101 protein-coding genes and 1 pseudogene (2 of these 102 cut by a window edge) are annotated in these 115,343 nt (G+C 56.3%); 48 read left to right on the top strand and 54 right to left on the bottom strand.

Translation table 11 applies throughout. The features are described 5' to 3' along the window. On the bottom strand, nt 1-1,241 hold the 5' portion of the coding sequence (locus tag BUC32_RS01045) for a DEAD/DEAH box helicase (RefSeq protein WP_073248488.1). It extends 760 nt beyond the left edge of the window; 1,241 of the gene's 2,001 nt are visible here — the first part of the coding sequence; its start codon is at nt 1,239-1,241; its stop codon lies off the left edge, out of view. A 656-nt stretch (nt 1,242-1,897) separates the two neighbouring features. Here BUC32_RS01045 and BUC32_RS01040 point away from each other — a divergent pair. The 3 genes from BUC32_RS01040 to yghU all read left to right on the top strand — a co-directional run bounded on the left by BUC32_RS01040 (nt 1,898) and on the right by yghU (nt 4,910). Then, nucleotides 1,898-2,332 (top strand): universal stress protein, encoded by a 435-nt coding sequence (locus BUC32_RS01040; RefSeq protein WP_073248486.1) that lies wholly within the window; start codon nt 1,898-1,900, stop codon nt 2,330-2,332. A gap of 45 nt (nt 2,333-2,377) precedes the next feature. Beyond that, nucleotides 2,378-3,880, top strand: a complete 1,503-nt coding sequence (locus tag BUC32_RS01035) for an alanine/glycine:cation symporter family protein (RefSeq protein WP_073248484.1) — start codon at nt 2,378-2,380, stop codon at nt 3,878-3,880. 157 nt (nt 3,881-4,037) lie between these two features. Then, on the top strand, nt 4,038-4,910 hold the full coding sequence (gene yghU / locus BUC32_RS01030; protein ID WP_073248482.1) for a glutathione-dependent disulfide-bond oxidoreductase: 873 nt from the start codon (nt 4,038-4,040) through the stop codon (nt 4,908-4,910). 1 nt (nt 4,911) lies between these two features. Here yghU and BUC32_RS01025 read toward each other — a convergent pair whose 3' ends face one another. Next, complete coding sequence (locus BUC32_RS01025) at nt 4,912-6,495, bottom strand: GMC family oxidoreductase (RefSeq protein WP_073248480.1); 1,584 nt, start codon at nt 6,493-6,495, stop codon at nt 4,912-4,914. Continuing rightward, nucleotides 6,492-7,283: an alpha/beta hydrolase gene (locus BUC32_RS01020; protein WP_073248478.1), complete on the bottom strand. Its 792-nt coding sequence runs from the start codon at nt 7,281-7,283 to the stop codon at nt 6,492-6,494. Before BUC32_RS01020 ends, BUC32_RS01025 begins: the two co-directional genes overlap by 4 nt. 100 nt (nt 7,284-7,383) lie before the next feature. Here BUC32_RS01020 and BUC32_RS01015 point away from each other — a divergent pair, with 100 nt between their 5' ends. The 3 genes from BUC32_RS01015 to BUC32_RS01005 all read left to right on the top strand — a co-directional run bounded on the left by BUC32_RS01015 (nt 7,384) and on the right by BUC32_RS01005 (nt 11,428). Continuing rightward, a complete protein-coding gene (locus tag BUC32_RS01015) occupies nt 7,384-8,859 on the top strand; it encodes an NAD-dependent succinate-semialdehyde dehydrogenase (RefSeq protein ID WP_073248711.1) in 1,476 nt (491 codons plus the stop codon). Nucleotides 8,860-8,978: 119 nt separating this feature from the next. Continuing rightward, nucleotides 8,979-9,515, top strand: coding sequence for an RNA polymerase sigma factor (locus BUC32_RS01010; RefSeq protein ID WP_073248709.1), 537 nt, complete (start codon nt 8,979-8,981; stop codon nt 9,513-9,515). Continuing rightward, a complete protein-coding gene (locus BUC32_RS01005; protein WP_073248476.1) occupies nt 9,512-11,428 on the top strand; it encodes a vWA domain-containing protein in 1,917 nt (638 codons plus the stop codon). Before BUC32_RS01010 ends, BUC32_RS01005 begins: the two co-directional genes overlap by 4 nt. A 49-nt stretch (nt 11,429-11,477) precedes the next feature. Here BUC32_RS01005 and BUC32_RS01000 read toward each other — a convergent pair whose 3' ends face one another. The 7 genes from BUC32_RS01000 to BUC32_RS00970 form a co-directional block, all read right to left on the bottom strand. Beyond that, nucleotides 11,478-12,680 carry an MFS transporter gene (locus BUC32_RS01000; protein WP_073248474.1) on the bottom strand — a complete coding sequence of 401 codons (1,203 nt, stop codon included), beginning with the start codon at nt 12,678-12,680 and terminating at the stop codon, nt 11,478-11,480. 139 nt (nt 12,681-12,819) lie between these two features. Continuing rightward, complete coding sequence (locus tag BUC32_RS00995; RefSeq protein WP_073248473.1) at nt 12,820-13,287, bottom strand: Hsp20 family protein; 468 nt, start codon at nt 13,285-13,287, stop codon at nt 12,820-12,822. Nucleotides 13,288-13,424: 137 nt separating this feature from the next. Continuing rightward, entirely contained in the window at nt 13,425-14,255 is an 831-nt protein-coding gene (locus BUC32_RS00990; protein WP_073248472.1) for a trypsin-like serine peptidase, read from the bottom strand. Next, nucleotides 14,252-15,052, bottom strand: a complete 801-nt coding sequence (locus BUC32_RS00985) for a trypsin-like serine peptidase (RefSeq protein WP_073248471.1) — start codon at nt 15,050-15,052, stop codon at nt 14,252-14,254. Before BUC32_RS00985 ends, BUC32_RS00990 begins: the two co-directional genes overlap by 4 nt. Nucleotides 15,053-15,146: 94 nt before the next feature. Further along, on the bottom strand, nt 15,147-16,469 hold the full coding sequence (gene glcF, locus BUC32_RS00980) for a glycolate oxidase subunit GlcF (RefSeq protein WP_073248470.1): 1,323 nt from the start codon (nt 16,467-16,469) through the stop codon (nt 15,147-15,149). 3 nt (nt 16,470-16,472) lie between these two features. Further along, nucleotides 16,473-17,609 carry an FAD-binding protein gene (locus tag BUC32_RS00975; protein WP_073248707.1) on the bottom strand — a complete coding sequence of 379 codons (1,137 nt, stop codon included), beginning with the start codon at nt 17,607-17,609 and terminating at the stop codon, nt 16,473-16,475. Between the two features lie 60 nt (nt 17,610-17,669). Further along, entirely contained in the window at nt 17,670-19,109 is a 1,440-nt protein-coding gene (locus tag BUC32_RS00970) for an FAD-linked oxidase C-terminal domain-containing protein (RefSeq protein ID WP_073248469.1), read from the bottom strand. A gap of 88 nt (nt 19,110-19,197) precedes the next feature. On the opposite strand from BUC32_RS00970, the gene BUC32_RS00965 reads away from it, so the two are divergent. After that, nucleotides 19,198-19,908: a DUF599 domain-containing protein gene (locus BUC32_RS00965; RefSeq protein ID WP_073248467.1), complete on the top strand. Its 711-nt coding sequence runs from the start codon at nt 19,198-19,200 to the stop codon at nt 19,906-19,908. 62 nt (nt 19,909-19,970) lie between these two features. Here the strand turns inward: BUC32_RS00965 and rlmH are convergent, their stop codons facing one another. Both rlmH and rsfS read right to left on the bottom strand, forming a co-directional pair. Further along, a complete protein-coding gene (gene rlmH, locus BUC32_RS00960; protein WP_073248465.1) occupies nt 19,971-20,447 on the bottom strand; it encodes a 23S rRNA (pseudouridine(1915)-N(3))-methyltransferase RlmH in 477 nt (158 codons plus the stop codon). 33 nt (nt 20,448-20,480) lie between these two features. Further along, a complete protein-coding gene (gene rsfS / locus BUC32_RS00955; RefSeq protein WP_139280601.1) occupies nt 20,481-20,813 on the bottom strand; it encodes a ribosome silencing factor in 333 nt (110 codons plus the stop codon). 317 nt (nt 20,814-21,130) lie between these two features. Here rsfS and BUC32_RS00950 point away from each other — a divergent pair, with 317 nt between their 5' ends. After that, nucleotides 21,131-22,888: a tetratricopeptide repeat protein gene (locus tag BUC32_RS00950; RefSeq protein ID WP_073248460.1), complete on the top strand. Its 1,758-nt coding sequence runs from the start codon at nt 21,131-21,133 to the stop codon at nt 22,886-22,888. A gap of 4 nt (nt 22,889-22,892) precedes the next feature. Here BUC32_RS00950 and BUC32_RS00945 read toward each other — a convergent pair whose 3' ends face one another. Continuing rightward, complete coding sequence (locus BUC32_RS00945; RefSeq protein WP_083599190.1) at nt 22,893-24,287, bottom strand: mechanosensitive ion channel family protein; 1,395 nt, start codon at nt 24,285-24,287, stop codon at nt 22,893-22,895. A gap of 253 nt (nt 24,288-24,540) precedes the next feature. Here BUC32_RS00945 and leuC point away from each other — a divergent pair, with 253 nt between their 5' ends. The 5 genes from leuC to BUC32_RS00920 all read left to right on the top strand — a co-directional run bounded on the left by leuC (nt 24,541) and on the right by BUC32_RS00920 (nt 29,675). Continuing rightward, entirely contained in the window at nt 24,541-25,947 is a 1,407-nt protein-coding gene (leuC, locus tag BUC32_RS00940; protein WP_073248459.1) for a 3-isopropylmalate dehydratase large subunit, read from the top strand. A gap of 8 nt (nt 25,948-25,955) precedes the next feature. Further along, a complete protein-coding gene (locus BUC32_RS00935) occupies nt 25,956-26,759 on the top strand; it encodes a class I SAM-dependent methyltransferase (RefSeq protein ID WP_073248454.1) in 804 nt (267 codons plus the stop codon). A 57-nt stretch (nt 26,760-26,816) separates the two neighbouring features. Then, a complete protein-coding gene (gene leuD / locus BUC32_RS00930; protein WP_073248452.1) occupies nt 26,817-27,422 on the top strand; it encodes a 3-isopropylmalate dehydratase small subunit in 606 nt (201 codons plus the stop codon). A 367-nt stretch (nt 27,423-27,789) separates the two neighbouring features. Continuing rightward, nucleotides 27,790-28,623: a hypothetical protein gene (locus BUC32_RS20850; RefSeq protein WP_073248451.1), complete on the top strand. Its 834-nt coding sequence runs from the start codon at nt 27,790-27,792 to the stop codon at nt 28,621-28,623. A 32-nt stretch (nt 28,624-28,655) separates the two neighbouring features. Further along, the gene (locus BUC32_RS00920; protein WP_245815113.1) at nt 28,656-29,675 is read left to right on the top strand and encodes an endonuclease/exonuclease/phosphatase family protein; all 1,020 of its coding nucleotides are present in this window, start codon (nt 28,656-28,658) and stop codon (nt 29,673-29,675) included. Here BUC32_RS00920 and BUC32_RS00915 read toward each other — a convergent pair. Continuing rightward, complete coding sequence (locus BUC32_RS00915) at nt 29,624-30,535, bottom strand: Rossmann-fold NAD(P)-binding domain-containing protein (protein ID WP_073248449.1); 912 nt, start codon at nt 30,533-30,535, stop codon at nt 29,624-29,626. The two genes, BUC32_RS00920 and BUC32_RS00915, sit on opposite strands and share 52 nt — an antisense overlap. A gap of 93 nt (nt 30,536-30,628) precedes the next feature. Here BUC32_RS00915 and BUC32_RS00910 point away from each other — a divergent pair, with 93 nt between their 5' ends. After that, the gene (locus tag BUC32_RS00910) at nt 30,629-31,522 is read left to right on the top strand and encodes a LysR family transcriptional regulator (protein ID WP_073248447.1); all 894 of its coding nucleotides are present in this window, start codon (nt 30,629-30,631) and stop codon (nt 31,520-31,522) included. A 59-nt stretch (nt 31,523-31,581) separates the two neighbouring features. Next, nucleotides 31,582-32,685: a 3-isopropylmalate dehydrogenase gene (gene leuB / locus BUC32_RS00905; protein ID WP_073248445.1), complete on the top strand. Its 1,104-nt coding sequence runs from the start codon at nt 31,582-31,584 to the stop codon at nt 32,683-32,685. A gap of 125 nt (nt 32,686-32,810) precedes the next feature. Here the strand turns inward: leuB and BUC32_RS00900 are convergent, their stop codons facing one another. Further along, complete coding sequence (locus BUC32_RS00900; protein ID WP_073248701.1) at nt 32,811-33,266, bottom strand: MarR family winged helix-turn-helix transcriptional regulator; 456 nt, start codon at nt 33,264-33,266, stop codon at nt 32,811-32,813. A gap of 246 nt (nt 33,267-33,512) precedes the next feature. On the opposite strand from BUC32_RS00900, the gene BUC32_RS00895 reads away from it, so the two are divergent. From BUC32_RS00895 to BUC32_RS00880, 4 genes are all read left to right on the top strand, one after another. After that, nucleotides 33,513-34,772: a ferredoxin reductase family protein gene (locus tag BUC32_RS00895; protein WP_073248443.1), complete on the top strand. Its 1,260-nt coding sequence runs from the start codon at nt 33,513-33,515 to the stop codon at nt 34,770-34,772. A gap of 115 nt (nt 34,773-34,887) precedes the next feature. Then, nucleotides 34,888-35,379 carry an enoyl-CoA hydratase gene (locus BUC32_RS00890; RefSeq protein ID WP_073248442.1) on the top strand — a complete coding sequence of 164 codons (492 nt, stop codon included), beginning with the start codon at nt 34,888-34,890 and terminating at the stop codon, nt 35,377-35,379. A 75-nt stretch (nt 35,380-35,454) separates the two neighbouring features. Continuing rightward, nucleotides 35,455-36,804, top strand: a complete 1,350-nt coding sequence (locus BUC32_RS00885) for an efflux RND transporter periplasmic adaptor subunit (RefSeq protein ID WP_073248440.1) — start codon at nt 35,455-35,457, stop codon at nt 36,802-36,804. After that, nucleotides 36,801-39,926: an efflux RND transporter permease subunit gene (locus tag BUC32_RS00880; protein ID WP_073248439.1), complete on the top strand. Its 3,126-nt coding sequence runs from the start codon at nt 36,801-36,803 to the stop codon at nt 39,924-39,926. Before BUC32_RS00885 ends, BUC32_RS00880 begins: the two co-directional genes overlap by 4 nt. A gap of 33 nt (nt 39,927-39,959) precedes the next feature. On the opposite strand, the gene BUC32_RS00875 is transcribed toward BUC32_RS00880, so the two are convergent. The 8 genes from BUC32_RS00875 to BUC32_RS00840 form a co-directional block, all read right to left on the bottom strand. After that, the gene (locus tag BUC32_RS00875; protein WP_073248438.1) at nt 39,960-40,442 is read right to left on the bottom strand and encodes an RNA pyrophosphohydrolase; all 483 of its coding nucleotides are present in this window, start codon (nt 40,440-40,442) and stop codon (nt 39,960-39,962) included. 147 nt (nt 40,443-40,589) lie between these two features. Next, nucleotides 40,590-41,921 carry a S41 family peptidase gene (locus tag BUC32_RS00870; RefSeq protein WP_073248437.1) on the bottom strand — a complete coding sequence of 444 codons (1,332 nt, stop codon included), beginning with the start codon at nt 41,919-41,921 and terminating at the stop codon, nt 40,590-40,592. Nucleotides 41,922-41,924: 3 nt separating this feature from the next. Beyond that, the gene (locus tag BUC32_RS00865; protein WP_073248429.1) at nt 41,925-43,061 is read right to left on the bottom strand and encodes a murein hydrolase activator EnvC family protein; all 1,137 of its coding nucleotides are present in this window, start codon (nt 43,059-43,061) and stop codon (nt 41,925-41,927) included. Beyond that, nucleotides 43,061-44,578 carry a 2,3-bisphosphoglycerate-independent phosphoglycerate mutase gene (gene gpmI, locus BUC32_RS00860; protein ID WP_073248699.1) on the bottom strand — a complete coding sequence of 506 codons (1,518 nt, stop codon included), beginning with the start codon at nt 44,576-44,578 and terminating at the stop codon, nt 43,061-43,063. Before gpmI ends, BUC32_RS00865 begins: the two co-directional genes overlap by 1 nt. Before the next feature lie 103 nt (nt 44,579-44,681). Continuing rightward, a complete protein-coding gene (locus BUC32_RS00855; RefSeq protein WP_073248427.1) occupies nt 44,682-46,724 on the bottom strand; it encodes a hypothetical protein in 2,043 nt (680 codons plus the stop codon). Next, nucleotides 46,721-49,468: a DUF4159 domain-containing protein gene (locus BUC32_RS00850; RefSeq protein ID WP_073248425.1), complete on the bottom strand. Its 2,748-nt coding sequence runs from the start codon at nt 49,466-49,468 to the stop codon at nt 46,721-46,723. The genes BUC32_RS00855 and BUC32_RS00850 overlap by 4 nt, the downstream gene beginning before the upstream one ends. Further along, on the bottom strand, nt 49,465-50,337 hold the full coding sequence (locus BUC32_RS00845; protein ID WP_073248423.1) for a DUF58 domain-containing protein: 873 nt from the start codon (nt 50,335-50,337) through the stop codon (nt 49,465-49,467). Before BUC32_RS00845 ends, BUC32_RS00850 begins: the two co-directional genes overlap by 4 nt. Beyond that, nucleotides 50,334-51,341 (bottom strand): AAA family ATPase, encoded by a 1,008-nt coding sequence (locus tag BUC32_RS00840; protein ID WP_073248421.1) that lies wholly within the window; start codon nt 51,339-51,341, stop codon nt 50,334-50,336. The genes BUC32_RS00845 and BUC32_RS00840 overlap by 4 nt, the downstream gene beginning before the upstream one ends. 67 nt (nt 51,342-51,408) lie before the next feature. Here BUC32_RS00840 and BUC32_RS00835 point away from each other — a divergent pair, with 67 nt between their 5' ends. Beyond that, on the top strand, nt 51,409-51,999 hold the full coding sequence (locus BUC32_RS00835; protein WP_073248697.1) for a DUF1285 domain-containing protein: 591 nt from the start codon (nt 51,409-51,411) through the stop codon (nt 51,997-51,999). Here the strand turns inward: BUC32_RS00835 and BUC32_RS00830 are convergent. Next, nucleotides 51,996-52,934, bottom strand: coding sequence for a DMT family transporter (locus BUC32_RS00830; protein WP_083599186.1), 939 nt, complete (start codon nt 52,932-52,934; stop codon nt 51,996-51,998). The two genes, BUC32_RS00835 and BUC32_RS00830, sit on opposite strands and share 4 nt — an antisense overlap. 213 nt (nt 52,935-53,147) lie before the next feature. Here BUC32_RS00830 and BUC32_RS00825 point away from each other — a divergent pair, with 213 nt between their 5' ends. Then, complete coding sequence (locus tag BUC32_RS00825) at nt 53,148-53,903, top strand: hydroxypyruvate isomerase family protein (RefSeq protein WP_073248419.1); 756 nt, start codon at nt 53,148-53,150, stop codon at nt 53,901-53,903. 18 nt (nt 53,904-53,921) lie between these two features. Here BUC32_RS00825 and polA read toward each other — a convergent pair whose 3' ends face one another. Beyond that, a complete protein-coding gene (gene polA / locus BUC32_RS00820) occupies nt 53,922-56,732 on the bottom strand; it encodes a DNA polymerase I (RefSeq protein ID WP_073248693.1) in 2,811 nt (936 codons plus the stop codon). Nucleotides 56,733-57,024: 292 nt separating this feature from the next. On the opposite strand from polA, the gene BUC32_RS00815 reads away from it, so the two are divergent. Both BUC32_RS00815 and BUC32_RS00810 read left to right on the top strand, forming a co-directional pair. Beyond that, complete coding sequence (locus BUC32_RS00815) at nt 57,025-58,080, top strand: saccharopine dehydrogenase (RefSeq protein WP_073248415.1); 1,056 nt, start codon at nt 57,025-57,027, stop codon at nt 58,078-58,080. Between the two features lie 13 nt (nt 58,081-58,093). After that, nucleotides 58,094-59,236: a saccharopine dehydrogenase family protein gene (locus BUC32_RS00810; RefSeq protein WP_073248413.1), complete on the top strand. Its 1,143-nt coding sequence runs from the start codon at nt 58,094-58,096 to the stop codon at nt 59,234-59,236. 71 nt (nt 59,237-59,307) lie between these two features. On the opposite strand, the gene BUC32_RS00805 is transcribed toward BUC32_RS00810, so the two are convergent. After that, entirely contained in the window at nt 59,308-59,634 is a 327-nt protein-coding gene (locus BUC32_RS00805; RefSeq protein WP_073248407.1) for a DUF3775 domain-containing protein, read from the bottom strand. A gap of 93 nt (nt 59,635-59,727) precedes the next feature. Beyond that, complete coding sequence (locus tag BUC32_RS00800; RefSeq protein ID WP_073248405.1) at nt 59,728-60,099, bottom strand: hypothetical protein; 372 nt, start codon at nt 60,097-60,099, stop codon at nt 59,728-59,730. 113 nt (nt 60,100-60,212) lie between these two features. Between BUC32_RS00800 and BUC32_RS00795 the strand changes: the two genes are divergently transcribed. Beyond that, nucleotides 60,213-61,139, top strand: coding sequence for a LysR family transcriptional regulator (locus BUC32_RS00795; RefSeq protein ID WP_073248691.1), 927 nt, complete (start codon nt 60,213-60,215; stop codon nt 61,137-61,139). A gap of 4 nt (nt 61,140-61,143) precedes the next feature. Here the strand turns inward: BUC32_RS00795 and BUC32_RS00790 are convergent, their stop codons facing one another. Both BUC32_RS00790 and mutL read right to left on the bottom strand, forming a co-directional pair. Continuing rightward, nucleotides 61,144-62,295, bottom strand: a complete 1,152-nt coding sequence (locus tag BUC32_RS00790; RefSeq protein WP_073248403.1) for a DNA recombination protein RmuC — start codon at nt 62,293-62,295, stop codon at nt 61,144-61,146. Continuing rightward, nucleotides 62,292-64,151 (bottom strand): DNA mismatch repair endonuclease MutL, encoded by a 1,860-nt coding sequence (gene mutL / locus BUC32_RS00785; RefSeq protein ID WP_073248401.1) that lies wholly within the window; start codon nt 64,149-64,151, stop codon nt 62,292-62,294. Before mutL ends, BUC32_RS00790 begins: the two co-directional genes overlap by 4 nt. Nucleotides 64,152-64,386: 235 nt before the next feature. Between mutL and BUC32_RS00780 the strand changes: the two genes are divergently transcribed. From BUC32_RS00780 to BUC32_RS00770, 3 genes are all read left to right on the top strand, one after another. Beyond that, nucleotides 64,387-64,599 (top strand): YgaP family membrane protein, encoded by a 213-nt coding sequence (locus BUC32_RS00780; RefSeq protein ID WP_073248690.1) that lies wholly within the window; start codon nt 64,387-64,389, stop codon nt 64,597-64,599. Between the two features lie 24 nt (nt 64,600-64,623). After that, a complete protein-coding gene (locus tag BUC32_RS00775) occupies nt 64,624-66,297 on the top strand; it encodes a bifunctional protein tyrosine phosphatase family protein/NAD(P)/FAD-dependent oxidoreductase (protein WP_073248399.1) in 1,674 nt (557 codons plus the stop codon). A 166-nt stretch (nt 66,298-66,463) separates the two neighbouring features. After that, nucleotides 66,464-68,215: a SulP family inorganic anion transporter gene (locus BUC32_RS00770; RefSeq protein ID WP_073248397.1), complete on the top strand. Its 1,752-nt coding sequence runs from the start codon at nt 66,464-66,466 to the stop codon at nt 68,213-68,215. A 42-nt stretch (nt 68,216-68,257) separates the two neighbouring features. Here the strand turns inward: BUC32_RS00770 and BUC32_RS00765 are convergent, their stop codons facing one another. From BUC32_RS00765 to BUC32_RS00750, 4 genes are read right to left on the bottom strand one after another with little or no spacing between them, the layout of a single operon-like run. Beyond that, nucleotides 68,258-69,184, bottom strand: a complete 927-nt coding sequence (locus BUC32_RS00765; RefSeq protein ID WP_073248395.1) for a metal ABC transporter permease — start codon at nt 69,182-69,184, stop codon at nt 68,258-68,260. After that, nucleotides 69,181-70,386: a metal ABC transporter permease gene (locus tag BUC32_RS00760; RefSeq protein ID WP_073248393.1), complete on the bottom strand. Its 1,206-nt coding sequence runs from the start codon at nt 70,384-70,386 to the stop codon at nt 69,181-69,183. The genes BUC32_RS00765 and BUC32_RS00760 overlap by 4 nt, the downstream gene beginning before the upstream one ends. A gap of 6 nt (nt 70,387-70,392) precedes the next feature. Beyond that, nucleotides 70,393-71,199, bottom strand: coding sequence for a metal ABC transporter ATP-binding protein (locus BUC32_RS00755; protein WP_073248391.1), 807 nt, complete (start codon nt 71,197-71,199; stop codon nt 70,393-70,395). A gap of 12 nt (nt 71,200-71,211) precedes the next feature. After that, nucleotides 71,212-72,174 (bottom strand): metal ABC transporter solute-binding protein, Zn/Mn family, encoded by a 963-nt coding sequence (locus BUC32_RS00750; RefSeq protein WP_073248389.1) that lies wholly within the window; start codon nt 72,172-72,174, stop codon nt 71,212-71,214. A 188-nt stretch (nt 72,175-72,362) separates the two neighbouring features. Here BUC32_RS00750 and deoC point away from each other — a divergent pair, with 188 nt between their 5' ends. Next, nucleotides 72,363-73,355 (top strand): deoxyribose-phosphate aldolase, encoded by a 993-nt coding sequence (gene deoC, locus BUC32_RS00745; RefSeq protein ID WP_073248387.1) that lies wholly within the window; start codon nt 72,363-72,365, stop codon nt 73,353-73,355. A gap of 13 nt (nt 73,356-73,368) precedes the next feature. Continuing rightward, nucleotides 73,369-75,708: an aldehyde dehydrogenase family protein gene (locus tag BUC32_RS00740; protein WP_073248385.1), complete on the top strand. Its 2,340-nt coding sequence runs from the start codon at nt 73,369-73,371 to the stop codon at nt 75,706-75,708. A gap of 103 nt (nt 75,709-75,811) precedes the next feature. On the opposite strand, the gene BUC32_RS00735 is transcribed toward BUC32_RS00740, so the two are convergent. The 7 genes from BUC32_RS00735 to BUC32_RS00705 form a co-directional block, all read right to left on the bottom strand. Further along, nucleotides 75,812-77,110 carry a M16 family metallopeptidase gene (locus BUC32_RS00735; protein ID WP_073248383.1) on the bottom strand — a complete coding sequence of 433 codons (1,299 nt, stop codon included), beginning with the start codon at nt 77,108-77,110 and terminating at the stop codon, nt 75,812-75,814. Beyond that, the gene (locus tag BUC32_RS00730; protein WP_073248381.1) at nt 77,107-78,444 is read right to left on the bottom strand and encodes a M16 family metallopeptidase; all 1,338 of its coding nucleotides are present in this window, start codon (nt 78,442-78,444) and stop codon (nt 77,107-77,109) included. Before BUC32_RS00730 ends, BUC32_RS00735 begins: the two co-directional genes overlap by 4 nt. A gap of 90 nt (nt 78,445-78,534) precedes the next feature. Further along, on the bottom strand, nt 78,535-79,047 hold the full coding sequence (locus BUC32_RS00725; protein ID WP_073248379.1) for a DUF3035 domain-containing protein: 513 nt from the start codon (nt 79,045-79,047) through the stop codon (nt 78,535-78,537). Between the two features lie 52 nt (nt 79,048-79,099). After that, entirely contained in the window at nt 79,100-79,570 is a 471-nt protein-coding gene (gene lspA / locus BUC32_RS00720; protein ID WP_073248377.1) for a signal peptidase II, read from the bottom strand. A 111-nt stretch (nt 79,571-79,681) separates the two neighbouring features. Then, nucleotides 79,682-81,271 carry a bifunctional phosphoribosylaminoimidazolecarboxamide formyltransferase/IMP cyclohydrolase gene (purH, locus tag BUC32_RS00715; RefSeq protein ID WP_073248375.1) on the bottom strand — a complete coding sequence of 530 codons (1,590 nt, stop codon included), beginning with the start codon at nt 81,269-81,271 and terminating at the stop codon, nt 79,682-79,684. 18 nt (nt 81,272-81,289) lie between these two features. Then, complete coding sequence (locus tag BUC32_RS00710) at nt 81,290-83,032, bottom strand: heparinase II/III family protein (RefSeq protein ID WP_073248373.1); 1,743 nt, start codon at nt 83,030-83,032, stop codon at nt 81,290-81,292. A gap of 121 nt (nt 83,033-83,153) precedes the next feature. Beyond that, nucleotides 83,154-84,422, bottom strand: a complete 1,269-nt coding sequence (locus tag BUC32_RS00705) for an RsmB/NOP family class I SAM-dependent RNA methyltransferase (RefSeq protein ID WP_073248371.1) — start codon at nt 84,420-84,422, stop codon at nt 83,154-83,156. A gap of 76 nt (nt 84,423-84,498) precedes the next feature. Between BUC32_RS00705 and BUC32_RS00700 the strand changes: the two genes are divergently transcribed. After that, nucleotides 84,499-84,687, top strand: a complete 189-nt coding sequence (locus BUC32_RS00700) for a DUF1674 domain-containing protein (RefSeq protein WP_073248369.1) — start codon at nt 84,499-84,501, stop codon at nt 84,685-84,687. A gap of 15 nt (nt 84,688-84,702) precedes the next feature. On the opposite strand, the gene dapB is transcribed toward BUC32_RS00700, so the two are convergent. Further along, a complete protein-coding gene (gene dapB / locus BUC32_RS00695) occupies nt 84,703-85,512 on the bottom strand; it encodes a 4-hydroxy-tetrahydrodipicolinate reductase (RefSeq protein WP_073248367.1) in 810 nt (269 codons plus the stop codon). Between the two features lie 93 nt (nt 85,513-85,605). Between dapB and rbfA the strand changes: the two genes are divergently transcribed. The 8 genes from rbfA to BUC32_RS00655 all read left to right on the top strand — a co-directional run bounded on the left by rbfA (nt 85,606) and on the right by BUC32_RS00655 (nt 92,205). Further along, complete coding sequence (gene rbfA / locus BUC32_RS00690) at nt 85,606-86,007, top strand: 30S ribosome-binding factor RbfA (RefSeq protein WP_073248366.1); 402 nt, start codon at nt 85,606-85,608, stop codon at nt 86,005-86,007. Next, nucleotides 86,004-86,738, top strand: a complete 735-nt coding sequence (locus BUC32_RS00685) for a phosphodiester glycosidase family protein (protein ID WP_073248364.1) — start codon at nt 86,004-86,006, stop codon at nt 86,736-86,738. Before rbfA ends, BUC32_RS00685 begins: the two co-directional genes overlap by 4 nt. A 124-nt stretch (nt 86,739-86,862) precedes the next feature. Then, entirely contained in the window at nt 86,863-87,777 is a 915-nt protein-coding gene (gene truB, locus BUC32_RS00680; RefSeq protein WP_073248363.1) for a tRNA pseudouridine(55) synthase TruB, read from the top strand. A gap of 7 nt (nt 87,778-87,784) precedes the next feature. Beyond that, complete coding sequence (locus BUC32_RS00675; protein ID WP_175556869.1) at nt 87,785-88,300, top strand: DUF1643 domain-containing protein; 516 nt, start codon at nt 87,785-87,787, stop codon at nt 88,298-88,300. 114 nt (nt 88,301-88,414) lie between these two features. Continuing rightward, nucleotides 88,415-89,395 (top strand): calcium-binding protein, encoded by a 981-nt coding sequence (locus BUC32_RS00670; protein WP_073248359.1) that lies wholly within the window; start codon nt 88,415-88,417, stop codon nt 89,393-89,395. A 156-nt stretch (nt 89,396-89,551) separates the two neighbouring features. Beyond that, complete coding sequence (rpsO, locus tag BUC32_RS00665) at nt 89,552-89,821, top strand: 30S ribosomal protein S15 (RefSeq protein ID WP_073248357.1); 270 nt, start codon at nt 89,552-89,554, stop codon at nt 89,819-89,821. A 225-nt stretch (nt 89,822-90,046) separates the two neighbouring features. Next, entirely contained in the window at nt 90,047-91,351 is a 1,305-nt protein-coding gene (locus BUC32_RS00660; protein ID WP_073248688.1) for an FAD-dependent oxidoreductase, read from the top strand. 86 nt (nt 91,352-91,437) lie between these two features. Continuing rightward, on the top strand, nt 91,438-92,205 hold the full coding sequence (locus BUC32_RS00655; RefSeq protein WP_175556868.1) for a methyltransferase domain-containing protein: 768 nt from the start codon (nt 91,438-91,440) through the stop codon (nt 92,203-92,205). 64 nt (nt 92,206-92,269) lie between these two features. Here BUC32_RS00655 and BUC32_RS00650 read toward each other — a convergent pair whose 3' ends face one another. Next, complete coding sequence (locus BUC32_RS00650) at nt 92,270-92,956, bottom strand: SGNH/GDSL hydrolase family protein (protein ID WP_073248353.1); 687 nt, start codon at nt 92,954-92,956, stop codon at nt 92,270-92,272. 296 nt (nt 92,957-93,252) lie between these two features. Here BUC32_RS00650 and pnp point away from each other — a divergent pair, with 296 nt between their 5' ends. From pnp to BUC32_RS00635, 3 genes are all read left to right on the top strand, one after another. After that, on the top strand, nt 93,253-95,385 hold the full coding sequence (gene pnp / locus BUC32_RS00645; RefSeq protein ID WP_073248686.1) for a polyribonucleotide nucleotidyltransferase: 2,133 nt from the start codon (nt 93,253-93,255) through the stop codon (nt 95,383-95,385). An 81-nt stretch (nt 95,386-95,466) separates the two neighbouring features. Beyond that, complete coding sequence (locus BUC32_RS00640; protein ID WP_073248351.1) at nt 95,467-96,180, top strand: glycosyltransferase family 25 protein; 714 nt, start codon at nt 95,467-95,469, stop codon at nt 96,178-96,180. Nucleotides 96,181-96,387: 207 nt separating this feature from the next. Further along, nucleotides 96,388-97,815, top strand: coding sequence for an aldehyde dehydrogenase family protein (locus tag BUC32_RS00635; protein ID WP_073248349.1), 1,428 nt, complete (start codon nt 96,388-96,390; stop codon nt 97,813-97,815). A 48-nt stretch (nt 97,816-97,863) separates the two neighbouring features. On the opposite strand, the gene BUC32_RS00630 is transcribed toward BUC32_RS00635, so the two are convergent. Continuing rightward, complete coding sequence (locus BUC32_RS00630) at nt 97,864-98,544, bottom strand: FkbM family methyltransferase (protein ID WP_073248347.1); 681 nt, start codon at nt 98,542-98,544, stop codon at nt 97,864-97,866. 83 nt (nt 98,545-98,627) lie between these two features. On the opposite strand from BUC32_RS00630, the gene BUC32_RS00625 reads away from it, so the two are divergent. Then, complete coding sequence (locus tag BUC32_RS00625; RefSeq protein ID WP_073248684.1) at nt 98,628-99,473, top strand: alpha-1,2-fucosyltransferase; 846 nt, start codon at nt 98,628-98,630, stop codon at nt 99,471-99,473. 98 nt (nt 99,474-99,571) lie between these two features. On the opposite strand, the gene BUC32_RS00620 is transcribed toward BUC32_RS00625, so the two are convergent. Then, nucleotides 99,572-100,228, bottom strand: coding sequence for an RluA family pseudouridine synthase (locus tag BUC32_RS00620; protein ID WP_073248345.1), 657 nt, complete (start codon nt 100,226-100,228; stop codon nt 99,572-99,574). A gap of 100 nt (nt 100,229-100,328) precedes the next feature. Between BUC32_RS00620 and BUC32_RS00615 the strand changes: the two genes are divergently transcribed. Together BUC32_RS00615 and BUC32_RS00610 are read left to right on the top strand one after the other, a co-directional pair. Beyond that, nucleotides 100,329-100,745: a nuclear transport factor 2-like protein gene (locus BUC32_RS00615; RefSeq protein ID WP_073248343.1), complete on the top strand. Its 417-nt coding sequence runs from the start codon at nt 100,329-100,331 to the stop codon at nt 100,743-100,745. A gap of 1 nt (nt 100,746) precedes the next feature. Beyond that, nucleotides 100,747-101,442, top strand: coding sequence for an SGNH/GDSL hydrolase family protein (locus tag BUC32_RS00610; protein WP_073248682.1), 696 nt, complete (start codon nt 100,747-100,749; stop codon nt 101,440-101,442). Here BUC32_RS00610 and rarD read toward each other — a convergent pair. The 9 genes from rarD to BUC32_RS00565 all read right to left on the bottom strand — a co-directional run bounded on the left by rarD (nt 101,439) and on the right by BUC32_RS00565 (nt 112,169). Next, on the bottom strand, nt 101,439-102,347 hold the full coding sequence (rarD, locus tag BUC32_RS00605) for an EamA family transporter RarD (RefSeq protein WP_073248337.1): 909 nt from the start codon (nt 102,345-102,347) through the stop codon (nt 101,439-101,441). The two genes, BUC32_RS00610 and rarD, sit on opposite strands and share 4 nt — an antisense overlap. A 119-nt stretch (nt 102,348-102,466) precedes the next feature. Further along, nucleotides 102,467-104,917: a GcvT family protein gene (locus BUC32_RS00600; RefSeq protein WP_073248680.1), complete on the bottom strand. Its 2,451-nt coding sequence runs from the start codon at nt 104,915-104,917 to the stop codon at nt 102,467-102,469. A gap of 104 nt (nt 104,918-105,021) precedes the next feature. Beyond that, nucleotides 105,022-106,008 (bottom strand): GlxA family transcriptional regulator, encoded by a 987-nt coding sequence (locus BUC32_RS00595; RefSeq protein ID WP_073248335.1) that lies wholly within the window; start codon nt 106,006-106,008, stop codon nt 105,022-105,024. Between the two features lies 1 nt (nt 106,009). Beyond that, nucleotides 106,010-106,906 carry a homocysteine S-methyltransferase family protein gene (locus BUC32_RS00590; protein ID WP_073248333.1) on the bottom strand — a complete coding sequence of 299 codons (897 nt, stop codon included), beginning with the start codon at nt 106,904-106,906 and terminating at the stop codon, nt 106,010-106,012. Then, nucleotides 106,903-109,353 carry a GcvT family protein gene (locus tag BUC32_RS00585; protein ID WP_073248331.1) on the bottom strand — a complete coding sequence of 817 codons (2,451 nt, stop codon included), beginning with the start codon at nt 109,351-109,353 and terminating at the stop codon, nt 106,903-106,905. The genes BUC32_RS00590 and BUC32_RS00585 overlap by 4 nt, the downstream gene beginning before the upstream one ends. A gap of 12 nt (nt 109,354-109,365) precedes the next feature. Then, nucleotides 109,366-109,737: a GFA family protein gene (locus tag BUC32_RS00580; RefSeq protein WP_073248329.1), complete on the bottom strand. Its 372-nt coding sequence runs from the start codon at nt 109,735-109,737 to the stop codon at nt 109,366-109,368. A gap of 10 nt (nt 109,738-109,747) precedes the next feature. Beyond that, nucleotides 109,748-110,308 (bottom strand): helix-turn-helix domain-containing protein, encoded by a 561-nt coding sequence (locus tag BUC32_RS00575; RefSeq protein WP_073248327.1) that lies wholly within the window; start codon nt 110,306-110,308, stop codon nt 109,748-109,750. Between the two features lie 175 nt (nt 110,309-110,483). Beyond that, nucleotides 110,484-110,951: a GAF domain-containing protein gene (locus BUC32_RS00570; protein ID WP_073248326.1), complete on the bottom strand. Its 468-nt coding sequence runs from the start codon at nt 110,949-110,951 to the stop codon at nt 110,484-110,486. Between the two features lie 45 nt (nt 110,952-110,996). Then, nucleotides 110,997-112,169 (bottom strand): acetyl-CoA C-acyltransferase, encoded by a 1,173-nt coding sequence (locus BUC32_RS00565; protein WP_073248324.1) that lies wholly within the window; start codon nt 112,167-112,169, stop codon nt 110,997-110,999. A gap of 190 nt (nt 112,170-112,359) precedes the next feature. Between BUC32_RS00565 and BUC32_RS00560 the strand changes: the two are divergent. The 4 genes and pseudogenes from BUC32_RS00560 (at nt 112,360) to BUC32_RS00545 (ending at nt 115,208) form a co-directional block, all read left to right on the top strand. Continuing rightward, nucleotides 112,360-112,694 (top strand): annotated as a pseudogene (locus BUC32_RS00560) (STAS domain-containing protein). Nucleotides 112,695-112,743: 49 nt separating this feature from the next. After that, nucleotides 112,744-113,178, top strand: coding sequence for an ATP-binding protein (locus BUC32_RS00555; protein WP_073248322.1), 435 nt, complete (start codon nt 112,744-112,746; stop codon nt 113,176-113,178). Between the two features lie 62 nt (nt 113,179-113,240). Then, on the top strand, nt 113,241-114,818 hold the full coding sequence (locus BUC32_RS00550; RefSeq protein ID WP_073248320.1) for a gamma-glutamyltransferase family protein: 1,578 nt from the start codon (nt 113,241-113,243) through the stop codon (nt 114,816-114,818). Between the two features lie 3 nt (nt 114,819-114,821). Then, the gene (locus tag BUC32_RS00545) at nt 114,822-115,208 is read left to right on the top strand and encodes a rhodanese-like domain-containing protein (RefSeq protein WP_073248318.1); all 387 of its coding nucleotides are present in this window, start codon (nt 114,822-114,824) and stop codon (nt 115,206-115,208) included. Here the strand turns inward: BUC32_RS00545 and hspQ are convergent. After that, nucleotides 115,205-115,343, bottom strand: the 3' portion of a protein-coding gene (gene hspQ / locus BUC32_RS00540) for a heat shock protein HspQ (protein ID WP_073248316.1). Its footprint extends 188 nt past the window's final position; only the last 139 of its 327 coding nucleotides appear in the window; its start codon lies beyond the right edge, outside the window — the gene reads right to left on this strand; its stop codon occupies nt 115,205-115,207. The genes BUC32_RS00545 and hspQ overlap by 4 nt on opposite strands.

The following is a 115,343-nucleotide window of genomic DNA, read 5'->3' as shown; positions in this document are numbered from 1 at the left end:
TAGGCTGTCGCGATTTGCTCGACCGTAAAGCTGTCGACCAGCTTTTGAACGGCGCCCATTTCGGTTTCCGGGGTCGGTTCTGTCCAGACCGGATCAGCCAGCATGCGTTCTTCGTCGCGGGCCTGAACTTCGGATGCCGACGGGGCGCCGCCCCATTCGGCTTTGACTTTGGCGCCGCCCAGAATGCGTTGGGCTTTCTTTTGAACCTTTTTGGTAACGATCAGCGCACTGACGCCTTTGCGACCGGCGCGTCCTGTACGGCCCGAACGGTGCAGCAAAGTTTCGTGGTTGGATGGCAATTCAGCGTGCACCACCAAATCAAGGTTGGGCAAATCGATGCCGCGCGCAGCAACATCAGTGGCCACACAGACCTGTGCCCGCCCATCCCGCATGGCCTGCAGCGCGTGGGTGCGCTCGGCCTGAGACAGTTCGCCGGACAGGGCCACAACCTGAAAACCACGGTTGGACAGACGGGTGGTCAGACGGTTGACCATGGCGCGTGTGTTGCAAAAGACGATGGCATTTGGCGCCTCGTAGAATCGCAGTGTGTTGATCACGGCATTATCGGTATCGCGGTCAGAGACCATCATGGCGCGATATTCGATATCGGCGTGCTGGCCTTCTTCGGATTTCGTGACCACGCGGACGGCGTCGCGCTGATAGTTCTTGGCCAGATGGGTGATGGATTTTGGCACGGTGGCAGAAAACAGCAAGGTCTGACGATCTTCCGGCGCTTCGCCAAGGATGAACTCAAGATCTTCGCGGAACCCGAGGTCGAGCATTTCGTCCGCTTCGTCCAGAACCACGGCGCGCAACTGAGACAGATCAATTGAACCCCGCATGATGTGATCGCGCAAACGACCCGGTGTGGCGACCACGATATGCGCCCCGCGTGCCAGCGCACGGCGCTCGTCGCGCATATCCATACCGCCAACGCAGGACGCCATATGCACGCCAGCCTTGGCATAAAGCCAGCTGAGTTCGCGTTTGACCTGAAGCGCCAGTTCGCGGGTGGGCGCGATGACCAGAGCCAGTGGTGCCTCGGCCGGGTCGAATGCGTCCGCATCACCCAAAAGGGTGGGTGCAATGCTAAGACCAAAGCCAACGGTTTTACCCGAGCCGGTTTGCGCCGACACCAAAAGGTCAGAGCCTTGCAGGGCGGGGTCTAAGACAGCCTCTTGAACAGGTGTCAGTTTTTCATATCCACGTGCATCGAGCGCGTCACGGAGAGCTTGTTTCACAACGGTAACTTCTTTTCCCAGGGGTTTTGCTCACACAACACCGCCAGTTGGCCTGTCCATTACAGGCCGCCCCACCGTCATTTAAGAGCAACAAGCGCTGCACTTAGAACAAATGGGCAGGAATGTATAGCACCGCTCTGCGGAATGGGGATCACAAAGGGCATGATTTCGACGACGTGAGAATGGGCATTTGCGGATGTCAGCGTCGGCGGCAGAAAATCAACCAGCTTAAGTTGAGTGAGCGCACAAACAAACTTCACCAAATCACCTATCGCTCAGGGGCGCCAAATCTGGCGTGGCCTCAGAAATTTTGTCGATTTTATGCAACAAATGACAATTGCGAGGAAAGTTTCGTCAGGTTTTTGGCCAAATTCTCCAATATTTTTATGTCCAAATGTAACATAGCTTTATGTCCACTTTCCCTCATAGGTTGTCAATCATCTTCTTGTGCATGTCGACTTATATCCTCCTGAAAAACAACCAATTATTTTGAAGCAGCCTCGCTGGATTCGGTTTCGACTGAGCGCGACGCGCTACCAATTTGCGTTCCAAAATTGCGCAACAACTGTGCACCGGCAGCGCAAAACGTCGCAAAATTGTGCAGTCTGACGTAGGGTTGCGGGGCCATACAGGCCAAATTCGCGAAAGGAATGACAATGTCAAACTCCGTATTACTTGCAATCGACGGAAGTGCGGGCGGGGAAAGGGCGCTCCAATATGCCATGGAACGCGCCAAGCTCGGCGGTGCGAAACTAATCGTTGCATACGTCATCGAATGGTCTCAGTACTCGTTCAACACACCCGAAGAAAACGCTGAGCGTCACAAGCGGCGCGAGCAAGAGATCAAACGGGCGACAGAAACCATCGTTGACCCAGCCGCCAAGGTTCTGAAAGCAGCAGACATCGATTGCCAAACGGTCGTCACCCACGGCCCTCCGGCAGAAACACTGATCAAGCTTGCCAACAAATACGAGGTTGCGCAGATCGTGATCGGTCGTCGTGGGCAATCGGGCATCAAAGCCCTTTTGTTCGGCAGTGTTGCCGGCAACCTTATCCAGACTTCTCCGGTTCCGGTTGTCGTGGTTCCCTAGGAACACGCCGGAAACTCTGAACAAAAAAACAAACAGGGACAGAAAATGATAAGATTTTTTGCAGCAGCTTTTGCTCTTGTTATGCTCGCGTTGCCAGCGCATGCGGGTTTTGACGAGGCTATCAACGCTGCCACAGCACCCATCGCAAGCGCAGTAGGTGCCTTTGTATTCTTCAAGATTCCAGTTCTTGGCGCGCAGCTTCCGCTGGTGGTGCTTTGGTTGGTGATCGGCGCGGTGTTCTTTACCTTCTACATGGGGTTTGTGAACGTACGCGGCTTTAAACACGCCATTCAACTGGTGCGCGGTGACTATGCCGACCCGGAAAGCCCTGGTGAGGTGTCGCACTTTCAGGCACTTGCCACAGCCGTTTCGGGCACAGTGGGTATTGGTAACATCGGGGGTGTCGCGGTTGCGGTGACCATCGGTGGTGCGGGTGCCACATTCTGGCTGATCGTGGCCGGTTTCCTGGGCATGTCGACCAAGTTCGTGGAATGTACGCTGGGTGTGAAATACCGGCAGGAAAACCCGGACGGTTCCGTCTCGGGTGGTCCGATGTACTACATGAAAAAGGGCTTTGAAGAGCGCGGCATGGAGGGCTTTGGCAAGTTCATGGGCACCTTCTATGCGATTGGTATTTTCGTTGGTGCATTGGGCATTGGCAACATGTTCCAGTCAAACCAAGCCTACGTTCAACTGAACACAGTGGCCGGTGGCGCACTGGACGGCCTGGGCTGGCTGGTTGGCTTGATCCTTGCTGCCGTGGTGTTCATGGTGATCATCGGTGGTATCAAATCCATCGCGCGCGTGACTGAAAAGATCGTGCCTTTCATGGCCGTATTTTACTGTGTCTTTGCGATCATCGTGATCCTGATGAACTTTACCTCGATCCCTGCCGCCATCGGCAACATCTTTGCAGGTGCCTTTACCGGTGCTGGCGTTCAGGGTGGTGCGATTGGTGCGTTGATCATTGGTTTCCAACGGGCGGTGTTCTCGAACGAAGCCGGTATCGGGTCTGCGTCTATCGCCCACGCGGCGGTGCGTACACCCGAGCCTGTGACCGAAGGTTACGTTTCCCTTCTGGAGCCGTTCATCGACACAATCGTCATCTGTACCATCACGGCATTGGTGATCGGTACCAGCCAGGTGGCTGATCCGAACTTTGCCGGTGACGCAACAGGTGTGGCCATGACCTCGGCTGCGTTCGAACGTCAAATTGGTTGGTTCCCGATCCCACTGGCCTTTGGTGCGCTTTTGTTTGCCTTCTCGACCATGATCTCGTGGTCGTACTATGGGCTCAAGGGTTGGACGTATCTGTTTGGCGAAGGCCAGATGGGTCAGACAATCTATAAGCTGATGTTCTGTGCCTTTGTGGCACTGGGCTGTATGGTTCAGCTTGGGCCAATTCTGGATATCTCGGACGCTCTGGTCTTCCTGATCTGTGTGCCGAACATCCTTGGCCTCTACTTCCTGGCGCCAATCGTCAAGCGTGAGATGGTCAGCTATATGGCGCGTCTCGACAGTGGTGAAATCAAGAAATACAACCACTGATCTGACGAACATACGAACGACCTTCCGCCCTGCACCTCTGGTGTGGGGCGGAAACTTTTTCGGGATATCGCACACACCCCCTGCAATTCTGATTGGGAACGCCTAAGTTAACCCAAACCAATGCAATACACAGATAGATTACACAGGGCGCGATACCATGACCGATACATACACACCCCCCAAAGTCTGGACCTGTGACAGCGAAAGCGGCGGCAAGTTTGCCAGCATCAACCGCCCCATCGCGGGGCCAACTCATGACAAAGACTTACCGGTGGGTGAACACCCCTATCAGCTTTATTCACTGGCCACGCCCAACGGCGTGAAGGTCACGGTGATGCTCGAAGAACTACTGGCCGAGGGCCACAAGGGGGCCGAGTATGACGCATGGCTGATCAATATCGGCGATGGCGATCAGTTTGGCTCGGGCTTTGTCGATGTGAATCCAAACTCAAAAATCCCGGCCTTGATGGATCGCAGTGGCACAACACCAACCCGCGTTTTTGAATCCGGTGCTATCCTGTTGCATCTGGCCGAAACCTTTGATGCCTTCCTTGGGCCAAAGGAAAAGCGCCCTGAGATGTTGAGCTGGCTGTTCTGGCAGATGGGCAGCGCGCCCTATCTGGGCGGCGGTTTTGGCCACTTTTACGCCTATGCGCCAGAGAAATGGCAGTATCCGATTGACCGGTTCGCCATGGAGACCAAACGCCAGCTGGACGTGTTGAACCGGCATCTGGCAGACAATCGTTATATGGTGGGGGATGACTATAGCATCGCCGACATCGCGATCTGGTCATGGTACGGCGCACTGGCGCTGGGACGCTTGTATGAAGCGGCTGAGTTTCTGGATGTCGCCAGCTATGAGCACGTGCAACGCTGGGCCAACGAGATCAACGACCGTCCGGCAGTAAAGCGCGGTGTTATGGTCAACCGTGCGTGGGCCGATCTGGACAAGCAGCTTCGCGAACGTCACGACGCGGGCGACTTTGAAACCCAGACGCAAGACAAATTGGAACCAGCAGAAGAGGCGTAAACTACGCCCCTTCCAAAATCATCTGACTTGCTTTCTCGCCGATCATAATGGTCGGCGAGTTTGTATTTCCGCTGGTGATAGTTGGCATGATTGATGCATCAGCAACGCGCAGGCCGTTGATGCCTTTCATCCGCAGCTTTGCATCCAGTGGTGCGGCATCTTCCATACCCATGCGTACGGTGCTGACCGGGTGAAAGATCGTGGTGCCAATATCGCCCGCCGCTTTGGCAAGGTCTGCGTCATCCTGCGCTGTGATGCCGGGTTTCATCTCTTGGGGGCTGTATTTCGCCATTGGCGCCTGTGCCATGATCTGGCGCGCTTGTTTCAGGGCCGCGACGGCCACTGCGCGATCTCCTTCGGTGGACAGGTAGTTCGGGGCAATCTCTGGGGCGTCTGTTGGGTCAGGTGAGATGATGCGCACGTGCCCGCGGCTTTCGGGGCGCAGGTTGCAAACGCTGGCGGTCATGGCCGGGAAATCGTGCAGCGGCTGACCAAAGGCCTCAAGCGTCAAAGGCTGAACGTGGTATTCCAGATCAGGCGTTTCCAGATCAGGGCGGGATTTGGTGAAGGCCCCCAGTTGGGAAGGGGCCATCGACATCGGCCCCGAGCGTTTCAGCAGATACTCCAGCCCAATCTTGGCCTTGCCAAATAAAGAATTGGCCATGGTGTTCAGCGTCTTGGCTCCATCCAGTTTCCACGCGCAACGCAGTTGCAAATGATCCTGAAGGTTTTCACCAACGCCCGGCGCATCCAGCTGGGTTTCAACCCCGTGTTTCTGCAACAAATCGCCGGGGCCGATGCCCGAGAGTTGCAGGATTTGCGGCGTGTTGACCGCGCCCGCAGACAAGATCACTTCGGCGTTGCAGCGCGCCTGTATGACCGTGCCATTTTGCGTGTATTCCACCCCAACCGCGTGGCCATCTTCGACCAAAACGCGCGTGGTCAGGGCGTGGGTTTCGATTTTGAGCTTCGACTCTTTAATGGGCCGCAAGAACGCTTTGGCTGTATTCAGGCGCCAGCCATTGTTCTGGTTCACTTTGAAATAGCCAACACCTTCGTTGTTGCCGGTGTTGAAGTCATCCGTGCTGGGCACGCCTGCGGCATTGGCGGCGGCCATCCAATCGTCCAGCACATCCCAATGCAGGCGCTGGTTATCAACGTGCCATTCCCCGCCAACCCCGTGCATTTCGGACGGGCCATCCATGTAATCCTCGACCTTTTTGAACATTGGCAGCACGTCGTCCCAACCCCAGCCGGGATTGCCCATTTGTCGCCAAAGGTCATAGTCCGCCGCCTGCCCGCGCAGATACAACATGCCGTTGATCGACGAACACCCTCCCAACACTTTGCCGCGTGGATATAGTAGCGACCGGCCATTCAGGCCCTTGTCGGGGGCGGTTTTATACATCCAGTCGGTGCGGGGATTTCCGATGCAATAGAGATACCCCATCGGGATATGAATCCAGTGGTAATTGTCGCGCCCACCGGCTTCGAGCAGCAGCACTTTGTGGCCTGCCGTGCTCAGGCGATTGGCCACCACACATCCCGCACTGCCGGCACCGACAACGATATAATCCCAGCTCATTCCTCGCCCTCTTCCGCCAGACACCGCACCATTGCGCTGTTGGTATTCGCCAAGGCATCTATCACGTCGAAATGGTGCAGACCTTGATCCACGACATGCCCGCATCCCCATGCCTCGGCCAGCCAGCGTGCCTGATCCAGAAACGCAGGGCGTTCATCGCTGCCGACCCAAGACGTGATTGGGATATCATGGAAATCGGTGCATAGCGCCGGGCTTTCAGCAACAGCGCCGGCCATATCCAACCCAAAAGTTTCATTCATCGAGGTTTCCAAAAGCGGGCGCAGATCGGACACCGGTGAGATGGGCATCACATGTTGCAACCGACGCACTACATCGTCCGGCAAGACCCCAGCGCATGCCATCCGCGCGACCAGATGCCCGCCCGCGGAATGCCCGGCCAGAATGATCGGACCCGCAACCTGATGCGCGGCCTTGGTGATCGCCTGCGCTATTTGTCGGGTGATGTCAGCAATCTGAACATCCGGGCACAGATCATAGGACGGCATGGCAACCGACCACCCCCGTGCCAACATGCCAGCGGCCAAATGGGACCAATAGGATTTGTCTAAGGCTTTCCAATATCCACCATGCACAAAGACGAAGAGCCCCCGGGATTCGCCGTCCGGCAGAAACACGTCCATCACCTGTCGCGGGCTATCTCCATAGGCCAGATCCCCATGAGTGAGGTGTTTTGCGCGAAACGATTCGGCCATGGCCTGCCACTTTGGCGGGTAGGAATCGGCCCCTTTTATGTAAGCCCCATTGGCATAATCGTCATCTAACCGCATTTTCCACCTTTATTTGATCAAATTCTGGACTTAAGGATTTTTCTGGACAAGGTTAGCCGCAATTGCTTTGACCTTTCGAGTGAAAATCCCGGAGACCATGATGCTTGATACAGTTACCGACCTCAAATCGCTATTGAACGATCCTTCCCTGCTGGAAACCCGTGCCTATATCGGCGGCCAGTGGGTCGAAGGCGACAATGGCACATATGATGTGACCAACCCGGCGCGTGGCGACGTGATTGCCCAAGTGGCCGATCTCAGCCGTGCGCAAGTTGCTGGCGCCATCGCGCAAGCCGAAGCGGCCCAAAAGGAATGGGCCAGCTGGACCGGTAAAGAACGCGCTGCTGTTCTACGCAAATGGTTCAACCTGATGATGGAGAACCAAAACGATCTGGGCATCATCCTGACTGCCGAAATGGGCAAGCCTCTGGCTGAAGCTGTGGGTGAAGTTGCCTATGGTGCGTCGTTTATCGAATTCTTTGCCGAAGAAGCCAAGCGTATCTATGGCGAAACCATTCCGGGTCACCAGCGCGACAAGCGTATCACAGTGATCAAACAGCCGATCGGTGTGGCCGCGTCAATCACGCCATGGAACTTTCCGAACGCAATGATCACCCGCAAGGCTGGCCCAGCGCTGGCTGCAGGCTGTGCCTTTGTCGCGCGCCCGGCTGCGGAAACACCGCTGTCGGCCATCGTTCTGGGTGTGCTGGCGGATCGCGCGGGCATCCCGGCGGGCGTGTTGAACATCGTGACATCGTCGCGCGCCAGCGAGATCGGCAAAGAGTTCTGCGAAAACGACGCTGTGCGCAAGCTGACCTTTACCGGATCAACCGAAGTGGGCCGCATCCTGCTGCGTCAGGCCGCAGACAGCGTGATGAAATGCTCGATGGAGCTGGGTGGCAACGCGCCGTTCATCGTGTTTGACGATGCCGACCTGGACGCCGCCGTCGAAGGCGCGATCATGTGCAAGTTCCGCAACAACGGTCAGACCTGTGTCTGTGCGAACCGCATCTATGTTCAGTCCGGTGTTTATGACGAATTTGCAGCCAAGCTGAAGGCACGCGTTGAAACCATGTCGGTTGGCGATGGTCTTGCCGATGGCACCATCTTTGGACCGCTGATCAACGGCGAAGCCGTGGAAAAAGTGCAGGAGCACATTGCAGACGCCAAAGCCAAAGGCGGCAACGTGATCCTGGGCGGTGCCTCGTCGGATCTGGGTGGCACATTCTTCCAGCCAACCATCGTCACCGGCGCCACCAAAGACATGCTGGTGTCCGTGGATGAAACCTTTGGCCCCTTCGCGCCTTTGTTCAAATTTGAGGACGAAGACGAAGTGATCGCCATGGCCAACGACACGATCTTTGGTCTGGCATCCTACTTCTACGCCAAGGACCTGAGCCGCGTTTACAAAGTGGCCGAGGCGCTGGAATACGGCATTGTTGGTGTGAACACTGGCATCATCTCAACCGAGGTGGCCCCGTTTGGTGGCGTGAAGCAATCGGGTCTGGGCCGCGAGGGTTCGCACCACGGCATCGAAGATTACCTTGAAATGAAATACATCTGTATGTCGGTCTAAACGACCCGCAGATCAGGGATATGAGGGGCGCTTTTTGAGGCGCCCCTTTTTCTTTGCAAAAAAGTTCAAAGTCTTGCCAAGGATTGACCTTTGGGCTGCGTCCTATACCCAAGATGCAGATGGAACCAAGTGACCAGAGACTGGCCAAACAGGCCGCATTGGGTGATGGCGATGCCTTTGCCACCTTGCTTGCGCGCCATTATGACCGGGTTTTTGCACTGGCCTTTCGCATGAGCGGATTGCGCGCCGAGGCCGAGGACCTGACACAAGATATCTGTGCCGCCCTGCCTGCAAAGCTGACCCGCTTTGATGGGCACGCGCAGTTTACCACATGGCTCTATCGCGTGGTGGTCAATGCCGCCCATGATCGCCGCCGCCGTCAGGCCAGCCATGCCAGAGCCGCCGATGGTTGGGGCGATTGGGAGCTGTCGCGTCAAGCGGCCAATGCGGAAACCGCCGAGCGGATTGATTGGCTGACCCGCGCCATGAGAGCCCTGCCCGAGGATCTGCGCGACACGCTGGCGTTGGTGTTGGATGACATGACCCATGCAGAAGTTGGCGAGGTTTTGGATGTTTCTGAAGGCACAGTGAGTTGGCGCGTTTCCGAGGCGAAGAAACGCCTCAAAGATTTAAAAGAAAAGGAGGAAAACGCATGAGCGATGATTTCGATCTTGATGACCTCAAGGCGGCGATGACGGCTGCAACTCCGGCTCCGGATGGGTCGCGTAAGGCAGAAAATCTGGCGTTGGCGCAAAAAAACTTCGATCAGCGCCAAGGATCGACGGATGAGACACGTCTTACCTCTGATGCCCCGAAACGGGGCTTGTTCAGAGGAGTTATTGAGATGTTGCAAACCTTCCCCGCCAAAGCCGCCCTGACCGCCACCACCGCCATGGTCGCGGTGGGTATGATTGTGTATCTGCCAAGCCTGAACCAGGCGCCCGGTCTGGATGATCTGATACGCACTGAGCGTGACGTGGTCGTTCTGGAAGCTGAAGAAGTCGTGGCCGCCGATCTGGCCGACATGGCCGTCAAGGAAGAGCGCCTGAGCAAACAACGTGTCCAATCGGCCGACGCCCCGATTGCCCGGCTGGCCGCCCCGCAGGCTGAGGTTGCCTTGGGCTATGCCCAACCTGCGCCATCGCCTGAGCCCATCATGGCCCCACAAGAAGGCAACACCGAAGCCTTTCCCGAGGCCGACAGTAATCCGCTTAAAGTCACAGCCGAAGAGCCGGTTTCCACATTTTCAATCGACGTTGATACGGCAGCGTATGGCATCGTGCGCAATTCCATTGAAAACGGGTATCTGCCAAACGCTGATGCCGTGCGGGTCGAAGAAATGGTGAATTATTTCCCGTATGATTATGCGGCCCCCGCCCATGGCGAGGCCCCGTTTGCCACCCATGTCACAACCTTCCAGACCCCGTGGAACGCGGGCACGCAACTGGTGCATATCGGCCTGCAAGGCCAGATGCCTGCAGTCGAGGATCGTCCGCCGTTGAACCTCGTGTTTCTGATCGACACCTCCGGCAGCATGAACAACCCCGACAAATTGCCTTTGTTGAAGCAAAGCTTTGCACTGATGTTGTCGGAACTGCGGGCAGAGGACAGCGTGGCGATTGTGACTTATGCGGGCTCTGCGGGTCAGGTTCTGGCCCCAACACCTGCAAGCGATCGCGCCACTATTCTGGCATCTTTAAACCAATTGGACGCAGGTGGATCGACGGCAGGACAGGCCGGATTGCAGCAGGCCTATGCCACCGCCGAAGCCATGGCCGAAGACGGTGAGGTCAGCCGTGTGATCCTAGCGACAGATGGGGATTTTAATGTGGGTCTGTCTGATCCGGATGCGTTGAAAGACTTTATCGCCGGCAAGCGCGACAGCGGGACGTATCTGTCTGTGCTGGGCTTTGGGCGTGGCAATCTGGATGACGCCACCATGCAGGCTCTGGCGCAGAACGGCAATGGTCAGGCGGCCTATATTGATACGCTGAACGAGGCCCAAAAGGTGCTGGTGGATCAGTTGACCGGCGCATTGTTCCCAATTGCCAATGACGTGAAAATTCAGGTGGAATTCAACCCGGCGCAGGTCGCGGAATACCGGTTGATTGGCTATGAAACCCGCATGTTGAACCGCGAAGACTTTAACAACGATAAGGTTGATGCGGGTGAAATTGGTGCAGGCCATTCTGTTACGGCCTTGTATGAGATTACCCCGGTGGATTCGGAGGCGAGGCTGACGGATCCGCTGCGCTATGGAGCGCAGGAAGACGGCGATGGTTCGAACGAATTGGGCTTTCTCAAACTGCGCTATAAAGAGCCCGGCGCAGACAGCAGCCAGTTGATCGAAACCCCGATTATAGCCTCAGGCGAGGCGAGCGCAGAAATGCAGTTCGCCGCAGCCATCGCCGGATTTGGTCAGTTGCTGAAGGACGACAAATATCTGGGCGATTGGAGCTGGGGGGACGCCATCGCGCTGGCCAATGGGGCGCGTGGAACGGATGCTTATGGATATCGGGCAGAGGCCGTACAGCTGATGCGTTTGGCGCAAAGCCTGAGCGCGCAATAATAGCGGACAACCCCGAGCAGAGACGGTGCGTCAGTGATCTGGCGCGCCGTTATCTTTGGGCGAAGATATACACAAAATAAGCGGTCAGGCACACAGCAGCACCACTGCCCGCCCAGAACAGGGTCAGCTCGTATCCCAGAACGTCAGCCAGAACCCCCAGAATACCCGCGCCCAACGCCGAACCACCTGCGGCAACAACCGCCCACAGGCTCATCACCCGGCCACGCATGTCGTCCTCAAGAACAATTTGAATGGCGGTTTGCATGGAAATTGCCGTGAGGGTGGTGACAAAGGCCATACCGGCGACGACAATCAGGGCCACCTCCCAGATGCGCACGGCCCCCAGAACCGGCACAAGGCCAAGCCCCAACAGAACAAAAGCCAAGGAAAGACGCGGAATTCGTTCAGGTTCCTGCGGCGGCAGGAAGCCTTTGAAAACACCACCGATGATCGCCCCGGCACCCGTTGCAGACAGCAAGACGCCAAGCCCGCTTGCGCCCCGGTCGAAAATGCCGTCAGCCAAGGGCGGCAGGATTTCCAACGTGCCACGCGCCACAAGTGACAGCACCGCAACGATCACCATCGCCCGCCAGATCACCGGAGTTGTCCAGACATGGCGAAATCCGGCTGCAAGTGCGTGAAAGAACGGCTCGCTTGCTGAACCTGTGTCGCGGCGCGGGCGCAACGTCAGCCGGGTGAGAACATAGACATATGGCACATAAAGAAGGGCCTGAATGAACAGGGTCACGGTGACACCGAACACACCAATCGACAGCCCTCCCAAAGCAGGGCCAAGCATACGCGCCACGTTAAAGTTGATGGCCACGATATTGACCACCGAGCCAATCAGGTCGCGCTCAACCAAACGAGGGGTAAGTGACATGCGCACCGGATGGCTGGCTGCGGCGGCGATACCTGAGGCCAGCGATAAGACCCCCATCCAAAACGGCGTCAGCCAACCCAATGCAGCGACCGCAAAAAAGGCGACAGCGATCAGGCAGTTCAACGACTGAACCGTCACCGCAGACCGCTTGACGTTCAGCCGATCCGCCCAGACCCCAAACAAGGGTGATAGCAGGATTGCCGGGGCGAACTGCAGCAAGGCCACCAGGCCAACAAAGCTGGCCGAGTTGGTCAAATCCCATGCCAGCCACCCGCTGGTGACACGCTGCATCCAAAGCGACAGAAGCCCCATAAAGCTGCCGCTGATGTATGTGCGGAAGTTGGGCGATTTCAGCGCAGCGAAATTCAAGCACTCGTCCTTTGGGGTGATACAACCTGCGGACTTTGGGTGACGCGCGCTGGGATAGCAAGCTTATGAGGGCAAAACAAAACCCCCGGCTGCAAAGCAACCGGGGGTCGTATCAAGCGAAACAAACGTTTTCGACGTCTTAGTTAACGGCCTTGGCGTCAACCACGTCTTTTTCGATCTGCTTGCCACTGGCAATCTCAATCCGGCGCGGCTTCAGCGCTTCAGGAATTTCGCGTTCCAGATCGATGTGCAGCATGCCGTCGGCATGGCTCGCGCCCGTCACGCGCACATGGTCGGCAAGGTGAAAGCGGCGCTCGAATGCGCGGGTGGCAATGCCACGGTGCAGATAGGTTTTCTCGTCGGTTTCGTCCGCTTTGCGAGCGGTCACAATCAACGCGTTTTCCTTGACCTCGATGCCAAGGTCATCGTCTGAAAACCCGGCCACCGCGATTGAGATGCGATAGGCATCTTCGGCAGTTTTTTCAATGTTGTAAGGGGGGTAGCTGACTTGTGCGCCATCATTGGTCAGCACACGGTCCATCATATTGGCCAGTTGGTCAAAGCCGACCGAAGAACGGTACAGGGGTGCAAAATCAAAACTTCTCATGGGTTATCCTCCATCATGAGCGACAACAATTCGCCTTCCAAACGGACAGGCAGTTCATCCCGGGACCCAATCATTGGCGTCCCGATAAACCATAGGTGTGGATGGTATTTGTGGATTTCAAGGGGGCGAAGGTGGACTTAGTCAACCTGCACAAATTTCGCGCCGGAAGAGCTGGAACGCTTACCAACAGTCACACGTTTCGCCCCTGTTCCAACGCGGACAGACGGCAGATCACCGTTGTGCATACGTTGTTTCATGGTGGCCACTTTACCCGGTAGTTCCATGCCGTAGGCCTCGTGATTGCCGTTTTGATCTTGCCCGATCGCCGAGATCAGCGACAAAATGCGCACCCGGTTGCCGTAGCGCACAAACACCGGCGCTCCGGATGAGCCGTAGGTCACATCACAATCAAACGTCATGGCACCGCGAACGCGACGCAAAACAGAACAGGATTTCTGCCATGAAAGATGTTCACTGCGCCCTTTTCCATAGCTGAGCACGGATACTCGATCACCCGGTTTGGGGTCAGAATAGATCGCAAAGGGATCGGCTTCGCTTGTGGAAATTGGAAATTCGAGCCGCAGTAGCGCCACATCGTTCATCAGCATTCTACCGCTGATCATGCCATTTGTACTGGGCTTATACGCTGCATCCACGATCACCCGGTCTACTTTCCGGTCAGCGAGTGAATTTCCCGCAACATACCCAGCCTGAAACCTGAGTTTCTCTGGCGCTATCGGTTTGGCGCTGGCCCGGTCAAACACGCAATGCGCTGCAGTCAGAACAAGCCGGGCAGAAATCAGAACACCCGTGCAAAACCCTTTGTTGTCCAGCTCAATACGACCAACAGCCTCCCAGCCCAGCAATTCGCCGCGTGTGCGCAATGCCAAATGTTCGCTGCCTGCGGACAACGGCCATGCCACAATCGCAAACAGCGCTGAAAAGGCTATGCGTTTCAACACAGTCATGGGCGCACAAATTTTGCACCGGACCGGTTTTGATCCGATGTTGATGGCAAACGACGCACCGCGGGCAATTGCGGATCGGCGTCCAGTTCAGCCATCAGTTGCTCGAACGGTCCTTCAAGAACTGCGCCCAGAGCCACATTTTCCTGTTCATAGGTGGCTTTGGCAGACACCACCGAAACAATCCGCGCTTCACCGTTTTCAAAGGAAAACACAGGCGAACCGCTGCTTCCATAGTCCACGTCACAAGTGAGAATATAGACACCGCTTTGACGCCCCAGAACCGAGCACATTTGCTGAAACGAGGGCGCGTCAGCCCGATCTTTGCCATAAGACACAACCCCCACCCGACTGCCGTCGCGCAATTGGCCGGACATCTCAAACGGCGTTACTGTGGTGTTGCGAATGGGGTGGTGCAATTGCAGGATCGCCATATCGTTGACAACCCGAAGGGGCCCCGTTTCCGCACCAAACTGGTAATCGGGATGCTGCACCGCGCGGCGCACCCCCCGATAGGCTTCGGCGCGACCATTGCGCCACCCGGCCCGAAATTCAATCTCTTCAACATTCAGCCGTTGGCCCGTGGTCTTGTCATAAAGGCAATGGGCGGCCGTGAGAACAAGGTCATGGGCGATTAATGCACCAGTGCAAAATCGGCTGCCATTCAACTCTAGCCGTCCGACCGCTTCCCAGCCTTGCGCCTGATCACCCGTGTCCATACGGCGCAATTCACTGTCGCCCGCCAAGGCAGACCCAGCCATTAACAAGCTGAAAACAAGTGTTTTTACCAAATGCACCATAGATGCCCCATATTTTACCTGACCCGTGCATAGCAATCGTGCAAGGCAAAACTAGGGCAAGAAAACGAAATTGGTGGGCTTAGAAACACTGGCCTTAGCGCAGGATTGGAATCTCTGGCGCGCGTTTCCCCTCGGCGGTCAGCGCAGGTGGTTGTGGGCCTCCGGTGGCCCAATCCAACAGCTCAACCGTGTGCACAATCGGCACCTCAGTCCCTCCACCGATCTGCATCATGCAACCAATGTTGCCGGCCGCAATGATGTCGGGGTTCTTCGCCTCAAGCGTACGCACTTTGCGCGCCTTCAGCTTTCCCGAAATCTCGGGCTGCATCAGGTTGTATGTGCCCGCCGACCCGCAACACAGATGGCTGTCAGCCGGTTCAACAACGGTGAATCCTGCGCATTTCAACAGGTCCTTGGGAAAGGTTTTGATCTGTTGGCCATGTTGTAGCGAACAGGCCGCGTGATAGGCCACAACGGTTTCTTTGTCCTCACCTTCGGGCAGGTCGAGTTTCATCAACAATTCCGAGACGTCCATGGCGATGTCACTGATCCTTTTGGCGTCCGCAGCCAGGGCCTCATGGCGGAACATATAGCCATAATCCTTGACCGTGGTGCCGCAACCGGACGTGTTGATGACAATCGCATCAAGCCCTTTGTCATCCATCTCATGACACCAGGCTTTGATGTTTTTCGCAGCCGTTGCGTGGCTTTCCTCGGTCTTGCCCATGTGATGGGTGAGCGCCCCGCAGCACCCCGCCCCTTTGGCCACCACGACCTCACACCCTAACCGGGTCAGCAGCCGGATCGTGGCATCGTTGATATCCGTGTTAAGCGCCTTTTGCGCACAGCCCGTCATCAACGCGACACGCATCTTTTGCGGGGTTTCGGGCGCAAAGCTTTGTGGATCGTCATTGCGGCTAACGGGGGGGATGTGCCGGGGCGCCATTTCGAGCATCGCTTTGAGTCGCGCGTCTGGCATCAGCCGTGCAAAGGGGCGGCCGATTTTCGCACCAAGCAAAGCCAGCCGAAACCGCATCGGATAGGGCAGAATACGCGCCAGCGTCCAGCGCAGCACCCGGTCCATTAAGGGGCGTTTGTATTTGCCTTCGATATATTCGCGGGCCTGATCCACCAGATGCATGTAATGCACCCCTGATGGACAGGTGGTCATGCAGGCCAGACAGGACAGACATCGGTCGATATGCATCACGGTTTTGGGGTCAGGAACGCGTTCGTTCTCAAGCATATCCTTGATCTGATAAATCCGGCCTCGGGGGCTGTCCAACTCATCCCCAAGAATTTGGTAGGTGGGACAGGTCGCCGTGCAAAATCCGCAATGCACACAGGCGCGCAAGATTTCATTGGCCCGCTGAATACCGGTGTCCTGCAATTGTTTTTCGGTGAACATCGTTTGCATGGTTTACCCCATCAATCCCGGATTAAAGATGCCGCGCGGGTCAAACCTGGCCCGAAGTCCCTTGGTGATTGCCGCAATTGGCGTGGGTTCAGGGTGAAATGTCCGGAGCGTCCGGCGCGTTTCTTCTGAGGCCCGGATCAACGTCGCGTGCCCCGCAAAACCTGTGGTGCGCAGATCGCGTCCGGCTGGCGTCTCAATCCAAACCAGCCCGCCACCCCAGTCATAAAGCACTTTGATATCAGGGTGTTCTTCGCGCAAACGCGCCACCAAACCCGGCGCGTCCGACGGCTTGACTGACAACCGCCACACATCCCCGCTTCCACCTTGCATCAAGGCAACATCGCGCACCCAAGACCAGCCCGCTGCAACATTCTGTGGCGCACGCTCAACATGAATCTCCGCGCCGGCTCCGGCAAACAGCGCCTTTAGTTTCTCAACGCGATAGGCCACCGAAGCTTCAAGCCCTTCAATTCGGATCATCGTAGCGGAATGCCCGTCGATCCCAATCGGCGCATGCGCCGCGCCGCTAATGTCATAGGGAGAGCCAAGTGCCGCGCTCATGGCGTCGACTGCGGCGGTCTCTTCCAGACCATAGAGCAACACACAGGCCGATGCCTCAGGCACCGCCTGCACCTTCAGCGACACTTCGCTGAGCACACCCAACGTGCCCCACGACCCGGCCATCAGTTTCACCAGATCATAGCCAGTGACGTTTTTCATGACCCGCCCGCCATTTTTCAGGATACGGCCCTGCCCATCAACGAACCGAACCCCCAACAGGGAATCCCGGCAGGCGCCAACCTGAATGCGTCGCGGCCCTGAGACATTCGCGGCCACAACCCCGCCAATGGTCGGCGTGCCGGAGGTGCCCAACAGTGCGCGGTGATCCATCGGCTCAAACGCCAAACGCTGACTTTCTGCGGCCAACACGCTTTCAATCTCGGCCACCGGCGTGCCCGCCTGCGCCACCAATGTCAGTGCGCCGGGTTCATAAAGCGACACACCGGACAATCCCGCCACTGACAGAACCTCGCCCTCGGTGGGCCCGCCAATGTCGCGCGTGCCACCGCCAAAAATCCGTATCGGCCCCTGGGCCGTTTTCACCATCTCGGCCAGAGCCGCTTCATTCTCAGGTTTCATGATTGTCATCTTTTCAAAGTACTCTGGGGGTGGGGCCATCCGGCCGAAAGGGCAACGCCCCTACTCAGCCGCCATCCGACGGGTGTCGCTCGATGCTAAGGGAAACACTTTGGCCGGGTTCAAAAGCCATTTGGGATCAAAGATATCCTTCACCGCCATCTGAATTTCCAGATCTTCGGGCGCGTATTGATCGACCATCAGGTCACGCTTTTCGATGCCGACGCCATGTTCCCCGGTCAGGCATCCCCCCACTTCCACGCAAAGTTTAAGGATATCCGCCCCAAAGGCTTCGCACAGTTCCAGATCGCCAGGTTTGTTGGCATCAAACAGGATCAGCGGGTGCATATTTCCGTCACCTGCGTGGAACACATTGCCCACGTCCAGCCCGTACTCCTTGCTCATCTCGCCAATACGGCGCAGTACAAACGGCAGTTGCGATACCGGGATTGTGCCATCAAGACACATGTAATCGTTGATCTGCCCCATCGCGCCAAAGGCCGATTTGCGGCCCAGCCAAATCTTGGCGCTTTCTTCAGCGGACGCACTTTCACGCAGCTCTACCGGATTGTGGGTCCTGGCAATGGCGATGATCCGGTCAAGCTGGGCTGCAATCTCTTCTTCGCTGCCTTCAACCTCGACAATCAGCAACGCCTCGCAGTCGGGATAGCCTGCCCCGGCGAACGCCTCGGTTGCACGAATACACGGGCGATCCATGAACTCGATCGCCACGGGCAAAATGCCGGCCTTGATGATGTCGCTCACACATTGGCCCGCGACCTCGTTATTATCAAAGCCCATCAGAACCGGCCGCGCCCCTTCCGGTTTGCGCAAAATCCGCAAAGTGGCTTCGGTCACAACACCCAGTTGCCCTTCTGATCCACAAATCAGCCCCAAAAGATCCAGTCCGCCAGAGTCCAGATGCGCGCCGCCAATCTCAACAATCTCGCCATCCATCATCACCATGGTGACCCCCATGAGATTGTTGGTGGTAACGCCATATTTCAGACAATGCGCCCCACCTGAATTCATCGCGATATTACCAGCAATGGCGCAGGCAAGTTGCGACGACGGGTCCGGCGCATAAAAGAAGTCGTTTTCCTCAACGGCGCCTGACACGCTCAGGTTTGTGCGTCCGGTCTGCACCCGGATAAACCGGTTGTCATAATCCGTTTCCAGCACCTCGTTCATGCGCGCAACGCCAAGGATCACCGAATCCGCCGTGGGCAATGCCCCCCCGGCCAGCGAGGTTCCCGCTCCGCGCGGCACCACCGGAACACCTTCGCGATGACAAATTTTGAGAACCGCTGACACTTCTTCGGTTGAAGACGGCAAGACAGCCGCGAGGGGCGGGCAGCGATAGGCCGTCAGTGCATCGCATTCATAGGCACGGGTCTCGGCCTCATCATCGATCACCGCGTCGGCGGGCAGTACGGCGCGCAACTGCGCCACGATATGCGCTTTGCGATCGATAACGGACTGGTCAGGGACTGGCATTTCCATGGCATACTTCCACCTTTGAAGATTGGTAAGGAAATATAACCAATTTACCCATCTGGCAAGTCCCATCTTCTCACGCTAGATTGAGGTTATGATATGGACCGACCGCCTCGCGCTTTTTGCACCGCTGGATTATTTCGCCGTCGCATTCTTTCTGCTGTGCTGGCTTGGAATTGGTTTTGTCATTGAGAACCCGCCCAAAAACCACCAGTCACTTTCCAACTTAATGGTCCGCTACCGCAAAGAGTGGATGGTTCAATTCGTGGCGCGTGAACCGCGTGTCTTTGACGCTCAGATTCTCGGGAATCTGCGGCAGGGCACAGCGTTTTTCGCCTCGGCCACGATGATTGCGATCGGTGGCGGGCTGGCTTTGATCGGAAACCCCGATCAACTTGCGGGCATTGCCACAGACCTCACGACGATGCGCTCTCCGGCCTTTGTTCTTGAGATCAAGCTGGTGCTTGTGATCCTTCTTATCGCCAATGCCTTCCTCAAATTTGTTTGGGCGCACCGTTTGTTTGGCTATTGCTCGGTGGTTATGTCAGCGGTTCCTAACAACCCGGATGATCCAGCGGCCCAGCCCCGCGCACGTAAAGCTTCTGAGATCAATATCTCCGCCGCGCGCAGCTTTAACCGGGCGATGCGATCCGTCTATTTCGGTCTCGCCTCTGCCGCGTGGCTGTTTGGAGGAATTGCGTTCCTTCTCGCGACATCGCTCACTCTGTTTGTGCTCTGGCGACGCGAGTTTGGTTCAAAATCCCGTATGGTCATGGCTGAACCAACTGATGGATTTGGTCAATAATCTCTTCCAAATGGAAAAATATCCCGGGATGGGCGCCCTAGGGCGTGGGGGGCCGCGCGCCCCTAAACCCGGTGATACGGTGCGCCGGACAGAATTGATGCCGCCCGATACAATTGCTCACTTAGCATCACACGTGCCAGCATATGTGGCCAAACCATCTTACCAAAAGACAGTTTTGCATCAGCCTGTGCCCTCAGCGATGGGTCGATCCCATCCGCGCCACCGATGACAAAAGCCAGATCGCTGCGACCATCATCGCGCCATCCGCCTAATGTGGTGGCGAATTCCGGTGACGATATCAGTTTACCACGCTCGTCCAGCGCGCAGATCACCGCGCCCTTAGGAATAACGCCAGACAGCAAGCCCGCCTCAGCAGACATACCGCCGCCTTTCTTATCCTCGACTTCATGCACCGTCGCCGGGCCCAGGCCCAAGGCCCGCCCGGTGCGATCAAACCGTGTCAGATAATCATTCAGAAGGTCGCGCTCGGGACCGGACCGTAACCGGCCAACGGCGCAGATATGCACACGTAACGGCATTCATTTCTCCGGGCGTTGGGCCCGTTTAAAAACTCAGGTGGCGCCGCCGGGCAACCACATTTTCTCGAGCTGATAGAATTCCCTGACTTCAGGGCGGAAAACGTGAACAATCACATCTCCGGTATCAATCAGCACCCAGTCGCCGGTTTCTTTGCCTTCAATCTTGGAAAAGCGCCCGAATTCGGCCTTAAGCCGATCGACCAGTTTTTCCGCGATCGAGATCACCTGACGCGAAGACCGGCCAGAACAGATCACCATGGCATCACCAATAGCGGATATGCCGCGCAGGTCGACCTGCACGATCTCTTCAGCTTTGTCTTCTTCAAGCGAGGATAAGATACGCGCAAGCAATTCTTCGCTTGTCACGTCGGTCCGGGGCCCGTTTTTTGCGGGATCGGAAGTAGCCTGAGCCACATCTGTATTAAGAGACAGAGATCTGCCCTCCTTTCAACGCGCCGCATAGCCCCGACGCCGGGCATGATTTCAAGATAGCATCGAAACCATTCATTCTCAACGCCGCCTCTCGGGGATGTGTTCATCCGGCCACAGAGCGGTGCAGCGTCGCGTTTCGCTGATTCCTTTGTGCTCAACAAGCGAATTCAACACGGAGCATTTGAAAACAGGCAACTTGTTGCTAAGAATGCGACCCTCAAAACCACAATCCTTCGACAGGCAGGCATATTATGAACCTATTCACCAAGATCATCACTTTTGCCTGTGTGGCTGGGTTGGCATTCACTGGAATTGCCCAGGCCGAAGACGACCAGTGGACCGTTCTGGACCCGGACCATAGCTACTATGACGAAAACCTGCCAAAGGCGCAGATACAAAACGGCCCTGAGACCCTGATGGTCAAGATTGATCCGATGACCGGTAAATGGATCGCGACGCTGGTTCTGATCGGGGATGATCAGGACACGGCGATTTCCAATGTTCTCAGCGCTGCAGATGGCCAAAAGGTGAAATACAAGCTGAACGCCGGTGACGAGAACCTGTACACGAATTTTGTCGGAGACCAGTTCAGCGTCTTTTCATTCCCCCTTGCCCAAGATTTTGTCCAAGCTGCCAAGACAGCCCGGTTCTGGGCTGTTTCCAGCGATCTGGGCATTTCCATTTTCCGCATGACCAACGCCGGATCAGAAGAGGCAATCTTTATGCTGGAAATGATGGCAGATGATATCGGCCACTCTGTCCTGCAGGCAGAAAGCGATGAACAACAGGCCGAGGCCCGTTGCGAGGCGGCCCGCCAATCCGGTGAAACACTGAAAGAATGCGACAACAGCGCCCTTGCGTCGTCGCCATGGGAATATGCCGAGGTTGGCAGCAATTTCTATATCGACGGCGCTTACGGTGCCGCGACCAAAACAGAGCGGGAACTGGCCGCACTTTACTGGGTACATGCCGGTCAGCAATGGGTTGCTATGATCAAAGTGGATACCGAGCATTATGTGGACGAATTCACCTCGCGCATCCACCTTGCCAACGGCAAAATCCAAGTCAAAGAGTTCCTTGAGGGCGCGTTTATGCGCAGTCAGGATGCCGGGGAAACCCAGCAAGCGTTGACCTTTCAACTGAGCAAAAACGAGATGCAGATGCTGCGCGCGGCCACCGACTGGACCATCCACATTGGCGGCGAAACCCATGGCTTTACACTGAGCAACGTGGTCGCAGCAACGGACGAAATCGTTCATCACGCCGAGGCCTTTTTAGAAAGCCAGAACGAAAACAATCAAGAGACCGACGAGGCCATAGCCACGTGCGACGCCGAGGTCGGCCATCCAGATGACAGCCAGCAACCCACCGATGGTGTGGCTTGGGCAGATATTGACGCGATGGCGGCCGTTCAGGTCTGTGAACGTGCGCTTGATCTGGCGCCGGACAATGTGCGGATGCTGTATCAACTGGGTCGCGCTTATGACAAAGCCGACAACCCAGACGCGCTCTGGGTGCTTCAGGATGCAGCCGACATGGGTTATCCCGAGGCCTTTAACCATTTGGGCCTTTTGTATTGGGATGGCGATTACACCGATCAGGATCATGACAAAGCGCGGGCGTACTTCAGCGACGGCTCTGATTTGGGTAGCCTTTCTGCGCGGTACAATTATGCCCGCATTCTGGTGCAACAGGGCGACGGCAAACAAGACCTCGTTCTGGCTTATGATGCGATGAATTCCGCAGCTGACGCCGGATATCTGTCGGCCCAAGAGCTCATGGGGGACTGGATGCGCGAAGGCACGCTTGGAGACGTCAGTTTCTATGATGCGCATCAGCATTATGAGGCGGCGGCCGAACAGGGGTCAGGTCGCGCCTATTACGCGCTGTCGCAGATGTACACGGCCGGAGAAGGCGTGACAGCTGAACCGTCCAAGGCCTTGTCCCATCTGTTTGCCGCTGGAAACCTAGGCCACGAACAGGCCCGCAAAGATCTGGGTTGGGATTGAAGCCTTAAGGAAGGGCGGCTGAACCCTGCCCTTCATCGTCTTCCAGCATCCGCAACTCGCGTTGTGGGAAGGGAATGCTGATATTGTTGTCCTGAAACGCATCCCAAAGCGCCAGATAAACATTGCCGCGAATATTGGTCAGCCCCGCAGTGGGATCTTCGATCCAGAAGCGCAGAATGTAGTCTACTGAGCTGTCTCCGAAGCCCACGATGTGACACACGGGCGTGTTGGGATAGGTCAGAACGCGACCGACACTTTTGGCGGCATCAACGGCAATTTTTCGCACCAGATGCGGGTCATCACCATAGGCGGTGCCAAAGAAGATATCCAACCGAACATAAGAGTTGGTGTGTGACCAATTCACCACCTGCCCGGTAATCAGGTCTTCGTTGGGGATCAGATATTCACGACCATCCCGCGTGACCACGCTGACATAGCGTGCGCCAAGGCTGTTGATCCAGCCAAAGGTCTCGCCAAGGCTGATGACGTCGCCGGGTTTGATCGACTTGTCCAAAAGAATGATGATGCCGGACACGAGGTTTGAAACGACCTTTTGCAAACCAAAACCAAGACCAACCCCGATAAAGCCGGACAACACAGCCAGCCCGCGCAAGTCAAACCCCAGCGTGCGCAATCCAACAACAAAGGCCAGACCATACATCAGGACCTGCAGCATCTTGATAAACAGAACCTGCATCGTCGGTGATACGGCATCGTTGCCTTGGATGGTGGCCGAGGTTTTGCGAGACAGGAACCGCACCACTGCGATCGTGATCCCCAGCATCACAACGGCTTTGACGGCAAGCCAGACGGAAATGCGTGCGTCACCCAGTTCAATGGCGGCACTGTCGAGCAGCTGCATCGTCTCTTCGGACAGTCCCAAAATAGACACCGTCACCCAGATCCAGGCGCCATACCGCAGCAAAGATCGTAAGAACGCGTTGTTTACCAGGCGCAATACCACAGCCACGATCAGCCATGCGGTCGACAGGTTCGCCAGAATGGCCAGAAGGTAGGATCGACTTGGCCAGGTAACACCGCGCATGGTCCAGACCACCAACCAGATCAGGATGACAAAGATAATCAACCCCAACCTGCGATGCGCCGTCATCAAATAGCGGTAGCGCCATTTCGGCCAGCCTTCGCGCTCTTTCATCCACTCGTACATACGGGGTTTCAGGTGTCTGGCGAGCAACAACGACACCGCCAGAACCATCAGCGCAATGGCCACCTGATAGGCGTTCCAGGGTCGCAGCAGACCGTTTGCAAAATTCTCGATCTGCGCCCAAATGCCCAAGGCAATTTCCTGCGCATCGGGGCTTACAACCTCTTCGACCGGGCTCTCTGTCAGTTCAAGGGTTGTTGTACTTTCTTCTGATTGGGTCGTTTCTTCTTCCATGCTCGTCTTCCACCTCATGGCCAGCGTGGCATGCACGGCCCTTGCAGGACAAGTCATTTTCGGGCCATTTCCCTTGCGAGACTCAGTCAACCTGTATATCTGACCCTGCATGACACGGATTTTCGACATGGATGACCGCGCGCGGTTGCGCGAACGCTTCTACGGCGAAGCCTGTTCGGTGTTTGGCTGCCTGTAAGGCTGCCCATCCCTGTCTGCCTGAACCTTTCATTTTGACCATCCACGGGAGAGGACCATGTCCCCCAAAACGCTCTATGATAAAATCTGGGATGCCCACGTTGCCCACGAAGCCGACGATGGCACCTGCCTGTTGTATATCGACCGCCACCTTGTGCACGAAGTGACCAGCCCGCAGGCCTTTGAAGGCCTGCGCATGACCGGCCGCAAAGTGCGCGCGCCCGAAAAAACCATCGCCGTGCCGGATCACAACGTTCCGACCACGGCGGGTCGCGAAGACCCTGCACAGATGACCGAAGAGAGCCGCATTCAGGTGGACGCTCTGGACGTCAATGCCAAGGAATTCGGCCTGCAGTACTATCCGATGTCTGATGTGCGTCAGGGTATCGTGCATATCGTCGGCCCGGAACAGGGCTGGACCCTGCCCGGCATGACCGTGGTGTGCGGTGACAGCCACACGGCAACGCACGGCGCCTTTGGTTCGTTGGCGCATGGCATCGGCACATCCGAGGTCGAACACGTTCTGGCGACGCAAACGCTGATCCAGAAAAAATCGAAGAACATGAAGGTCGAGATCACCGGCAAACTAAAGCCCGGTGTGACGGCAAAAGACATCACCATGGCCGTGATCGGTGAAACCGGTACGGCTGGCGGCACTGGCTACGTCATTGAATATTGCGGTGAAGCCATCCGTGATCTGACCATGGAAGGCCGCATGACCGTCTGCAACATGGCCATCGAAGGCGGCGCCCGCGCCGGCTTGATCGCACCGGACGAGACCACCTTTGACTACGTCAAGGGCCGCGCACACGCCCCAAAAGGCGGTGCTTTTGAACAAGCGCTGGAAGACTGGAAAACCTTGTTTACCGACGAAGGCGCACATTTTGACAAGGTCGTCACCCTGAAAGGTGAAGACATTCAGCCTTGCGTCACATGGGGCACCTCGCCCGAAGACGTTCTGCCAATCACCGCAACTGTGCCTGCACCCGAAGACTTTGAAGGCGGCAAAATCGAAGCTGCCCGTCGTTCGATCGACTATATGGGTCTGACCCCTGGTCAGAAACTCAGCGAGATTGAAATCGACACCGTGTTCATCGGGTCTTGCACCAATGGTCGCATCGAGGACATGCGCGCTGTGGCAGAAGTGGTCAAAGGCAAAAAGATCAAAGACGGCATGCGCGCCATGATCGTTCCGGGCTCTGGTCTGGTGCGGGCGCAAGCCGAAGAAGAAGGTCTGGCCGAGATTTTCGAGGCCGCCGGATTTGAATGGCGTCTTGCGGGGTGTTCGATGTGTCTGGCGATGAACCCAGATCAGCTGAGCGAGAACGAGCGTTGCGCGTCAACCTCGAACCGCAACTTTGAAGGCCGTCAGGGCTATAAAGGTCGGACACACCTTGTGTCGCCTGCCATGGCCGCCGCTGCTGCACTGACCGGTCGCCTGACCGATGTGCGCGATTTGATGTGAAATCGAAAATGCCTCAGTCTGGATCACAACCTAACAAGACGCCTCCGCGCCCGTTCTATCAGGCGCGCGGCTATTGTCCCGCGTGCGAAACCCGCACTCGGTTTGTGGCCCAGACGCGAGGCTTTCGCGCCAGCCTGAAATGCACAAATTGCCGTTCGGTTCCTCGTGAGAGGGCACTGGCGAATGTTCTAGGACGCCTGCGCCCGGATTGGCGCAAGCTGAAGATTCACGAGTCGTCGCCTGCGCCCAGGGGTATCTCTGTACATTTGGCAGAGCATTGCGAAAACTATGTCGCAACGAACTACTACCCCGATCAAGAGCTTGGGGAAGTGCATAAAGGCTATCGATGCGAAAATCTCGAGGCTATGACGTTTGCCGACAATTCTGTCGACGTTCATGTGCATCTGGATGTCATGGAACACGTCAATCACCCTGACAGATGTGTGCGTGAAATGATGCGCACTCTGAAACCTGGTGGTTTGGCGATATTCACGACGCCTGTAGAGGCGGATCTCGACATAACCAAACGTGTGGCGACGTATACCGCCGACGGTGTCGAGCATCACGAAAAACCCGAGTATCACGGCAATCCTGCGATCGATGGCGGCGCTTTGGTGACCTTCAAATACGGTCAGGATCTGGCGCAGCGCATTAAAGAGTGGGAGCCCGAGTTTAACGTTCAGGTGTTCAACACCGAAATTGAAAAATTGGGTGTTATGGGTCCTTATCTAGATGTTTTTGCATTGATCAAACCCGGTGGACGGCCACTCGGATGGAAACAAAGATTGCGCGGGTGGATTCGCGCAAACTGAACAAGATTTTCGGTCCCGGGCCACAAGCCGGACCGTATTTAGTCAAGGAGACTTGAAATGGAAAAATTCGAAAAACTCCAAGGTGTCGCGGCGCCAATGCCGTTGGTCAATATTGACACCGACATGATCATCCCCAAGATCCACCTGAAGTCGATCAAGCGGACCGGGTTTGGTAAAAACCTGTTCGACGAGATGCGCTATAACCGCGACGGCAGTGAAATCGGTGATTTCGTGCTGAACAAACCGCAGTATCGCAACGCAGAGATTCTGGTGGCAGGTGACAACTTTGGCTGCGGCTCCAGCCGTGAACACGCGCCTTGGGCAATTGCAGATTTTGGCATCAAATGCGTGGTCTCAACGTCGTTTGCCGACATCTTCTTTAACAACTGCTTTAAGAACGGCATTCTGCCGGTGGTTTTGCCACAAGAGCAGGTTGATCTGTTGATGGAAGACGCGGAACGCGGTGCAAACGCCCGGATGACCGTTGATCTGGAAGCACAGGAAATCACCACCTCCGAGGGCACTGTGGTGCCGTTCGAAGTAGACGCGTTCAAAAAGCATTGCCTGCTGAACGGCCTCGACGACATCGGTCTTACCATGGAAAAGATCGATGCCATCGACGCATTTGAGGCCAAGGACAGCGCTGCGCGCCCTTGGGTCTGATCCGATAAATAAGACAAAAATGTGGCGGGCTGCCTTAAAAGGGCGGCCCGTTTTACGTTTGCTGAAATGGGTCGCGAAGTGACGCGAAACCACCAAACCCTTATGGTGACGCCCGTAAAGCCGACCACAAGATGTTGTAGCCCATTGGAGTCTCTCACTTTTTTCGGCTCGAATTGATGTATTCCCGCACCATTCTTGCCCCTTTCAACATATCTTTTTAACCAGAACACAAACAAATCCTTGAGACCTTGGGCAAAACTGGGCAGGATTAAGGCAAGAATGAGGCAACCCGTCGGAGCAGGCGGGATCAAGTTGGAAAAAGATCGCGGCAACGTATCGGGATCGTCCAGGTTGAAGGGAAAGAGCAGTGATCGGAAAATTTGCAAGCGCACTTACGCGTGCATTGTTGGTGGCGTTGCTGATGGCGACGCCTGCGTTGGTTTTGTCAAATGTCTCGACAGACGCAATCCACATAGTTGTTCTGTTCTCGCTGTTTGCGGGGATTTTGGTCTTTATCGAATATCTCTCGACCTACCCAAGCATCGTTGAGTTTCGCTACGCTGCGCCGTTTAACCGCCTGCGCTTTCTGGCACTGTTCTTATGTGTTCTGACACTTTCGGTGATCGCACGCGGTCAATACGAACCGAATGCGCTTACGTCGTTCCTGCGGTCGCTCGGCATTGTGGTCGGGGACTGGATTGATTTTCCTTACTCGCCGGTTCGCCTTATGGTCATCATGCTGCCGGACAATGCGTCAGATGCCCTGATCCTCTCGGTGCGCACGGCATCGGGGATGGCCTATCTGATTTCGATGGTCACCCTGACGATATTCTTTTTCTACGTGCGTATTCTGGGATGGCCTGCGCGAAACGGCGCGTTTAACGTTTGGGTCAATTTGCCGTTGTTCGACCCAACTGCAGGAGGGGATGTTTTGCCCCGCCTTCAACGCGACGGACGTCTTAACATTGCGTTAGGGTTTCTGATGCCATTCTTGATCCCGGCAGTTGTTCAGATGATGTCGGATCTTGTCAATCCTATTTATCTGGATGATCCGATGACCCTGATCTGGACAATAAGCGCATGGGCTTTCATTCCGGCAAGTCTGATTATGCGCGGCATGGCCATGGGCCGCGTCGCCGAGATGATCGACGAAAATCGCCGTCGTGCCTATGCCGCGGCACAGGCTATGCAAACCGTCTGACGCTTACTCTATTTCTGCTGTTTTCCCTGGGCGTGCCGTTGGCCGCCGAGACTGTTCGCGTGGCGACTTACAATGTGGAGCTTTATCGCAAAGGGCCCGGCCTGATGCTGCGCGATATCCTGCGTGGTGATCCTCAGGCCGAGGCCGCCGCGCGCGTTATTGCTCACGTCGGCCCGGATGTGGTGGTGTTGCAGGGCGTCGACTATGACGCAGAACACCATGGGGCCGGTGCCCTGCGCGACCTGATTGCCGAGGCTGGTCTTCACTACCCGCATATCTTTGCGCTGCTCCCCAGCACCGGGATGCCAACCGGGCAGGATATGAATGGAGACGGACGCACGGGTGGCCCTGCTGATGCGCAGGGGTTTGGCTATTTCTCGGGGCAGCGGGGCATGGTTGTGTTGTCGCGCTGGCAGATAGACACTGACGCAGTTCAGGATTTCTCGGACCTTTTGTGGCGAGACCTGCCCGGAGCTACACTTCCCAGTCTCGACAACAAACCGTTCCCGTCCGAGCAAGCACAGGCAATCCAGCGCCTGTCCTCAACTGGTCACTGGATCGTGCCCATCACGTTGCCAAATGCGCCACCAATGACCCTTATGGCTTTTTCTGCAACACCGCCTGTTTTCGATGGGCCAGAAGACCGCAATGGTTTGCGCAATGCCGACGAAATTCGGCTTTGGGCGCGGGTTTTGGACGGGCAACTTGGAGACGCGCCAACCAAGCGATTTTTCATTCTGGGGGATGGCAACCTTGACCCGATCAAAGGTCAGGGACGCCACGCGGCAATCAAGACGCTGCTGGTCCATTCTCAGTTGCAGGATTCTCAACCAGCATCTACTGCGGGCGGGGCCGATACCGTTGACTGGCCCGACCCCTCTCCGGGTGACATGCGAGTGGACTATGTGCTGCCCTCTGCGGATTGGACCGTTCAGAAATCTGGTGTGTTCTGGCCTGCCCCAGACGAATACCTCGCAGAGGATGTTGCACAAGCCAGCCGTCACCGGCTGGTTTGGGTGGATGTGTCTGTTATGGAAAGCCCCGATTTTTGAACTTTGCCCGCCACTGCCCGTCGTAAAGCAACCGTAACTGGTGTCTCTTGGAAATCCGGCAACAGTTCAACAAACCGATCTCGCGCCAAGGAATGCGGTGTATTCCACAAATAGCGCATTTCCAGCAGACAGCTTGCCATTTTCCAAACCGGGGACATGAGGCGGAAGGGCAGCCAGTTGACCTGCTTCAGACGAAGGTCAACACCACACACATCCGACAAGGCGTGGGCCATGTCCTGCCCGCTCATTGTGTACCCGGGAAAGGCGACATCCTCGAACCGATTAAGGCTATCGCGCCGATCAGCCAGCGCAACGGCCGCGCGGGTCAGGTCAGGCAAAAAGGCCCAGGCATGCGGGATGTCCACCCGGCCCGGATAGCGAAACACGCCTTTGGACAACTTGCTGGTCAGGATCATGTCGAACCAATTGCCCGAGTCTTGGGTGTCAATGAAATCCCCCGCGCGCAACAGGATCGTTCGCACATCGCTATTGCGATAGACGGCCTCCATATCGATACGGATACGTCCCAAAGGATTTTGCGCCAGATGTGGGGTGGTATTGCGCCAAACTTTTTCGTTTTCCGGTCCGTACACATAGACATTTCCGGGGACAATCACTGTGGCATCCACTGTTTTGGCCGCTTCAATAACCTGTGTGTGTTGTTGCAGAACCTGGGTGGCCCAATCGGGGTACGCCGGGTTCCACGCCGCAACGATCACATCAACGCCCTGAACCGCCTGCATCAGGTCATCAGACTGACGGTCAAATTGGCGGACCTGCCAGCCCGCCGCCTTAAAGGCCAAAGTACAGTTGCGTCCAAAGCGGCCATTGCCGCCAAGTATCAAAGCTGATCCGCTCATGGGAAATCTCCTGTGGTTCATCTGTGACCACCATCAAGCATTCATAAAGGAATAGTAATTGTCATAAATTGCAGATATGATATTCACTTATGAATGGATAAACTTGCCTTTCTCGACTGGTCCCTGATCCAGTCCTTTCTTGCCGTTGCCGAAACCGGGTCGCTTTCAGGGGCTGCGCGCCAGTTGGGAACAAGCCAGCCGACGCTGGGGCGGCAAATCCGAACGCTCGAAAAAACTTTGGGTGTGGAGGTCTTCCACCGACATGCCCGCGGGCTCGAGCTGACCCGACTGGGGCGCGACATGGTTCCGGCGGCGCAGGCTATGCATCAGGCCATGAATGATCTGTCTCTGGCGGCGGCAGGTGCGCAATCCACGTTAGAAGGCGACGTTCGGATCACCACAAGTGTTTTCATGGCGCATCATGTACTGCCGGGTATTCTGGCAGACATCCGTGAAACCGAACCGGATATCCGCATTGATCTGGTCGCCAGCGATGACAGCGATAATCTGTTGTTTCGGGAAGCCGATATTGCGGTGCGTATGTACCGCCCGCGCCAGCTTGATATGGTGACTCGACATTTGGGGGATATTCCCTTGGGTCTGTTCGCGGCGCGTTCGTATATTGATCGCAAGGGCGCACCCACCACACCGCAGGACCTGCAACACCACGACCTTGTGGGCTATGACCGCAGTGATCTGATTGTGCGATCGATGCGTGACGCGGGGCTGCCAGCGCAACGCGATTGGTTCAAAGTGCGTTGCGACAATCAAACCGCCTATTGGGAGCTGGTGCGGGCAGGATGTGGTATCGGGTTTAGCCAAAGCCATACGGCACTTAGCGACCCGAACATCGTTGAACTGGTCCCCGGCCTGCCCATCCCACCTCTGCCGGTTTGGCTGACTGCACACGAAGTTATGCGTCAAACACCCCGAATCGCGCGCATCTGGGACCTGTTATCTGCCGGGCTGCGGCCCTTCGTTTCTTGATCTTTCCGCCCCATCCCGCTAGGGCAATTCCAAATCGATTCATCAAGGACACAGACCTCATGAGCAACCCTTCGCTTCTTATTCTCGCCGGCGACGGCATCGGCCCCGAAGTCATGGCCCAGGTGCAACGCATCATCACCTGGTATGGCGACAAACGCGGCCTGAACTTTGACGTCAGCGAAGACCTTGTCGGCGGTGCCGCCTATGACGCGCATGGTGTGCCATTGCACGACGACACGATGGCCAAAGCGCAAGAGGTCGACGCGGTTCTCTTGGGCGCCGTGGGTGGACCGGCTTATGATGATCTGGATTTCAGCGTAAAGCCCGAGCGCGGCCTGTTGCGCCTGCGCAAGGAAATGGATCTGTACGCCAACCTGCGCCCTGCACAGTGTTTTGACGCGCTGGCGGATTTCTCGTCGCTGAAAACCGAACTGGTGTCTGGTCTGGACATCATGATCGTGCGCGAACTGACCGCTGGTGTCTATTTCGGAGAGCCGCGTGGTATCTTTGAAGAAGGCAATGAGCGCGTCGGCATCAACACACAGCGTTACACCGAAAGCGAAATTGAACGCGGTGCCCGGTCAGCATTTGAACTGGCCATGCGTCGCAACAAAAAGCTTTGCTCGATGGAAAAAGCCAACGTGATGGAATCGGGCATTCTTTGGCGTGATGTCGTGACCGAAGTGTCCAAAGACTACCCCGAAGTTGAACTGAGCCATATGTATGCCGACAACGGCGCGATGCAGCTGGTGCGTGCGCCAAAGCAGTTTGACGTGATCTACACCGACAACCTGTTTGGTGACATCCTGTCGGATTGTGCCGCGATGCTGACCGGATCTTTGGGCATGTTGCCTTCGGCCAGCCTTGGTGCGCCGATGGAAAATGGCCGCCCCAAAGCCATGTACGAGCCCGTGCACGGCTCGGCGCCCGACATCACGGGTCAGGGCAAAGCCAACCCAAGTGCCTGTATCCTCAGCTTTGCCATGGCGCTGCGCTATTCCTTCGACCAAGGCGAAGAAGCCGATCGGCTGGAAGCTGCGGTTGAAAAGGTTCTGGCCGACGGCACCCGCACCGCAGACCTGATGCAGGCCGAAGGGGACACGCCTGTGTCGACCGAAGAAATGGGATCGGCGATCATTGCCGCACTGGACGCCAGCTTGTAAATCAGGCTCATCTTGAATGACTGGAAAGGGCGCGGAATTTCTGCGCCCTTTTTTCATGGCGGGTGTCAAAGAGAAATCCGTTGCCAGATGCTTTTACAACGACGTTCGGTTCGGAACGTTTCTATCTAACTGCTTGTGCCATCCGAAATTTTGGCGGCCTTTTGAAGCAGTTTGATAACGTCTGCTTTTTCCTGTTCAGTCAATTCCGCCAGAACGCTGTCGTTGACGGCTTTGATCTTTGCAGGTAGCTGCGAGGCTTTTTCACGCCCTTTGTCAGTAAGAAATATCAGGTACGACCGTCGGCTGTTTGGGTCTTGCCTGCGTTCGACATACCCCGCCTCCACCATCGCGTCGATATTTCTACTGGTGAAGTATTCCGGAAAATTAAGCCGTTCCCCAAGGGCACGCTGATTGATGCCGTCTTCCTCGTAAAGCATCATAAGGTTGGCAAAGATTTTGACCTCCACCCCGATTTCCTTCAGCGCTTCCTTCATTCTGGCGTCCAGATCACGTGCCAAAAGTTGTACGAGAAAACCAAAACTTCCTTCTCGCGCTGCCTTAGCTTTTGGAACTTGTGTCATCAGGTAATCACCTCTGAACATGGGAATAGCCTCAATGCTTGCAGGTTACAAGTGTTGCAAATTAAGTTGTATTTACAATACTTACATTTGCAAGTAATGCATTTACAAGCGATCTGCACAAGTGATTCGACAGACCCACAGGAGCCCCCTGAGGAAGCAAATTGATCTGGCGGTGACGTTGGTTGCTATGCGGGTCGTTCTGGCGCCCGGTTTTTAAAAAGTTCCCATTCGTCTTGGAGACACAAAATGCTAAGAAAATATGGTATTTACGCGATCATTGGACTGATCGTTTTGTTCGCGCTTCTACATCTCGGCTTCCCGCCGGAGCAGCATGATACACGTACAACCGCGACAACGTTTTTGGGCGGCTCCGCCTTTCTGTTGATGACTTGCGCGGTTGTTCTTTCGACCCGAGCCCCAATCTTGGAAAGCTTGTTCGGTGGCTTGGACCGTATGTATCAGGTGCACCGCGTTGTGGGTGTCAGCGCCGCAATCCTTGCTTTGGTGCATTTTTTTGGAGTTCCTAAGGAACTGCCAGCGGGTGTTGATCCTGTTGCAAATGTCTTGGTGCCCTCGGCGCCACTTGGCATGTTGGGGCTGATCTTTTTGGTGATTGGTCTGTTTGTCGCTCTGAACCGTAAAATCCGCTATTCGTTCTGGCGTCCCACCCACAAGATCATGGCGCTGGTATACCTATTGCTGGTGGGCCATTTTTTCACCGCCCCTGCCATTTTTGTTGAACAATTCAGCCCATCCGGTCTGTTATTGCTCATATCCGCCATCGTCGGTGTGGTGTGTATGCTTTACTCGTTGTTTGGCATGAACAAACGGACTGCGTTGCCCTACACAATTGAGACCGTGAATGCGATGGAACGGGCAACAGAAATTGTGTTGAAGCCAACCGGCGCAGCATTGCAGTTCAAACCAGGGCAATTCGCCTTTGTTGAAATTCAAGGCAAAGGGTGGTCAGAACCTCATCCGTTTACGATTTCCAGCGCGCCTGACGAAGACCACCTGCGGTTTAGCATTAAGGTTCTGGGTGACTGGACCCGCAAGGTGCGCGAAGAGCTGCAACCGGGCGCAACAGTTATGGTGCGGGGCCCCTACGGGCGATTTGACGCCGCGAATGCAACCGAAAAACAAATCTGGCTGGCCGGTGGGATTGGTCTGACGCCGTTTCTGTCCAAAATCCGGGCTATGCAGCCTGACGACTCGCGTCAAATCCATCTCGTTTATGCCGCACGCGAAGAACAGGACGCCATCTTTCTGGACGAGTTGAAACGTCTCGCAGAAAAGCTTGGGAACGTGACCATTGTGCCTGTGTTTTCGGATGAAGGGAATTTTGCACGCGTCGACATGATGAAGCAAAAGCTGCCGGATGCGCTTGGCTCTTACGAGTATTTTATGTGCGGGCCGAAACCAATGGTGAATGGGATTATGAAGGATCTCAAGGGCGAAGGCGTTCCCAGACATCGTATTCACACCGAAGCTTTCGAGTTCCGCTAAGAAAAAACGACGGAAACGGGTGGGGCCCGCGTATAGCTCTCACCCGTCTTTGTTCGTCACTCCCCTTGGCGCAAAAGCGCCTGAACTCGATGACACTGAAAAGGTTCGAACTGTCATGAAGAAACTTGTTCATTTTGTCGCTGAGATTGGCACGATCATGTATGTGGGCGGGATTTTGTCTCATATCGTCATTGGCGCGATCAACGCTCACCCAAGCCCTGAGGTCGCCAGTACGATCTTGTTCTACAAACTCCAAAGCGCCTATATTCTGATCCTGCCGGGGCTGGCGTTAAAAATTCTCACTGATCTGATCCTGGTCTTTGCCTTTGGCGAACGAGCCTGGTGGATGCGGGTCAAACTGGCCATGACCGCCTTTCTGGCTGTGAACGCTTTTGTCTTTCTGGTCCCTATGATGCCTGATCTGTTGGCTTTGGCGCAGGCTTCAATCCCGGACGGCAAACTAAGCGAAGAATTCCACGTCTTGGAAAGCAAAGAGATTTTAGTTGGCGTGTCGAACGTCATTCCGCTGATCGTGGAACTGATTATGGGGTCTTTCAAGCCGGCATTGTCCCGCCGAGAGCGCGCTGCAAACCCGCAATTGGCCTGATGCAATAAAACATTTTCTTCTTTGGTCGCCCCCATGCGACAAATACCCAAGACCAAAAATCGTAAAAGGTGCCCCATGAACTTCCGCCCGCTTCTCTTTATCCCTCCCATTGCTGCAGGTGTCGCGGTGTTCATGTGGCTGACGACGGCCGGGCCGGAAAGCGAAATGGAAGCGCCACCAGAAACGGTGACCGTCGTCAGGACATTGTCCTTGGCACCAACGATGGCAACCCCGTCTGCGTCAGGGTATGGCCGGGTTGTCGCAGAGGACAGCTGGTCCGCCATTTCGCAGGTTCAGGGACGGGCAGTTCTTGTTGACCCTGAACTGGATGAAGGGGCTATTATCGAGGCCGGGACAGAGATTATCCGAATTGACGCGCGAGATTATGAAATCAGTCTTGCCCGAGCGATTGCGTCCCGCGACAGCGCGCAGGCAGCCCTCGAAGAGCTCACCGCTTCTGAAGAAAATACCCGCTCTACAATCCGGCTGGAAAAACGCATTGAGGAGCTGCGCAAAAGCGAGCTTGGTCGACAAGAAACCCTGTTGGCGCGCGGCAATGCCTCGCAAGCCAAGGTGGATGAGGCTGTGCGCGTCCTGCTGGCTCAGGAAAAAGTCGTTCTGTCCCTCGAAAACTCTTTGCGCCTGCTTCCGGCGCAGCGCGCGTCCCTGCAGGCCACGTTTGACACGCGCCTTGTTGACATTGAAGAGGCCGAGCGCGCCCTGGCCAACACCTCGATTTTTGCCCCGCTTACAGGCCGAGTGACCGCCACAACGGTCTCTGACGGACAGTTCGTACGGGTGGGTGATACTCTGGCAACGATTGAAGGCACCAATGCGTCCGAAGTTGTAGCCGAGTTCCAGACCCGTGTTTTGGGCAATCTTTTTACAACACTGGAAAACGACCTCACCCGTGAAAAGCTGGTCGGCCTTGGAGCAGCAGACGCTTCGGTCCTCCTCAAGCGGTTCAATTTGCAAGCCAAAGTGCGCATGAGTTCCGGGGATCAGGAATTCTTTTGGCCGGCTGAAGTCATTCGGTTTGATGGCAGCGCCGACCCCACAACAGGAACAGTTGGCATTGTCGTGCGGATCGCAGACCCAAGCCTTCCGGACCCGGAGCGCCCCGGCCCGCCTTTGTCCAATGGGTCATTTGTCGAAGTGCAAATGTCTATGCCCAAACCCATTTCGGCGCTTCGGGTTCAACGTTCGGCGATCCACACCGATGACGCCGGAAGCTATGTCTATACGGTGGATGGTCAATCCCGTCTGGCGCGAAACCCGATCCAGACCGGATCAGTGCAAGACGACATGGTTGTTGTTTTATCCGGGCTCTCAGAAGGGGATGAAATCGTCCTGTCTGATCCGCGTCCTGCCATTGTTGGCATGCTTTTGAAGCCTGTTGATGACCGCGAGGTGTCAACAGAATGATTGCCTATTTTACACGCCACCCAGTTGCCGCCAACCTGGCATTGATCGGAGTCTCCCTGATGGGGATATTCGCGGTTTTGGGTATGGAACGCGAAAGCTTTCCAGAATTTACCGCCACCAATGTATCGGTATCAGTCCAATACCCCGGCGCCTCGGCCGGGGATGTCGATGAACAGGTCTGCATCGTTTTGGACAGCGCGCTTGGTGCTGTTGACAACCTTGAAGATTTTGAGTGCTTGTCGGTCGAAAATCGGGCCACCGCGACCCTCAAAATGGCGGAAAACGGGGATATCGGCCAGTTTTACAACGATATTTCCTCGGAAGTTTCCAGCATCAATGATTTGCCGGACGACGCCGAATTGCCTTCGGTTTCGATCCTTGGACAAACCGAAGTCATTGCCTCAATCGCCGTATCAGGGATCGACTCCCGCGAGTCTTTGATCCAGTTCGCGGATGAATTTGCCGACGAAGTTGCATCTCTTTCGATGATTGCGACAGCAAACGTATCTGGCATTTCCAATGCAGAATACCGGATCTCATTTGATCAGCTTGCGCTGCGCCGTTACGGGATCAGCCCCAAAGATCTGGCGGATGCGGTCGCCGCTCGCAGTCTGCGCGCTCCGCTTGGCACTGTTTCAACCACCGGGCGCGATGTCACTCTACGGTTTTATGACGCGCAGCGCTCTATTACCGATCTTGAAAATCTGGTCCTTCTGGAAAGTACGGATGGTGGCATCGTCCGCCTGATCGATGTGGCCAAAGTGCACCTGACTGACGAGTCCCCGGAAATTCAATCCTTCATTGACGGAGATCGTGCCGCGATCATCCAAGTGGCAAAAACCAAATCCGATGACGCGATCAAAGCTTTTGCGCAGGTCGAAGAAATGATCAAAAAGGCCGAGTCTCAGTATCCTGCCCCGTTTCGGATTTCGGTGGTGAACAACCTGACCGAAGCCGTGGATTCGCGGATCAGTCTGGTGTTGGGCAACTCTGTGGTCAGTATCGCGCTGGTGGTTCTGGTGATGTGTCTGTTCTTTTCAATCTCCGAGGCGATCTGGATTTCCTTCGCTCTGCCATTTTCGTTTCTGGGTGGCATTTTCCTGATGAGTCAGGTCGGCATGACGATCAATATCATTTCACTGATCGGCCTGTTGATGGCGATTGGTTTGATAATGGATGACAGTATCGTTATTGCCGACAATATTGCCAAGTGGCGGCGAAAACTTGGACCTCGGGAAGCCGCCATCAAAGGCACGCTTGAAGTGATGCCGGGTGTGGTATCATCGTTTCTGACAACCTCCTGCGTGTTTGGTCCGCTGATGTTCCTGTCCGGTGAAACCGGCAAAGTTCTTCAGGTCATCCCGGTGGTCTTGTTGCTGACCATGGCCACCAGCCTGATTGAAGCTTTTCTGATCCTGCCGCACCACATGAGCCACACCACGGCTGACCCTGAGGTCAATGCCCGGCGCCTGATACCACGCACTCTTGATCGGATACGGGACGGATTTGTGATCCCGACCGCGGCGCTTTTTGTGCGTTGGCGCTATGCCACGCTTGGGACGGTATTTGCGATCCTGATTGTCAGCGTGGGCTTTCTGGCCTCTGGCCTGATCAAGGTGGTGGGTTTCCCTGAAACTGAAGGCGACACGGTTGAAGCACGGATCGCCCTGACTTCTGGCCTGCCGATTGAACGCACACAAGCGGCCGTCGCGCATCTGGTTAAGGGTATTGAACAGGTCGATCGGGAACTGACACCAAACACAACCGATGGCGCGCCTTTGGTGGAACGTGTGCTGGTTCGCTATGCGACAAACCAGGATGTCAAAGACAACGGGGCCTACACCGCAACGATCACCGTTGACCTTCTGGACAGTGAATTGCGAAATGTCACAGCCGACGACGTTCTGGCAGCGTGGAAACTGGCGGCAGGACCGATTCCTGATCTGGCTCAGAACAACTTTACCCAGGTTGCCGGAGGGCCGGGCGGCCACGACCTTGATGTGGAACTTGCGTCGCGCGATCTGGAGCAGCTTGAAGCCGCCAGTAACGCGCTTTTGACAGCGCTCGTATCCCGCGATGACGTCACCGAGGCCTATCAGGATTTTTCAGCGGGCAGGCCCGAAATCCGCCTTTCGCTGAGTGAATTTGGCTATGTCAGCGGCCTCACACCGCAAGCCATTAGCGCACAGTTGCGCGCCGCATTCTCCGGGACGGAAACAGACAGCTTTCGCCAAAATGAATCGGATGTCAGCATCCGGGTTGAACTCGGCAATACAGTGCCCACCTTGGCGGATCTTGAACAGTTCCCGCTGACCCTTCCTGGCGGCGATCAGGTGGCGCTCAGCACCGTCGCCAAAATTGAACATACCGGCGCTTACGCCCAGATCACCCGCAAGAACGGGCGCGCCATTGCCCGGATCATCGGTAAAATTGACCGCAGCGCGACGACCTCTACGGCAATCTCCTCTGTGGTGACGGATCAACTGGGGCCACTGTTGCACGAACGGTTCCCGGACGTGACCATCGGCATCGGGGGCGCAACAGAGGAACAACAGAAAACCCAAACATCAATTGCGACTGCACTGTTGACCGGATTGGTCGGTGTCTATCTGATCCTGGCGTTCCAGTTCCACAGTTACACCCTGCCCTTCATGGTGATGCTCAGCATTCCCTTTGCGTTGATCGGGACAATTTTTGGACATTTTGCCATGGGACTTGATATTTCCATGCCAAGTTTTATCGGCTTTGCCTCCCTCGCCGGGGTGGTGGTGAACAATGCAATCCTGTTCCTGACCTTCTTTGAAGCCGAGATTGAAGGAGACGACTATCTGACTGCAGCGGTCGAGGCTGTGCGCCACAGGTTCCGCCCCGTCGTTCTGTCGTTCTCGACCACCTTCGCCGGGTTGCTGCCGATGTTGTTTGAAACCAGTCCTCATGCGCAGGTACTTGTGCCCTTGGTCACAGCCGTGGCTTTTGGTCTTATGGCGTCGACCTTGCTGGTCATTTTCGTATTCCCAAGCATCCTTGGGATATATTTCGACATCGTGGATGTGCGAAAATGGCTCTCCAAGCGCAATGGGCCGCACAAAAAAGCCGGCAAACTACAAGACGTTCAGGTCTGACTTTGGCGCACCGAAGGATCGGTGCGTGACGGTCTAAAGGTGGTTTTTGAACGCTGCCAGCACGTTGCGATAGACGTCCCTTTTGAAGGGCACGATCTTTTCAACCAACTGATCTGATGGCAGCCAGCGCCACTGCGAGAACTCAGCGTGTTCGGTCTTGATGTTCACGTCCGCATCGGTGCCGTGGTAACGTAAAAGGTACCATTTTTGCTCTTGCCCGCGATAGCGGCCTTTCCAGATACGCGGCACAAGTTCATGCGGCAGATCATAAGGCAGCCAATCGTCGGTCTCAGCTTCAATGGTCACAAGGTCCGACACCACGCCGGTTTCTTCCCAAAGTTCGCGCAAAACCGCATCGCGGGGGTCTTCCCCCTTGTCGACGCCGCCTTGGGGCATCTGCCAGGCATCTGTTGGGTTGTCGATTCGCTGGCCGACAAAGACATGCCCGTCAGAGTTCATCAGCATCACCCCAACACAGGGCCGATACGGGAGTTTGGCGATCTCTTCGGGGCTCATGTGACAACCTCATTTCTTCCGGAAACGCCACACATCTATTATGGCAGCTGGCTTGTTGCAATCCGCCTGTCGCCGCACCGGACAACACCAGACATGAAAAAGGCGCCCCGAAGCAGAGCGCCTTTTCATAGCTTACTTACAATCGATTTACTCTTTAGAGCCCAAAGCTGAGAGGCCTTTGAGGATATCGATCGCATAGGCCAGCTGATAATCGTCTTCACGCAGCTTGGCGGCCTCTTCGGTTTTGGCGCGATCCTCTTCGATCTGACGAATTTCGTCTTCGGTCAGGCTGTCGTTATCAAGGCTGCCACGCAGGTCCGCTTCGGTCCGCATCTTGCGCTTTTCTTCCTCTTCTTCCGTTGCCGGAACGCGGCGTGGTTGTGCGACAACAATATCCGGAGACACGCCCAGCGCCTGAATCGAGCGCCCTGAGGGTGTGTAATACCGTGCCGTGGTCAGGCGCATCGCGGCATTGCCACGCAACGGCATCACCGTCTGAACCGAGCCCTTACCAAAGCTCTTGGTGCCCACAACGATAGCGCGGCGATGATCCTGCAGCGCACCCGCCACAATTTCCGAAGCCGAGGCTGACCCGCCATTGATCAGTACAACAAGAGGCTTGCCATCTGCCAAATCGCCCGGTGTCGCGTTGTAGCGATCCCCATCCTCGGGATCACGGCCACGGGTTGAAACAATCTCGCCTTTCTCAAGGAAGGCATCCGACACGCGGATCGCTTGGGTCAACAGGCCACCCGGATTGTTGCGCAGATCCAGAACAATGCCGTTGACGTTGTCCATGCCACCCAATTCTTCTGCTTGCTTTTTCAGGCCCGCTTCGAGGTTTACCATGGTCTGGTCGTTGAATGTTGTTACCCGCAGAACAACGGTGTTGCCCTGGGTGCGCGAACGCACGGCTGTGAGCTTGATGGTGTCGCGGATAATCGACACATCAAACGGCTCAGGTTCACCTTCGCGGCCCACGGTGATCACAATCTCGGACCCAACCGGACCGCGCATCATTTCCACCGCCTGATCCAATGTCAGACCAAGAACGCTTTCGCCATCTACATGAGTGATAAAATCGCCTGCTTCGATGCCGGCGGCATCTGCTGGTGTGCCATCGATCGGAGACACCACTTTGACAAAGCCGTCTTCTTGCGTGACTTCGATGCCCAGACCACCAAACTCACCACGGGTTTGCACGCGCATGTCTTCCGCATCGTCCGGCGACAGGTAGGACGAATGGGGATCAAGTGAGGTCAGCATGCCATTGATGGCCGCCTCAATCAGGTCTCCTTCGTCGACGTCTTCGACATATTGGGCCCGAATGCGTTCAAAGATGTCACCGAACAGATCAAGCTGTTCATAGACATTGGTTGTGCGCGCGCTTTCCTGAGCCAGCAGGGGGCCAGCCACCTGCGTCGCCATGAGCACGCCCGCGAGGGTGCCGGTAAGTGCGGCCGCGACAAATTTCTTCATCAATTATCCATCCTTGTCTGTGCGGAACCAGATTTCAGGGTCCACGGCATCTTTGCCTTGTCTGACTTCTATATAGAGCGTTTCTGTGCGTTCGTTTCCAGTGCCTTCACCGGATGTTGAAAGAATTGAGCCAATTTGTGGGTCTTGCCCCCCCATTAACCCAATCGGAGAGCCTTCGGGGATCACTTGGCCGGTCGCGCCAAACACAGTGTCCATGCCAGCCAAGACAAACATCAGCCCGGCCTGGGGTTCAAGAATCATCACAGTGCCATAATCCAGTAGCGGACCACGATAGCGGATTGTCGCCGCCGTGGGCGAGGTGACCAGCGCATTCGCGCGCGTCGCCAGCACCAGACCGGGACGGCGAATACCAGCGGCATCTGCCTCATGCGCGTGGCGCAAAACCTGCGCCTCAACCGGCAAGGACAATTCCCCCATGCGGTAGGTCACGTCAGGCAGAATCTCGGCTTCGGCCTCGTCTTCCTGAATGACACTCAAGCCACTGGCAAAGCCTTCCAGAGTTTCGGTGGAAGCAATCAGCAGCGCAGTTTTCACCGGATCATCTGCGAAGCGAAGCGGTAAATCGGTGCGATCGGAAATCGCCTGACTGAGCGACGTACGCGCCGTCTGGACACCGGTCAGACCGTCCTGCAATTTCTCAGCGGCCCCTTGCTGCAACTCTCGCAGAATAGAGACTTCTTCCAGATCATAACGTAACTTCGCGGCGCGTTCGTCCAGCGCAGGTGTGACGTCGGCCAAAATCATCCCGGACCGCGCGGTCCCCATAGGGCCTTCGGGGTGCAACAGCATCACCGGGGCTGGCCCTTGACCCATGCCCTGCAGCACACCCAGCAAACGGGCAATCTCATCTTCTTGTGCTTTCAGCTCGCGCCCGATCTGAGCTTCGCGAATAGCCGCACGGCGCAACCCTTCGCGCAAGGCCGCAAGCCCGGCCTCATAGGCCTGCACCGTTTCCGTCAGCGCGGCGACCCGGTCGCGCGATTTTTTAGCGTCCTGCAGAGAAAGGGAAGCGGCCTCAAGCTGATCGGCCGCCGCTATCGCCGCTTCGGCAGGGCTGGTTTCAGCGCGGGCAAAACCCGCAACCAGTCCCACAAACATCAACGCCGCAATCCACTTCATCAGGAAATCAAACTTTCTCCGGTCATTTCGGGCGGTTGATCCAGCCCCATCAAATCCAACAGCGAAGGTGCAAGGTCGGCCAAACGGCCAGACCGCAACGACGCGCCTTCAGGACCATTGACCAGAACGACAGGCACCAGATTGGTCGTATGGGCCGTATGTGGCCCACCGGTAATTGGGTCTACCATCACCTCGCAATTGCCGTGATCCGCGGTCACAATCATCGCACCGCCCACTTTGGTCAAGGCCTCGCACACGGCCGCCAAACCCTGATCCACGGCTTCACAGGCCAGCATTGCCGCATTCAGATCTCCGGTATGGCCTACCATGTCCGGGTTGGCATAGTTGGTGACGATCAGATCATAGCCGTCTTCGATGGCGCCAACAAAATGCTCGGTCACTTCCGCTGCGGACATTTCAGGCTGCAAATCATAGGTCGCAACCTTGGGCGATGCCGCCATATAGCGATCCTCACCCTGTTCGGGCTGTTCCTTGCCGCCATTCAGGAAAAACGTGACATGCGGATATTTTTCAGTTTCCGCCAAATGGAACTGGCGCAGCCCTTTTTTGGACACCCATTCCCCCAACGTATTCACGATCTCCTGCTTGGGGTAGCAGGTGGTCATATAGGTGCGGTGATCTTCAGAATAGTCGACCATCCCCAACATCGCTGCCCATTTTGGGCGTGTACCCGTGTCAAAGGCATCAAACCCCGGCTTACCAATCGCTGCCAGGATTTCCCGCGCCCGGTCTGCCCGAAAATTGAGGCAAAAGAACCCGTCTCCGTCCGTCGCCCCGGCGAAATCTCCAAGAATTGTCGGGGTGATAAACTCGTCGGTTTCTGACCGGTTATAGGCATTGGACACCGCCGCGTGGGCGTCATCAGCATGGTTGCCTTCGCCCTTGATCCAGGCATTGTAGGCTTCCGCGACACGTTCCCAGCGATTGTCACGGTCCATCGCGAAATAGCGCCCGGAAACCGTGACCAGACGCGCGCCATCTGGCAAACGGTCCGCCAGTGTTTCCAGATAGGTAAACGCGGATTTGGGGGCGACATCACGCCCATCAGTGATCGCATGCAAAGCCACAGGCACGCCCGCATCCGCTACAGCCTTGGCCGCTGCCAGAATATGCTCGATATGGCCGTGCACACCGCCATCCGAAATCATACCCATCAGATGCGCGGTGCCGCCGGTATCTTTCATAGTCCGGATAAAGGTCTGCAGAGCATCATTGTCAAAGAACGAACCTTCTTCGATCGCCAGATCAATCTGGCCCAAATCCATTGCGACAACCCGACCGGCGCCAATATTGGTGTGCCCCACTTCGGAATTGCCCATCTGCCCTGTCGGAAGCCCCACATCCGGACCATGGGTGATCAGGGTTGCATTTGGGCACTCGGCCATCATCGCGTCAAACGTTGGCGTTGCGGCCAATGCGGGCGCGTTGGCCTCATTTGTGTCGCTGATCCCCCACCCATCGAGAATGCAAAGGACTACAGGTTTGGGCGTGATCATTTCGGGCTGCTCCAACTTGCTTTGGACGCGTTCTACCGCGACCAAGGCCTAGGGTGAACCGGTTTCTTGGCCAACACAGCGGTATGGCCTTGTGCCAGTCGCTTTACCGGCGCCCTTCGCGCAGCCAGCCGCCCAATATCAACATTGATGTCATCATCAAAATCAACCAGGCAGGCAGGATCGGTGTGCGCGCAACATCGCGCACCTCGTAGGCATCTCGCGGTGTCAGACCCAGCCAGCCATTGCCTGCAGCAGGTCGCCCGGGGCGCACGGACCGTACTCCCGGCAGACCGTCCTCCAGTGCAAAACTGCCGCCGCGTTGGCTCTGCAGTATCGGGTCTAGAACTTCGCCCGTGGCAATCGTGCTCACAAATTCTCGCGGAGCGGCGGGCCCCAGACCAATCACCGCTTCCTGTTCACCATTCACCAACCTGTAAAGACCGATGTCCTGTCCTGTGTACCTTGCTTCAAAATGGCCGGGGCGCAATTCCAGCAATGGCAAGGTTTCCTGCACGCCCGAAGGCGCCGTGACCACAACATCACCCGCGCCTACCTCCAGCGTGCGACGAATGATGCGCATGTCCTGACCATTGGCCTCGGCCCACAGCGCTTCTTCTTCCAACTCTGGCTCGCCCATCATCCAATGCGCCAACCGGCGCAACAGTTCCAGCTGCGGTCCACCGCCTTCGTATCCACGTGCCCAAAGCCACGCCTGATCCGACGCAATGAGGGCTACGCGCCCGTCCTCAACCCGATCAAGAACCAGTAATGGCAGCCCTTCGGCCCCTGTCATGACAACATCGCCTTCACCGGGTTCGACCTCAATCTGACGCAGCCAGCGCCCCCAGGTTTCCTGATCTGGCAGACCTGCAGTCACGGGGTGACGCGCTCCGAGTTCGGACACTTTTGGCGTATAGGCCTGATCGATCACCCGCGCCGTTGGACGCGCTGGCAGGACATCTTCCAATGGGGAACGATAGATGCTGTCCGCACTGGCAAAATCCGGCCCGGCACTGACCAAAACGGCCCCACCGCCCCGCACGTATTGCACCACATTGTCCAGATACAAGGATGGCAAAATACCCCGGCGCTGATACCGGTCGAAAATGATGAGATCGAAGTCTTCGATCTTTTCCATGAACAATTCGCGGGTTGGAAAAGCGATTAACGACAATTCGCTGACCGGCACGCCATCCTGCTTTTCAGGTGGGCGCAAAATGGTGAAATGCACCAGATCAACGGACGCGTCCGATTTCAAAAGATTGCGCCATGTCCGTCCTCCGGGATGCGGCTCACCGCTGACCAGCAGCACACGCAGGCGATCACGCACCCCATTGATCTGCACCAGCGCGCTGTTGTTGCGGTCCGTCAGTTCACCTTCTGCTGCGGGCACTTTGAACTGAATCACATTGCGCCCCCCATGCGGGAGCGTCACAGGCAGTTCCACTGATTGTCCAATCGGCACCATAAAACCGCGCGGCTCTTCACCATCGACAGAAATTTCGACTGGCGCCTTACCCCCATTTGAGGGCACGGCACCGCTGTCTTCTACGCGCATCGTCAGAGTGATCGGCTCTCCCAGAATGGCAAAAGCAGGCGCGCCAGTGACAATCAGGCGGCGATCCCAATCGGACCGACGCCCGGTGTGCAGCAGATGCATAGGTGCCGGCAGATCAGGGGCGCGTTCCATATCATGCACATGTCCATCGCTTAGAGCGAGAATGCCGGCAATGCGGCCACGGGGCTCCTGTGCCAAAGCCTCGGAAAGGGCGCGCATCATCTCGGTGCCTGCATTTCCTGCACCGTCTGGCACATCAATGCGGCGCAACTCGGTGTTGGGACGGTTGGCAAGCCGAGTTTCGAGATCCTGAGCGGCGCGATTGGTCATTGCTGCGCGATCACCCAACTGCTGGCTCGCACTCTGGTCCACCAGCATTAAAACGATATCGCTCAGCGGTTTGCGGTTTTCACCCTGTAAGAACGGCCCGCTCAGGGCGGCCAGCACAACGAGAACGGCCAGCCCACGCAGGCTCCAGCCGCTTAGGCCGCGCCACCATGCCCAGCCAACAGAAATCACACCAATCCCGGCCAGAACAGCCAGCGCCCAAAAGGGCAATAATGGGTCAAACAGGATCTGACTTGTCATTGGCCCAACCTGTCCAAAAGAGCCGGCACATGCACCTGATCGGATTTGTAGTTTCCAGTCAGCACATGCATCACCAGATTCACGCCAAACCGATAGGCCAATTCGCGTTGCCGTTCTCCGGCGCGGCCACGTCCCACGGGCACCATAGTATTGCCGCGACCATCCTGCGCCCAGGCAGATGCCCAGTCATTGCCACCGATCACAACCGGCGTCACCCCGTCGTTCAAGTTGCGAAACGGCATGCCTTCAATTTTGACAGCATCCACCGGAGCGGCCTCGACCCAGACATCCCGGCTGTCATACCGCCCGGGAAAATCCTGCAACAAATAGAAAGTGCGCGTCAGGACGTGGTCATTGGGCAGCACTTCGAGCGGTGGGATATCCAGCGGCGCGGCCAGACGTTGCAGTTTGCGACCATTCGGGCTGGCTGTGCCAAACCGCGCCACATCTGCGTCACGGGTATCAAACAGGATCATACCACCGGATCGCAGGTAGGTGTTCAGCTTTGCATAGGCCTCGGGGGATGGGGTCGGTTGATCCGTAGAGATTGGCCAATAAAGCAAAGGGTAAAACGCCAGCTCATCCGTTTCGAGGTTCAACTCAGCAGGTTCGTTGGGTTCCACCGACGTGCGAAAAAACAACGTCTCGGACAGTCCGACAAGCCCCGCATGAGCCATTTTATCGACGGCGCGATCTCCGGTCAGGATATGGCCTAACACCACTTCACGCGTGTCGCGTATGGCTGTGGCGTTCTGGGCTTCGGAGAGTTGCGGCAATAGCAGGACCGCCAGAACCGCAGCAACCTGTCGACTCCCCCAAAACCGCCCGGAGACCAGAAGAGACGCCAGAACATCCGCTGCCAACAATATCAGCGCCAATCCCAGAAACAGGCCCGACAGGTTCTCTGATGGCGGCGTGCTCAGGCCCTCTACCTGGATATCATTTGGCCAGTCTGCAGCCGTAAGTCTGTTGTCGTCTTCAATCACATTACGAGCCAGCAAATGCATCCCGTCACGATAAAGACCCGGTCTGAGCTTTGGGCCAAGATCGTTCGAGATCAATTCCACCCCATCCACACCGGGCAAGGTCTGACCGTCTTCCAGCCGTCCAAACCCGTCCAGAACCTTTACTGGCTGCCAAATTGTTCCGGCAATGCGATCTTCGCTGGCGCGGTCCGCCGAACTCAGAACAGCCAAACGGTCCAGCATCTGCACAAACAATCCAGACAAAGGTAACCCGGACCATTCCGCATTGGCGGTCACATGGAACAGCACCACCTGCCCTTGCCCCACCTCTTTGCGGGTCACCAAAGGTGTGCCGTCGCTCAGTTCGGCAATCACCCGACTGGCAAGGCTTGGATCGGGTTGCGCCACAACCTGAGCAGAAACACGCACTTCATCAGGTATTTGCAAGCCGAAGAACGGGCTGTCTTGGGAAAATGGCGCCAAGGCTTTGGGTTGGCCCCAGCTCATTGCACCACCGACACTGCGTCCCCCGACCCGCAAGCGCACCGGCATCAAAGGATGTTCGCCGCTACGGGCCAGTTCACTCGCCGCCAGACGCGGCCCCGCAAATCGCACCAAAAGCCCTCCGGCCTCGGTCCATTTCAGCAATGCCGCTTCTTCGGATGGGGCCAGACCGGCCACATCTGCCATGACAACCACATCCGGCTTTGCCGGAAGCAGGTCGCCCAACGGGCCCTCCAGAACTTCGGCATTGGGTTGCAACGCTTGCCGCAGATAGTGCAGCGGCGACAACAATTGCAAACCTTCGCGTTCTTCGCGTCCTGCAATCAGCGCCACCTCGCGGCGTTGCAGGCTGTCATCCGAGAGGGCCACTGCCCCGGCAGATCCTTCGCCCGAGATTTCAAATCGCGTGATGCGCGCACGTAGTTCCGCAGGCAGCGCCAGCTCGGCACTGGCGTTTTCTTCCCCGGCCGCAAAACTCAGTTCCACAGACGCCAGCACTGCTGCCGCCCCCGAGGGGTCTAACCCATGTGCCTGCACCGTGACATCCCGTTCAAGAGCAGGGCCAATCCGCTGTGCTGTGATGCGCAACAATCCACCATCAACAACGGGCCTTTGCAGCGCCATTAGACCCAGGCGGTTCTCAACAACCCTCACGTCCCCATGTGTCTGCAAAACCTGCAACAGCCCGGACCGCGCGGGGTTGGACAGCCCGTCAGACAACCAAATCGTGTCAAAATCCTGTGCACCAAGCGTTGTAGAGAAGCTGCCCATCAGGGTTGGGTCGGGTTGCCACGGGTTCGGCAAAACCCCCGGCAATCGCGCCTTCCACGTGGCCGCCGGTTGAAACCGCGGCGCGTTCGGCTCAGTGAGGGACACGACAGCCGCCAAGCGGTTCGAATGTGCGGCCGCATCCAAAATCCCTTCGACCATCGCCATCCGTTCGCTCCAGGCCGAGGCTGAAGCCCACCCACCATCAAACAACACCAGCAAACGGTTGCTGCCTTGTTTGGACTGGTCCGTGGGGTTCAGGATAGGCCCCGCCAATCCGATAATGACCGCCGCCAGCACCAAGGAGCGCAACAACAACAGCCACCATGGGGTTCGATCGGTCACCGTATCTTCGTCCTGCAACCCCAAAAGCAAGGCCACGCCGGGAAATCGCCGCCGGATCGGAGCAGGCGGGATGGCCCTGAGAAGGATCCAAAGGATCGGTAAGGCGATCAGCCCCAGCAGCACCCATGGTGCGGCGAACCCTATGGGCAGACCAGCAATCACAGCTTTTGCTCCAGCGCGCGATAAATCCACAACAATGCGGATTGCGCGGAATGCCCTGTGTCATGGCTGCCAAACTGCCAGCCTGTCACCCGCGCCAGATGCTGCAACCGATCCCTGCGTTTCGCCAGCCTGTCGAGATATCGCTGGCGCAACTCAGACGCTTTGCGGGTCTCGTGGCTCAGGCTGCCGCCCATGCTTTCAAAAATGGCGCGCCCCTCATACGGAAAGCTTTCTTCGGCAGGGTCAAGTATCTGAAAGATGACACCACGCACACCGCGATCCGCAGCTTTGAGCAAGGCCGCCTCAACCGCATCCATATCCCCCAGAAAATCAGACAGAAAAACCGCCCGCGCATGGGGCAACATCGCCCGTGCCTCGGGCGTGCCGTAGTCATCATTCTCGTCCGTCAGCAACATTTCTGTCAGCCGAAGAATTTGCGCCTCGCCCCGGCGCGGAGGCAAGGTCGTACCGGTCAAACCAACCCGTTCACCCGATCGGATCAACAGGATCGACAAAGCCAGCGACAAAACACGGGCGCGGTCACGTTTGGTCACACCCTCTTTGGTTGATGCAAACCCCATTGAGGCTGCCTGATCCACCCAAAGCATCACCGACTGCGCCACTTGCCATTCCCGCTGACGCACAAATTGGGCATCACTGCGCGCTGACCGACGCCAATCGATCATTCGCAGGCTGTCACCGGGTTGCACCGGTCGGTACTGCCAGAAATCGTCGCCCAGCCCGGCGCGCCTGCGGCCGTGTTCGCCCAACAGGACCGTGCCCGCCAACTGCTCGGCCTGCGCCAACAATGGCGGCAGACGGGCAGCTTCGGCCTCGGCCCGCGTGCGTAGCTGGGGGTTTGAAATCACGCGGCGGCCCCTATTCCGTCAAGGTCGCGCAGCGTGGCCGCAATCAGATCGACGATGGTCTCGCCACGTGCGCGCGCTGCAAAGCTCAACGCCATCCGGTGACTGAGAACCGGCGCCGCCATGTCCATCACATCCTGTGCCGACGGGGCCAGACGCCCATGCAGCAGGGCCTGAGCACGCACGGTCATCATAAAGGCCTGAGCCGCCCGTGGTCCCGGCCCCCAAGCCACGCTCTCGCGCACAGCCTCAGAGGCACTTTCGTCCTCGGGGCGGAAGGCGCGCACCAGATCAAGGATCATTTCCACCACGCTTTCGCCCACGGGCATGCGGCGCAGCAATACCTGTGCCGCAATCAATTCGTCGGCAGTGAACACCTGATGGGCTTCGTCTTCTTCGACACCGGTTGTGGCCAGCAAAATGTCACGCTCGGTGTCGCGCTCAGGATAGGGCACATCAATCTGGACTAAAAAGCGGTCAAGCTGTGCTTCGGGCAGTGGATAGGTGCCTTCCTGTTCAATCGGGTTCTGTGTGGCCAATACGTGAAACGGGTGATCCAACGCGCGATCCTCACCTGCAACAGTGACTTTGCCTTCCTGCATCGCCTGCAACAACGCCGACTGGGTACGAGGGCTGGCGCGGTTGATCTCATCTGCCATCAACAGCTGGCAGAACACCGGCCCCTGAACAAATTTGAATGCCCGGCTGCCATCGCTTCCGGTTTCGAGGATCTCTGAGCCCAGAATATCTGCGGGCATCAGGTCCGGCGTGAACTGCACGCGATTGCCATTCAACCCCATCACTGTCGACAGTGTGTCCACCAACCGGGTTTTACCCAGCCCCGGCAATCCAATCAGAAGCCCGTGTCCACCACACAAAAGCGCCGATAGTGTCAGATCGACCACCCGTTCCTGTCCGATGAACCGTTTGGTGATCGCCGCTTTCGCCAGACCCAGCTTTTCGCCAAGAACTTCGATTTCCTGCACCAGATCGGCGTGTTCGGTCATGACAAATCTCCTGTTTCGGCTATATCCTTTAGAAACTGTATAACGCCTTGATGAAATGACAAAAGCAATGAGCGGACAAATTCCTGTGAAACCTTCAGCAGATGGCATCGCCACAGCAGCCCGTGCGGCCAAAAAAGGCAAGGGTCTGCCACCTGTGCATCTGTGGAATCCGCCGTTTTGCGGCGATCTGGATATGCGCATCGCGCGTGATGGCACATGGTTCTACCTTGGCACTCCGATTGGACGGCATGAACTGGTGCGGCTGTTCTCAAGCATTTTGCGTAAAGACGGCGATAAATACTTTCTGGTGACACCCGTTGAATTGGTTGGCATCACCGTCGACGACGCGCCGTTTGTCGCGGTGGATTTCGAAGTCTCAGGCAATGGCGAAGACCAGATTTTGACTTTTACCACAAATGTCGGAGACGAGGCCGCAGCAGGCCCTGATCTGCCCATCCGTGTTGAACGTGATCCCGAAACAGGCGAACCATCACCCTATGTTCTGATCCGCGCCAACCTTGAGGCGCTTATTGATCGCAAAAGTTTTTACCGGCTGGTGGATTTGGGAGAGCATCAGGACGTGGATAACACAAGCTGGTTTGGCGTACGCTCGGGCGGTGCGTTTTTCCCGATCATTCCGTCTTCTGAATTGCCCTAGACCCGCCTGCGGGGCGGTGGTGTCTGGGCAAGAATGACTCCAATAATGACAATCCCGGCACCCAGCGCGGTGCCCCAATTCCAACCCGCGCCCAGTGCCAACATGATCAGCATCACGTAAAACGGGGCCACATTCATGTGGAAAGACGCCAGCGCAACCCCAAGACGCCCGACGCAGGCGATCCACATGACTTGGCTGAACGCCATGCCCGCCAGCGCATAGATCAACAAAAGACCGATCTGAGAGGCGTCAACCGGTTGGTTGGGCAAAACCTCCATCCCAAGGGTATGCGAAATTATCAAAGCCCCGCCCGCAAACAGAAGCCCCCCCGCCAAGGTGACTGCAGATCGCCCGATCGGGGACAAGCTGGGCAAATCCCTGACACAACAATGGCTGCCAATCGAAAACAGAAATCCGGACGTTATTGCGCTTAGCGCCCCTAGCCCAAGATTTCCCACATCGGCAGAGCCAGTGGCCACGATCCCGCCAATCACAGACGCTCCAAGTCCAAAGGCGAACATTCCGCTAAGACGGCGATTGCCAGTCACCATTTCCACCAGTGTGGCCGCGATGGGCGTTGTTGAGGCGATGATCGCAACAGTGACCGGATCCGTGAAATACTGCGCCAATAGCAACAGATAGGCCCCCAACCCAAAGGTCACGCTTCCGACCAATGTGCCGCGTCCCCATCGGGCGTTAATCACAGCACTTGGGCCGTCCACACTCAGCCAAAGCACCATCAAAACACACACTGAGATGACAAAGCGCCCGGTGATAAGAGCAAGCGGAGGCCAGCTGGTCAGCAAAAGTTCGGCGGCAGGAAATCCGACAGACCACGACAGGACCGCCGCAATACCAAGGGCATTACCAGACAATACCTGACGATGGCGCGCTGCGGTATCAAACCGAGCGGTATCCGGGCCTGTCACGGACATTCCCACACCTTTCAAATCGAATCAGAAGTGGCCCGAAATGAGGCCAATGTAAAAAAGTCTGTCTTTGAAACAGGCGCTGTTCTGTTCTGTTTTCGACAGAATGTCGGTTTTGGCCCGTTCTACGCTTGGCACGGCAGCAGGAAGGGCCTCGTTCGCCAACGATGCCTTGACGTTGATTGGCGTCAGGTTTACAGGGACCCGAAAGGACTAAATATGCCAAAATTTGCAGCTAACATCAGTGTGCTTTTTACCGAGTTGCCGTTTCTGGATCGCTTCTCGGCTGCGAAGAAAGCTGGCTTTGATGCCGTCGAAATCCTGTTCCCTTATGACATTGCCGCAAGGGACATCCTCGGCTGTCTTCAGGCAACAGAGCAGGAGCTATTGTTGATCAACACCCCGCCGCCAAACTGGACGGGAGGCGATCGCGGTTTCGCTGCCATCCCTGGCGGGCAGGAACGGTTTCAACACGATTTCAGGCGGGCTTTGCGTTATGCGGGCGTTCTTGGTGCCAATATGATCCACGTCATGTCCGGGATTGCCGAGGGCACCGAAGCCCACGACACGATGATTGAAAACCTCAGATGGGCCACGGCTTTTGCGCCCAGCCAAAAACTGACAATTGAGCCGATCAACCAGGTTGATATGCCGGGATACTTCCTGAACGATTTTGGTCTTGCCGCTGGCATTCTGGACGAGGTTTCAGCCCCCAATCTGACCCTGCAATTTGATGCCTATCACGCGCATATGATCACCGGCGATATGAAAGCCGTCTGGGAGGCGCATGGCGCACGCGCGGGCCATATTCAAATTGCCGGTGCTCCGGGGCGCAATGAACCACACACTGGTCACGTCGACTATCCTGCGTTTTTCAACTTGCTGGATAAGGAAGGCTACCAAGGGTACGTCAGCGCCGAATACCACCCCGCCAGCATCACCACCGAAGGTTTGGACTGGGTAAACCACAGGTAACTTCAAAAGGTTGGGGCTCTAATGCGCCTCGGCCCAGTTTTGCCCTTGCCCCGCATCCACAATCAGCGGCACGTCCAGCTTGATCGCGGGTTCTGCAGCACCTTCCATGACCGCTCGTGCAACAGCGATGGTGTCGTCCACGGCACTGTCTTCAACCTCAAAGATCAGTTCGTCATGAACCTGCAAAAGCATCTTGGCAGGCAGGTCTTTGATCGCTTCGGGCATACGGATCATCGCGCGCCGTATGATGTCTGCTGCCGTACCCTGAATGGGTGCGTTGATCGCTGCGCGCGAGGCAAACCCAGCATGCGGTCCCTTGGCATTGATCTGTGGCATATGGATTTTGCGCCCGAACAACGTCTGCACATAGAGATGCTCTTTGGCAAAGGCTTTGGTGTCATCCATATAGGTGCGAATGCCGGGGAAGCGTTCGAAATACCGGTTGATGAAATCCTGCGCCTCGCCGCGTGGAATGCGCAGGTTACGCGCCAGACCAAAGCCTGAGATGCCATAGATCACCCCGAAATTGATCGCCTTAGCGCGGCTACGGACCTCGGGTGTCATCTCTTCCATCGGCACATCAAACATCTCGGATGCGGTCATGGCGTGAATGTCCTGCCCGTCGCGGAACGCTTGTTTCAATGCTTCTATGTCCGCGATATGCGCCAGAATGCGCAGTTCGACCTGACTATAGTCCAGCGAAATCAGCGTCTTGCCTGGCTCGGCGACAAAGGCCTCGCGAATGCGGCGCCCCTCTTCGCTGCGCACAGGAATGTTTTGCAGGTTGGGATCAGTGGACGCCAGACGCCCGGTGTTGGCCCCGGTCTGCACATACGATGTGTGCACGCGGCCCGTGTCAGGGTTGATGTGGTCTTGCAGCGCATCGGTATAGGTTGACTTCAGCTTGGACAATTGCCGCCAGTCCAGCACCCTGGCGGGCAGATCGTTTTCGGTCGCAAGATCTTCCAGAACATCAGCACCCGTCGAGTACTTCCCGTTTTTGCCACGCTTGCCACCCTCAAGACCCATCTTGTCAAACAGGATTTCTCCCAACTGGGCCGGGCTGCCGACGTTAAAGTTTTCTCCGGCCAGGTCATGAATTTCGGCTTCAAGCCCAGCCATCTTCTGGGCAAAGGCATTGGACATCCGGCTTAGCGTATCGCGATCCACCTTAACCCCATGCATCTCCATCTCGGCCAAAACCGGCGACAAAGGACGCTCAAGCGTTTCATAAACTGTGGTCACCTGCTGTTGGTGCAATTGTGGTTTGAATTTCTGCCACAGGCGCAGGGTGATGTCGGCATCTTCGGCGGCATATTTCACCGCATCCTCAATCGGCACCCGGTCAAAGGTGATCGCCGATTTGCCGGTGCCCAACAGCGTCTTGATCGAAATCGGTTGGTGCGACAGATAGAGTTCTGACAGAGCGTCCATGCCATGTCGGTTCAATCCGGCCTGTAACGCGTAGGACATCAGCATCGTGTCATCAATCGGCGCGACACTCACCCCGTAGCGTTTGAGAATCTTGCAGTCATATTTTGCATTTTGAAAGATTTTCAGGACAGACGCGTCTTCCAGCACCGGCTTCAGAACTTCCAGCACCTCGTCAACGCTCATCTGCCCTTCGGCCATTTCTTCGCTACCGAACAGGTCATCCGCGGCGCCCTTTTTATGGGCGACAGGAATGTAACAGGCCTCTCCCGGCTCGATCGACAGGCACACGCCCACCAGATCGACAACCATGTCGTCCAGACCGGTGGTTTCGGTATCCACTGCCACATACCCTTTGGCGACAGCCCTAGCTGCCCAATCCTCAAGCCGCGCGCGGTCCTTGACCCACTCATAAGCCTCTGGATCAAACGGCTTGTCCTCGGGCGCGTCCGCCGCGGCACCATCCGCCGCCTTGGCGGGCGCATCCGCAATCACCGGGGCCTCAACCCCGATTTGATCGGCGATCCGTTTGGACAGGGTGCGGAACTCCATCTCGGCCAGAAACGTCATCAAAGCTTCTGGTTCGGGGTCTTTGACCTCAAGGTCTTCCAGCGTGAAATCAAGTGGCGTGTTTTCGTCCAGCTGGACCAGCTTTTTCGACAGTTCGATCTGCGCACGGTTGTCGATCAACGTCTGGCGGCGTTTGGGTTGTTTGATCTCTGTCGCACGATCCAGAAGCGTCTCCAGATCACCATATTCATTGATCAATAGGGCGGCGGTTTTGATCCCAATCCCCGGCGCACCCGGTACGTTGTCCACGCTATCTCCGGCCAAGGCCTGCACATCGACCACACGTTCGGGGCCGACGCCAAACTTTTCATGCACGCCGTCCACATCGATGCGACGGTTTTTCATCGCATCCAGCATTTCAACGCCGCCACCGACCAACTGCATCATGTCTTTGTCGGACGAGATGATCGTGCAACGTCCGCCCGCCTCGCGGGCCTGAACCGCCAGTGTGGCGATGATGTCATCGGCCTCCCAGCCCTCCATTTCCTTGCAGGCAATGTTGAACGCCCTGGTCGCCTCTCGGGTCAGCGGCATCTGCGGGCGCAAATCTTCGGGCATCGCCTCACGGTTGGCCTTGTAAAGGTCATACATGTCGTTGCGAAACGTGTGGCTGCCCTTGTCAAATATCACAGCAACATGTGTCGGTGCATCCGCGCCTGTGTTGCCCTCAACATAGCGGTGCAGCATGTTGCAAAATCCGGCCACGGCGCCAATTGGCAGGCCATCGGATTTGCGTGTCAGCGGAGGCAGCGCGTGATAGGCGCGAAAGATAAAGGCCGATCCATCAATCAGATGCAGATGGCACCCTTTGCCAAACCCGGTTTCCATGTCGCGCATCTCCCGTTTCGTTTCAACTGTTGTGCCACGCGGCGCACGGCGGTTCCACCCGGAAACCGCGCCTTTGGGGGCCAAAACTCCTAAGCTGGCGTTTTGTACAAAACGGAGATTCAGCTCTGAGAAGTTGTACAAAACGGTCAAATCGCATTTTATTACCGACCACGCCCGACTTTGGAAATGGCGAGGGCTTTGCCTGCGACCTTTCAGAGACCCGCGCACCTCGTCTCTTGTCTTTCGCTCAACACGGTGCTTTATCAGTCGCCGATCAGCGAGGAGAGTTGCCATGACACATCTTTGGGTACGCGCCGAACAACGCCCGAACGAAGAGCGCGTGGGCCTGACGCCCGATGGCGCGAAACAGCTGATTGCCAAAGGCATTCGCGTCACCGTCGAAGAAAGCTCTGTCCGGGCCATTCCCATTGACGGATACCGCGATGCCGGATGTGACATTGCGCGTGAAAATACCTGGCCCGAAGCGCCGCAGGACGCGATCATTTTTGGCCTCAAAGAATTACCGGAAGATGGCACACCGCTGCCCCACAAACACATTATGTTTGGTCATGCCTTCAAAGGGCAACACTCTGGAATCGCTCTCTTAAAGCGCTTCAAAGAGGGCGGCGGCACTCTTTATGATCTTGAGTATCTCGTGGGTGACACCGGTCGCCGCGTCGCAGCCTTTGGCTATTGGGCAGGATATGCTGGTGCAGCTGTCACTCTAAAGGCATGGATCGCACAGCAGCATGGGCGCCTTTGCGGACCTGTTGGCGTTTACAGCAACAAAGACGCCCTTTTGGATGATCTTGGGGCCGAACTCGACGTACCCGGTATCGAAATGCCAAACGCCATCGTCATTGGAGCGCTTGGCCGCGTTGGAACAGGTGCCGCTGATCTTTTGGAAACCCTTGGCATAGATGTGACCAAATGGGATATGGCTGAGACTGCGACAGGCGGCCCTTTCCCGGAAATTCTGCAACACGACATCTTTATGAGCTGCATCTTCGCCCGTCCCGGCACGCCTGTCTTTGTGCCAGTAGACGCCAAAACGGCCTCGCGGAAACTGACGGCCATCGGGGACGTGGCTTGCGATCCCGACAGCGATTACAACCCGGTGCCTGTCTATGACAAAGCCACCACCTGGGACGCCCCGGCATTGCGCGTGCACGACGATCCGGTGCTGGATGTCATGGCCATTGATAACCTGCCGTCGATGCTGCCGGTCGAATCTTCGCAAGACTACGCAGAGCAGCTATTGGCAACTCTGCTGAAACTTGACGATCTTTCCGACGGCGTCTGGACCCGTGCCGAAGCTGATTTCACGAAACATTCCAAAGACCTGTAAGAGGGGAAAAGATATGACAATTCACTGGTGTGGTACTGGCCTTTCGGCTATTCCCGGCCTTCGCCGACTGCTGGATGCGGGCCACAAGATCACAGTCTGGAACCGAACAATCGAAAAGGCGCAGGAAGCAGTGGGCGATCTGACCACGGATATCCATGCCTTTGACATCGACGCTCTTGATGCAGTGTTGGAAAGCGGCGACATTGTCGTTTCCATGTTGCCCGGAGACTGGCATGTCCCCTTGGCTGAGTTGTGTATTTCCAAGAAGGCCAACTTTGTCAGTTCCTCTTACATTGCGCCGGAAATGAAGGCTTTGGACGACAAAGCACGCGCAGCAGGTGTCACGCTGGTCAATGAAATGGGTCTCGATCCCGGCATCGATCACTTGATGGCGCACGCGCTGGTCGCCGATTACAAAGCCTCGGATGCCTATGACATGAACAACACGATCTCGTTCATTGGGTACTGTGGCGGCATTCCTAAGAACCCGAATCCTTTCCGTTATAAATTCAGCTGGTCGCCGCTTGGTGTTCTGAAAGCGCTGCGCTCGCCGTCACGGTCCATCCGCAATCACGCCCCTTTAGATGTGGCCCGCCCATGGGACGCGATCTCGAGCTATATCGCGCCGCTACCAACACCAGAAAGCTTTGAGGTCTATCCCAACCGCGATTCAATCCCCTTCATGGAGGACTACAAGTTCGATCCGGACTGGACCGTCAAAGAATTCGTCCGCGGCACGTTGCGCCTGAACGGCTGGGCTGAGGCCTGGGACGCAGTGTTCAAGGAAATTGAGACGCTGGAAGGCCCCGAAGGCGAAGCTCGGCTGAAAGAAATGTCCGATCAGTTCTGGGATGAAAACGCCTATGACGAAGGCGAGCCGGATCGGGTTGTTCTTTGTGTGGGTCTCAAGGCCGAACGGGACGGTAAGGAAGTCTGGCACAAGACTTATGTGATGGATGCCTGGGGTGACGAGCGCGGTACGGCCATGGCGCGCCTTGTGTCGATCCCTGTGTCGCTTGCGATCGAAGCTGTGATGAAACGTCAGATCCCTGCGGGTGTTCACGCGGCGCCAAGCGATCCCAAGTTGTTCAATGCCTGGCTGGAAGACGTGGGCATTTTGGCGCAACATTTGCAAGTCGTGGACCACACGGCCTGATCCGTGCAGTCCTACGAATGCCAAAGGCCGCAGAGGTTTCTGCGGCCTTTTATTTTACATGTGCAGCGCGATTACCCGCGACGCATCAATTCGTCTTCTTCATCCGTCAGTGAAATGCCCAATTCGCCCATTCCGTTTTCCAAATGATCTGAAAGATGTGGCGATCCAAGCAGATAGTCAGCGGTTGGTGCAGTGGCTTCGGCTTTGGCAGTGGCGATCGCTTCGGCCAGCTCATCGCGCATAAAACTTTCGCGGCCAATCCACATGACGGCGACGAGGCTGGCCTGTTCATCTTCATTTAGGTTGTCGATAAAACCGCGCAGCTCACCTTCCGCGCGGTCCAATTCGCGGGACATGAGCACGACTTGCGCAACCTTCCAAGGCGAAATTTCAAGCATTTGCTGACTCCAATTGTCCTGTTCGGTTCTATCTCACAGACAACTATGCACCCCGTCCTTGATCTTGCGCAACTTCAAAAACTGCTAACTGGTTTAGGTTTCTCGGCTTGAAGTGATGAATATCCAGGCAAAAAGCAGCATCGATGCAATGGCTGCAATCGATCCAAGTTTGGCCAGTGTCTCACTAGTTTCCCTAATCGCCATGACAATGCCTGGCACCATCAAGACGACTCCTACCACAGCGATGGCCAAGTGGATTTTTGCAATCATCTTTTCCGCCGCCGATGGAACAAGATGATAATAAATCCCGAATATTGCAAAACCCACATACCCAATCAGGTTCAGATGAGCGTGCGCCGGTGACAACAGATGATCGCCGCTAGCAGACATCTGAATACCCCAAGCCATACCTACGATCGCACAGACAAGTGCCAGTCCAAAAAACGCTTTTGAAATTCCACGCATTGTTTCCTCCGTCCCTTTTGAAATCCCCAGCGTTCGCTCCGGGGTGTGCTCAGAGAATGACGGGTCTTAGTTCATCTTCAAAACAAATACCTTTCATGGTAATGATTTATGTTATGAATTTATTATCTTTTGACCTGAACCTTCTCAGAGTGCTCAGTGCCCTGCTGGCGGAACACTCGACGACCCGAGCCGGCGAAAAGATTGGTCTCTCACAATCTGCGGTCTCAGCCGCGCTGAACAGGTTGCGGCATGCCTTGAATGATCCGCTGTTTGTCAGGCAAGGTCAGCGCCTGGTGCCAACCGACTTTGCCCGCACATTAGAGCGCCCACTTGAAAAAATCCTTGGCGACCTTCAACAGGCGCTTTCAGGATCTGACAGATTTGATCCATATCAGTCGGACACCAGCTTTAAGGTATCCGGGTCAGATTTCTTTGCTACCCTCCTGATGCCCCAACTGGCTGAAGTATTTGCTCGCAAGGCCCCGCTGATGCGCATCCAGCAGGTCGACCTTGTCCCAGAAAGTTACGTCGGGATTCTGGAAAACGCGGCGATTGATCTAGCTCTGATCCCAAAGATCGCGTTTCCGTCATGGATTGGCTATCAGCCCTTGTTTCGGTCGCGCTTTGTGGTGATTGCACGAAAGGGCCACCCGCAACTTGGGGGCAACGGGCTTGCACCGGGGTCCAAGGTGGATATGGATTTGTTCTGCAGTCTCGGCCATGTTCTGTTTTCAACTGAAGGAAACCTGCATGGGTTAGGAGATGCCGCCCTCGCCAAAGTTGGGAGAAGCCGACGTGTGGTGATGTCATTGCCGGCCTTTTCAGGGGTCACAAATGCCGTAGCCCATAGCGACCTCATTGCGCTGGTGGCCCACCAATATGCTGATTATGTTGCAGAACTCCTTGGGTTGGATATGTTTGAAGCGCCGATGCCGGTGCCCGAGCCGGAACTATGCATGATCTGGCACGAGCGCAGCACAAACAATCCGGCCCATCGTTGGCTGCGCCAGCAGGTCTCGCAGGTTCTTGCAAATTTCTGAGAGGTTAGACCTCGGGCTTGGTCAGAGGCACAACCTTGTCATCGTCCGAGGCCAGTTCCTCAAAGTCAAAGTTGTCCAGACGACGCGCACGACGCCCAGCTTTGTCGGCACTGATCTTGATGTCCGAGATGTCCTTGGCCGCCTGACCAAAGTGCCGGTCCAGGTTTTCAACCCGCGTGCCCAGTCGTTCAACGTCTGTATACAACAACCCAAGTTCGCGACGAATAGCACCGGCTTGTTCGCGCATACGGGCGTCTTTTAGGATCGCGCGCATGGTGTTCAACGTTGCCATGCAGGTGGTGGGCGACACGATCCAAACTTTTGCCGAAAACCCTTCGCGCACAAGCTCCGGGAAATTGGCATGCAGCTCAGCGTAAACCGCTTCAGACGGTAGGAACATCAGCGCCCCATCGGCAGTTTCGCCCTCAAGGATGTATTTTTCCGAGATTGCCTTGATATGTGTTCGCACAGACGTGCGCAGCATCCGCGCCGCTTCGTTCAACTGGCTTTGCGTCTTGGCATTGCGCAACGCCTCATAGGCTTCCAAAGGAAATTTGGAATCGATCACAATTGGCCCCGGAGGGTTCGGCAGATAGATCAGACAGTCGGCCCGCTTACCATTCGAGAGCGTATGTTGCAGAGCATAGGAATCTTTGGGCAGCGCTTTGCCCACGATGTCATTCAGCTGAATTTCCCCAAACGCACCGCGGGTCTGTTTGTTCGACAGAATATCCTGCAACGACAGAACATCGCCCGACAGTTTGGTGATATTTTCCTGTGCCTTGTCGATGGTCTTGAGCCGTTCTTGCAACTCTCCCAAGGAATGCGCGGTGCGCCGGGACGAGCCTTGCAGGTTTTCAGTCATATTCTCGCTGACCTGCGCCAGCCTTTTTTCCATCAGTTGCAACATGCTGGTTTGTGACGCAGCCTGTGCCTCGGACACATGAGTGAGCCCGCCCGTAAGTTGCTGTTGCCCGTCCGACAACATCTGTACCCGCGCCGAGATCGCGCCCATCTGTTGTGCCATGGGTTCGGCCAACTGCGCCGAGCGTCCTGCAGCGCGCACCGTCATGATCAGCAAAACAATCACAATCACGGCAATTCCCAACCCGACAAGCTCGGGCAATTCCAGAACATAGTCTCCAACCGTAATCATGTTCGCCCAAACAACCTTTCGATATCCGCAAGCTTAAGCTCCACATAGGTGGGGCGTCCGTGGTTGCATTGACCGGAATGTGGGGTTGCCTCCATCTCGCGCAACAGGGCGTTCATTTCGTCCGCCTGCATGCGTCGCCCCGACCGGATCGACCCGTGACAGGCCACACGGCTGAGGATTGCCTCAATGCGGGCCTGCACCATGTGGCTTTCGCCCTGATCGTCCAGCTCATCCAGAATATCGAGCACCATGGCCCGGGCATTAACCTCGCCCAGAATGGCCGGGGTTTCGCGCACGGCAACCGCGCCACCACCAAACGGTTCCAACGTTAGGCCCAGTTTGGTCAGGTCATCAGCCACAGCCAAAAGCCGTGCGCAATCACCATCAGACAATTCCACGATTTCGGGGATCAGCAGGGCCTGCGCAGCCACGCCGTTTTCCGCCATCTGCGCTTTCAGTTTTTCATAGACCAGCCGCTCATGGGCCGCGTGCTGATCGACAATCACCATACCATCTGCGGTCTGTGCGACGATGTAATTCTCATGCACCTGCGCGCGCGCTGCGCCTAATGGATGGCTTTCCAGCGGTTTTTCCGCCTCGGACGCCTCAACCACTTCGACCCGCGCGCTCATCGCCATCGGGCTTTCGCCAAATCCCGGCGTTTCCATCTGGGCGGACTGCGGCGCCTGCATCTGATAACCTGCGGCACGCGCGCCCAAAGACGGTCGATCCATTTGATAGACCCGCCCCGTTGGTTCAGGCCGAAACGCACCTAATGTCGCCCCTGCCACCGTGGTCGACGCCCGATGCCCAGCTTCAGCCAACGCATGACGCAAAGCACTCACAATCAACCCGCGCGCCAACCCCGGATCACGAAACCGAACTTCGGACTTGGCCGGGTGCACGTTCACATCGACAAGATGCGGATCACATTCGATGAACAGGGCCGCCGCAGGGTGACGATCCCGGCTGAGGAAATCGAAATAGGCGCCACGCAGTGCGCCGACCAGAAGTTTGTCTTTCACCGGGCGGCCGTTCACGAACAGATACTGCGCCACGGCCGAGCCGCGGGAATAGGTTGGCAGTGCGGCATAGCCCGTCAGATGCAACCCCTCACGGGTGGCATCGATGCGCAAGGCATTGTCGGCAAACTCCGCCCCCAGAATGCGCGCCAATCTGCCATGTAACGCATCGAACAAGTCCCCGCTTTCAGGATCAGCCCGAAACGTAACCCGCCCCTCACCACCGTTGGTCAGATCGCGCAAGGTGAACCCGACAAACGGCTCTGCCATGGCCAGTCGCTTGACCACATCGGTGATCGCCTGCGCTTCGGCGCGATCCGTGCGCATGAATTTTAGCCGTGCAGGTGTGGCGTAGAACAAATCCCGCAGTTCTACGATCGTGCCGCCGCCCAAGGCAGCCGGCTTAACCGCACTCATCTGCCCGCCTTCGACGGTGATCGAAGCCGCATCATGTCCCTGCGCACGCGATGTAATCTTGAGCCGACCAACCGCCCCCAAAGACGGGAGGGCCTCGCCCCGGAACCCGAATGTATGAATATCCAAGAGATCAGACCCATCAATCTTGGACGTCGCATGACGAGAAAGAGCCAGAGGCAAATCATCGGCTGCTATGCCGCAACCATCGTCCGTCACCCGGATCAGCGTCTTGCCACCAACACCATAAGAGACTTCGATCCGCCCCGCACCTGCATCCAAAGCATTCTCGACAAGTTCTTTAACCGCCGAGGCCGGACGCTCTACGACTTCACCCGCCGCAATCCGATTGATTGCCGCATCATCCAACTGTCGAATAACAGGGGATTTTTCGCTTATGTTGGGGTCAGGTCGCATCATACCGCAAAACCTAGCACGCTTGCCGCCGATTCTGCCACACGCATTCTGGCACCAAAGTGCTGCCAGACACCAACTGCACACAGGGCGAAACCTGCGCGCGCTCTGTGCGCTCATTCAGATCAGAACCAAAGCAACAGGCACCCTGCGACAAGGCGCGCGCACTGCGTCTCTTCATTTCATTCAGATATTGGAATATAATACCAAGTATTACAAACCCACAATTCTGGAGACCAAAATGACCAAGAACGTCGGCAAAATTGATCGGCTACTGCGCATCCTTCTTGGAGCAGCCTTGTTCCTGTGGCCCTTCGTCACGGACTATGCCCTTTGGGACAGTGCAATCTTGAAATATGGTGCTATGGCCGTAGGCATCATTCTCGTGGCCACTTCGGCCATGAAGTTCTGCCCTCTCTACCGGCTGGTTGGCATGTCTACCTGCCGCCGCTAACGCAAAAGCCAAGGATAAGCACCGATGGAAGCCCGTAAGATCAATGACCAGATTTCGGTCTCGCCGCAAATCAGCCCCGACGACGTCAAGGCTATCGCAGAAATGGGCTTCCGTTCAATCATATGCAACCGTCCTGATGGCGAAGCTGCAGATCAGCCAACCTTTGAGGAAATCGAAGCCGAAGCCCGTGCATCCGGCCTCGAATGTCGCAACTTGCCAATTATTTCCGGCAAGGTTCAAGATTCTGACTCTGAGGCTTTTGGCCAGGCTTTGATGGAACTGCCGGGACCGGTTTTCGCTTATTGCCGCACCGGAACCCGTTCGGCGACCCTGTGGTCGCTGAGCCAATCCAAAACGCTTGAGCCTGCGGACATTCTGGCCGCAACCAAGGCTGCAGGTTACGACATGGCTGGCGTCATCCGCCGCATTGTAAATGGTGGCAAGACCCCGACCGATACAGCAGATGCCGCTTTTGATGTGGTGATTGTCGGGGGTGGCGCAGCCGGAATTGCGGTGGCGTCGTCGCTACGCGCACGCAAACCGGGTCTGGACATTGCCATCATCGACCCAGCGGACATCCACTATTACCAACCCGGTTGGACCATGGTTGGTGGCGGCATTTTCGATGCCGAAACCACCGCGAAAACCATGGGATCGCTGATCCCCAAGGGTGTTCACTGGGTGAAATCTGCGGTCGCCGCCTTTGAGCCCAAAGACAACGCTGTGGTTCTGGATGGGTGCCGGGTGGTGAAATACAACCGCCTGATCGTCTGCCCCGGCCTGAAACTCGACTGGCACAAGGTCGAAGGGTTGGTCGAAACTCTGGGCAAAAACGGCGTCACTTCAAACTACCGCTATGACCTCGCGCCCTACACATGGGAGTTGGTCAAAGGCCTCAAACGGGGACGCGCGTTGTTCACACAACCACCTATGCCGATCAAATGCGCAGGCGCGCCGCAAAAGGCCCTCTATTTGTCCGGTAGCAATTGGGAGCGCATGGGGGTTCTGAAAGACGTCGACATCCAGTTCATGAACGCTGCAGGTGTCTTGTTTGGCGTGAAAGATTATGTGCCTGCGTTGATGGAATATGTCGAACGCTACGATGCTGATCTCAATTTCTTTCACAACCTGATTTCTGTGGACGGCCCGGCCAAACAGGCGACATTTGAGGTCTCAAAACCCGACACCGAAAAAACCACTGTCACTGTCGATTTTGACATGATGCATGTCTGCCCACCACAAACAGCACCCGACTTTATCCGGGTGTCACCCCTGGCGGATGCCGCCGGGTGGATCGACGTTGACCAATCAACATTGCGCCACAAGGAGTTCGACAACATCTGGAGCCTTGGCGATGTGATGAATGCTCCCAACGCCAAAACGGCGGCGGCGGCCCGCGTTCAGGCACCCGTTGTGGCGGAAAATCTGATCGACGACATCGAAGGCAATTCCCCGACCGCGATCTACAATGGCTATGGGTCCTGCCCTCTGACGGTTGAACGTGGCAAGATTGTGCTGGCTGAGTTCGGATATGGCGGCACCTTGTTGCCCAGCTTTCCGAAATGGCTGGTCGATGGCACCAAACCCACACGCCGCGCCTGGATTCTCAAGGAACAAATCCTACCGCCGGTGTATTGGAAGGCCATGCTTCGCGGCAAAGAGTGGCTCGCCAAGCCGGAAAAGGTCTCGGCACGTTAAGCCTGCGCCCGCCAGACACCTGCAGAAACCGCTGACTGAGGCAGACTTTTTTGCCCCTCAGACTGTGCGCGTTTCAGATGGGTGATGATGCGGGGTATTTTTGCCCTTCACTTATTCAGTATTTGGAATATATAAGAAGACACCACCTTGACCACACAGGATTCTCATGACCCTTCTGCCTCTCAAACGCGCCCAACTCGAGCGTCACCTGCCGATCCTGCAATGGTCCAAAACTTATAGCCGGGATACGCTCACATCGGACCTCGTGGCCGCCGTGATTGTGACCATCATGCTCATCCCGCAATCACTGGCCTACGCGCTATTGGCCGGGCTGCCAGCCGAGATGGGGCTTTATGCGTCGATCCTGCCATTGGTGGCCTATGCGATTTTTGGCACCTCGCGGGCATTGGCTGTCGGGCCGGTTGCTGTTGTCTCTCTGATGACCGCAGCTGCGGTGGGCAATCTGGCATTGCAAGGCACCGAAGAATACATCGCGGCGGCCATCACATTGGCCTTTATCTCTGGCCTGATCCTGACGGTTATGGGATTGTTCCGATTGGGTTTTTTGGCAAACTTCCTGTCACACCCAGTCATCGCAGGATTTATCACCGCCTCGGGTATTCTGATTGCAACCTCCCAGATCAAACACATCCTTGGCGTTGACGCGCACGGTCACAATCTGATTGCTTTGGTGACCTCCTTGATCGCCCACCTGAATGAAACCAACCTCATCACCTTTGTGATCGGAGTGGCCGGCGTTGGGTTCCTGTTCTGGGTGCGTAAAGGGCTGAAGCCATTGTTGTTGTCGACCGGCATGCCCCCCCGATTGGCCGATATCCTTGCCAAGGCTGGCCCGGTTGCCGCGGTCGCCCTGACCACACTGGTTGTATGGATGTTTCAGCTGCAAACCAAAGGTGTAAAGATCGTCGGAGAGGTTCCGGTGGGCCTGCCCCCCCTGTCGTTGCCCAGTTTCTCTGCTGACCTATGGTCATCTCTTTTTGTGTCGGCTTTGCTGATTTCCGTCATCGGGTTCGTAGAATCCGTTTCGGTCGCACAAACCCTTGCTGCCAAAAAACGCCAACGCATCGTCCCGGATCAGGAACTCGTAGGCTTAGGCACCTCCAACATCGCCGCAGCCTTGTCCGGAGGTTACTCGGTCACGGGTGGGTTTGCCCGATCCGTCGTGAACTTTGACGCAGGCGCTGAAACCCCTGCTGCAGGTGCCTTCACAGCCATTGGGATCGCCTTTGCGGCCCTCTTGCTCACGCCACTGTTGTTCTTTCTTCCCAAAGCCACGCTGGCTGCCACCATCATCGTCGCAGTTCTTAATCTGGTCGATTTCTCGATCCTTCGCAAAACATGGACCTACTCCAAAGTTGATTTTTCTGCGGTGTCCGCAACCATCTTTCTGACGCTTGGATTTGGCGTCGAAGTCGGTGTTTCTGCCGGTGTGCTGCTGTCCTTAGGCCTGTTCCTTTACAAAACCTCCCGCCCACATGTGGCCGAGGTCGGTCTGGTTCCAGGCACGCAGCATTTTCGCAATATCCTGCGCCATAAGGTCGAAACCCATCCCAGCCTTGTGTCGTTGCGCATTGATGAAAGCCTCTATTTTGCCAACGCCCACTTTCTCGAGGATTACCTTCTCGAGCGTGTGAATGGTGACACCCCTATCAGCCATGTTGTGCTGATGTGTTCGGCGGTAAATGAGATCGACATGAGTGCGTTGGAAAGCCTTGAAGAGATCAACCATCGTCTGCACGAGGTGGGCATCACCCTGCACCTGTCTGAGGTCAAGGGACCGGTCATGGACCGTCTGAAACGCAGTCATTTCCTCGATAATCTGACTGGCGAGGTGTTTCTTGCGCAATACGATGCCATGGTCAAACTGACCCCCGATACGGTCCGTGCCACGTCCTGATATTCATTATTTCGGGCATACTCCCGCCCGAGGCGAAATTCCCTATACCGCCGGGGCTCCAGTCCGCTTGCGGCAAGGTCCAAACAAAGCCGCAAGCGCCAAAATCAGTCCAGACACCGTGGCAATCATCCCAGCCGCACTCACGGCATTTTCAGCCCCAAGCCATTGTGGCCCATAGCCCGCAATGAAATACCCCAGAATGGCCGACATGAGCGCAAAGATGACGCTCCAGACAATCTGCACTTCCAACCGATTGGTCATCAGACGCGCCCCCGCAGGGGGGCAAATGAACATGGCGATCACGATGATCGATCCAACCGCATCAAAGGCTGCGACCGCAGCAATCGCAGCGATAACAACAAGAGCGAGCCCAAGAACGCCTGTGCGCATCCCCAACGTGCGTGCAAACCCTTCGTCAAAAGTCGATAGTTTTAAAGGGCGCCAGAACAACCAGACAAAACACACGACCACAATCAAAGTAAGGCCCATGCGGATCAATTCATTTGGCAGTCCCGCCAACGCTGCAGGATCCCACAGGCTTTGCCATCCAACCGCATCCAGCCAGATCAGGCTCTCCAGATTGCCGTAAAGCGCGTGCTCGACATCCAGATGCACGGTCGAGGTGTCGGACTGTTCCAACAGCAACACACCGCCAGCGAACATCGAGGTAAATGTCACGCCCATGGCGGCACCGGGCTCAATACGGCCCAACCGGCGAATGGCCTCGATCAGCCCAACCGCAACCACTGCCGCGACGGCTGCACCAATCATCATCGGCCAGGTTGACACGGTGCCCGTCACCAGAAAAGCCACCACAATGCCCGGCAGAACCACATGGCTGATCGCGTCCCCAATCAGGGCTTGTTTACGCAACACGAGAAAGTTTCCCGGCAAGGCACAGGCGACGGCCGCAAACATGCCAATCAACAACGGCGTCAGCGACAGGGGGACAAACTCTTCACCGCTCATGCCACCACTCCTTGTGGTCCACCAATACGGCGGTCAACTTCACCAATCTGGTCTTCGGTCAGCACGGTTTCAATCTCGCGAAGCCCATCGTAAAGGGCCGCAGCCCCTTCAAAGGCCTGATCCGTTCGCACCACTTCCCAACGTTTTTCATCCCGCAAAGCCTTGGCCGCGCGGGCGCGCCCGGTCTCGGTCGGCACACCGTCCGCCCGTGCCAGCCCAGCGTGTAGCAACAGGCGCAGTGTCAGCTTTTCATAAATCGGCTGACCTTGGGCCAGAGCCAGTAGACCCTGCCGCATATGAACGCGGTGCTGAAACTTCAAGTGACGCAACACCGCCGCAAGAACGCCGCGTGTGGGTGCAAAAAACAGGGAAACCGCAAAGATCGCAAAGCTGACCAGTACGATGATCGGGCCGGTTGGAACCGAAGGTGCTGCGGCAGAAAGGGCGGCCCCGACATAGCCAGACACGCCCCCGGTGATCCCAGCCAGTAATGTGACCCGGTCGGTTCGGTCCGTCCAGAACCGAGCCGACACCGGCGGGATAATCAGCATGGCAACGATCAGGATCAAGCCGACAATTTTCAGTCCCACAACGGTCACAGCCATCGCCAGCGCCATGATCGTGAGGTCAATCCGCGTCACATTCATCCCATTGGCGGCGGCAAATTCTGGATCAAAAGCCACCAACCCCATAGGGCGGCGCAACACCAAAACCACAGCCAAAGTCAGCGCACCACCTACTGCAATGACGACCGCATCACTCCATAGCATTCCGGCGGTAGAGCCCAGCAAGAACCCTTCCAACCCGGCCTGTCGCCCCGAGGACATCGATTGGATCACGGTCAACAGCACAATGCCAAAGCCAAAAAACACAGACAGCACAGACCCGATGGCAGCATCTTCTGCAAGACGTGTTTGACGGGTGAGCCAGCTTACGCACAACAGGCCAAAGCCCGCAGACAGGGCGGACCCCAGCAGCAACCCAATCAGATTGCGCCCATCACCGCCCAGCGACACCATGACGATAAAGGCCAATGCCACACCGGGCAGCGTGGCATGGCTGATCGCGTCGCTGACCAGCGAGCGTTTGCGCAGGAAAAGAAATGTGCCGGTCACCCCAGCTGCGATACCTAAGAAACAGGCACCGATCGTCACCAACGTGGCATTATAGCCAAGCTGGAGGAAAATGGCTTCCCAAAGCATTTGGTATCACCCCGTCACCAGATCCAGCTGGTCGATCTGGCCGGTTGCCAGACGTCCACCATAGGTCTTGTTGAGGTTTTCTGCGGTAAAGACTTCGGCCACAGTACCTTCGGCGATTTTGCTGGTGTTGATCATGAACACCCGGTCAAAATACTCGGGCACTGTCGCCAGATCGTGATGCACGGCGACAACGGTTTTGCCTTCTTCACGTAGGCCCTTGAGCACCGCAATAATGGCCTTTTCTGTCGCTGCATCGACACCCGCAAAAGGTTCATCCAACAAGTAAAGGTCCGCGCCTTGCGCCAGAGCACGCGCAAGAAACACGCGTTGTTGTTGGCCACCGGACAGCTGTCCGATTTGTCGATCAGAAAAGTCGGTCATACCGACGCGTTCCAGACAGGCCATAGCCTTGTCCAGATGCGGTTGTCGAACGCGTTTCAGCAATCCCAACTCGCGATAAAGCCCCATCAGGACGACATCAATGACGCGGGTCGGAAAATCCCAATCCACACTGGCGCGCTGCGGCACATAGGCGATGCGATGCCGTTGTCCCGGCAAGGGCTGACCAAAAACCATGGTCTGACCCGACAGCGGCTTTACAATGCCAAGAGCGGCCTTGAGCAAGGTAGATTTACCGGCGCCGTTGGGTCCGACAATGGCCGTCATGGACCCTTCGGCGACAGTCATGTCGACCGAGAACACCACCGGTTTTTGTCCGTAAGATACGGTCATGCCGCGCACGGCCAGAGGGGCATTCTCAACCTTGTCCGCGACGGGGGGCAGCCCCTGATTTGCGACTAGTTCAACGGTCATACCCGTTACTCCTCAAAACCCGGCGGACAATTTGCCCGTCAGCCCGTGCGCAGGGGTTTGCCCGCCCAGCGCATTGGCGATGACCGTTACGTTGTGATCGATCATGCCGGGATATGTGCCTTCATAGGTGCCGTCAGCCCCCATAGCGTCAGAAAACAGCTCCCCACCGATAATGACATTGTGGCCTTGTGCCGCAGCCCCTTCGCCAAGCGCGCGAATACTACGGTCAGAAACCGAACTTTCGACAAAGACCGCACCGATTTTGCGCTCCACCAAAACATTCACCAACTCGCTGATCCGGTTAAGGCCGGCTTCGGATTGGGTTGAAATACCCTGAATGCCAAGCACCTCAAAACCGTATTCACGGCCAAAATAGCCAAAGGCATCATGGGCCGTGACCAACACGCGTTTTTCTTGCGGAACTGTCGATAGCGCAGACTTGCCATAAGCCTGCAATCCTTTCAACTCTTGCAGAAAGGTGTCGGCATTTGTCGCAAAGGCTTCGGCCATGTCCGGGCGGGCCTCGCTCATCACATCACGAATGCGCAGCGCGCAGTGGGCCCAGATTTCAGGAACCATCCAAACATGTGGGTCAAATTTGTCCGCATAGGAGGGATGAACCCTGAGAGTGCCACTTGGAATTGTCTCTGTGACAGCGCGCACCGGCACACGTTTTTCCAGCTTGTGCAGAAACTCCTGCATCTGGGCTTCAAGATAAAGTCCGTGCCACAGCACCAAATCTGCCCGTGTCATGGCCACAATGTCAGACCGGGTCTGGCGGTATGAGTGCGGATCGATCCCGGGACCCATCAAGGCTTTGACCTGAACAAAGTCACCGCCAATACGTCGCGCCGTGTCCGCGATCATACCCGTGGTCGCCACAATTGTCAGTTTATCCAATGCCCAAACAGGCGTTGCCGCAACTGCAGCCCCAGCCATTCCGGTCAACAATACGTCGCGACGGGTGAGTCGCATTGGATTACTCCTATCAATCTTACCAAATGAATATGAGAGCCATTCGCAACTAAGTCAATGCAATTGAGAACAATTCTCAATTCATTTTTGACCAAAAGGACAAATTATCACCCCTTAACCCTACGCCGCTTCTTGAAATGCCCTGCTTTGCATGACACGGTAAGGTCTGATTTGAACAGGGATGAGACATGCACAGCCCGACAACCACCCCAACGGACCATCAGTTGCCGCAAGCCATTGAGCCCCGCAATCCGGGAATGGAGCTTGATCTGGACTGGGTGCGACGCGCCCAAGCCAATACATCGGCCATTGAACGTCGCGCCAAATCGCTGCCTGGCCGACGGTCTGTCAAAAAAGATTATCAAGCCGCGTGGTTGCTCAAGGCGATCACCTGTATGGACCTGACCACACTGTCCGGCGACGACACCGAGGGCCGTGTGCGCCGTCTGTGCGCCAAAGCCCGCCAGCCGGTGCGTGCGGAACTGCTGGAGCAACTGGGCATGCCCGACATCACCACCGGGGCGATCTGCGTCTATCACGACATGATTTCCACGGCAGTGGATGCGCTTGACGGGTCAGGCATTCCTGTCGCCGCCGTGTCGACCGGATTTCCCGCGGGCCTCTCTCCGTTTCACCTTCGCGTTGAAGAAATCCGTGAAGGTGTCAAAGCTGGCGCGGACGAGATTGATATCGTAATCACCCGCCGCCACGTGCTGCAAGGCAACTGGCAGGCGTTGTATGACGAAATGCGCGCCTTTCGTGAGGCCTGTGGTGACGCCCACGTCAAAGCTATTCTGGCCACAGGTGAACTCGGGACTTTGCGCAATGTGGCGCGTGCGTCGCTGGTTTGCATGATGGCCGGGGCCGACTTCATCAAGACATCCACCGGCAAGGAAAGCGTCAATGCCACCCTGCCCGTCAGCCTTGTGATGGTCCGCGCCATTCGCGACTATTATGACCGCACCGGATACCGCGTCGGCTATAAACCCGCGGGCGGTATTTCCAAGGCCAAGGATGCGGTGACATATCTGTCGCTGATGAAAGACGAACTTGGCGACCGCTGGCTGCAACCCGATTTGTTCCGCTTTGGCGCTTCCTCGCTCTTGGGCGACATCGAACGCCAGCTTGAGCACCACGTCACCGGCGCCTATTCCGCCACTTACCGCCACGCTTTGGCCTGACAGGACGAACCTCATGACCGTCAAAGAGATTTTCGAGACCATGGATTACGGCCCCGCCCCCGAAGGTGCCGGCGACGCATTGGCGTGGATTGTCGATCAGGGCGCGCGTTTCGGCCACTTTATCAATGGCAAATTCACCGATCCCACGGATGAGTTCACCAGCAGCAATCCGGCCAATGGCGAAATCCTCGCCAAATTGTCCCAAGCAGGTCAGGACGATGTGAACGCCGCTGTTACCGCCGCACGCAAGGCCCAGGGAAAATGGGAAGGTCTTGGTGGGCATACCCGCGCCAAATACCTTTACGCAATAGCCCGTCTGGTTCAGAAACACGCCCGCCTTTTTGCCGTTCTGGAGACCTTGGATAACGGCAAGCCAATCCGTGAAAGCCGCGACATCGATATTCCGCTGGTGCACCGTCACTTCTACTATCACGCGGGTATGGCCCAGCTGATGGATGCTGAGATGCCGGATCGCGAAGCGCTGGGTGTCTGTGGCCAGATCATCCCGTGGAATTTTCCGCTCTTGATGCTGGCATGGAAAGTCGCGCCAGCGCTGGCGATGGGCAACACGGTTGTTCTGAAGCCTGCGGAATACACATCGCTCACCGCCTTGTTGTTTGCCGACATCTGCCAGCAGGCTGGCCTGCCGCAAGGCGTTGTGAACATCGTGACTGGCGATGGCACTACGGGCGAAATGATTGTCGCCCACGAGGATATCAACAAGATCGCCTTTACCGGCTCAACCGATGTGGGCCGCCGCATTCGTGAGGCTACCGCCGGGTCAGGAAAATCCCTGACTCTCGAACTGGGCGGCAAATCGCCCTACATCGTCTTTGACGATGCCGACATTGACAGCGCCGTCGAAGGGCTGGTCGATGCGATCTGGTTCAATCAAGGTCAGGTTTGCTGTGCTGGCTCGCGCCTTTTGGTACAAGAAGGCATCGCAGATCGTTTCCACACCAAGCTCAAGGCCCGCATGGATGGCCTGCGTCTGGGCAACCCTCTGGACAAATGCATCGACGTGGGTGCCGTGGTCGATCCGGTGCAGCTCAAAACCATTGCTGAAATGGTCGACGCCAATAACGAAGGTGAAACCTATCGCGCCAATGTCGAAATGCCGGTTGAGGGCTGTTTTTATCCGCCAACATTGATCACTGGGCTGGCCCCGTCATCACGCCTGATGCAGGAAGAGATTTTTGGCCCCGTGCTGGTCTCCACAACCTTCCGCACACCGGCCGAGGCTGTGCAACTGGCCAACAACACCCGCTATGGATTGGCCGCCAGCCTGTGGACAGAAAACGTCAACCTTGCGCTTGATATCGCGCCACAACTGGTGGCTGGTGTAGTCTGGGTCAATGCAACCAATCTGTTTGATGCTGCCGCCGGATTTGGCGGAATGCGTGAAAGCGGCTTTGGTCGCGAAGGTGGCTGGGAAGGCCTTGGCGCCTATACCAAGCCCAAAGGCAACACCAAACCATTGGCTCCGGTTGCCGCCTTCAAAGGTGACAAGGGGCCGGGTGATCCGCTGGATCGCACGCCAAAACTCTACATCGGCGGCAAACAGGCCCGCCCCGACGGAGGCTATTCCAACAATATCTACGGCAAGAACGGCGCGCTGTTGGGCCAGTCTCCGATTGCCAACCGCAAGGACATTCGCAATGCCGTTGAAGCTGCTCACGCCGCCAAAGGGTGGTCCAAAACCACGGGCCACCTTCGGGCGCAAATCCTATACTACATCGCCGAAAATCTCTCGGCACGCGGCGATGAATTCGCATCGCGCGTCAATGCGCTGACAGGTGCGCGCAACGGTCGCAAAGAAGTCGATGCCTCGATTGCCCGTCTATTTTCGGCCGCCGCATGGGCCGACAAATTCGACGGTCAGGCCCACAACGTGCCGATCCGTGGCGTGGCTCTGGCGATGCGCGAACCGGTTGGAGTGATTGGTGCGCTCTGCCCGGATGAAACCCCACTGCTGGGCCTAATCTCAGTGATGGCTCCGGCCATCGCGATGGGCAACCGCGTGATCCTTGGCGCCTCGCAACCATTCCCCCTGGCCGCTACCGACTTCTATCAAGTGCTGGACACATCAGACGTCCCCGCCGGAGTGGTGAACATCCTGACCGGAAATCACGCTGATCTGGCCCCCACATTGGCAAGCCATCTGGACATCGACGCGGTCTGGAGTTTTTCTTCGACCGATCTTTCGGCCGAGATTGAACGCGCCAGTGCCGGAAACCTGAAACGCACATGGGTGAACAATGCCAAGGCCTGTGACTGGCAGGACGATCATAGCCGCATGTTCCTTGAAGCCTCCACAGAGGTGAAAAACATCTGGGTTCCCTACGGCGAATAACAAAACGGGCGGCCTTTCCAGACCGCCCGCTTCCAATGGTCAAGTATCCCGGGGTGAGCGTTGCCTTTGCCTTACAAAGGCCACGTGAGGGGCAACGAGCCTCTCACAACCCTTGTGGTTTGCCCACTACAACAAACTGAAGCGCCTCTGGTTGCAACAATTCACCGGCAACACGATTGACGTCTTCCAGCGTGACCGCGTTCAGCTGATCATTTCGGGTCGCGATGTAATCCACGCCCAGATCTTCCATCTGCATACCAACCATAATGCGGGCGATTGATCCGTTGCCGTCAAATCGCAACGGGTACGCTCCAGTCAAAAGCGCCTTGGCCTTGCTCAACTCTTCTTCGCTGACCCCTTCGCTGGCCGTGCGGGCCCATTCAGAACGGATCACTTCAACCGCCTCAGCAATCCGGTCATTGGCAGACGACACCGAGCCAAGGTAAAGAGCGGCCAAATCCTTGGGGACAAGATACGAATACACCCCATAGGTCAGACCGCGCTTTACGCGTACTTCTTCCATGAGCCGACTTTCAAAACCGCCGCCGCCCAGAATTGTGTTCAGCAGGTAAGCGGCAAAAAAATCATCGTCGTCACGTTCCATGCCGACATGGCCAAACAAAGCCACTGATTGCGGGATATCAAAGTCAATCACGGTCGTACCGCCACTTAACGTAAGATCGGCGCGTTCCGGCAAAGGCGCACCGGTTTGCGGCAACGCCCCGAGGAGGTCATCCAACAACACGCCAAGCTCAGCTTCGGTGATGTCGCCAACGGCAGAAACATACAAACGATCCCGCGCCAAAGCATTGGCGTGGGCGTCAACTATGTCTTGCCGGGTCAGCCCAGAAACACTTTGAACCGTGCCCTCCAAAGCTGTGCTGTAGGGATGATCCCCAAAGGCCAAGGCATCAAAGTTCCGGGAAGCGATATCGTTAGGGTCTTTTTCGCTGGATCGAATTCCGGCCAACACCTGTCCCCGAACCCTATTCAAAGACACGTCATCAAAGGTCGGTTCGATCAAAGACAAGCGCAACAACTCTAATGCTTCGCGGCGGTTTTCGGTTAGAAATCGCGCTGATACCGAAATGGCATCATCGCTGGCGTCATAACTGAATTGCGCAGCCAACGCCTCGGTTGCTTTGGCAAACCCTTGCGAATCCAGATCGCCAGCACCTTCTTCAAGTAATCCCACCATCAGGTTGGTGGCGCCACGTTTGCCTTCCACGTCCAGCGACGCCCCCCCGCGAAAACGGATTTCCAAAGCGACGAAAGGAATTGAGGGTTCCTCGACCAGCCAAACATTTATTCCACCCGGCGTTGTCACCTCTTTGATTTCAACTCCAGCGCGGGCAGGCAAGGCGGCCAACATCATGACTGCGACAAATACAAAACGCATCATTGGGTCACCTCCGCACTGACACCCGTGAGCCAACCAGTCACTGATTGCCGTTCATCGAAAACCATTCGGGCGGCGGCCAGAATGTCTTCTTCGGTGACAGCCTGAAGCACATCAGGCCAAGCCTGAACGTCTTCGATCCCTAACCCCGAAGTCAACGCGTGCCCGTAACGATTGGCCATGGATTCAACACTGTCGCGTTCATAAATCTGCGATGCTCTCAGCTGCATTTTAATACGGTCCAGATGCTGGCTGTTCACGCCGGCTTCTACAAATTCGACCAACACGGCATCCATCGCGGCTTCGGCGTCTTCAAGGGTGACGCCTTGGGCCGGCACAACAGTAAGATCAAAGGTCGTTTGATCCAGAGATGATCCGCGGTAATGCGCGCCAGAGTAAACCGCCAGCTTTTGTTCGAACTGCAAGCGTTCGTTCATCAAGGATGTCGTCCCACCGCCCAACAACTCAGCCAGCAGGGTTAATGCTGCGGCTGTTTTTTGGTCTCCGGGGTTTCGCTCGGGCGCCAGATATGACCGTGTCACATAGGGTTGCGCGACACGCGGATCTTCAAACACCATGCGACGCGCAGAGGTCTGCGGCGGCTCTTGTGTCCGATTGCGTGGTCCAAGATCCGGGTTCGCAGGCAGCACGCCATAATACGTTTTGGCCAGTTCAAGAACCTCATCAGGCTCTACATCCCCGGCCACAATCAGCGCGGCATTGTTGGGGGCGTAATATGTGCGGTAGTACGCCAGCGCATCTTCAAGAGAGAGCGTTTCCATCTCGTGACGCCAGCCAATGATGGGCACGCCATAGCGATGGTTGTAATACTGTGCAGCGCTCAGCTGTTCACGCATCAAGGCGCCAGGGCTGTTTTCGGTACGCTGGTTGCGCTCCTCGATGATAACCTGGCGTTCGGTCAGGATTTCAGCCTCACCAAGACGCAGATTGATCATCCGGTCGCTTTCCATCTGCATCATCAACTCAAGCCGGTCCGCCGCGACCCGCTGAAAATAGGCGGTGTAATCGTAACTGGTGAACGCATTGTCACGTCCCCCATTTGCGGCAACAGTTGCCGAAAACTCACCGGGCTCCATCGTATCAGTGCCTTTGAACAAAAGATGCTCCAGAAAATGGGCAACCCCCGAGGCGCCTGCCGGTTCGTCTGCAGACCCGGCACGATACCAGACCATATGCATCACCACAGGGGCACGGTGATCTTCAATCACCACAACCTGCATACCGTTATCCAGTTGGAAATCGCTGACTTGCTCTTGTGCCTGCACGGATATTGCCGTCATCACAAGACCGGCGGCCAACGCAATAATGCGAGACATGCGCCTCTCCCTGTTCATCAGTTGTCACGAGATACTTACGACCGCCTGAGCCGCCTTCAAGAGGCAATACCTCTTGGTCACGAAATCGTTTTAATTGTTAGGCGGCGCAGCAGGTGTTGTTGCACCCCCTCGACGCCATCGGTCCTGTTCAGCATATTGGTTCAGATGCTGCTTCTTGTAGACTTCGTTGTACCGATCTTCTTTGACGATGCGAATGTTGGTAAAGCGTCCGCGCTTCTTGCGAAACTCTGCGTCGTCAGCCGCCACCGTAGCCCGGATATTTTCCGCGCGCCCCAGACGACCAGAATAATTGACCAAGCCAGCATCACCACCCGGAATCGACGTACTGTTTGCAGCCTTGCGCGACCCACCAAGAGCAACAACTGCGTCGCCGACAGGATCAACGTCAGTCGAATTTGCGCCACCCGGCGTGGGCGTCGGCAGCGCATTAAAGTCTTTGGGAACACTCAAAGGTTTGGCAGGCAGAATTCTAAACTCGTCCGGACCTTCTCCGTTCGAGCTCAATTGACGGATTCCATCATCACCGCTGCACGCAGCAAGCAACAATCCAAACCCTAAAATCAAGGCACGCGACACGCGCATGGCACTTCTCCTGCTTCCTCGACCCCGCTTTTAACGCATCCAAACGCAGACGTCACGAGGGCTTTTTCGTCCCACCCAGAAAGATCAGACCAAAGGCTCCGGCAAATATCCAGACATCCGCCAAATTAAACGCAAACGGATTGTTTATTCCGCAACACGACATATTCAGAAAGTCCGCGACCGCGCCATAAAGCAATCGGTCAACAACGTTGCCAAGTGCGCCGCCAACCAGCATTCCAGCTGCGATCAGGCCGCCCTTACCGGGGGGATCCCGCCACACCCAGAGCAGCACAAAAGCTGAAATCAACAGTGCGATCACGATCAAAACCCAGCGCGCGGCCTCAGAGCTATTGGAGAACAGGCCAAAGTTCACACCTTCGTTCCACGCCATATGCAGGCGTAAAAACGGCGGAAACACATCAATCATGCCCACGTCCCGCAAGTTCAGTATATGAACAACAAGGTACTTGCTCGCCTGATCGGAGAGAAAAGCCCAAAATCCTGCCCAGAACACCAGACGCATTGCACGTCCCCTTTTCTGCCTCTTGCGTTCCCTTTGTTTTCAAGGGCTTCCGCATTTTCTTACCGCAACCCGAAACGTTTATCCGTAACGGGTTGCTTGTTTTTTACCGCCCTAGTGGCGGAAATGGCGCATGCCGGTAAACACCATGGCAAGGCCTGTCTCATCAGCAGCTGCAATCACTTCGTCATCGCGCATCGAGCCACCGGGCTGGATCACACATTTGCCACCTGCTGCTGCGGCCTCAAGCAAACCATCGGCAAACGGAAAGAACGCATCGGACGCCACGGCGCTGCCTTTGGCCGGGCTTTCATCCATGCCCAACTCAACGGCCATGCGGGCCGCCTTGGAGGCCGCTACATTGGCACTGTCCAGACGGCTCATCTGACCTGCGCCTACGCCAACTGTGGCGCCATCTTTGACGTAAACAATCGCGTTTGACTTCACGTGCTTCGCAACCTTCCAGGCAAACAGCAGATCGGCCATTTCCTGCTCAGACGGTGCCTTTTTGGTCACAACTTTCAGGTCATCGATGCCGACATAGCCCACATCTTTGTCCTGAACCAGCATGCCACCAGCCACTTGTTTGTATGCCATAATCGGCTTGCGAGGGTCTGGCAGGCCATCAGTCAAAAGCAGGCGCAGGTTCTTTTTAGCCGCGAAAATCTCTTTGGCTTCATCAGACGCACCCGGTGCGATTACCACCTCGGTGAAGATTTCCACGATCTTGGCTGCGGTTGCTGCATCCAATGGCTGATTCAAGGCAACGATGCCACCAAAGGCCGACGTACGATCGCAATCAAACGCTTTTTGATAGGCTTCGGTCAGCGATGTCCCTACAGCCACGCCGCAAGGGTTGGCGTGTTTGATGATTGCGCAGGCCGGGCCGTTGGCCGGATCAAATTCGGCCACCAATTCAAACGCGGCGTCCGTGTCGTTGATGTTGTTGTAGCTGAGTTCCTTGCCTTGCAACTGTTGAGCAGTCGCCACGCCCGGACGGTTTGATCCATCCGTGTAGAACGATGCTTGCTGGTGACTGTTTTCGCCATAGCGCAGCGATTGTTTAATTTCACCGGCAACAGCGCGACGGCGCGGTGTGTCAAAGCCAATCGCATCCGCCATCCAGTTTGAAACGGCTGCATCGTAGGCCGCTGTGCGGGCATAGGCGATCTGTGCGCGACGGCGGCGGAACTTGGTACAGGTCGCGTTGTTATGCTTGTCCATATCGCCAAGCAGTTTGTCGTAATCCTGAACATCCACAATCACGGTCACGTCGCCGTGGTTCTTAGCAGCCGCCCGGATCATCGCGGGTCCGCCAATATCGATGTTTTCAATGCAGGTGTCATAGTCCGCACCAGCCGCAACAGTGGCCTCAAACGGATACAGGTTCACAACCAAAAGATCGATCGGACCAATGCCATGCTCGTCCATTGCGGCGACATGGTCTGGGTTGCTGCGCAAAGCCAACAGACCACCGTGCACATTGGGGTGCAAAGTTTTCACCCGGCCATCCATCATTTCAGGAAATCCGGTGACGTCAGCGACATCTACAACGGTCAACCCCGCGTCACGCATAGCTTTGGCACTTCCACCAGTGGAAAGCAGTTCAATACCACGCTCAGAAAGCGCCTTGCCCAGTTCAATCAATCCGGTTTTGTCGGAGACGGAAATCAAGGCGCGGCGGATGGGGGTCATATCGGTCATAGGTTCAGGGGTCCCAGGTCAGTTTGTCATATCCAGATCATCCCGGCTCAGGTCTCGGATCGCCACCGCAGAATCCTGCGCTTTGGCCAACGACCACCGGATGCGGGTCGCATACTCTATTGCGGCGCCAGATAGAACGATCTGTTTTGTCGCGCGTGGCTTTAATCGGTTCTTTTCTAGGAAAACACTGGGTTCCAGGGTTATTTGCACGTCACCGCCTTGGCGGAAAATCCAAATCTCGCCGCTTTTCAGCGCCAATGACACGGCCGCTCCCCCCATATCCACGGCCGCGTCCACCTCGGGGTGCAGATGAAAGCGCACCTCATAAGGCACACCCTGCAGGCTGTTGGCATCCATCGTCTTGTCAAAAATCCGCTTGGCAGGATCATCCAGTGCGACCAGCAAATCCTCACCCACCATGCCTCGCCCATCAAAGGTCAACTCAAGTGTGCGCGCATGGGTCAGCCCGTGAGTGCGCACATAGCCGTTATGCCCACCCTGAAAACGAAGCCCGTCAGGCGCCTGACTCATCTGAATAGGTACTTCTGTCGGTGCGTCGACCAACTGTTCATCGCGCCACCCGCGTCCGCCCTCCCCAAGACGTGCGCTGGAAAATCCGTTCAACGACAAAGTCGAATGGCTGGGTGTCGCACGCCCGGCGCGACGCCAGTCTTCGCCAAAGCTGACACCCGACCCGCAATTCACAAGCACTGGCCGTCGCCCGCTGGTCAGCTCGAATGCCAGAGTTGAGGCATGCGCATTGAGCGATGCAGCGCCTTTAGGCGGTGGGCTCGCGTCGACGATCACGCTGGTGCGCCCTGCCGACAAACGCGCGTATCCCATCGACAATCCATCGGGTGCGCTGGTTTTGATCTGGCTTTCTGCCAGCGCGTGATCCAGCCGCCCTTCGATACCGCGGCCACCACCATGAAACCGTGCCAACCCACCATCTGAGTGGCGCAAAGTTCTAAGGGTAGGCGCAATACGTTCAATCGCCTCAACATGCGCAGAGGTTGGCGTTTGCCCGGCTTCGCTCAGAGCTGCCGCGACCCAAGTCAACAAGGTAAAGACTTCGAGTAATTCTTCCGGGTTGCGCGTTGGAATACCGCCCTGATCGTCGACCTGACTACGACATTCACGATCCAGCGCCTTTACGGCAGGGGCAACATGCGTGTCCATCCCCTCCAGAGCCAAACCCGCATAGATCAATCCGGCAAGTGCTTCGAATCGGGGCAAGCCGGAGGCTGATTTCTGCCAGCGCCGAGACAAAAAGATCGTCTGTTGTCCAAGCGAACGATAAAACGCTTCGGACTGCGCAGACTCGCGCCCTCGTAACAGGAACAAAGCATGGTTGATCCAGCGGATCAGCCGTCGTCCTGTCAGGTCAGGCGTCCAGCCCTCTCCCTGACCGCGGCCATAGCGATCAATCCAGTGCCAAACCCAATCCTGACCTTTATCACGGGCAGCGGCATCACCGACGGCGGCAAGATCATCAAGCCATGCAAAGCCCTGCAATTCCTGACCATAAACCGGATCGGCCACTTTCACATCCCAAACTGACAATTCCGGGGCTGTCACCAGATGGCCGGCAAACAGATAGTTTCCCGCCACCAACTGGCGACCACGGGCAAAACTACCGATGGTGCGTGGTTCAGGCATTGAGGTGAAACCGGTTGCAGGGCGCGCACGCGTGCTTAATCGCGCATGCACGCGATGCATGAAGCGCGCCCAGCGCGCTGAAAACCCTTCGGGGTTGCTCATGTCTCTGCCTCTACGCCTTGTTGGCGTTTTTTTCCATAATACAGCGCAGAGGACACAAAGTCACCGTTTGAATTGCCTGTCCGGTACCGCGTTGCGGGTTCCTGCCGGTCTGGATCAAAACTTAACCTTTGCGCAGGCAGGCCATGTAAAACCCGTCCATGCCGCCCTTGTCCGCCCAATAATCAGGACGCAGGCGCAGGCCGCCTTCTTCGGTGATCCATGCAGGATCGATACCGTCCAGGTTCAGCGCATCGCGATCCACAGTCAGACCTTCATGCCGCTCCAAGACATCTTCGACCTGACATTCGCCCTCGTCTGGCAAAAGCGAACAGGTACAAAACACAAGCCGCCCACCGGGTTTGAGCAACGAAAGCGCATGATCCAACATAACCGCCTGCAACTCAATCAAAGCACCAAATTCGCTGCCGTCTTTTGCGTGCGGAAGATCAGGGTGACGCCGAATGGTGCCAGTGGCTGAACAAGGCGCATCCAGCAGGATCGCGTCCCATTCACCGGTTTGCTCCATCACATCGCCCACAATGCATTCGGATTTAAGGCCCGTCCGTTTCAGATTTTCATACACGCGCGCCATTCGAAGTTCAGAATCATCCACTGATGTGACCTCAGCCCCACTGGCCGCAATCTGTAAAGTTTTGCCGCCCGGAGCTGCACAAAGATCGAGGATTTTCTCACCCTCTTTCGGGGCCAAAACCTGTACTGGCAATGACGCCGCCGCGTCCTGCACCCACCAACTGCCCCTTTTGAAACCCGGCAACGTGGACACTTGCCCCGCACTCTCAAGCCTAACGGTGCCCGTTGGCAGGAAATCCCCACCCAACGAACGATGCAACGCGCCCCTGTCACCTTTGGCGGTCAGATCCAACGGGGCACCGGCAAAATGCGCAGCCTCCATGGCGGCCACAGCCTCAGGACCATAAGCCTGAACCAGCGGTTTTCGCAGCCACTTGGGCAAGTGCGGCACCCGTAGTTTTTTCCATTCTTCAGGGCCAGTCGCCGCAACCTTGCGCAACACCGCATTAACAAGACCCTTCATTGAAGCCGTGCCCTTATTGCGGCTCACAAGCTCAACGGCATCATTAACGACCCCATGCGCGGCCCCACCTGAACACAGCTCGACCGTGGCCACCCGCAGCACATTGCGCACCGTCATAGGAGGGTTTTTCTTGAGGTGTTTCTGCAAAATACGATCCGCGCGTTCCAGGCCGCGCAAGGTTTCCGTCGCCAAGCGTTGCGCACGGGCGCGATCTTCGGGTTGCAGTTGCTCCAACGCACCGGCACCAATCAACTCAGGCAAAAGTCGTCCTTCTCCCAGCACCTGATCCAACAGATAAACCGCGCTGCGACGGGCATAGACACCGCTCTGAGACATGAAGACGCTCCTGTAAAACTTGTCCTTTGGGGACGGGCGCGTATATCAGGGGCACGGACCGAAAGGAACCCTGCCAATGAGCGATACGCCCGATCAACCGAAACCAGACCTGCCACCCGCCGCCCGGCGTGCGTTGGCCGAAGCCGAAGAACGCCGCAAAAAGGCGAAAGCCGCGGAAATGCCAACCGAACTTGGCGGGCGCGACGGGCCAGAACCAGTACGTTTCGGCGATTGGGAGAAAAAGGGCATTGCGATCGACTTCTGAGCGACCCTTAGGAGATCAGAGCCCCAACACGTCCAGCATGTCGTATTCGCCGGGCTTTTTATCCTGCCCCCACAAGGCCGCTTTCAAAGCACCACGTGCAAACACCGCCCGATCACTGGCCAGATGACGCAGCACAATGCGCTCGCCGGGGGCGGCAAACATCACATCATGTTCCCCGACAATGTCGCCACCGCGAATGGCGACAAATCCGATGTCACCTTTCTTACGGGCCCCGGTAATGCCATCACGGCCCCGGTCCGCAACATCCGCCAGATCGACACCCCGTCCCTCGGCCGCGGCTTCACCCAACATCAGGGCGGTCCCTGACGGAGCATCTACTTTTTGGTTGTGGTGCGATTCGATCACTTCGATGTCGAAATCATCGTCCAGCGCCGCCGCGACTTTTTTGGTCAACTGCGTCAGCAGGTTCACACCGAGCGACATATTGCCAGCCCGCACGATCACTGCGTGGCGTCCGCAGGGCTCGAGTTTCGCAATATCTTCATCGGTCATACCTGTGGTGCCAATCACATGCACTGCCCGCGCCTGCGCCGCCAGTTTGGCAAATTGCAACGTTGCAGCAGGGGCCGTGAAATCAATCACCGCCTGCGCCTTGGCAAAGGCGTCCAGCGGTTGGTCTGTCACAACCACACCCACCGCCTGCCCCCCCATGGCCTCGCCGATATCCATGCCGACCCACGGATGCCCCGCACGTTCGATGGCCCCAACAAGGCTCGCCTTGTCACTCGCCATCACGGTTTGAACCAGCATCTGGCCCATGCGACCCGATGCACCGGTGATTACGATCCCTGGCAGATTTTCCATCTGACTGTCCCCTGTCGGCTGAATAACGTCCGGCCACGTTTACCCAAAGCCGGGACGCTTGGCAAAGCCTTAGGAAAAGCATAAGTGGGGGCCATGGCAAAGAACAAATCCTATGAAGGCTCCGGCCCCTCCCAACGTCAGCTTCGCGTCGGCGAACTGATCCGTCGCGCTTTGGCCGAAATTCTGTCACGGGGCGATGTACACGACCCGGACCTGAATCGCATGTCCATCACCGTGGGCGAAGTGCGCACAACACCTGATCTCAGGATCGCTACGGCCTTTGTCCTGCCACTTGGCGGCAAGGGCAAAGACGATGTGCTCAAGCTACTGGCGAAAAACAAAGGCGAAATTCGCCATGCCATCGGCAAGAAAACCGGATTGAAACATACGCCCGAGCTGCGCTTTCGACTTGATACGACCTTTGATCAGATGGACGAAACACGCCGGATACTGAATCAGGATCACGTGCGTCAGGATATTGAAGGCGACGAATGATCCGGGCAGTCGCTATCTTAACCGCACTGGGGGCGCTGGCGACCGAAGCTCAAGCCGTTGAATGCCGCGACTTTGAGCATGATAAGAATCGCTACACGCTCTGCGAAGTCGACACCACGCAAGAGGATCTGCGACTTTTTCTGCGCGACGACAAAGCCATGCCTATTGGTCAGTTTTCCGCAATCAATACGCGCCTGCCGGACGGCCAGTCACTTGCCTTCGCCATGAATGCGGGCATGTATCATGCCGACCGCAGCCCGGTTGGGCTTTATGTGGAAAACGGCAAATCCGAAGGGCGCCTGCTGACGGGCGCCAGCAAAGGTAACTTTGGTCTCTTACCCAATGGTGTGTTCTGCGTTGAAGACACTCGGGCCAGAGTGATTGAAACCCTCGCCTTTAAAAAAAGTCGCCCAAATTGCACCTACGCCAGCCAATCCGGGCCAATGCTGGTGATTGACGGCAAATTGCACCCGCGTTTTTTGCCCGACAGTACCTCTCGCTATCTGCGCAATGGCGTCGGCACCAACAGCGATGGCACCCGCGCCGTTTTCGCCATTTCCAATAACCCGGTCACTTTCCACGAATTTGGCCGCCTGTTTCGCGACGAATTAAAACTACCCAACGCACTTTACTTTGATGGCAAAGTCAGCCGCCTGCACGCACCGGAACTAAACCGATCCGATGCGGGTTTCTGGCTTGGCCCCATCGTTGGCGTTGTCGCGCCCAACTGACCTCCTTTCAACTGGAACAGAATATCCCGGCATGAGGAGCAGCGCCCCTGATGGCGCAACAGAATTTGACAGTTCCCCCGCCTTCCGCTACGCCGCCGCTCTTAACACTCAGATCGGACACTCAATGGGACGCAAACGCAAAGGTCGCGACATTTCAGGTTGGCTGGTGGTCGACAAACCTGCCGGTATGACCTCAACCGCTGTAGTGAACAAAGTTCGCTGGGCGTTTGATGCCAAAAAGGCCGGTCACGCCGGAACTCTGGACCCCGAAGCCACGGGCGTTCTGGCCATCGCTTTGGGCGAAGCCACCAAAACTGTGCCCTACATCACCGACGATCTGAAATGCTATGAATTCACCGCACGTCTGGGGCAGGCTACTAATACCGATGATGCCGAAGGCGAAGTTATCTCACAATCAGATCTGCGGCCTTCCGATGAGCAGATCAAAGACGCTTTGGGCCCATTTGTCGGCGACATCATGCAAGTACCGCCCAAATTTTCCGCTGTGAAAATTGACGGTCAGCGCGCCTATAAACTGGCACGCGACGGCGAAGATGTGACGATCGAAGCTCGCCCACTTTGGGTCGAAGAGCTGGTCATGACAGATCGCCCCGATGCAGATCACGTGACCCTTGAAATGACCTGTGGCAAAGGCGGATATGTGCGTTCGATCGCCCGTGACCTCGGCGCTGCTTTGGGCTGCTTTGGCCATGTCCTGAAGTTGCGTCGCATCTGGTCAGGCCCCTTTGAGGTCAAGGATGGGCTGACTTTTGACGAGATCGAAAAACTGGCCCGGACGCCCGAACTCGACACCCATCTGCGCCCGTTGGAAGAGGCCCTTGCCGGACTGCCCGAGGTGAAATGCACCGCGGAAAGTGTCACCCGGCTTCGCAATGGAAACCCTGCGATGGTGATTGCTCATGGCGTTGACTACGGCGACGAGGCCTGGGCTTCATTCGAAGGCCAGGCTGTGGCGGTCGGTGTTTTCAAAGCAGGTGAGTTGCATCCAAACCGCGTGTTTGTCCTTCCAGAGGTCTGATCTCACAGTGATCACCCGGCATCATCAAAAAGACGACGCCGCCTCTCAGGCTGAATACTCGGAATGCGGCACATATCGCTATTCTCTGTCACGAGTCTGGCAGCCCGAGGGCAAACGCGTTGTCTTTATTATGCTGAACCCGTCGAAGGCCACGGAAAAGCAGAACGACCCCACCATTGAACGCTGCGAACGCCGCGCACGGGCGTTAGGGTTCGGTGGTTTCTGCGCGGTCAACATTTTTGCTCTGCGCGAAACTGACCCCAAGAAAATGCGCGCCCATAAGTCGCCCGAAGGTCCGGAAAACGATCTGGCCATCACACAGGCATGCCACTGGGCAGATACGATCATTGCCGCATGGGGCGCGCACGGAGATCACCTAAATCGGGGAGCCGCGATGCAAAACGTCTTGCGTGCGACGGGGCGCCCGGTGCACTGCCTTGGCCTTACTAAAAAGGGTCATCCCGGCCATCCACTATACATCGCCTATGCTCAAAAACCCGAGCTTTGGGACATCAGCATCTAATCGAAAGTGCAGGTTTTTTTGATTGCGTCTTGTTAACCACTTTTTCACGATACACTTTACGCCCAGCATCTGCCGTGCCCTTATACTCTGGGGCGTTGTGTGGAGTGGGGAGTAATGTTTATTTTTGGCCTTCTTGGCCTGATGGCAGCCAGCGCAGTTGTCATGGTTGGTTTTGAAGAGATCGCAACCGGAGAGGACGACCTCCTCCCAGAAGACCCTGACCAGATCGAAAACTCCGAATGGGACGGCCTCGACATTGCCCTTGATGGGCTGGACCCAGACAGTCTGACATCGTCTGAAGATCAGATCATTTCAGGCACAGAAGATGACGAAACGATCCTTGGTGGCGCTGGCAAAGACCAAATCAACGGATATGAAGGCGACGACTCCCTGACAGGTCTGGCGGGCGAGGATCACCTGTTTGGCGAGGACGGCAACGACCTTTTGTTCGGTGGTGAAGGTGATGATGTCCTGCATGGCCAAAACGGCGAAGACACACTGAATGGTGAGACCGGCGATGACTCTCTGTTTGGCCATATGGGCAACGACGTGCTGGATGGCGGTGCGGGCAGCGATTCACTTGTAGGTGGCTTTGGCGCCGACAGTCTTGTCGGTGGTGAAGGCAATGACGCCCTGCATGGTGGCGCGGATGATGATACTCTTAGCGGTGGTGAAGGGGGCGATACATTGTTTGGCGGTGACGGGCAGGACGTGATCGTCGGGGCTGACGACACCGGTTCTGAGGCCGATTTCCTGAATGGTGGAGACGGCAATGATATCATAGTTGCCGGGAGTGGCGACTGGATCACGGGTGGCGAAGGTCTTGACCAGTTTTTGCTCGATGAATGGTCGGCCTCGGATCAAATCACGACGATCACGGACTTTGACAGGAGTGAGGACAGTCTTGTTCTTGTTTATGATGGGTCAGACCTCCCCCCTGAGGTCGCGGTTTATGGGTTGGCAGACTCGCCCAATGCGAGCGGCATTTTTGTTGAAGGTGTTCTTGTGGCGACGGTTCAGGGAAACCCTGATTTGTCGGCCGCTGATGTTTCACTGGTTCAGCAAACAACAGTCACTGAGCTTTTGTCCGCCTGATCGCCGCAATCGCCGCACCATATCCCCCTTTTCTTTTGTGCATAAATCTCTTATACGCTCGCATCCGCTCATGAAAACTGGGGGGATTCTCTCCACGGACCTTGCTGGACGACATCCCGGCTCGTGCCCTTAACCCTTTGACCAAAGGAGACCCCGATGTCGATTACTGCTGAAGAAAAAGACCGCGTAATGAAAGAATTCGCAACTAAAGAAGGTGACACTGGTTCGCCCGAAGTTCAGGTTGCTATCTTGTCCTCGCGCATCGCGACTCTGACCGAGCACTTCAAAACCCACAAAAAAGACAACCACGGTCGCCGTGGCCTTTTGAAAATGGTTGCACAGCGCCGTAAGCTGCTGGACTACCTGAAGGGCAAAGAAGAAGCACGCTATACAGACCTGATCAAACGTCTGGGCCTGCGCCGCTAAGAATTCCGATCCTTTTGGATTGTCAGACGCCCGCTCATTTGAGCGGGCGTTTTTCGTTTGTGGCTCGGACGGCCTCAATCCTCCAAAATCCCAAAAGTGTCCGTTTTGTACAATCCTCCCCTCCCCAAGAGTCTGGTTTGTACAATGTGTACAATTCGCGAATTTGATTGCTTTTCGCGCCTTTTGACCTCCAATACCCGCGACACAAATTGGGGCGACCTGCACATGTCTAAGATAACAACCGATGTTCTGGTCATCGGCGGCGGCACCGCCGGATTTGGCGCGGCGGTGGCGGCAGCACGTCAGGGATTGAACGTGCATCTGATCGAGGCAGGCAACAAAGTCGGCGGCGTGATGGCGTTTTGTCCGGGCATGCCTTGGGGTGCCGCCTATCCATGCGACACCAGCATTGGCGGCCTGATGGAGGAGTTGTCGACACGCCTATTTGAGATGCAACCACCCGCCGCCGAAAGACGCCTCTGTACGCTCGAAAATTTTGGCGACGAAATCATTTACGACCACGATATTGCCACCACGGCAATGTTTGAAATGCTGGAAGAGGCGGGCGTGCATCTGCACCTGAATGCCACAGCCATTGCACCGGACATGCAGGACACAAAGATTGCATCAGTGTCGTTCTTTGATCGCCATGGGCAACATGATATCGCCGCCAAGATCGTCATCGACTGTTCCGGGGACGGTGATATTTCCGCCAAAGCCGGGGTGCCCTTTGTCCTGGGCGACGCGCGGGGCAATATGATGGGGGTCACGTTGACCTTTATGATGGAGAACGCCGACTGGGATCGGGTGTTTGCCCAGAATGATCCCTATTTCACAAGCTACGCCGCCAAGGGTATCGCTGAAGGGCGGCTGCACGAGGATTTGGGCAAGCTGTATCTGATGAAGGGGTTTCACCAGAATACCGTGTTCTGCAATTCGGTTGTGATCCGTGGCATCGACGGCACCAACCCCGAGGCCGTGGCCAAGGGCACTCAGGAAGGACGACGCCGGGCTGTGCAAATGGCCCGGTTCCTGCAACAGGATATTCCCGGGTTTGAAAACGCGCATATGACCAATCTGGGGCCGACCGTGGGCGTGCGCGAAACCCGCAAACTAAAGGGTGTCTATGAGATCACCGCTCAGGACCTTGCCGATGGTACCAGATTTCCAGACGGGATCGTATGTTGCGACAACCCGATTGATGACGTGATGCGCACCTCCAGCGACATGACCCATGACGCAATGGTGGAAACAGGCGATTACTACACCATCCCGTTTCGCGCCTTGGTGCCCGAGTATGTATCAAACCTGATGTTTGCGGGGCGGATTATCTCGGCCGATGCAACCGCCTTTGCGTCCGTGCGCGGCATGCCGCAATGCATGGCGATGGGGCAGGCCACGGGTACGGCGGCGGCGTTGGCGATCGCTGAGGGGTGTGCTGTGCAGGAAGTGGATCACGCAACACTGGTCAAGGCGTTGCAGGCGCAAGGTGTTCAGGGATTGGGACGCGAAGAATTGGCGAAAACTTAGGAATGGCGGGATGTCTGGTTTGAGCCCTAAGCGGTCACCGTATGATATACAGTCAGAATCTGTGGGAGAACTTTGGGGGCGATACCTTGAGTGAATTTTTTGATGAAGCGATGGCGGCACAGCAGGAGCGCCTAGCATGTACCAAGGACATGGTGCACCAGCGTTCGGAACTAATGCGAGTTCTATCGCCAAGGTCCGGTGAACACATTTTAGAACTTGGCTCTGGCAATGGAATTTTCGCGCGTGAGTTGGTCGATTGCTTAGGTTCGGGCGGCCGCGTGGTTGGGCTGGATTCCTCGGAAGCGATCAATGGGATGGCACAACATTTTTGCCCGCAGGGTGAATTTGTTCTGGGTGACGCTGTGTCCCTACCATTTGAAGATGTGACCTTTGATGCCGTGGTTGCGGCGCAATTGTTCAGCTTTTTGGATGATGTTGATCAGGCTTTGAAAGAAGCATTTCGTGTGCTTAGACCCGGAGGCCGCATCGTAATCTTGGATACTGATTGGGATACCCTTGTTTGGCAAAACAACACACCTGACTTGATGGCGCGGATGTTGGACGCATACAAGGCAGTCTATGCTGATGCCCATGTGTCGAAATCACTGCCGCAACGACTTGTTCGGTCGGGTTTCTGCAATATCACATCGGAAAGCTTTGTCGTCCTAAACACCGATTTTGGAGACAATACATATGCAAGGCAAACCGCTGGGTTTGCGACAGCAATCATGGAGGGATCGCCGGAATTCAGTTCAGAGGATCAAATGAACTGGCTGGATGACCAAAAGAATCTGGACCAAAGTGAAGGGTTTTTCTTTTCGCTAAACCGCTACATTTTCAGCGGAAGAAAATGATCTTGGGCGAAAGTCTGCTTCGTCCGCAGAGCAGACATAGTCCTCAGCCTTCGGTCTGCCCCACCTAATCATTGTCCCGAATGATCTCGGCCACGCGTTTGCCGATTTCGCGGCTGCCTTTGATAGATGGGTGGATCATGCTGACCGTATGAAAACTGCGGTCGCCGTGCGGCACCATTTCAGCCAGGGACAGGAAATGAACACCGTCGGCAAACTTGGCCAGTTTGGCGATGCGCGCTTCCAGTTTGTCGCCTTCGTCGCGACAGGCATCGATAACCGAGCCAACGCCGGGGCTGCGCAGATAGCCGACAAAGACCACCTGAGCACCGCTGCTGCGCAGTTTGCCGATCAACCCCGGAATGGCGCCTTTTTTACCATCGGCTGAAATCATGCGGTCCATTTTTTTGTCGCAGGCTTTGCAGCCACATCCCAGCCACAGATCATTGCCCCCGCCATTCAGAACAACCCATTCCCAATCGCCCGGAGTGTACTGTTTGGCGATCTTCATCCCCATCGACCCGGTGACTGGCAAGCCGTACAAAACCCGGGCACCACCAATCGAGCGGTTTTCAACAGGTTCCTTCAGCTCGTTGGCCACAACATGGGAAACCGAACGACCACTGACGCCATGCCAAGCCAAAAGGCTGTCGCCCATAGTCAGAATGCGGGGTGTTTTGTCTTCTGCGGCACCAAAACCACTCCAAAGGCTCATCAGCAAGGCGAGCGAAATCAAAAGAGATTTTCTAAACATAATTCATCATATCCAATGCGCCCAAAGGCATGGCGCCATAATACTACAGAGATCGCATGTGAGAAGGGCAACAATCCGAACTAAATGCGGAGAAACCGAGGCCTTGTGCATTCTCTGCCCGATGCAGTTTGCAGTTTCCAAACCACTTGTTTTCCTATATGGCCGCTCCATCTGAGCGTGGTGCCCTGATCCCGGCACCCGATAACAAGGATGAAGAGGGATCGGCGGCAATGCGGCCGCTATTGAAACGGGAGACCCAGGAACGCCTGGGAGTGCTCCCAACTAGGAAACGATATATGTTTGACGTAACGACAAAATCTATGCAGTGGGGTGAAGAAACCCTCACTCTGGAAACGGGCAAAGTTGCCCGTCAGGCTGACGGCTGTGTGATCGCCACTTTGGGCGAAACATCCGTGATGGCTGCTGTGACCTTTGCGAAGGCACCAAAACCCGGTCAGGACTTTTTCCCGCTGACCGTTCACTACCAAGAAAAATACTATGCCGCAGGTAAAGTACCTGGTGGCTTCTTCAAGCGTGAGGCCCGTCCCACCGAGAAAGAAACTCTGACCGCGCGTCTGATCGACCGTCCGATCCGCCCGCTGTTTGTGCCTGGCTTCAAAAACGAAGTTCTGGTGATGTGCACCGTGCTGAGCCACGATCTGGTAAACGACCCCGACATGGTTGCGATGATCGCAGCCTCGGCCGCGTTGACCATTTCGGGCGCTCCGTTCATGGGCCCAATCGCTGCAGCACGCGTTGGCTTTGAAGAGGGCGAATATGTTCTGAACCCAACGGTTGATGACATGCACGTTCTGCGCAACAACCCAGACCAGCGTCTGGATCTTGTTGTTGCTGGCACCAAAGACGCCGTGATGATGGTGGAATCGGAAGCATACGAACTGTCCGAAGCAGAAATGCTCGGTGCGGTGAAATTTGCACACGAGTCTATCCAGCCTGTGATCGACCTGATCATTGACCTGGCCGAAGACACAGCCAAAGAGCCGTTTGACTTCCAGCCGCCAGAATATGGCGATCTGTATGATGCGGTTAAAGCAGCTGGCGAAACCGACATGCGTGCCGCTTTTGCTTTGACTGACAAACAAGAGCGCACTGCTGCTGTTTCGGCAGCCCGTGCCGTTGTCAAAGACGCCTTGACCGAAGACCAGCTGGCAGACGCCAACCTTGGCTCGGCGATGAAAAAGCTCGAAGCTGGCATCCTGCGCGGTGACGTTGTCAAAACTGGCAAGCGTATCGACGGACGTGGCACTGCCGACATCCGTGGCATCGAATGTCAAACTGGCCTGTTGCCTCGTACGCACGGCTCGGCCTTGTTCACACGTGGCGAGACCCAAGGTCTGGTTGTGACCACTTTGGGCACCGGCGATGACGAGCAAATGATCGACGCACTGACCGGTACATACCGTTCGAACTTCCTCTTGCATTATAACTTCCCTCCCTATTCGGTTGGTGAAGTTGGTCGTGTGATGGGCCCAGGACGTCGTGAGATTGGTCACGGAAAACTGGCATGGCGTGCGCTTCAGGCGGTTCTGCCTGCGGCAACCGACTTCCCGTACACGGTACGTGTTGTGTCTGAGATCACTGAATCCAACGGCTCGTCTTCGATGGCGTCGGTTTGCGGTGGCTCTTTGTCGATGATGGATGCGGGTGTTCCGCTGACGTCTGCTGTTGCTGGTGTGGCCATGGGTCTGATCCTGGAAAACGACGGATCATATGCGATCCTGTCGGACATCCTGGGTGACGAAGACCACCTTGGCGACATGGACTTCAAAGTGGCAGGTACCGAAAATGGTATCACGTCGCTGCAGATGGACATCAAGGTGGCCGGCATCACACCTGAAATCATGGAAAAAGCTTTGGCTCAGGCCAAAGACGGCCGGATGCACATTCTGGGCGAGATGAACAAAGCACTGACAGGTGCCGCTGACTTCTCGATCCACGCGCCGCGCATTGAAACCATGCAGGTTCCAACGGATAAGATCCGTGAAGTGATCGGCTCGGGCGGTAAAGTGATCCGTGAAATCGTTGAAGTGTCGGGCGCTAAAGTCGACATCAACGACGAAGGCATCATCAAGATTGCATCGCCAAACGGCGAAGCCATCAAGAAAGCCTATGACATGATCTACTCGATCGTGGCAGAACCTGAGGTCAACAAAATCTACGACGGTAAAGTCGTGAAGATCGTTGATTTCGGCGCCTTCGTGAACTTCTTTGGCAAACGTGACGGCCTTGTGCACGTCAGCCAGATCGAAAACCGTCGCCTGAACCATCCGTCGGATGTTCTGAAAGAAGGCCAGGACGTGAAGGTCAAGCTTTTGGGCTTTGACGATCGCGGCAAAGTGCGCCTGTCGATGAAAGTTGTCGATCAGGAAACTGGCGAAGAAGTCGTTGCCGAGAAAAAAGAGGATTAATCCTCTCTCGTTTGAAACAACAAAGCCCCGGTGGAAACGCCGGGGCTTTTTCTTTGGGCTAAGCGTCGTTATCTGTGGGTCATGCACAGCCTGATCATCCATATGTCTTCCAGCATTGAGCGGCGTGAAAACGTTGATCGTTTGCTGAGTGACCTGCCTAACGCGCAGGTGATCGAAGCCGTTGACGGACGGTTGCCCGAAGTACAAACAAGCGTTGATCTGCGCCCCGGAGATCTGCACGATCCCCACTATCCCTTTGCGATCAAAGGGGGGGAAATCGGTTGTTTCTTAAGCCACCGTGCCTGTTGGCAAAAGATCGTGGATGAAAATTGGGACGCGGCCATTGTCGCCGAAGATGACCTTGCGATTGCGCCAGATAGACTGGCCCCGCTCATGAAGCTACTGGCACGCAATTCCACGCCAGACTGCTTTATCCGCATTCCACCAAAAGACCGGGAAACTCAGGCAACCGTGACCGACCGAGAGGAAGACATGGCGCTGTTTACACCCTACATCATTGGTTTGCAGACAACCGCGCAAGTGGTTGGCCGCAATGCGGCACAGCGCCTTCTGGCCGCTACACAAACACTTGATCGCCCGGTCGATACGTTCCTACAAATGCATTGGATCACAGACCAGAAGGTTGAAACCATCCTGCCCAATGGTGCCACCGAGATGCCCTTTGGCGCGGGCTCGACCGTGCAACATAAGTCCGGCGGATTGCGTTCCAAACTGATGCGCGAAATCCGCCGTGCCCGCTACAGGGCTCTGGTCAATCGCAACCCTCAGACTTAATGGTGCGGCGCAAGGCACTTCACCTTGGCCCAAAAACTCTCGCCGAAGGCGGTTGGCTGCGAAATCCGATCTTTTGCAACACCATCGGATCAGACATCGATTGACTCTTCAATTAATTTGATCAAATTCTCACCAAAGCCGTCGCAAACCCTTTTGCGGGCCTCATTTTGCACGCGGGATGTGCACAGAGTTCTCTGGAGAGTCACGATGATTGAGAAACGCCAATTTTACATCAACGGAGCCTGGGTCAACCCGGTTGCCGTAAACGATATGGATGTGATTGATCCGGCCACGGAAGACGTGTGCGCCGTGATCTCAATCGGCGATCAGGCCGATACAGACGCCGCCGTCGCCGCTGCCAAAGCAGCGTTCCCGACCTGGGCGGATACGCCGTTGGAAGAGCGTATCGCGCTTTTGCGTAAACTGGGTGAAGTCTATGAAGACCGCCGCGATGACATGGCCGAGGCCATGCGCCTGGAAATGGGCGCGCCCATCGATCTGTCGCGCAACTCGCAATGGGGATCAGGCAGCTGGCATCTGGAAGGATTCCTTGATGCCCTCGAAGGCTTCGAGTTCGAGAAAGTTTACAAAGAGGTTGATCGCATCCGCCTTGAGCCGATTGGCGTGTGCGGCATGATCACGCCTTGGAACTGGCCAATGAACCAAGTGTTCCTCAAGGTTATTCCGGCGCTGGCCGTGGGCTGCACGATGGTGTTGAAGCCTTCGGAAATCGCACCGTTGTCGTCGATCGTTTTTGCCGAAATCGTGGATGCTGCGGGCTTCCCCGCTGGTGTGTTCAACATGGTGAACGGCGATGGTGTCGGCGTTGGCACACAGCTGTCCTCGCACCCGGATGTGGACATGATCAGCTTTACCGGATCAACCCGCGCTGGCACGGCCATTTCTAAGGCCGCCGCCGATACGCTCAAGCGCGTGAGCCTCGAGCTGGGCGGAAAAGGCGCCAACATCATCTTTGCCGACGCGGACGAAAAGGCGGTCAAGCGCGGTGTGATCCACTGCATGCAAAACACTGGCCAATCGTGCAACGCGCCAACCCGTATGTTGGTGGAACGGTCACATTATGCCAAAGCAATCGAGCAGGCCAAAGCCGCTGGAGACGCCACTCAGGTCGGCCCGACAAGCGACTCCGGCCGCCATCTGGGCCCCGTCGTCAGCGAGTTGCAGTACAACAAAATTCAAGGCCTGATCGAAACCGGAATCAAAGAGGGCGCGACCCTTTTGACGGGCGGACTGGGACGCCCGGAAGGCATCAACAAAGGCTATTATGTACGTCCAACGATCTTTGCGGACGTCACGCCGGATATGACCATCTACCGCGAAGAAATCTTTGGCCCTGTTCTGGCCATCACACCCTTTGACAGTGAAAAAGAAGCCATCGATATGGCCAATGACACAGTCTATGGCCTGACAAACTATATCCAGACCAGCAATGCCGAACGCGGGGTGCGCGTCGCGCGGGCTGTCAGATCTGGTATGGTCGAAGTCAATGGTGCGGATGCCCAATGCGGGTCGCCATTTGGCGGTTATGGCCAGTCGGGCAATGGTCGCGAAGGCGGTGTCTGGGGCATCGAAGAATTCTGCGAAATCAAGGCCATCGCAGGATGCCCCTGGTAAAACACCCGACCAGCAAATTCAAACGCCGGGGTCCATCCCCGGCGTTTATTATTCTGGCGACCCTCTAAGAGCTTTGTGATGCCATTCTTCCCAAATGAACGGGTAGCACCAGACACAAGTATGGGTCTTGGACAGAGCCTCGCGGATATCATCGCGTCGCTTGCGATCCCCTTCGCTGAACTTGTGAAACTGGACTGTGATGCGTTCGAACTGATCTATTAAACCGTTCTCAATCAAGGCAGGCAGCAGGTCGTACTCACCGCCTTCGATGTTCATTTTGGTCGCGCCAATCTTTTCAAATCCAAACTCTTTGAACACCTCCGCAACATTGCGGACAGCCCCTTTGGCGGTTGGACCATCGGCCACCAAGGCGGAAGATGCATTTTCATCATCAGACAGAAGCAACTCAGCGTCAGCGCTGCCGATGGCATAGGCATGCGGCACCACGTCGTCGCGTTCTGCAAATCGCTGCTCAATCATGGTTGCAAACCGCGGGTGCGGCTCGAACACATGCACATTCACCGCATAACGCGCCGCCATCGCCTCGGCCCAGTCTCCGTGATAACCGCCGATGTCCAGCACCACATCGCCGGGCATCAACCCTGTATAGGACGCGGGCGTATTCTTGCCATGCGCTGCGCGAAAGGCTTTGTATTCCGCGCGAAATGCGCGATACGCCGGGTCTGTCATGATCCGCCAGAATTTACTCAGCTCGCTTCGAACGCTCATGTTTGCTCCTGATTTCTGCCTCGCCCGCAGAGCTGACCTCTGCTAACAAGGCTGTGTTTTACGCCAAAAGGAAGTGGCTTACCATGATCTTCGCGCGGCTGTTTGGTGGTCTCGGCAACCAGATGTTTCAATATGCGGCCGGTCAGGCGCTGGCCACCCGTTTGGGCACCAAGCTGGCGCTCGATTTCCGCAGTATTGAGAACAATGGCACACGCCCGTTGACCGAAGTTTTCGATCTGGACATTACGCCAGCACCATCGCTACCCCCCGCGAAACATGACGGAATTTTGCGTTATGGTCTTTGGAGGGTCTTTGGTAGCGACCCAAGGTTTCAGCGTGAAAAGGATCTTGGGTATAATTCCGGTTTTGCACAGTGGACCGACAACAGCTACCTGCACGGCTACTGGCAATCCGAGCAGTATTTCGCCGAAATCGCCGACCATTTGCGACAGGTGTTCCAGCCAACCCCGGCTCCGTCACCGGAAAATGCAGCGATTGCTGACCACATCAACTTAACGACGTCTGTGTCTCTGCATGTGCGTCGCGGCGACTACCTCGCGGTGGGTGCACACGGCGTTTGCTCAGAAGACTACTACAATGCAGCGATTGAACACATCGCAGCTCGCCAGATTGGCAGACCAACGATTTTTGTGTTTTCAGATGATCCGCAGTGGGCCCATGACAATCTGCCCCTGCGTTTCGAAAAGGTCGTTGTCGACATTAACGGCCCAAAAACCGACTTTGAAGACCTGCGCCTGATGAGCCTCTGCCAACACAATATCATCGCCAATAGTTCATTCTCTTGGTGGGGCGCATGGCTCAACAATAATCCGGAAAAAATTGTGGCCGCTCCGACAGACTGGTTCGCCGCAAAAGGCATGCAAAACCCGGATATTCTACCAAATGACTGGCACCGGATTTCTGCCTAGAGCAAAGCCTGTGCTTCACAATTTCGAAAATACACTGGGGTGAGCATCGCCTTTGCCTGGGCAGAAACGTCATAAGGGGCGACGCCCCTCTTCAGTTTCTAAAATGGCGCCTTGGCCCGAAAACTCATCCCTCGGCCACTGTCAGGATGATTGATACGCAGTTCTTCGGAATGCAGCATCATCCGGTCATAGTCCTCACGGGCCGCTCCTTTGGCATACAAAGGATCCCCTAAGATCGGATGGCCCAGCGCCTGCATGTGCACGCGTAGCTGATGCGTGCGTCCGGACTTGGGCGACAACCGTACACGGGTGTCATCGTCTGACACCTTCAGCACACGCCAATCGGTCACCGCTTGCTTGCCCGTGTCATGGCATACCATCTGGCGGGGGCGGTTCTCCCAATCGACAATCAAAGGCAAATCAACGGTGCCGGATTTTTCCTCCATCCGTCCCTCAAGCCGCGCGACATAAGTCTTTTTCGTCGATCGCTTTTCAAACTGCATCGACAGGTTTCGCTGTGCATGAGGGGTCAGTCCGAACACCAATACGCCCGAGGTGTCGCGATCCAGCCGATGCACCAATAGAGCGGTGGGAAAGGCCACTTGCAAACGGGTCAAAAGACAATCCGCCAGATGGTCCCCCCGGCCCGGCACAGACAACAGTCCGGCAGGCTTGTCGACGACGACGATCTCGTGATCTTCGTGCAGGACCACGAGCGGATCCATGGGCGGGGTATAATCGGATGAAACTGCCATGCGCAGGCTTTAAAGACCCAGCCTCGGATCGGCAACCCAACGTCAGCCTTGCCTAAGCAAAAGATATCGGCAGTCTTGGACAAAATACGAGGAAGGTCTCATGCACCCAACCATCCAGCGCATTCAAGAGGTTATTGCCTCAGGTGATGACACGTTGATCGAGGGCCTTTTGGCCGAGGACGTCACCTTTTTACCGCCCACGTACTGGGCCACGTGGACCGGCCGCGAGCCGGTGGCCATGCTTCTTGGTCATGTGGGTAAGATCTTTACTGAATTCCGGTATCGTCGCATTCTTGGCGAGGGAAAAGACTGGATCTTAGAGTTCCAGTGCAAGGTCGGTGATCTTGATGCGGTTGGAGTTGATCTTTTGACACTTGATGATGATGGCCTCATCCAGAAATTTGAGGTTGCCATTCGCCCCTACAAAACGGTCAAGGCTTTGCGCGAGGCGATGAACGCGCGGGTCATGAGCGACCCTCGCTTTCTTAAGCATAAGGATGCTGTCACAAGAGGCTGACATGATGGCGTTGGATCAAATTGCAAGGCTCCTACTTGCGCCGGTGTTGCTTGCCCAAGGCCTGTGGGTGCGGCGCACAGCACAACAGCTGCCCGAACCGCCGGGACCGCGATCCGGAGGCAAGGGCGATGGATTACGGCTTTTGATTCTGGGCGACAGTTCGGCGGCAGGGGTTGGTGCCAGAACGCAGTCCAAAGGTCTGGGCGGTCAGCTTTCGAAGGTGATGGAACAACACGGCCCGTTGACTTGGCATCTGGAGGCAGAGATCGGGGCCACCACAAAAACCTCGTTAAGAAAGCTGTCTGAGTTGCCGGATCAGACCTTTGACACGGCCCTTTTGGTGCATGGGGTGAATGACACCACGCGTTTTACCTCTTCCAAGATGTTCCAGGCGCGACAGAAAAAGCTGATGGATCACCTGCGCAGGCGCCATGGTGTCAGGCATGTGATCCTCTCAGGCCTGCCGCCAATGCACCATTTTCCACTACTGCCACAGCCCCTTCGGTGGGTGCTGGGGTGTCATGCGGTAAGGCTCGATCGTGTTCTGGCGGGCATCGCACAGTCGCAGGAAGACGTCAGCCATCTGGCGCTTGATTTGCCCTATGAGCCCCGATTTGTGGCGATTGATGGATTCCACCCCTCAGAAGACGCCTATGCTGTGTGGGCCGGACAAATTGCCAAGGCGATCCCAGGTTAGGGTTTCGGTTGGCGCAGCTGACGCACCATAGGAATTGAATAGACCACCAAAGCGGCCCAGATCAGGGGAAACGCGATCATCCGCCCCTGCCCGATTTCTTCTCCGAACGCGAGGATTGCGGTGACGAAGATCATCGTTGGCGCGATGTATTGCAGGATACCCATCGTCGACAGGCGCACCAGCTTGGCTCCGTTGGCGTAGACCATAAGCGGCACTGCCGTGACTGCGCCGCACCCCACCAGCAAAGCGGTATCGTAAAGACCAATCCCGAAATGCGCCGTACCCGAGGCAGTTAGCCAAGCAGCATAGCCTACTGCAGGTATGGCGAGGATCAGAACCTCGAGCAGGAAGCCCTGATTAGGTCCGATAGGCAAAGACCGTTTGAACATCGCGTAAAAACCCCAGCTGAATGTTAGCCCCAATGCCGCCCAGGGCAACGAACCAGCGTCAACAATCAGGACCGCAACGCCCGCAGAGGCAAGGCCAATGGCGACGAACTGTGCCCGCGTCAAACGTTCCCCCAGAAAAACGGCCCCAAGACCGATGCTAAACAATGGGTTGATGTAGTAACCAAGGGCCGCATCCAGCGCGTTTCCACTTGTGATGGCCCAAACGTAAATCGCCCAGTTAACCGAAACCAGCGCGGCGGTCAGGCAAGCCATCGCCAGCATACGCGGATTGCCAAGGGCCGCCTTGAGATCATGGGTGCGTTTTAGCGCAATCAACACCAACCCGGCTATTGGAATAGACCAAATGACCCGGTGCGCCACGACCTCAATTGGCGGGATATGAGACAGCAGTTTCATATAGAGCGGTAAAAAACCCCAAAGCACATAGGCCGTCACCGCAAAGGCGAATCCTCGTGGGGTATCTTCGGCCTGGGATTTAATTGGGGGCTGCGCCATTCCGGCACTCCTGAATGAGCTACCGAATTCTTATGGCAGGAGATTTGCGAAAAGAAACCTCAAAAAATGAGAGCCCCGGCATCAACATTTGTGATGCCGGGGCTCAATACTTTTATAACTTAAACTTTGACCCGTTCCGACTTGGGATCATACATCGGCTTGAGCGACGCCTCGGCGCGCACGCGGGTGCCCATCACGTCGATCTCATAGGTTGAGGCCAACACGTCAGCCGCTTTTTCACCTTCGCAGGGCACGTAGCCCATGCCGATGGCACCGCCCAGCGTGTGGCCGTAGTTGCCAGAGCTGATGTAGCCGACAATCTCGCCGTCGCGGATCAGGGGTTCATTATGGAACAACAGCGGTTCGGGATCGGTCAGTTTGAACTGCACCATGCGGTGTTTCGGCCCGGTTTCCTTGCGTTCCAGCACGGCGGCCTTGCCGATAAAGTCGGGCTTGTCAGTTTTCACCGCAAAGCCAAGCCCGGCGTCGATCACATGGTCTTCGCAGGTGATGTCATGACCAAAGTGGCGGAAGCCTTTTTCGATGCGACATGAATCCATCATGTGCATGCCGCACAGCTTAAGCCCCATGTCCTGTCCGGCCTCGAACAGAGTTTCAAAGGCGTGGCCCGCCATGTCTGCGGAGACATAGATTTCCCAGCCCAGTTCGCCCACGTAAGTGACGCGGTGCGCGCGCGCGATCCCCATGCCCAGCTCAATGTCCTGCGCGGTGCCAAACGGGTTGGTAGCGTTGGTGAAATCTGCGGGCGATACTTTTTCCAAGAGCTTGCGCGCGTTGGGGCCCATGATGGCCAGCACACCTTCGCCAGGGGTCACATCAGTGATGACCACATTAAAGTTGCCTTTGTGACGCTCCATCCAGACCTGATCCGCCAGACGGGTCACCGCTGGTGTCACGACCAGATAGGAAGTCTCGGTCAGGCGAGTGATGGTCACATCCGCCTCGATACCGCCGCGCGAATTCAGGAACTGCGTATAGACGATCTTGCCATTCGGTACTGAATAGTTGCCGCCGCCAACATAGTTCAAAAAGGCTTCGGCGTCGGGGCCTTCGACACGGATTTTGCCAAAGGAGGACATGTCGTACATGCCGACGTTTTCACGCACCGCGCGGTGTTCAGCAGCCGAATTTTCAAACCAGTTCTGACGTTTCCACGTGTATTGGTATTCGCGTTCCTGACCTTCGTTGGCAAACCAGTTTGCGCGCTCCCACCCGCCTATCTCGCCCATGACCGCACCTTGTGCGAGCAGGTCGTGATGGAATGGCGTGCGGCGCACACCACGTGCGGTGGCCTTTTGGCGATAGGGGTAGTGATCGGCATAGAGCAGGCCGAGGGTCTCTTTAGAGCGTTCGAAAAGATAGGTTTTATTGCCCTGGAACGGGTGCATCCGACTAATGTCAACGTCGCCCAGATCAAACGGTTTCTCGCCGTCCTGCATCCATTGTGCCAGCGCCATACCGGCGCCACCGGCCGACTGGATACCGATCGAGTTGAACCCGGCAGCGACCCAGACGTTGTCCATCTCGGGCGCGAGGCCAAGGTGGTAGGCATCGTCCGGCGTAAAGCTTTCGGGACCATTGAAGAAGGTGTGAATGCCCGCCTCGGCAAGCATCGGCATACGATTGACAGCGGCTTCCAGAATGGGTTCGAAATGGTCGAAATCTTCGGGCAGCTGATCGAACTCAAAACTGTCCGCGATACCGTTCATGCCCCAAGGCTTGGCGTTGGGTTCAAAGGCACCGAGCAGAATTTTTCCGGCATCCTCTTTATAATAAGCGCATTCATCCGGCACGCGGAGAACCGGCATCTGAGCCAGTTTGTCGATGCCTTCGGTGACGATGTAGAAGTGTTCACAAGCATGCAGCGGAACATTGCTTCCCGCCATTTTACCAACCTCATGGCCCCACATACCCGCGCAGTTGACGATCATGTCACAAGCGATATGGCCCTGTTCCTTGCCGTCATCGCTGGCCCAGTCCACGCCTGTGACGCGACGCCCCTCTTTGGACATACCCGTGACTTTGATGCGTTCTTTGACCGTTGCGCCCATCTGACGTGCGCCTTTGGCCAGTGCCAGCGCGATGTTGGCCGGATCGGCCTGACCATCGGTTGGCAACCAGACACCACCAGTGACCCCGTCAAGATTGATATGTTCGTATTTTTCCAAAACTTCCTTTGGCGAAAGCTCTTCCACGGGAACACCAAAAGCACGTGCCATGGCGGCAGTGCGATAGAGTTCTTCCAGACGCTCATCCGTCAGCGCAGCCGACACGGATCCGACCTGACGCATGCCTGTCGCGACGCCGGTCTCTTCCTCCAGTCCGAGGTACAATTCGGCAGAATAGCGCGCCAGCTTGGTCATATTCGCGGTCGCGCGCAGCTGACCAATCAGGCCAGCAGCATGCCATGTCGTGCCAGAGGTCAGTTGCTTGCGTTCCAGAAGAACCACATCCTTCCAGCCGAGTTTCGCGAGGTGATAGGCCACCGAACAGCCTACAATACCGCCACCGATAATGACCACGCGGGCCTTGTTAGGAAGATCAGCCATTTTTTTCTCCAACGATCCTGAGTCGTGCGTATTCTGTCAGTTTGGGTCGAAAAAAACATTCCAAATACGTCACTAAATGAAAGGGAAACCCCCTGCTTATATTGTTATGTTTGCGCCGCGCGGCGCTCTTTTCGTACAACCAATGGGGTTTTCCCAAAGAAACTTTTATAGAGCCCACTGAACCCGCTGCCAAAGCCACAAACCAAACCAACCTCGCGCACACTGAGGGTTGTGTTCAGCAAGAGGTTGTTTGCTCTGGCCAGCCGAAGTTCGCGGTAGAACGTGTTGGGCGTTGTGTTCAGATAGGTGCGGAATTTGCGTTCCAGAGAGCGGTTCGAAATCTCGAGAAGGCGCACCAGATCATTGATCGGCAGAGGCTCTTCGATGTTGGCGCTCATCAATTCGATGCATTGATCCAGTTCGTTGTCACCGGTGCTGGTGGATTTGGCCCCGCCAAACGGTTGTTGGGTCGAAAAATCGCGAATACGTTCATGCAGCATGATATCCGCCACTGTCATCTTGGTCGCCGCCGAAACATGCCGCCCAATCAGATTGAGCGTGACGTCCAGCGTGGCCTCCATGCCCGCGCAGGTTACGACGCGACCGTCTTCCACAGCCAGCGAAGACCCGGCATCAAAGAATCCAATGCGTTCGCGCAACAAAGCACTGTTTTCCCAATGCGTGGTCAAGGCCTGATGGCGGTCACCATGTTCGCTGATATAGCGGCTGGCGGCCTCGGCCAGCAGGAACACCTGAGCATTGCGATAGGTATAGGATTTGACAGTACTGCCGACCGACAACGCCGGATTGTCTGGATTGGAATTACCAACCACAAACAGGTAATCTGCCGTCGGTTTTTCGGGCAAACACTCGGTTTCAACAAGAACACCGGTACGGGTCCGCACGATGCCACCCCGCAGAGACCGATAGGTGCATTCGAACACCGGGCTGACGCTGACGCGGTTTGCGATCATCAGGACATCCACAATGCCTGCCAACTCTGTCAGGACAAAATCGTCCGCCAGCAATATGTCAATTCGCCAGACCTTGCTGACGTTTACAAACTCTTTCTGGCGAACTCCGGCTGTCATATCAAATCACCTTGTAGCCATCTGCAATCAGACGCTCTGCGAGGGCTGCGATGTGGGCGGGCCCAACTTCACAACATCCCCCCGTAAACGTCGCACCCATTTTGACCCAACCCATCGCGAACTCAGCATAGGCTTCGGGCGTCAAATCCTGACGGGCCTTCAATTCTGAAACCGTGCCACCGATTTCAAGCGCATCAATGCCCGTGAAACCGTTGGCGTAAGCACCGACAGGTTTGTTACGCGCCAACAATGCGCCAAGATTGGCGTCAACCACCTCGGGCTTGGAACAATTCAGCATTATCCCTGTGTGCCCCATCCCGTCGAGCGCATCCAACGCGGCCTCGAGCGTTTCACCCGATCGCAGAGTGCCGCTGTCGTCATCGTTCAAGGTCATCGACACCCATGTTGGCACGCCGGTTTCAACCCCGGCCTGCGCTGCCGCGGTGACCTCAGCCACCGAAGACAATGTCTCGCAAAGGAATACATCGCAGGCATCAACCTGCGGTGCCGCAATTTCGCGATAGGCCGGCAGCAAATCGTCGTGGCTGCGCGCCATGTCCGGGCGATAGGATCCATGTAACGGCGGCAGACACCCGGCAATGCGGACCGTGTCAACACCTGTGGCCTCACGTGCAGCCTGAACCAACGCAATGGCCTGTTTTTGAAGGGTCAGGAACAATTCCGGCACGCCTTCACGTGCCAGACGTTCGGGCGTGGCCGAGTAATTGTTCAGGGTAATCATCCGCGCACCGGCACGGATGAAATCTTCGTGCACACCCTGCACCACCTCTGGTTCTTCCATCATAACCTTGGCAGACCAGAGAGGATGTGGCGGCATCGAGGAACGCTTGATTAACTCCTGTCCGGTGCCACCATCTTTGAGGATGACCGAGGTCATGCGCGCAGTCTTTCGTTGGCCGGATCCCAGATCGGTTGATCTTCCTGAACCACGGCGCGACATTTCTCGCCGTAGATTTCAACCTCCAGCTCAGTGCCCGGAACCGCATGTTCGGCTTTGACCATACCCAGCGCGATGGACGCGTTGACACGGTAGCCCCAGCCACCCGAGGTGGTCTCACCAATGATTTCACCATCTTTCCAGATGCAGGACATGTAAGGCGCGTCCGCATCACCGGCCTCAACAATCAGGGTGACGAAGGATTTCTTCACGCCTTGCTGTTTTTCGGCCTGAATGGCAGCCTTGCCCGGGAAGTCCTGAGGTTTGTCGAGTTTGACAAAACGGCCCAGGCCCGCTTCGAGCAGCGAATAGTCTGTCGACAGATCGCCTTTCCACGCGCGGTAACCTTTTTCCAGACGCAGAGAGTTCAGTGCATACATGCCAAACGGTTTAGCACCTGCATCCAGCACCGCGTCGTAGATCGCAGGCATGTCAGCATTCAGGGCGTGCACTTCCCAGCCCAGCTCACCGGCAAAGGACACACGGATCAGATGGGCCGGCTGGCCCGCAACGGTGGCGGCCTGATGGGTCAGCCAGCCGGTGGAGAGGTCGGCATCATCCGAGAGACCCGCCAGCAGATCGCGCGCCTTGGGCCCGGTGACGATCAGCGTGCCACGGGTGGTGGTGATGTCTTTGACGGTCACGCCAGCCGGCATCGCGTTCACAAGGATATCGCGGTCATGCCACTGTGCAGTTGCTGCCGTGATCATCACAAACTCATCCTCATCCAGACGCATGCAGGACATCTCGGTCAGGATGCGGCCACGGGTATCCGCGATATACACCAGATTGATGCGTCCCACTTTGGGCAGGCCACCGGTGACCAGACCGCGCAGCGCCTCTGCAGCACCTTCGCCCTGCAGCATAAAGCGCGAGAAACCCGGCAGATCCAGAACGCCAACGCCATCGCGCACGGCTTCGCATTCTTCTTTGATGCGATCTGTCCACGGACCCTGACGGCCCCATGTGTGGGTGCCTTCCTCGGATGTGTCATCACCATCTTTGGCAAACCAGTTGGCGCGTTCCCAGCCGTTGTAGGCACCCATGACGCCGCCCAGCGCTTTGATTTTGTCATGTACTGGCGACAGTTTCTTGTCGCGTGCGGCGGGCCATTCGTGGGCCGGGAAGTGCATGGCATATTCGTTGCCGTAAACTTCCATGCCTTTCTTGTTGCAATAGTCCTGATCGGTGTAGTCGGTGTAGCGGCGCGGATCGACCGCCCACATGTCCCATTCGGTGCTGCCATCGACAATCCATTCCGCCATGACTTTGCCCGCGCCACCGCCCTGTGCGATGCCAAAGGTAAAGACGCAGGCCTCAAAGGCGTTTTTGACGCCGGGCATGGGGCCGATCAGCGGCAACCCGTCGGGGGCGTATGGAATGGGGCCGTTGATGACGCTGGAGACACCCGAAGATTCCATCAACGGCACACGCGCCATGGCGTCGACCACAATGTCTTCGATCCGATCCAGGTCTTCCTGCCAGAGCTGGAAGCTGAAGTCCTCGGGCATCTTGTCATTGTCTTCGACCCAATGGGCCTTGCAGTTTGGCTCATAGGGGCCGAGGTTATAGCCGTTCTTTTCCTGCCGCAGGTAATAGGACACATCCACGTCGCGGATCAGCGGCAGTTTTTTACCAGTTTCCTTGGTATGTGCTTCAATCTCGGGGATCTGCTCGGTCAAAAGATACTGGTGTTCCATCACCATCATGGGCACGGTGCGTCCGCCATAAGGCAGGAACCATTCACCGACACGTTGTGCGTAATAGCCCGCAGCATTTACGACGTAATCACACTCGATATCACCCTTGTCGGTGTGCACGATCCATGTGTCGTCTTCTTTCTGGGTGACGCCAGTGGCCGGGCAGAAACGCATGATCTTTTGGCCCATGTCACGGGCACCTTTGGCCAGCGCCTGAGTGAGCTGTGCAGGATCGATATCACCATCAGATGGGTCCCATAGAACGCCTTCGAGGTCATGGGTTTCAAGGAACGGATAACGCTCTTTGGTTTGCTCCGGTGTCCACATCTCCATCTCGATGCCCTGATAGCGACCCATGGATGCGGCGCGCTCAAATTCCTGCATCCGCTCTTTGGAATGCGCCAGACGGATCGACCCGGTCTGGTGATAGTTCATCGGATAGTCGACTTCTTCGGCCAACCCGTCATACAGCTCGGTCGAATAGCGCTGCATGTTCATAATGCCCCAGCTGGTCGAGAAGGTCGGCACGTTGCCTGCAGCATGCCATGTAGAGCCAGCTGTCAGCTCGTTCTTTTCCAGAAGCACACAATCGGTCCAGCCTTTTTTGCCAAGGTGGTAAAGCGTTGAGGCGCCAACAACGCCGCCGCCGATGATGACCACTCGGGCCTTGGTTGGAAAATCAGACATGGTCTCTCCTACTCAGTCTTTTTGCGGCACGCCGTCCGCGATGTCATAGTAATCACCCTTGTCTGAGACAAAGATGTGCTTGTCCAAGGTCAGCCCGGTGGGGCCGTCAATCGCCCCCAATGCAAAGCTGATCGTGTTCTCGTCATTGGCCTTCCAGAACAAGAACGATCCGCAACGCGGGCAGGACCCGCGTTTGGCAGTGTCGCTGGAGGCGAACCAATTCACAGGGCCGATGATCTGAAGGTCAGATTCGGGCACATAGGCCGAAGACCATACGCCTCCGGATTGTTTGCGACATTGGCCGCAATGACACATCGACGGCCCCTGAGGCATGCCAGACGCCTCAAACCGAATGTCCCCACACAGGCAGCTTCCTGACAGCATACCCGGCCCCCTAATAGACCGGCGGTGCGATCACCCAGATCGCAACACAGGGTTCATCATAGGGGTTGGCCCATTGGTACAACTCACCGCGAAAACGGAAACTGTCGCCTGCGCCCACGGTAAAACTGCGCTCGCCAAGTGTCAGGTCCAGCTTGCCAGACATGACATAGCCGACTTCTTGGGTTGGACGTTGGGCGGGCACCTGCATGGCAGACTTGGGCTGAAAGGTGGAATGCACCATTTCAAAGTCATCGGTCAGATCCGGTGACAGCAGTTCTTCGATCAACCCTTCGGTGCCAGAGCCCATTGGACGGCGCGCGCCCGAGCGCACCACATAGCCTTGTTCTTCGGCAGGTGCGTTGAAGTGGCCAAACAGCATCGACATCGGCACGCCCAGGACTTCGGCAATCTGGCGAAGGTCAGATATCGACGGTTCAGATTTGTCGCGCTCAACCTGGCTGAGCCAGCCAACCGAGCGCCCCAGACGTTCGGCCATATCGGTCAGCGTCAGCCCGCGCGATTTGCGCAAAGCCCGCATATCCGCGCCGAGCGTTCCCAGATCAGATGGCATTTGGTGCAGCACACGCCGACTCACTTCGTGAAAAAACTTATCAGATTTTCACGTTGCGTCACTTTTGTGAAAATTCCAAGCATTTTTTCACGACGCAGCGCAGCAATTCTGCCGGCTTGTCCTTTGGAAAACTCTCTGGGGGGTGAGCGCCATCAGCCCGAAGCGGAAATGCCCTCTAAAAAGCGGGCCCGGCGTTGCGGAATACACTGGAAAGAATTTCTGCCATGCGTCCCGCATCCTGAGAGTCAAAAGCGTCCAGTTGATTGCTATCGATGTCGAACACACCCAACAGATCCCCTGCCGCATTCTTAACAGGCAGGACCAATTCAGATCGGGTTGAAGACGAACAGGCGATATGATCGGCAAAGGCATCCACATCCGGCACCAGTTGAACCTCGCCCTTGCGGGCGGCTGCACCACAGACACCGCGGGAAAACGGGATCACCAAACACCCGTGCCCGCCCTGATAGGGGCCAATTTTCATCAATTCCGGACCGACAACACGGTAAAACCCGGTCCAGTCAAAGCGGTCATCCGCGTGATGCACTTCACAGGCGACGGTGGCCATCAGGGCAACAGTGTCGGTTTCTCCCTCGGCCAGAGCTGCAATGGATTGTGACAAATCATCGTAATGGACACGCATGTCTCAAACTCCCAGCCAGACCCGCTTTGATCAGACGCGGATATCTTAATCGCGTTCAATGGCGATGGCTGTGCCTTCGCCTCCACCAATACAAATCGCTGCAACGCCTCGCTTCAGGCCGCGTTTCTCCATTGCGTTCAACAACGTGACCATGATCCGTGCACCGGACGCTCCGATAGGATGACCCAGAGCACAAGCGCCTCCGTTGACATTCACGATGTCACGCGACAGGCCCATTTCATGCATAAATGCCATCGGCACCACAGCAAACGCTTCGTTCACTTCCCACAGATCAACGTCGTCTTTGCTCCATCCGATGTTTTCCAACAGTTTTTGTGCAGCGGGTACCGGGGCAGTGGTGAACAGGCCGGGTGCCTGCGCATGGCTGGCATGACCCACAACGCGCGCGCGGATATTCATCCCCTGCGCCTTGGCCACATCCTCGGACGCCATAACCAGCGCTGCGGCACCGTCGGAAATAGACGATGAGTTTGCCGCCGTGACGGTGCCCTCTTTGCGGAAGGCTGGCTTCAGCGTTGGGATTTTTTCAGGGCGGGCATTGCCGGGTTGTTCATCTTCGCCAATGACGACATTGCCCTTACGGGTCGACAGAGTAACCGGCGCAATTTCACCTTCAAATGCACCAGAGCTTTGCGCCTCGAGCGCGTTCGACAGAGATTTCAGAGCGTATTCGTCCTGAGCCTCGCGGGTGAATTGAAAGCTTTCGGCGCAGTCTTCGGCAAAGGTGCCCATCAGGCGGCCCTTGTCATAGGCATCTTCCAGACCATCAAGGAACATGTGATCCTGAGCCTGCTGATGACCGATACGCGCGCCATTGCGCATATTTGGCAGAATGTAAGGCGCGTTGGTCATGCTTTCCATACCGCCCGCAATCATCGTGTCGGTATTGCCCAGTGCGATCTGGTCAAACCCAATCATCGCGGCCTTCATGCCCGAGCCACACATTTTGTTCAGCGTCGTTGCTGGCACCTCTTCGCCCAAGCCACCGGCAAATCCAGCCTGACGCGCCGGAGCCTGCCCCTGACCTGCGGGCAAAACACAGCCCATCAGCACTTCGTCCACAGTTTGAGCACGCGCATCGGCAAGGGCGGCCTTGATCGCAGCCCCACCAAGCGTGGCCGCTTCGACCCCTGCAAAGGCACCCTGAAAACCACCCATTGGGGTCCGTGCGGCCCCTGCAATCACAACCGTTTTCATCTTTGCTCTCCCTTGGTGATTCGTATTCTGCTGGACGCGTTTTGCGGCACAATTCTTTCACCGATATTTCAAAGCGCATCATTAGAACTTAAGGGGCAAAGGTCCACCCCGCGAAAATACGGGCCATGGATACCGAATGGTAAGAATTGACGTCTAGTGTCGTGCCTGAACGAACAAAAGGACAAGCGGCATGGATCTATCGAGCACCGCGAAAGAGGGCGCATTGGTGGTAACAGTAAACGAACAGCGCATCGATGCGGCCGTGGCCATTCAATTCAATTCAAAGACAAAATGCGCGAAGAAACCGAAAGCACCGAAGACCGCGTCATTTTGAACCTGTCACAGGTGGATTTCATAGATTCCAGGGGGCTTGGGGCGATTGTCGCGGCGATGAAACAATTAGGGGCGGATCGTCGTATGGATCTGTCTTGCTTAAACGAAAATGTGGATCGGGTTTTTCGATTAACCCGAATGGATACAGTGTTTCAAATTCATGAAACGCTTGGGGACGCCTTTGCACAATAGGGCCCTCTACACAGAGCCGATCACGCCAATCTTGCCAGGATTAAAGGGCATGCCTCAGGACTACCCTCGTTTTACAATTCAATTCAGCGGAACACCGCAAGGCGTCAGACGCGCCCTGTCCCAGATCCGTAGTGAGTTGGGTACCGCGGGTGCATCGCCGGATCAAATGGGTCGGATTGAAACCGTTATGGCCGAAGTTCTAAACAACGTTGTCGAGCACGCTCTTGCCGGGCAACCCAATGGGCTTGTGGAAACTTTTGGCCAGCGCCGACAAGGGGACTGGGCCTTTCAGGTGCGGGATTCAGGCCAACCGCTTCCTAAAATGCGCCTTCCCGGCGAAGCCTTGCCCACCGTTAACACGCGCCGAGAAGACTTGCCCGAGGGTGGGTTTGGCTGGGCAATGGTACACATGCTGACAAGTGACGTTTCTTACAGTCGCCAAACGGGTCGAAATTGCCTGAAGTTTTCCGTTCCTGATTACTGAAAGCCCGCAATTGGCAATCTTGATTTCGCACCCTAAAGTCCCGAATAACCAAGGAGACTTTGATGCGAAATTTCCACCTGCCCGGACGTTCGTCCGTTTTTGCCGAGAACGGTATATGCGCAACGTCGCATCCGCTGGCTGCGCAATCTGCGCTGGACATCCTAAAGCAGGGTGGCAACGCGATGGATGCCGCCATTGCGGGCGCTGTGCTTCTTGGTATTTGCGAACCGCAAAGCACAGGTATTGGCGGAGATTGCTTTGCCTTGGTCTCACCAGCCGGAAGCGAGGACATTGTTGCTTTTAACGGATCAGGCCGCGCACCGGCGGCGGCCTCGAGCGAATCCATGAGAGCACGCGGATTTGACGCCATTGACCTTTACAGCCCCGAAGCCGTCACCATTCCCGGTGCCATTGATGGTTTTTGTCAACTGTCCGAAAAATACGGCAAACTGGGTCTCGGCACCATTTTGCAACCTGCAATCCACTATGCCGATGCTGGCGTTCCGATTGCGCCACGCGTGGCCTTCGATTACGGCGAAAGCGGTTCCATCCTGCAAGGGGCGGCAAGGCAACACTATTTAGTCGACGGCAAAACACCAATTGTCGGACAAATGTTCCGCGCGCCGGGACAGGCCGAAGTTTTACGCCGCATCGCCACCAAGGGGCGAGACGCCTTTTATGAAGGCGAGATCGCCGAAGATATGGTCGCGGCATTGCAGGCAGTGGGTGGCGTCCATCAACTTGCGGATTTTGCGGCCACCAAGGGCGATGAAACCACACCTGTCGACGGGACTTATAAAGGCATTGATCTGATCGAGCATCCGCCCAACGGGCAGGGTGCGACGGCAATTTTGATGCTGAACATTCTCAAGCGGTTCGACATTGCAGGCATGGATCCGTTCGGGGCAGAGCGCACCCATATCGAAGCTGAAGCCGCCAAATTGGCGTATGACGCGCGCAATCGGTTTATTGCAGACCCCGGATCAACGAGCCGGCTGGACCATATGCTGTCGGCTGATACTGCAGACAAACTTGCGGGCCTAATTGATCCAAATCGCGCCATGGCCGCTGCAGCACCTTTGACCGAGAATGTGCACAAAGACACGGTTTATATCACAGTCGTCGACCGCGACCGCATGTCTGTGTCGCTGATCTATTCAGTTTATCACAGTTTTGGTTCCGGTATTGCTTCGGAAAAATTTGGCATTCTTTTGCAAAACCGGGGGGCCGGGTTCACGCTTGAACAAGGCCATCCAAATGAATTGGCTGGCGGCAAGCGCCCGATGCACACGATTATCCCCGGAATGCTGCGCGAAAATGGTCGCGTAGTGATGCCATTTGGCGTGATGGGCGGGGCCTATCAACCCAATGGGCATGCGCGGTTTGTGTCCAATATGGTCGATTTCGGAATGGACCCGCAGGCCGCCATCGACGCGCCACGAGCGTTTGCAGATGATGGAGTGTTGAAGCTGGAACAGGGATATTCCGAAAATACCCGCTCCGAACTTGCCGATATGGGGCACAACATTGTTGTACCGACGGCGCCGATTGGCGGCGCGCAAGCAATCCGCATTCATGACAACGGTGTCCTTGAGGGCGCCTCGGACCCGCGTAAAGACGGCGCAGCGATAGGATACTGACCGATGCCAATTACTCCTGTAAAAAGCCTGGTAGAACACGCCAAAACTGAGATTGAGACCCTGTCACAGGAAGACGTGCAAGAACAGGCGGCGGCGGGCACAGCCCAATTGGTCGACATCCGCGATATCCGCGAATTGAAACGCGAAGGCCGTATTGCGGGCGCCATGCACGCGCCGCGTGGCATGCTGGAATTCTGGGTGGACCCGGCCAGCCCCTATCACCGGGCTGACTTTATCACCGACAAAAAACTGGTTCTGTTTTGCGCAGGTGCGCTGCGCTCAGCCCTTGCCGTTAAGGCGCTTCAGGACATGGGTGTCGAAAACATTGCTGAAATGGAAGGCGGATTCGGGGCATGGAAATCCCGCGGCGCGCCGATTGAAACTGATTAATTCAGCTGGAAATGCAGCGGGTACGCGCCGTCTTCGAACGGACCAAACAAATCACCGATATCCGGGTGCTCTACCGGCTCGCCGGAATAATCGGCGATCAGGTTTTGCTCGGACACATAGGCCACATAGAACGAC

The sequence above is a fragment of the Shimia gijangensis genome, assembly GCF_900142085.1.
Taxonomy (GTDB): domain Bacteria; phylum Pseudomonadota; class Alphaproteobacteria; order Rhodobacterales; family Rhodobacteraceae; genus Shimia; species Shimia gijangensis.
Note: the sequence above shows the minus strand (reverse complement) of the source record. Positions and strands in the feature narration are given on the sequence as shown.

What these genes read in the sequence shown, in the direction of transcription:
- BUC32_RS00875 (WP_073248438.1), bottom strand. Translation starts at nt 40,442, where the DNA reads ATGAGCCCCGAAGAGATCGCCAAACTCCCGTATCGGCCCTGTGTTGGG.
- gpmI (WP_073248699.1), bottom strand. Translation starts at nt 44,578, where the DNA reads ATGATCACGCCCAAACCTGTAGTCCTTTGCATTCTCGATGGGTGGGGG.
- BUC32_RS00650 (WP_073248353.1), bottom strand. Translation starts at nt 92,956, where the DNA reads ATGTTTAGAAAATCTCTTTTGATTTCGCTCGCCTTGCTGATGAGCCTT.
- BUC32_RS00710 (WP_073248373.1), bottom strand. Translation starts at nt 83,032, where the DNA reads ATGAGCAACCCCGAAGGGTTTTCAGCGCGCTGGGCGCGCTTCATGCAT.
- BUC32_RS00625 (WP_073248684.1), top strand. Translation starts at nt 98,628, where the DNA reads ATGATCTTCGCGCGGCTGTTTGGTGGTCTCGGCAACCAGATGTTTCAA.
- BUC32_RS00730 (WP_073248381.1), bottom strand. Translation starts at nt 78,444, where the DNA reads ATGTCTCGCATTATTGCGTTGGCCGCCGGTCTTGTGATGACGGCAATA.
- BUC32_RS00880 (WP_073248439.1), top strand. Translation starts at nt 36,801, where the DNA reads ATGATTGCCTATTTTACACGCCACCCAGTTGCCGCCAACCTGGCATTG.
- BUC32_RS00585 (WP_073248331.1), bottom strand. Translation starts at nt 109,353, where the DNA reads ATGTCTGATTTTCCAACCAAGGCCCGAGTGGTCATCATCGGCGGCGGC.
- BUC32_RS00590 (WP_073248333.1), bottom strand. Translation starts at nt 106,906, where the DNA reads ATGACCTCGGTCATCCTCAAAGATGGTGGCACCGGACAGGAGTTAATC.
- BUC32_RS00640 (WP_073248351.1), top strand. Translation starts at nt 95,467, where the DNA reads ATGCACAGCCTGATCATCCATATGTCTTCCAGCATTGAGCGGCGTGAA.
- rpsO (WP_073248357.1), top strand. Translation starts at nt 89,552, where the DNA reads ATGTCGATTACTGCTGAAGAAAAAGACCGCGTAATGAAAGAATTCGCA.
- BUC32_RS00725 (WP_073248379.1), bottom strand. Translation starts at nt 79,047, where the DNA reads ATGCGCGTGTCGCGTGCCTTGATTTTAGGGTTTGGATTGTTGCTTGCT.
- rbfA (WP_073248366.1), top strand. Translation starts at nt 85,606, where the DNA reads ATGGCAAAGAACAAATCCTATGAAGGCTCCGGCCCCTCCCAACGTCAG.
- BUC32_RS00795 (WP_073248691.1), top strand. Translation starts at nt 60,213, where the DNA reads ATGAATTTATTATCTTTTGACCTGAACCTTCTCAGAGTGCTCAGTGCC.
- dapB (WP_073248367.1), bottom strand. Translation starts at nt 85,512, where the DNA reads ATGGAAAATCTGCCAGGGATCGTAATCACCGGTGCATCGGGTCGCATG.
- BUC32_RS00970 (WP_073248469.1), bottom strand. Translation starts at nt 19,109, where the DNA reads ATGGAAATGCCAGTCCCTGACCAGTCCGTTATCGATCGCAAAGCGCAT.
- BUC32_RS00760 (WP_073248393.1), bottom strand. Translation starts at nt 70,386, where the DNA reads ATGCTTTGGGAAGCCATTTTCCTCCAGCTTGGCTATAATGCCACGTTG.
- BUC32_RS00990 (WP_073248472.1), bottom strand. Translation starts at nt 14,255, where the DNA reads ATGACTGTGTTGAAACGCATAGCCTTTTCAGCGCTGTTTGCGATTGTG.
- BUC32_RS00780 (WP_073248690.1), top strand. Translation starts at nt 64,387, where the DNA reads ATGACCAAGAACGTCGGCAAAATTGATCGGCTACTGCGCATCCTTCTT.
- pnp (WP_073248686.1), top strand. Translation starts at nt 93,253, where the DNA reads ATGTTTGACGTAACGACAAAATCTATGCAGTGGGGTGAAGAAACCCTC.
- deoC (WP_073248387.1), top strand. Translation starts at nt 72,363, where the DNA reads ATGCACAGCCCGACAACCACCCCAACGGACCATCAGTTGCCGCAAGCC.
- BUC32_RS00615 (WP_073248343.1), top strand. Translation starts at nt 100,329, where the DNA reads ATGCACCCAACCATCCAGCGCATTCAAGAGGTTATTGCCTCAGGTGAT.
- BUC32_RS01020 (WP_073248478.1), bottom strand. Translation starts at nt 7,283, where the DNA reads ATGCGGTTAGATGACGATTATGCCAATGGGGCTTACATAAAAGGGGCC.
- purH (WP_073248375.1), bottom strand. Translation starts at nt 81,271, where the DNA reads ATGACCGATATGACCCCCATCCGCCGCGCCTTGATTTCCGTCTCCGAC.
- BUC32_RS00660 (WP_073248688.1), top strand. Translation starts at nt 90,047, where the DNA reads ATGTCTAAGATAACAACCGATGTTCTGGTCATCGGCGGCGGCACCGCC.
- BUC32_RS01025 (WP_073248480.1), bottom strand. Translation starts at nt 6,495, where the DNA reads ATGAGCTGGGATTATATCGTTGTCGGTGCCGGCAGTGCGGGATGTGTG.
- BUC32_RS00570 (WP_073248326.1), bottom strand. Translation starts at nt 110,951, where the DNA reads ATGCGTGTCCATTACGATGATTTGTCACAATCCATTGCAGCTCTGGCC.
- BUC32_RS00610 (WP_073248682.1), top strand. Translation starts at nt 100,747, where the DNA reads ATGATGGCGTTGGATCAAATTGCAAGGCTCCTACTTGCGCCGGTGTTG.
- BUC32_RS00700 (WP_073248369.1), top strand. Translation starts at nt 84,499, where the DNA reads ATGAGCGATACGCCCGATCAACCGAAACCAGACCTGCCACCCGCCGCC.
- BUC32_RS00935 (WP_073248454.1), top strand. Translation starts at nt 25,956, where the DNA reads ATGCCTCAGTCTGGATCACAACCTAACAAGACGCCTCCGCGCCCGTTC.
- BUC32_RS00910 (WP_073248447.1), top strand. Translation starts at nt 30,629, where the DNA reads ATGGATAAACTTGCCTTTCTCGACTGGTCCCTGATCCAGTCCTTTCTT.
- BUC32_RS00545 (WP_073248318.1), top strand. Translation starts at nt 114,822, where the DNA reads ATGCCAATTACTCCTGTAAAAAGCCTGGTAGAACACGCCAAAACTGAG.
- BUC32_RS00810 (WP_073248413.1), top strand. Translation starts at nt 58,094, where the DNA reads ATGACAATTCACTGGTGTGGTACTGGCCTTTCGGCTATTCCCGGCCTT.
- truB (WP_073248363.1), top strand. Translation starts at nt 86,863, where the DNA reads ATGGGACGCAAACGCAAAGGTCGCGACATTTCAGGTTGGCTGGTGGTC.
- BUC32_RS00965 (WP_073248467.1), top strand. Translation starts at nt 19,198, where the DNA reads ATGATATGGACCGACCGCCTCGCGCTTTTTGCACCGCTGGATTATTTC.
- rarD (WP_073248337.1), bottom strand. Translation starts at nt 102,347, where the DNA reads ATGGCGCAGCCCCCAATTAAATCCCAGGCCGAAGATACCCCACGAGGA.
- BUC32_RS00765 (WP_073248395.1), bottom strand. Translation starts at nt 69,184, where the DNA reads ATGAGCGGTGAAGAGTTTGTCCCCCTGTCGCTGACGCCGTTGTTGATT.
- BUC32_RS00620 (WP_073248345.1), bottom strand. Translation starts at nt 100,228, where the DNA reads ATGGCAGTTTCATCCGATTATACCCCGCCCATGGATCCGCTCGTGGTC.
- BUC32_RS00600 (WP_073248680.1), bottom strand. Translation starts at nt 104,917, where the DNA reads ATGGCTGATCTTCCTAACAAGGCCCGCGTGGTCATTATCGGTGGCGGT.
- BUC32_RS00865 (WP_073248429.1), bottom strand. Translation starts at nt 43,061, where the DNA reads ATGAAGTGGATTGCGGCGTTGATGTTTGTGGGACTGGTTGCGGGTTTT.
- BUC32_RS00750 (WP_073248389.1), bottom strand. Translation starts at nt 72,174, where the DNA reads ATGCGACTCACCCGTCGCGACGTATTGTTGACCGGAATGGCTGGGGCT.
- BUC32_RS00565 (WP_073248324.1), bottom strand. Translation starts at nt 112,169, where the DNA reads ATGAAAACGGTTGTGATTGCAGGGGCCGCACGGACCCCAATGGGTGGT.
- BUC32_RS00595 (WP_073248335.1), bottom strand. Translation starts at nt 106,008, where the DNA reads ATGACAGCCGGAGTTCGCCAGAAAGAGTTTGTAAACGTCAGCAAGGTC.
- BUC32_RS01005 (WP_073248476.1), top strand. Translation starts at nt 9,512, where the DNA reads ATGAGCGATGATTTCGATCTTGATGACCTCAAGGCGGCGATGACGGCT.
- polA (WP_073248693.1), bottom strand. Translation starts at nt 56,732, where the DNA reads ATGGAAACCGGGTTTGGCAAAGGGTGCCATCTGCATCTGATTGATGGA.
- BUC32_RS00830 (WP_083599186.1), bottom strand. Translation starts at nt 52,934, where the DNA reads ATGTCCGTGACAGGCCCGGATACCGCTCGGTTTGATACCGCAGCGCGC.
- BUC32_RS00550 (WP_073248320.1), top strand. Translation starts at nt 113,241, where the DNA reads ATGCGAAATTTCCACCTGCCCGGACGTTCGTCCGTTTTTGCCGAGAAC.
- BUC32_RS01040 (WP_073248486.1), top strand. Translation starts at nt 1,898, where the DNA reads ATGTCAAACTCCGTATTACTTGCAATCGACGGAAGTGCGGGCGGGGAA.
- lspA (WP_073248377.1), bottom strand. Translation starts at nt 79,570, where the DNA reads ATGCGTCTGGTGTTCTGGGCAGGATTTTGGGCTTTTCTCTCCGATCAG.
- BUC32_RS00705 (WP_073248371.1), bottom strand. Translation starts at nt 84,422, where the DNA reads ATGTCTCAGAGCGGTGTCTATGCCCGTCGCAGCGCGGTTTATCTGTTG.
- BUC32_RS00885 (WP_073248440.1), top strand. Translation starts at nt 35,455, where the DNA reads ATGAACTTCCGCCCGCTTCTCTTTATCCCTCCCATTGCTGCAGGTGTC.
- BUC32_RS00630 (WP_073248347.1), bottom strand. Translation starts at nt 98,544, where the DNA reads ATGAGCGTTCGAAGCGAGCTGAGTAAATTCTGGCGGATCATGACAGAC.
- BUC32_RS00950 (WP_073248460.1), top strand. Translation starts at nt 21,131, where the DNA reads ATGAACCTATTCACCAAGATCATCACTTTTGCCTGTGTGGCTGGGTTG.
- BUC32_RS00685 (WP_073248364.1), top strand. Translation starts at nt 86,004, where the DNA reads ATGATCCGGGCAGTCGCTATCTTAACCGCACTGGGGGCGCTGGCGACC.
- yghU (WP_073248482.1), top strand. Translation starts at nt 4,038, where the DNA reads ATGACCGATACATACACACCCCCCAAAGTCTGGACCTGTGACAGCGAA.
- BUC32_RS00805 (WP_073248407.1), bottom strand. Translation starts at nt 59,634, where the DNA reads ATGCTTGAAATTTCGCCTTGGAAGGTTGCGCAAGTCGTGCTCATGTCC.
- BUC32_RS00915 (WP_073248449.1), bottom strand. Translation starts at nt 30,535, where the DNA reads ATGAGCGGATCAGCTTTGATACTTGGCGGCAATGGCCGCTTTGGACGC.
- BUC32_RS00840 (WP_073248421.1), bottom strand. Translation starts at nt 51,341, where the DNA reads ATGACCGAACACGCCGATCTGGTGCAGGAAATCGAAGTTCTTGGCGAA.
- BUC32_RS00775 (WP_073248399.1), top strand. Translation starts at nt 64,624, where the DNA reads ATGGAAGCCCGTAAGATCAATGACCAGATTTCGGTCTCGCCGCAAATC.
- BUC32_RS00670 (WP_073248359.1), top strand. Translation starts at nt 88,415, where the DNA reads ATGTTTATTTTTGGCCTTCTTGGCCTGATGGCAGCCAGCGCAGTTGTC.
- BUC32_RS00835 (WP_073248697.1), top strand. Translation starts at nt 51,409, where the DNA reads ATGAGCGGACAAATTCCTGTGAAACCTTCAGCAGATGGCATCGCCACA.
- BUC32_RS00890 (WP_073248442.1), top strand. Translation starts at nt 34,888, where the DNA reads ATGAAGAAACTTGTTCATTTTGTCGCTGAGATTGGCACGATCATGTAT.
- BUC32_RS00895 (WP_073248443.1), top strand. Translation starts at nt 33,513, where the DNA reads ATGCTAAGAAAATATGGTATTTACGCGATCATTGGACTGATCGTTTTG.
- mutL (WP_073248401.1), bottom strand. Translation starts at nt 64,151, where the DNA reads ATGATGCGACCTGACCCCAACATAAGCGAAAAATCCCCTGTTATTCGA.
- BUC32_RS00815 (WP_073248415.1), top strand. Translation starts at nt 57,025, where the DNA reads ATGACACATCTTTGGGTACGCGCCGAACAACGCCCGAACGAAGAGCGC.
- BUC32_RS01010 (WP_073248709.1), top strand. Translation starts at nt 8,979, where the DNA reads ATGGAACCAAGTGACCAGAGACTGGCCAAACAGGCCGCATTGGGTGAT.
- glcF (WP_073248470.1), bottom strand. Translation starts at nt 16,469, where the DNA reads ATGCAAACGATGTTCACCGAAAAACAATTGCAGGACACCGGTATTCAG.
- BUC32_RS00975 (WP_073248707.1), bottom strand. Translation starts at nt 17,609, where the DNA reads ATGAAACCTGAGAATGAAGCGGCTCTGGCCGAGATGGTGAAAACGGCC.
- leuB (WP_073248445.1), top strand. Translation starts at nt 31,582, where the DNA reads ATGAGCAACCCTTCGCTTCTTATTCTCGCCGGCGACGGCATCGGCCCC.
- BUC32_RS01015 (WP_073248711.1), top strand. Translation starts at nt 7,384, where the DNA reads ATGCTTGATACAGTTACCGACCTCAAATCGCTATTGAACGATCCTTCC.
- BUC32_RS00945 (WP_083599190.1), bottom strand. Translation starts at nt 24,287, where the DNA reads ATGGAAGAAGAAACGACCCAATCAGAAGAAAGTACAACAACCCTTGAA.
- BUC32_RS00635 (WP_073248349.1), top strand. Translation starts at nt 96,388, where the DNA reads ATGATTGAGAAACGCCAATTTTACATCAACGGAGCCTGGGTCAACCCG.
- BUC32_RS00580 (WP_073248329.1), bottom strand. Translation starts at nt 109,737, where the DNA reads ATGCTGTCAGGAAGCTGCCTGTGTGGGGACATTCGGTTTGAGGCGTCT.
- leuD (WP_073248452.1), top strand. Translation starts at nt 26,817, where the DNA reads ATGGAAAAATTCGAAAAACTCCAAGGTGTCGCGGCGCCAATGCCGTTG.
- BUC32_RS00740 (WP_073248385.1), top strand. Translation starts at nt 73,369, where the DNA reads ATGACCGTCAAAGAGATTTTCGAGACCATGGATTACGGCCCCGCCCCC.
- BUC32_RS00755 (WP_073248391.1), bottom strand. Translation starts at nt 71,199, where the DNA reads ATGACCGTTGAACTAGTCGCAAATCAGGGGCTGCCCCCCGTCGCGGAC.
- BUC32_RS00855 (WP_073248427.1), bottom strand. Translation starts at nt 46,724, where the DNA reads ATGACAAGTCAGATCCTGTTTGACCCATTATTGCCCTTTTGGGCGCTG.
- BUC32_RS00870 (WP_073248437.1), bottom strand. Translation starts at nt 41,921, where the DNA reads ATGAAGAAATTTGTCGCGGCCGCACTTACCGGCACCCTCGCGGGCGTG.
- BUC32_RS00555 (WP_073248322.1), top strand. Translation starts at nt 112,744, where the DNA reads ATGCCTCAGGACTACCCTCGTTTTACAATTCAATTCAGCGGAACACCG.
- BUC32_RS00770 (WP_073248397.1), top strand. Translation starts at nt 66,464, where the DNA reads ATGACCCTTCTGCCTCTCAAACGCGCCCAACTCGAGCGTCACCTGCCG.
- BUC32_RS00575 (WP_073248327.1), bottom strand. Translation starts at nt 110,308, where the DNA reads ATGCCATCTGATCTGGGAACGCTCGGCGCGGATATGCGGGCTTTGCGC.
- BUC32_RS01035 (WP_073248484.1), top strand. Translation starts at nt 2,378, where the DNA reads ATGATAAGATTTTTTGCAGCAGCTTTTGCTCTTGTTATGCTCGCGTTG.
- BUC32_RS00825 (WP_073248419.1), top strand. Translation starts at nt 53,148, where the DNA reads ATGCCAAAATTTGCAGCTAACATCAGTGTGCTTTTTACCGAGTTGCCG.
- BUC32_RS00790 (WP_073248403.1), bottom strand. Translation starts at nt 62,295, where the DNA reads ATGATTACGGTTGGAGACTATGTTCTGGAATTGCCCGAGCTTGTCGGG.
- rlmH (WP_073248465.1), bottom strand. Translation starts at nt 20,447, where the DNA reads ATGCCGTTACGTGTGCATATCTGCGCCGTTGGCCGGTTACGGTCCGGT.
- BUC32_RS00985 (WP_073248471.1), bottom strand. Translation starts at nt 15,052, where the DNA reads ATGGTGCATTTGGTAAAAACACTTGTTTTCAGCTTGTTAATGGCTGGG.
- BUC32_RS00800 (WP_073248405.1), bottom strand. Translation starts at nt 60,099, where the DNA reads ATGCGTGGAATTTCAAAAGCGTTTTTTGGACTGGCACTTGTCTGTGCG.
- BUC32_RS00995 (WP_073248473.1), bottom strand. Translation starts at nt 13,287, where the DNA reads ATGAGAAGTTTTGATTTTGCACCCCTGTACCGTTCTTCGGTCGGCTTT.
- leuC (WP_073248459.1), top strand. Translation starts at nt 24,541, where the DNA reads ATGTCCCCCAAAACGCTCTATGATAAAATCTGGGATGCCCACGTTGCC.
- BUC32_RS00900 (WP_073248701.1), bottom strand. Translation starts at nt 33,266, where the DNA reads ATGACACAAGTTCCAAAAGCTAAGGCAGCGCGAGAAGGAAGTTTTGGT.
- BUC32_RS00735 (WP_073248383.1), bottom strand. Translation starts at nt 77,110, where the DNA reads ATGATGCGTTTTGTATTTGTCGCAGTCATGATGTTGGCCGCCTTGCCT.